Genomic DNA, 111,819 nt, shown 5'->3' with positions numbered 1-111,819 from the left:
CCCACTGGAAATCGAAGTCACCCCCGACGAAAGCGAAGTCACCGAGCTATTGGTGCTTGACAGCCCCGAGGACAGGGAAGTCACCGAACTGCTGGCGGTGGACAAGCCGGTCGAAAGCGATTCGACGCTGGTCGACGTGGACGACGAGAGCGACGCGACGTTGCTGTTGGCCGTCGACAGCCCACTGGAAATCGACGTCACGCCGGATGACAGCGAAGTCACCGAGCTGTTTGTGCTCGACAAGCCGGACGACAGCGAGGTCACCGAGCTTCTGGTGGTGGACAGCCCGGAAGACAGGGAAGTGACATTGCTGTTCGCGGAACTCAGTCCCGACGAAAGGGAGGTGACGTTGCTGCTGGCGGTGGACAGGCCGCTGGAAAGCGAGCCGACGCTGGTCGAAGTGGACGACGACAACGAAGCCACGTTGCTATTGGCCGTCGACAACCCGCTGGAAATCGAGGTCACCCCCGACGACAACGAAGCCACATTGCTATTGGCCGTAGACAACCCACTGGAAATCGAGGTCACCCCCGACGACAACGACGCGACATTGCTATTGGCCGTCGACAACCCACTGGAAATCGAAGTCACCCCCGACGACAACGAAGTCACCGAGCTATTGGTGCTCGACAGCCCCGACGACAGCGAACCGATGGAGCTCGTCGTCGACGACAAGCCCGACGACAGGGACGTGACGCGGCTATTCGTGGTGGAGAGCCCGCTCGAGGTCGAGGTCGACAGGCTGGCGATCGAGCTGGTGGTCGTGCTCAGGCCGGTGCTGAGCTGCGAAACCGTCACGGCATCGGTCGGCGCCGAGCCGTCGGCGACATTGGTGATGCGCCGCAGCGCGGTGGCCGAGCCCACCGACACTTCCGAGGTCGGCGCCGCCTGGCCGGTCAGGAAACCGGTGGTGGTGGGCGCGGCCGCGGCGGTGGTGCTGCCCGAGCCGATCGCCACGCTGTTCGCATACTGGGCGGAAGCGTTGGGCCCCAGCGCCACGGCGAACTGGTCCGATGCGGTCGCTCCCGCCCCGGCAGCCAGCGAAGAGGTGGCCGTGGCGACCGAGAACCGGCCGATCGCGATCGAGGTTGCACCCGACGCGGTGGCGCCACCGCTGCCCGTGCTGTTGCCGCCACCGATCGCGATGGCACTGCTGCCGGTTGCGAGCGTGTCGTTGCCGATCGCGGACGCGCCCACGCCTTGCGCGTTTGAACCGGAGCCGACTGCAATCGCGCTCGAGGCAGTCGCCACGGCGTTGTGGCCGAACACGGTGGAAAACACGCCGGTGGCGGTGGCGCCGTTGCCGATGGCCATCGAGGTGGAGCCGGTGGCGGTCGAGCCGTAGCCGAGTGCCATCGAGGCCGCACCGGTCGACGTCGCGTTCGAGCCGAGTGCGATCGAGCCGGTGCCGCTCGCGGTGGTGTTGCTCGGCGCGAATATCCCGAGCACGGCCGCATTGCCGCCGATCGCGATGGTCGAGGTCGAGGACGCCACCCCGCCGCCGGTCGCGTACTGCGCCTGCGCGACCTGGTTGGTCGCGCCGGCCACCAGCACCGCGGTGGTTACCGCCTTGGCCACGGCCGACTTGTTTGGTTTTCCCCGTGCCGAATCGTTTTCGGAAGCAGCCACCCACGCCCCGAGAGATTCGTTCCAGATCGAGCGGTAATTGCGATTCATGCGGTCTATCTCCACGGACCCGTGCAATGAATCAGGCAGTTTCAGTCGCCGTCTATGCCTTGCGCGGGGAAACCAATCAATTGCGCGGATTCTATTGGAGGCGGCTAATATCAAATGAAAACAACTGCAAACTGCCTGAGATCAACTGTGAAACATTGTTGTCGATTACTGCTCCATCGGTCTGTTAAATTTCTTCAAGAGCTGGTAAATCGTTTGCGTTGAGCCTGCGTGGACGTCGAAAAATCCGTGTTTATTTGGTTGAAGTTGTTGATTCTAAAAGATATTCAACAATTTTACAGGATCATGCCGTGATATTTTTGTCATCGAAAATTGACAATTCTGCATTTTTTCACTATGGAATCAGAGTTGGAAATTGACGAAAAATAAACCTCAATAAATCTATCCGTTTGATTATTAACCATGTCGCAATCTATTATTTTTTTGAATTGTTTAAATATATATTGCGTTGCGGAAAAAGTAGGAATTGGGATGAATCGCTGCGAGCCGCCCGGCGTCGCGGGAGGCTGGTCCCGATGGAATGACCGGTTTGAAACTCGAGAGGGATCGACGGGAATTTCAGACAGGGACGTGGGTAATCCCGTCCACGATCACGGCAGGGCGCCGCCCGCCGGCACGGGCCGCGTCCCGACATGCGGACAGATGGTGACGAAGTGTGTCGTGACGAACGACGCGCGATCGCAGGCGTTGTCGGCCGGCAACAGCCGTGTGCGCATGCAGCAGCTATCGCGATCGATGCACGCGAGGAGGCGAGACGGAGGAGCGCAAGGAAAGAAAGGTGCCGATGCAACCAACCGGCCGCGCCCGATGCGAGCGCGGCCGGGCCACTTCTCAGGCGGCTTACTTCTTGATGAACTTCAGGGCGAGGCGGGCCATGCGGGGGACGAACTTCGGACGCAGCAGCCGAGAATCGTAGCCCGCCATGCGGCGCTCGTTCTCGGCCAGGCAGAGTTCGATCAGCTCACGCGGCTTGAGCGCCTCGTTGCCGACCGTCGCCGCGGCATTGGCCGGAAAGTTCGCATCGTGGGCCACGCCGTCGGTATCGATGCCGCGCGCGATGCCGATGCGGTCGCGGATCAGCGTGATCCAGATCGCCGCGACGCGCAGGAAGAACCACGGCCGCTTCCACCAGGGCAGGTTGCGCCAGTACCAGGCGTACCAGTTCACGAAGAACAGGATGTGGCGGCCTTCTTCCTGGATCACGGGCTCGAAGGTCTCGACCAGTTCCTCCGGGAAGAAGCCTGATTGCTGGGCCGAGCGGAACAGCCCGAAGGCGAAGAAGCTGTCGATGCATTCGCTGAAGCCCGTCAGCACCCAGGCCCATTCGGGATCCGTCGGCGCGGGATAGGGCGGTTCGGGCGCGAGGGCGATGCCATAGGCTTCCACCAGCTTCGATAGCACCACCTTGTGGCGCGCTTCCTCGCCGCCGTCCATCTGCAGCGCCGAGCGCAGCAGCGGATCGGCCACGGTGGCGGCGAAGGTGGCCACCCGGATCGAGGCGCGGCCTTCGGTCTGGACCGCGATGTCCCAGATCGGCAGCGCCGTGAGCCGCTTCAGTTCGGCCGGCGATAGCGGCGGCCAGTCGATCACGGCCGGTTTGTAGGGGTTATGAGTGTCGAGGAGCATTCGGCAGAACATCTGCTTGTGCGCCTCTGAGCCGATGCGGACGGGACCGGTGCTGTCATGCGCCCAATGGCGCATGGCGTGATCGGCCGCCTGCTCGTGCTGTAGCGTGTCGGACATGAGCTTGATCTGAGTGTCTGGCGGGAAATCGCAGCTGCTTATTCTTGCATAGGCAGTCGATTTTCGCGTTTTCGGGCCAGGACATTGCCCACGTCCGTCTTGCCGAAGCTCAACTATGCGCGTCGATCCAGATGCGCCCCCAGCGCGAGGCGTAGGCCAGCGCGTGGGCCTCGTCGAAGAAGAAGTCGATCGCATCGAACGAGTAGGCGCGGGAGGGGCCCGCGGCGGTCTTCTCGATGGTCAGGTTCGCGGCGAACAGCCCGTTAGGCTGGCGGGCGGCCGCAGGCGCCATTTCGTAGCCTTTGTAGCGGATCGGACGAATCATTGCAGGACGAAATCGAGTACGGGAGTATGCAGCGTAAGCCGCGCGCGAGCCGGCCGGAACCAATCTTTCCGGCGAAGCATATGCGTGGCTCGGCGCGAATGCATATGGCCCGGCACGATGCCGCGCGGGCGGATGGAAAACGGAAGGAACTGCAAAAAACAACAAAAAAGGCCCCAAAAGGGCCTTCAGGCATGCCGAAAACGGCAAGAAACCGCAAAGTCGCCAAAATTCGCCGACCCCGCCGCCCGGTCGAAGCCGGCGCGACGCTCAGTTCGAGGCGAGCTTGAGCACCGGGGCGGCGATCTGCGTCGCGGCGCGGTGCGAGGCGAAGGCCAGCGCGAACTCCGCGGCCTGCGCGCCGACCGTCTCGAGCTGGCCGGCGACCTTGGCGTCGGAGCAGGTGTCGGCCGTCTCGAAGCGCGTCTCCAGCGTGTTGACGGCGGCGCCGAACGGCGTCGGCCAGCCGCGCAACGCGTGGACGATCGAGCGCAGCGAGCTCAGCACCGTGCCGGCGGCCTGCCAGCCATAGGCGGTGACGATCACGCCTACCGCGCGTCCATCCAGGTAGGGGCGCTGGTCGGCACGCAGTTCCTCAAGCGTGTCGAGCGCGTTCTTCACCAGTCCGGACACGCCGCCGTGGTAGCCGGGCGTCGCGATGATCACGGCGTCGGCTTCGCGCACCGCCTCGATCAGCTCGATCTGGGATTCGCTCAAGCCTTTTTGTTCCGGCGCGTAATGGGGCAGGGAATGCAGGAACGGGCCGTCGAACAGCCGCGTGCGCGCACCGGCCGCCTGGGCGCCGCGCAGCGCGAAATTCAGGGCGCGTTCGGTCGACGAAGCCGCGCGGGTGGTGCCGCCGATGCCGACGATGAACGGCCGGCGGTGTTGATCGAATGCAGTCAAGATGTGCTCCCGGGAATGCGGTGCCTGATCAGACAGGCTCGAACGAGCATGTTAACGAGCCGTGCCGGCTGCGGGAAACGACTTTTCGTTCTATCGATATGCCTTTGCGCGAGGCAAGTCCTGGCCGCCGGAGCTCGTTTGGATAGCAGAAATGCTTGGTTCGACCGGCCCCGGCCCGTCGATATGATCGTTTCATGGCACCTCGCTGGTGTCGTCTCTGACATGGGTTGGCCCCGCCCTCGGCAACGTCGGCGGGGCATTTTTTCTTGGTCCCGGCGGCTTGGGCGGCCCGCGGCGGAAATCCGGCGCGCCGGGTCCGAGCTTTCGGGCCTAACATGAGGGCCTGCCCAACCAGACCGCTTCGTTTCGATGAGTACCATCCTCCTGACCGGTTTCGAGCCCTTCGGCGGCGACGCCTTCAATCCTTCCTGGGAAGCCGCGCGCTGCGTCGACGGCGAAACCCTCGCCGGCGCGCGCGTGGTGGCGCATCGCCTGCCCTGCGTGGTCGAATCGGCGCCGCGCGCGCTGGCCGAAGCCATCGAGGCGACCGATCCGGCGCTGGTGCTGTGCCTGGGTCTGGCCAGCGGCCGTCCCGACGTTTCGGTTGAGCGAGTCGCCATCAACGTGATCGATGCGCGGATTCCCGACAATGCCGGGCGCCAGCCGATCGACGAGCCGGTGGTGGAGGGCGGCCCGGCCGCCTATTTCTCGACGCTGCCGATCAAGGCGCTGGTGCGCGACCTGCGCGAGGCCGGGATTCCCGCCTCGGTTTCGCAGACGGCCGGCACCTACGTCTGCAACACCGTCTTCTACGCGCTGATGCACTTCGCCGCCACGCAGCGTCCTTCGCTGCGCGGCGGTTTCATCCATGTGCCCTGCCTGCCCGAGTTGGCCGCGCGCCATCCCGGGCTGCCGAGCCTCTCGCTCGATACGCTGGCCCAGGCGATCCGGATCATGGCCGTTACCGCGCTCGAGCGACGCGAGGACATCCGGCTGGGCGCCGGCGCCGTGCATTAAGACGGCGGGGCGCCGTTCGAGATCGAGACGGTCGACTCGGGCAATCGCCGCACGATCTTCAGGAAACCTGAGCATCCTCGTTGTCATGGGAAACCAGTGCATGCGCAACCAACCACCATCGAGCGCGCGAGCCGGTGCCGCGAAGCTTTCAGGCCTGATATCGCCGGCCGGGCGGTGGTGCGACCGGGTTGCACCTGCCGGGGCCGGCCGGATCGAACGATCGTGCGCCGAAGGGGCAGCGGGCCGCATCGGCGATCGGACATGTTCTTGTCGAATTGCGACCTCGCCGCTTGTGTTTTTCCGCCGTGATCCGCGCCGCGCGTCGCTCATGCCGCGTTGCGGGATCATGGGGCACGATCCGCGTCCATCAAGGCTTTTCGCCTGACGCGGCGCCGCAAGCGGGCCTCCGCCGCCGCGTCTGCCGCGCCGGTGCTGGCGGAGCACGACAAATACCCGTGTCGTATTTGCGCAAGCGACTGTCGGAATTCGTCGGCTACCCCAAGTTTTTTCTGGCAACCATTGAGGCACGCTCTGATGGTGAGCCCCAGCTACACGAGGAGAAGGTTTCGATGGATGCCCCCAAGGTCGTAGTCGAAGGTCTGTGCAAGGTTTTTGGTAACAACCCGAAGCAGGCGCTCGACATGCTCGCAGCCGGGTCGACGAAGGACGATATTTTCAAGCAGACCGGCCAGGTGGTCGGGGTGCACGACGTATCGTTCGACGTGCAGGAAGGCGAGATTTTCGTGCTGATGGGCTTGTCCGGTTCGGGCAAGTCGACGCTGATCCGCCTCGTCAACCGCCTGGTCGAGCCGACCGCCGGCAAGGTGCTGATCGACGGCCGCGACGTGGCCTCGGTGCGCCGCTCGGAGCTGACCGCGCTGCGCCGCACCGACATGAGCATGGTGTTCCAGTCCTTCGCGCTGATGCCGCAGCGCACCGTGCTGTCGAACGCCGCGTTCGGCCTGGAAGTGGCCGGCGTGGGCCGCAAGGACCGCGAGCGCCGCGCGATGGACGTGCTCGAGCAGGTCGGCCTGGCCGCGTTCGCGAAGAAGCTGCCCGCCGAGCTGTCGGGCGGCATGCAGCAGCGCGTCGGCCTGGCCCGCGCGCTGGCCGTCAACCCCTCGCTGATGATCATGGACGAGGCCTTCTCGGCGCTCGATCCGCTCAAGCGCAAGGAAATGCAGAACGTGCTGCTGCAGCTCCAGAAGGAGCAGCGCCGCACCATCATGTTCGTCTCGCACGACCTGGAGGAGGCGCTGCGCATCGGCACGCGCATCGCGATCATGGAGGGCGGCCGCCTGGTGCAGGTCGGCACGCCGCAGGACATCATCGCCAACCCGGCCGACGATTACGTCCGCGCCTTCTTCGAGGGCATCGACACCAGCCGCTACCTGACCGCCAGCGACCTGATGCAGACCGGCGCCGTGCCGATCGTCTCCAGGCTCGACGCGGCCAACGTGGCCGCCACGCTCAACGGCAGCGCCGAATACGCCTTCGTGCTCGACGAGGCGCGCAAGATCCGCGGCTTCGTCACGCGCGACGCGCTCGGCATGGCCGCGCCCGACGTGCGCCAGATCGAGTCCATCCCGCATGACGCCACGCTCGACCACGTGGTCGAACGCGTGGTCGCCAGCCCCAACGCGCTGCCCGTGGTCGACGACCAGGGCTGCTACTGCGGTTCCGTCGATCGGGCCGTGCTCCTGAAGGCCATCACCCGTTCGCGAGGCTCCCATGTCTGAACTGATTCCGCTCGGCACCTGGGTCGACCAATCCGTCCGCTACCTGCTCGACCACGACGCGAAGACCTTCGACACGATCGGCCAGGTGATCGAGAGCCTGGCCGCGCTGGTCGAGCACGGCCTGCAGGCGATCCCGATGTGGCTGCTGATGGCGATCTTCATCGGCGTGGGCCTCTGGCGCGTGGGCTGGCGCTTCGCGATCTTCACCACGCTGGCCCTGCTGCTGATCTTCGCGACCGGCTTCTGGGACCAGACCGTGATCACCCTGGGCCTGACGCTGTCGTCCACCATCATCAGCCTGGTGCTGGGCATCCCGCTCGGCATCTGGGCGGCCAAGAGCAAGTGGGTGTCGGCCATCGTGCGGCCGATCCTGGACCTGATGCAGACCATGCCGGCCTTCGTCTACCTGATCCCGGCCGCGATGCTGTTCGGCCTGGGCCGCGTGCCGGGGATCCTCTCCACGGTGATCTTCGCGATGCCGCCGGCGGTGCGCCTGACCAGCCTCGGCATCCGCCACGTGAACCGCGAGATCGTCGAGGCCGGGCAGGCCTTCGGCTGCACGCCCTGGCAGCTGCTCTACAAGGTGCAGTTCCCGAATGCGCTGCCCTCGATCATGCAGGGCGTGAACCAGACCATCATGATGGCTTTGTCGATGGTGATCATCGCCTCGATGGTCGGCGCGGGCGGCCTGGGCAACGACGTGCTGGCCAGCATCCAGCGCCTCGACATCGGCCTGGGCTTCGAGAGCGGCCTGTCGGTGGTGCTGCTCGCGATCATCCTGGACCGCATCACGGAGAGCTTCGGCCGTGCCCCGGGCGCTGCCCGCGCGCCGCTGTTCTCGGGCTTCCGCCAGTTGTTCGGCATGAAGCCCGCCGTGCAGGCCTGAGGCCGGCACTCCCGCCTTTCCCGTTCCATCCGCTTCGCTTCTGTTGCCGGTGCCGGCGGCCACATGCCGCCGGGGCCGGCTTCGTGCAACCTGCTCCTGCCGGAGAGCGACCGTGAGCCTTGCCGTCGACACCGTTCCCGTCGCCCGCGCGACCTCCGCCCCGTCGCTCGCGCATTTCGGTTTCCTGACGCTGCCGCATTTCTCGATGATCGCCTTCAGCAGCGCCGTCGAGGTGCTGCGCATGGCCAACTACGTGGGCCGCGCCGAGCATTACCGCTGGTCGATCCACTCGCTCGACGGCGGGCCGGTGCAGGCCAGCAACGGCATCGCCGTGCGTCCCACCGAGGCGCTCGACCTGGACGGCCCGCTGCCCGACGTGATGATCGTGTGCGGCGGGATCCGCATCCGCGAGGTGGTCGACGCGCGCACCCGCGAGGCGCTGGCCGGCCTGGCCGCGCGCGGGCTGCCGCTGGGCGGGATCTGCACCGGCGCCTACGCGCTGATGTCGGCGGGCCTGCTCGACGATTACCGCTGCACCGTGCACTGGGAGAATCTCTCGGCGCTGCATGGCGAATTCCCGCAGGTGCGCTTCGCCGACGAGCTGTTCGTGGTCGATCGCGACCGGCTCACCTGCACCGGCGGCACCGCGCCGCTCGACCTGATGCTGAACCTGGTGGGCGCGCGGCTCGGCCAGCACCTGGCCGCCCAGGTATCCGAGCAGTTCATCCTGGAGCGCATCCGCGGCGCCGGCGATCCGCAGCCGATCCCGGTCGATGCGCGCGTCGGTTTCTCGCGCGCCGAGCTGGTGGAGGTGGTGCGGCTGATGGAGGCCAATATCGAGGAACCGCTCTCGCTCGATGAACTGGCGCGCCTGGTGCGGCTCTCGCAGCGCCATCTGCAGCGCATGTTCAAGGTCTACCTGAACGTCTCGCCCACCCACTATTACCTGACGCTGCGCCTGAAGCGCGCGCGCGACCTGCTGCGCACCACCGACGCCTCGATCGCGCGCGTCACGACGATCTGCGGTTTCCATTCGCCCTGCCATTTCAGCAAGGCCTATCGCGCGCAGTTCGGCCACGCGCCGAGCTACGAGCGCCGGGCCACGCCGACGCGCCAGTGAGGGCCTGGCGCACGCCCGCTTGCCTATGAATCGAACGACGTGTTGAACCCAGCTGAGGAGAGAAGAAGATGAAACGATTCCTGATCACGGCGGCCTGCGGGCTCGGGATGGCCGTGGCACCCTGGACGGCGGCGCAGGCGGCCGACCCGCAAGCCTGCAAGAGCGTGCGTTTCGCCGATGTCGGCTGGAGCGACATCGCGGCCACCACCGGCCTGGCCTCGGCCATGCTTGCCGGGCTCGGCTACACGCCGACCAAGACCATCGCCTCGGTGCCGATCACCTTCGCCGGGATCAAGAGCAAGCAGATCGACGTGTTCCTCGGCTACTGGTCGCCGACCATGGACCCGATCATCGCGCCGTTCACCAAGGCCGGCACCATCAAGGTGCTGGCCACGCCGAACCTGACCGGCGCGAAGTACACGCTGGCGGTGCCGGACTATGTCTACCAGGGGGGCCTTAAGTCCTTCGCCGACATCCAGAAGTTCGCCGACAAGCTCAACGGCAAGATCTACGGCATCGAACCCGGCAACGACGGCAATGCGCTGATCAAGAAGATGATCGACGGCAACCAGTACGGGCTCGGCAAGTTCAAGCTGGTGGAGTCGAGCGAGGCGGGCATGCTGGTGGAGGTCAATCGCGCGATCCGCGACAAGCAATGGATCGTGTTCCTCGGCTGGGAGCCGCATCCGATGAACGTGCAGTTCAAGATGGACTACCTGAGCGGCGGCGACGACGTGTTCGGCCCGAACTACGGCGAGGCCCGCGTGCTGACCGCCACGCCGCCCGACTACGCGGCGCGCTGCCCGAACGTGGCGAAGTTCGTCTCGAACCTGCAGTTCAGCACCGAGATCGAGAATCACGTGATGGTACCGATCATGAACAAGCAAGACCCGAACAAGGCTGCGGCGGCGTGGCTCAAGCAGAATCCGCAGCAGCTCGACAAGTGGCTGGCCGGCGTGACGACCTTCGACGGCAAGCCGGGCCTGCCGGCGGTGAAGACCTACCTGGGCATCCACTGAGGTCGTAGCGGCGTCTTCGCGAGGTGAACGAAGGCCGGCCCCTCGGGGCCGGCCTTGTCGTTCGCTGCGGGCGCCGCCGTCAGACCGGGATCGAGCCGCCGCGCAGGCGGATGCCGAGCCGGATCAACTGGATGATGCCGGCCGACAGCAGCCGCAGGCCGGTGGGCAGGTCGCGGCGGCGGATGTCGAGCAGCAGCACGATGCGCACCTCGTCGCTGTCGTTCCAGACCTCGTGCACGAAGGTGTCGTCCCACAGCAGGAACTGGCCGTCGTCGAGACGATGCTCGCGGCCGTCGATCTTCAGCACCGCGGCGGCCGTGCCGTCCTCGCGCTTCGGCATCGACAGCACCAGGTAGCCGCGCAGCACGCCGCGGAACGGCCCGCGATGCGGCGGGATGTGCTTGCCGGGCGCGAGGAAGGATAGCGAGGCCGACAGCACGTCGGGCGAGGCGTCGACGATCTCGCTCAGCGCCGGGCAGCGCACGCGGTTCTTCTCGAAGCGCACGCCGTAGGCCTGCATGATGAACATGCGCCAGTCGCGTGCGTCGTTGTCCGAAATATCGGCCTGCTCGCGCATGATTTCGTGGAAGCGCGGGATGCGCGGCAGGTCGCACGCCACCGCCAGCGCCTCGGCGCGGATCGCCTGCCAGGCGGCGGTGAAGCGCCGTGCGTCCGGGAACAGCGTCGTCGTGTCGAGCACGGCGGCGCTGCGGATCTTGCGGTCGTAAAGGTGGCGCAAGGTGCGGGCGCCGAAATCGTAGAGAGCGGCCATGATGGGTTTCGATTGGCCCGCCGGGTTTTCGGTTCGCCTTGCAGCACGAAAGCTTGCGACCCTGAATGCGAGCGTTGATCGATCATCCCAGATGTGGTTTACGCCTAGCTAGCTGAGCTGTAACAATCTGTGTCAAACGAGCGGTCGATGGTCGAGCTCGCCTATTTCGCGAAGAAGACCTATCTCGGCGCGAGCGTGGCCGGCATCGCCTATCCCGTGACATTCCTGACGATGCTGACCTACCTGCCGTTCTTCTTCCAGACGGCGCTGCATCGCTCCCCGCTCGAGGCGGGCCTGTTGATGCTGCCTCTCGCGGTTCCGCTGTTCGCGGTGCCGCGCGTGGTGTCGGTTCATCTCGAGCATCGCTTGTCCGGGCGTGCGCTGCTTTCCATCGGCCTGGTGCTGGTGGCGGCCGGGCTGGCGGTCGCATCGTTGACGGTCCGATCCTTGAGTTACGCCAGCGGTGCTGGTGCCGATGTTCGTCGCTTCGCTGGGCGGCGGCATCCTCAACGGCCAGGTCGCGAAGGTCAGCATGACGGTGATCCCCGTCGAGCGCGCCGGCATGGCCTCGGGCGTCGCCGGCACCTTGCGCTTCAGCGGCCTCGTGCTGGGATTCGCCGCGCTCGGCGCCGTGCTCGTCGATCGCATCGCCGCGGACGTCCAGCTGCATTACCCGTTGCTGGACGCGGGCCGGCAATTGGCCATGACGCGCCTGATCCTCGACGGCCATCTCGGCGACGCCGCTTCGCTGGCGGGGGCACGGGACGGTGTTGCGCCGATGCTGGGGGCCAGCCTTGCCCAGGGACACACGGGGCTGCTGGCTGTCGCGTCCGCGCTGGCCTTTCTTGCCGCGGCCCTGTGCTGGCGGCTGGTCGATCCGCTCGAAACCCGTCCCCTGGTCAGCGCCGCGCCGCTAGCCGTCCAGGCGCTCCCGGATTGACGCCGGGCGCCGCGAACGCGCCGCCCTCGATCGTGCCGCGGGCCGGGCCATCCACTCCTCGTACAAGGACAATGCCATGCAGGATCATCAGGAAGCCGGCAGCCAGGCCGCCCCTCATCACGTGGACTCGGTGACCGCGAATCCGGAATCGGTTTCGCGCCGCAAGGCGATCGCCGGCCTGGGCTTCTTCGGCGCGGCGATGGCGGCCCTGGTGGGCAACCGCGCCTGGGGGCACGAGAGCGTGCAGGGCAGCTTCGGCAACGAGGTGCTCGCCTTGCCGCCCGGCCCACGGAGAGATGGACGAGGAGGAGCGGGCGATCAAGATTGCGCGCGCGATGCAGGCCGGCCCGTCGCAGATCACTCGCGATGCCACCGTGGCCGAGATGGACATGCACGGCAACATGTCCAGGATCCTGCGCCAGGGCAGCAACGGCTGGGTCTGCACGCCGGGCAACGAGAACCGGATCGGGGATCCGCCGATGTGCGTGGACCGGATCGGCATGCAGTGGTTCAAGGACATTCACGACCGCAAGCCGCGCCCGTCCATCACCACGCCGGGGCTTTGCTATATGCTCTGCGGGGCGACCCAGCAGAGCAATAGCGATGCCCTGGACACCACCAGCCCGGCGATTCCGATCGGGCCGCACTGGATGGTGCTCTGGCCGTTCGATGCCGCGCATTGCGGGCTGCCCACCGACGTGCGCGACGCGGGCGCCTGGATCATGTTCGCGGGCACGCCCTATGCCTACCTGCACGTCTGCGGTTCGCCCTGGGTGGGCAACTCGTACACGCCGGGGGATCGCGCCGTGTGGACCATGCGCTACGCGAAATCCAATGCTTGAGGAGCAGCCTGCATGCCGGAATCGATCGTCGAGCAGGGCGAAGGCGCGCATGCGTTGGACACCCTGATATGGAATGCCCTGTCCACGCGGCAGGCCGAATTCGCGGTGCCGGGCGAGCGCGTGCTGCGTTTCCAGCCCGAGGTCGCGCCGTTTGCCGCGCTGGCCGACCTCACGCCCGCATCGTTCGGCGCCTTGCACGAGTCGATCGAACGATACGGGCCCGCCGCGCTGGTGACGGTCGACGAGATCGAGCCGCCCGAGGGGTTCGACGTGCTGCGGCGCGCGACGCTGATCCAGATGGTCGCCGAGCGCGAACCCGAACCCGTCGCGCTCGAGCACGTGCGGCTCGAGTCCGGCGACGTGCCGGACATGCTGGCACTGACCGCCGCGACCCAGCCGGGGCCGTTCGGGCCGCGCACCATCGAGCTGGGCCGCTACCTCGGCGTGCGCCGGCAGGGAAGGCTGGCGGCGATGGCCGGCGAACGCCTCAGGATCGACGGCCACGCCGAGATCAGCGCGGTCTGCGTCGATCCCGCGTTTCGCGGGCAAGGCCTGGCGGCCGGCTTGATGCGGCTGCTGATGGCGGCCATGCGCGCGCGCGGCGAGATCCCGTTCCTGCACGCGGTGGCGTCGAACCAGAATGCGATTGCGATCTATCGTGCGATGGGTTTCGTCGCGCGGCGCGAACTGCATCTGCTGGTGCTGGGCGACGCCGGGGCCTGATTGCCCGGCCGGTTCATCCAGGCTCACGCGGCGCGACCCATGGGTGGTCGCGCCCTCCTGCCGTCGAGCAGGCCGGCTTCGGCAAGCGCGACTCCGCCCTGACACGTGGCGGCGATTCGCCGGCGAGCCTCAGTGCCGCTCGTCCTCGATATGCGCGCAAATCACGTCGGCGAACGAAGCGTCGCCGACCAGGCCCAGCGATTCGGCGCGCGAGGTATCCCACCGCCCTGGCCAACTGCCGACGATGGCCACCACGCGCGGGTCGATCTCGTGGCGGATCCAGGCCACCGGCGCGTCGCCGGCCACTTCGCGCAGCGCCTCGATCATCTCGCCCACGCTCACCGAGATCCCCGGCAGGTTGATCACGCGACGCTTGCCGAGCCGCTCGCCGTCGAGCTCCAGCCCGGCCACCAGCGCGTCGATCGCGCGGCGCGGCGAAAGCAGCCAGAGCCGCGTGTCGAGCGGTACCGGGCAGATGGTGTCCTCGCCGTTCAGCGGTTCGCGGATGATGCCGCTGGCGAACGAGGAGGCCGCTGCGTTCGGGCGCCCCGGGCGCACGCTGATGGTCGGCAGGCGCAGCACGCGCCCGTCGACGAAGCCGCGCCGCGTGTAGTCGCCCAGCAGCAGCTCGGCGATCGCCTTCTGCGCGCCGTACGAGGATTGCGGGTTGAGCGCGGTCTCGTCGAGCACCACCTCGGGCAGCTCGCCGCCATAGACCGCCACCGAGCTGGTGAACAGCACGCGCGGCCGGTGGCCGAGCGTGCGGCAGACTTCCAGCAGCGAGCGCGAGGCGTCGAGATTGATGCGCATGCCGAGCTCGAAATCGGCCTCGGCCTGGCCGCTGACGATCGCGGCCAGATGGAAGATCGCGCCGGTTTGCGTATCGATCGCGCGCTCCAGCACGGCGCGATCGGCGATATCGCCGACCAGGGTCTTGACGCGCGCATCGCTGAAGCCGCTCGCCTCGACCACGTCGAGCAGCAGCAGTTCGTCGATGCGCTCGGGCGCGCCGTTCGGGCCGGCCAGTTCGCCGCGCGCCAGCAGTTGGGTGGCCAGGCGCCGGCCGAGGAAACCGGCGCCGCCGGTGATCAGGACTTTCATGGAGGTGTCGTTCGCGTGAGGTTACAGGTAGGGGCGCAGCCAGCCGAGCCCTTCGGAGGTGCCGGCTTTCGGGCGGTATTCGCAGCCGATCCAGCCGTCGTAGCCGAGCGTGTCGATCAGCTCGAACAGGTAGGGGTAGTTCAGCTCGCCCAGGTCCGGCTCGTGGCGCTCGGGCACGCCGGCGACCTGGATATGGCCGATGCCGGCGAAGTCGCGCTTGAGCTTCACGGCGATGTCGCCCTCGACGATCTGGCAGTGGTAGCAATCGAACTGCACGCGCAGGTTCGGCGCGCCCACCTCGCGGCAGATCGCCTGCGCGTCGTCCTGGCGGTTCAGGAAGTAGCCGGGCATGTCGCGCGTGTTGATCGGCTCGATCACCACCAGGATGCCGGCCGCGCGCGCGGCCTCGGCGGCATGCGCGAGATTGCGCAGATAGACCTCGCGATGGCGCGCGCGATCGGCGCCGGCCGGCAGCAGCCCGGCCATCACGTGCAGCTTGTCGTTGCCGAGCACGCGCGCGTAGTCGAGCGCGGTGTCGAAGGCGCGGCGGAATTCGTCCTCGCGGCCCGGCAGCGAGGCGAAGCCGCGCTCGCCGGCCGCCCAGTCGCCCGGCGGCGCGTTGAACAGCGCCTGCACGAGGCCGGCGTCGGCCAGGCGCGCCTTCAGCTCGTCGGCGGCGAAGTCGTAGGGGAACAGGTACTCGACGGCCCGGAACCCGTCGCGCGCCGCGGCGGCGAAGCGCTCGAGGAACGGGTGCTCGGTGTACATCATCGAAAGATTCGCGGCGAAGCGTGGCATGGCGGCGGTTCCGTCAGGAGAGTGGAGCGGCGCCGCGCGCTGCCCGTGTCGACACGAGCAGCGCGCGGCGGCGAAAAATCAGCGGTTCACGAGTTTCGCGGGCGTCAGCCAGACGGCGATCGAGCCGATCACCAGCATGCCGGCCAGCATGACCATGCCCGAGGCGGTGCTGTGCGTGGCATCGCGCAGGTAGCCGATCACATAGGGGCTCGCGAAACCGGCGAGGTTGCCGACCGAGTTGATGATGGCGATCCCGGCGGCCGCGGCGCCGCCGGCCATGAAGGCGGTCGGCAGCGACCAGAACAGCGGCGCGCAGGTCAGCACGCCGCCCGCCGCGATCGACAGGAACAGGATCGACACGGCGGTATTGTGCGGGAACATGGCCGTCACCGCGAAACCCACGGTGCCCATGGTGGCCGGGATGATCAGGTGCCAGCGGCGCTCCCGGCGCTTGTCCGAGCTGTGGCCGAACAGGTTCATCACCACGATCGCGACCAGGAAGGGGATCGCCGAGAGCAGGCCGATCGTGAAGTTGTCCTGGATGCCGGTGGACTTGACCAGGGTCGGCATCCAGAAGGTCAGGCCATATTGGCCCGTCACGAAGGTGAAGTAGATCAGCGACATCCACCACATGCGCGGATCGGCGAACACGGCGCGCAGCGAATGCTTCTCCTTCGATTTCAGGTGCGGCTGCGCGTCGATCTCGTCCTGCAGCAGCTGCTTCTCGCGCTGACTGAGCCACTTGGCCTGGGCGATGCCGTTGTCGAGGTAGAGCAGGGTCGCGATCCCCACCAGCACGGCCGGTACCGCCTCGATCATGAACATCCATTGCCAGCCGTGGAAACCCGCGCCGCCCTGGAATTTCGACATGATCCAGCCCGACAGCGGGTTGCCGAAGATGCCCGAAACCGGGATCGCCGACATGAACACGGCGATGATCCTGGCGCGCCGGTGGGTGGGGAACCAGTAGGTCAGGTAGAGGATCACGCCGGGGTAGAAACCCGCCTCGGCCAGGCCTAGCAGGAAGCGCAGCACGTAGAACTGGGTGGGAGTCCTCACGAATGCGAACGCGGCGGAAAGCAGGCCCCAGGTGATCATGATCCGCGCGATCCAGATCTTCGCGCCGATGCGGTGCATCAACAGGTTGCTGGGCAGCTCGAACAGGAAGTAGCCGACGAAGAAGATCCCCGCGCCGAGCCCGAACACGGTCTCGCTGAAGGCCAGGTCCTGCGACATCTGCAGCTTGGCGAAGCCGACGTTGACGCGGTCGAGGTAGGCGACCACGTAGCAGAGCATCAGGAACGGCACGATGCGCCAGAACACCTTCTTGTAGGTGGCGTCGAGTTCGGCCGGGCCGGCCTGGGCGGCGGCGGGAGTCGCCGTGGCTTGATACGGGGTCATGCTTGTCTCCAGGTGGTGGCGCGCGCGATTCGTTTCGCGCGTCGTCGATGCGCGTGGCCGCCGTTTGTCACGCCGCCACGCCGTCGCGGCTCCGGCGCGAGGCGGGAGCCGCGCCATGCCTTGTCCTACCAGCGCGTGCCGAACACGGCGCCCAGCTCGTCGAGCGCGGTCGCGTCGAGCGGCGCCGGCTTCGGGTCGGTCATCAGCCACAGCCGCGCGGTTTCCTCCAGCTCCTCGAGCACGGCCGAAGCCTGCTCGACGCTCGGCGCCCAGACCACCGGGCCGAGCCGTTCGAGCAGCACGCCGCGAACGCGATCGGCCAGCGCCGCGACCTCGGCCGCCACGGCCGGGTCGCCGGGGCGCCGGTAGCGGATCAGCGGGATATGGCCGACCTTCATCACGTAGTAGGGCGTGATGGGCGGCAGCACGTCGTCGGCTTGCCAGACGCCGGCCAGGGTCAGCGCCACCAGATGGGTGGAATGGGTATGGACGATGCCGCGCGATGCGGGGCTGCGTTCGTAGATGCCGCGATGCAGGGCCAGCGTCTTCGAGGCCTTGTCGCCCGAGACCTGCTGGCCGGCCAGGTCCACCTTGGCGATGCGGGCCGGGTCGAGCCGGCCCAGGCAGGCGTCGGTGGGCGTGATCAGCCAGCCGTCGTCGAGCCGCGCGCTGATGTTGCCGGCGGTGCCGACCGCGTGGCCGCGCGCGTAGAGGCTGGCGCCGACCGCGCAGATGGTCTCGCGCAGGGTGTGTTCCATGCTCATCCGAGGGTCTCCAGTTGCGCGAGCGCCTTGGCGAAGAAGTCGACGGCGCCGAAATTGCCCGACTTCAGCGCCAGCGCGAGCCCGCCGTCTAGCGTCGCCGTGGCCGGCACGCCGGGGTCGATCTGCGCGCCGATCTGCAGCGCGCGCACGCCGAGCGCCTGCACGACAGCGCCCGAGGTTTCGCCGCCGGCCACCACGAAGCGGCGCACGCCGCGCGCCTGCAGGCCGGCGGCGATCTCGGCGAGGGTGCGTTCGACCAGCGCGCCGGCGGCTTCCACGCCGAGCTGCTGCTGGATCGCCTTGACCTGGTCGGGCATGGCGGTGGCGTAGATCAGCACGGGCGCGGGCAGATGCTGTTCGGCGAAGGCGAGCGCCTGGGCGGCCACTGGCTCGCCGCGCGCGGCGGCCAGCGGATCGATGCGGAACGCGGGACGGCCCTGCGTGTCGCGCCATTCGGCGACCTGCGCGTTGGTGGCCCGGGAGGCGCTGCCGGCCAGCACCACGGCCTGGCCGTCCACTCTGGGTAGCGCGGCCGCGTTGCCGCGCTCGGGCAGCAGGCCGGCGCGGCGGAAGTTGGCGGGCAGGCCGAGCGCGATGCCCGAGCCGCCCGTGACCAGCGCGTGGTCGGCGCAGGCCTCGCCCACCACGTGCAGGTCCGCGTCGGACAGCGCGTCGGTGATCGCGTAGCGCACGCCGTCGGCACGCAGCGCCGCGAACGCGTCGCGCACCGCCTGCGCGCCGCGCGCGATGATGTCGTGGCGCACCAGCCCGACCTTGGACGGTGTCTGCGCTTGCAGCACGCGCACCAGGTTCGCGTCCGTCATCGGCGTGAGCGGGTGGTGCTCCATGCCCGATTCGCTGAGCAGCGCGTCGCCCACGAACAGGTGGCCGCGATAGATGGTGCGGCCGTTCTCGGGGAAGGCCGGGCAGGCGATCGCGAGCTGCCGGTCGGCGCCGAGCGCCTTGGCCAGCGCGTCGGCGACGGGGCCGATATTGCCGGCGGCGGTCGAATCGAAGGTCGAGCAGTACTTGAAGTAGATCTGGCGGCATCCTTGCGCGCGCAACCAGTCGAGCGCGGCGAGCGATTGCGCGACCGCGTCGGCGGGGGCGATCGTGCGCGACTTCAGCGCGACGATGATCGCGTCGGCGTCGAGCGAGGCACCGGCCTCGGGCACGCCGATCGTCTGGATCGTGCGCATGCCGCTCCTGACCAGCATGTTGGCCAGGTCGGTGGCGCCGGTGAAGTCGTCGGCGATGCAGCCCAGCAGCGGCCGGGCGGGAGCAGCGGAGGAAGCTCGGGAGGAGACGGTCATGGCGGCGGTCGGGATCAGCGGGCGGGCGGCAGCGTGATGCCGGGGAAGGTCTTGATCACGGCCGAGTCGTCCTCGCCGCCGTGGCCGGCGCTCGAGGCGCTCATGAACATCTGGTGCGCGGTGGCCGACAGCGGCAGCGGGAACTTGCTGCGGCGCGCCGTATCGAGCACCAGGCCGAGATCCTTGACGAAGATGTCGACCGCCGACAAGGGCGTGTAGTCGCCGTCCAGGATGTGCGGCACGCGGTTCTCGAACATCCAGGAGTTGCCGGCGCTGTGGGTGATCACCTCGTAGAGCGCGTCGGCGTCGACGCCCTCGCGCAGGCCCAGCGCCATCGCCTCGGCGGCCGCCGCGATATGCACGCCGGCCAGCAACTGGTTGATGATCTTCACCTTCGAGCCCGCGCCGTGTTCGGCGCCGAGCCGGTAGACCTTGCCGGCGATCGCGGCCAGCACGTCCTCGCAGGCCGCGTAGGCTTCGGCCGGGCCGGAGCTCATGACGGTCATCTCGCCCGAGGCGGCGCGCGCGGCGCCGCCCGAGACGGGCGCGTCGAGCATCAGCAGCCCGGCCGCCTCGACGCGCGCGCCGAGCTGGAGCGCGAAGTCGGGCGCGACCGTCGCGCTGGAGATCACTACCGAGCCGGCGCGCATGGCCGGCACCGCGCCCTGTTCGCCGAACAGCACGGCTTCGGTCTGGGCGGCGTTGACCACCAGCGTGATCAGCACCTCGCAGTGCGCGCCGAGCTCGGCCGGCGTGGCGCAGGGCACGCCGCCCTCGGCCGCGAACGCGGCCAGCACGTCCTCGCGCAGGTCGCAGGCGTGGACGCGGAAACCGGCGCGCAGCAGCGAGCGGGCGACGCCCAGCCCCATGGCGCCGAGACCGATGACTCCTACTTGTCGTGACATGGATGAACCTTCGTATGAGCGGGTGGCCCGGCCTGGCCGGGCACGGGATCAGCGGATGCCGGCCTGCGCCAGGCGCCGCGCGGCATTGACCATGTGGGTGCGGGCCGCGTTGCTGGCGGCCAGCGCGTCGCCGGCGCGGATCGCGTCGACGATCGCGGCGTGCTCCTCGCGCACCTGGCGCGAGAAATCCTCGCGCGTCGCCTCGTTGCGGCGCGTGACGGCCACGCCGGCTTCCAGGTACTGGTTCAGGAAGCTCAGCGTCTTGAGAAAGTAGGGATTGCCGGTGACGGCGGCGATCGTGCGGTGGAAGGCAACGTCCTCGGCCACGCCGTCGAGGCCGGCGGCCACGGCCGCGTCGATCTTCGCCAGCGCCTCGTCGATGCGCATCATGTCGGCGTCGGTGCGGCACTTGGCGGCCTCGGCGGCCACCTCGGCCTCGATCGCGCGGCGCACCGACAGCAGGTGCACCAGCGAGCCCGATTCGACCGCCTCCGCGTAGTCGATCCGCAGCGGCCGGATCGCGCCGTGCGTGGCGATGAACACGCCGCTGCCCTGGCGCGGCTCGACCACGCCTTCGTTCTTCAGGCGCGAGATCGCCTCGCGGATCACCGTGCGGCTCACGCCGAATTCCTGCGCCAGCACCGTTTCGGTCGGCAGCTTGCCGGTGCCGGCGAAGGCGCCGATCTCGATCTGCTTGAGCAGTTGCTGGGCGACCGTGTCGCTCATCGCGCGGGCCGGGATTTTCTCGAACATGGATGGACCGGGTTATCAGGTTGTGTGGTCATCATACAAATTTTTGTTCGAGAGGCGGCATGAGGGATTACCCGGGGAAGGCTTGGAAAGTCCGCCGTCTAGTGCAGCCGGGCGTCGAAGAACGCCAGCACCTTGGCGTTGAAGTCCCGGTGGAAGGCGGCGCGATCGAAGCCCGCGCCATCGGTGCAGAGCGCCGGCGAATCATGCGCGAGGCTCGCCGGGCAGGGCGGCAGAAACGCGAAATGCGCGGCGCCGGGCACCACGTGCGATTCGGGCTTGGCCGGCAGCGAGCAGGCCAGCGCCGCGATCGTGCCGGCCAGCACGCCGTCGCCGCCGAGCTCGGACGCCCAGAGCTGGATCGGCGCCTTCACGTCCTTCAGGTCCTCGGGATCGGGAAACTCGTTGAGCGGATCGGCCAGCACGTAGGCGCGGATCCGCGGGTCGCGCGCGAGCGGCTGGCTGGGCAGGCGGCGGTTGCGGATCTGCTCGCAGATCGGCAGCTTCGGGTCCGGGCAGGGCACGTAGGCATGCACGAAGTCGGGCCGGCCGCCGGCCAGCACCAGTCCGGTGTAGCCGCCGCGCGAGAAGCCGAAGAAGCCGATCCGGTCGGCATCGATCGATTCCGCCACCGGCGAGGTCGTCAGCAGGTAGTCGATCAGGCGCCGGATGTCGGCCGGCCGTTCGACGAAGGACGAGATATCGGCGTTGCGGCTCATGTCGGCATGGGTATCGCCGGGATGATCGATCGCGGCGACCACGTAACCTGCGTCGGCCAGCGTCTCGGCCAGATCGTGATGATTGAGCAGCGAGCCGCCGTGGCCATGCGAGATCACCACCAGCGGCAACTGCCTGCCGAGCGTCGGGCAGTCGCGCGTGGCGCTCAGCGCATAAGGGCCGATCGTCAGCGCTTGCGCGGCGGCGGCGCAGGGCGTCCAGATCGCGAGCTTCAGCGCGGGGCCGTCGCCGTCGGCGGGAACCTGGGCGAAACGCAGGCCGGCCGCCTGCGAGAGCGTGGTGGACAGACCGAACAGCAGCAGCGCCAGCAGCCAGCGTCTCATCGTGTCTCGCTCCGAGGCGGGCGAGCGCGTCGCGGCGGGGAGCCGCAAGCGCCCTGAAAGGTTCGCATTCCGAAACAGGCCGCGCTGTCGCGATGTGCAACGTGCAACGTGCAATGCGTTGAGGGCGCGGCGCCGCCGAACGACGACGATGTATAGCCGTGCGCGCGAGGCGCGTCAATCGTGCACCGCGTCAGGCGGCGGCGCGCCGCTCATCGATCGCGCGCCCTCAGCCGTTGCTCGAGGCCACCAGGAAGGCGCCGAGCACCAGCACGCCCGCGCCCAGCAGGGTCCGCGCCGACAGCGCGCCGCCATGCGCCCCGGCGCTGTCGAGCAGCAGCCCGAACACCAGTTGGCTGGCCACCAGCACGGCGATCGTGGTGCCCGCGCCGAAACGCTGGTAGCCATGGATGCTGGCGAACACGAAGAAGGCGCCGAGCAGCCCTGGCACCAGGCCCCAGCCGCGCAGCGCGCCGGCCAGTTCGCCGAAGCCGGCCTTGCCCGAGCGCATCGCCAGCAGGGTCAAGAGCGCGGCGAGCCCGACCGAGGAATTGACGATCAGCGCGATCAGCACCGTCGAGGCCGATTCGGTGATGCGCGCCATCAGGGTGTTCTGCACCACCACGGCCGCGCCCGCGCCGACCAGCAGGCAGAACGGCAGCCACGGCATCATGGGCGCGGCGCGTCCGGGTTCGGCCGCGCATCCAGCGTCAACTGCATGAACGTCAGGTCCAGCCATTTGCCGAACTTCATGCCGACCTGCTTGAGGGTGCCGGTATGGACGAAGCCGAGCCGCTCGTGCAGGCGCACCGAGCCGGCATTGTTGGCCTCGATGCCGGCCACCATCACGTGCTTGCCGATCGCGCGCGCCCGCTCGATCAGTACCGCCATCAGTTGCGGGCCGAGGCCGCGGCCGCGCTGGTCGTCGCGCACGTAGATCGAGTGCTCGACCGTGCCGCGAAAGCCGTCGAAGGCGCGCCAGTCGCCGAACGAAGCGTAGGCGACCACCTCGCCGGCTTCGTCGATGCCCACCAGCACCGGATAACCGGCCTTGCGCCGATCGGCGAGCCAGGCCAGGCGATTGGCCGTGTCGACGGCGGTCTCGTTCCAGATCGCCGTGGTCTGCAGGACCGCGTGGTTGTAGATGGCCGTGATACCTTCGATGTCCTGCGGGCCCGCGTCGCGAATTTCCATGCCAGCCTCCTTGGGCTGTCCACTAAATTGAAACGAGTGTACACCATAGTAGACGATATCGATCAACGAATCGGCGCCCGGATTCGCGCCGAGCGCGAGAGCCGCGGCTGGTCGCTGACCAATCTCGCCGAGAATTCGGGCGTGTCGCGCGCCATGATCCACAAGATCGAGCGCGGCGAGAGCAGCCCGACCGCCACCTCGCTGGCCAAGCTGGCGGGGGCCTTCAACCTGAGCATGTCGGCCCTGCTGGCGCTGGCCGAGCTGGAGGACGGGCGGCTGCTGCGGGTGGACGACCAGCCGGTCTGGGTCGATCCGCAAAGCGGCTACGTGCGCCGCCACGTCTCGCCGAAATCGGTGTCGCCGCTGACCCTGGTCGAGATCGACCTGCCGCCGGGCGCCGGGATTCCGATGCCGGCCTCGGCCTACCTGAACATGCGGCAGTTGATCTGGGTGCTGGACGGCACGCTGGTGTTCGTCGAGGGCGGCGAGCGCCATGAACTGCAGGCGGGCGACTGCCTGGAGATCGGGCCGCCCGCCGACTGCGAATTCCGCAACGACAGCACGGCGAACTGCAAGTACGCGGTGATCGTGCTGAAGAAGGGCTAGGGCGCGAAGGCGCCGGCAGGAGGCGCCGGCGCGGCGCTTGTGCAGCTGATCAAGCGTCGCGGGGAATAAATCGCCGGGCCGGGCCGTTCTGGTGTCGAGTCGATGCGCGTCCACGCTGCATCGAGGCTTTCCGTTCGACATCCACAGGAGGCTGCATGGCCCTCGGCTTGAACCGGTTTTTCCTCAGCGACACGCAATCCTTCACCAAGCAGAACTACCTGACCACGGCCGGCGTGTTCCAGGTCGGCGACCAGGTCGACGCGGTCGACCTGCGCAAGGTGGGCGAGGGCCAGCTCAAGGCGGTGCGGATCGCGCCGACCACCCAGGCCGAGATCGCCGACGACTCGCCGATCCCCGCCTACTGGGTGCCGCAAGGCGGCTCCTGCGATATCCCGGTGCTGGCCACCGATCGCAAGTATGTATTCACGCCGGATTTTTCCGGCTGCTCGCTGCTGGTCGACCAGCTCAACGACCGGACCTTCCGCGTCTATCACGTCACGGGCGGCAGCAGCTATCTGCAGACCGAATACAAGAACCGCCGCGCCTCGAGCTCGAAGCTCGCCGCGGCCCTCACGCACGAGGGCTACGGCACGCGCGAATCGCCCCGCGCGCTGCTGTTCATGATGTTTGATTCGGGGCGCTGGTGGATCTGCTACCAGAGCCAGACGGGCGCCGGCTACGGCCTGGTGGATGGCGACAAGGTGATGCCCGTGGCGGGCTCGAGCGCGCTCGACACGATCCGCAGCGCGGGCCGCATGCCGGTGGCCAACGTGCTGCGGGGCGAGTCGCCGCTGTTCACCGGCGACAGGCTGTGCGACGGACAACTGATCGTGTCGCGCCCGCCCAGCCCGGTGGCGGGGCAGCCGCGGTTGCCGCCGCTGTCGCCCCAGCCCTGGCTGCACCCGGAGGCTTGAGCGCGCCGGGTTCGGGCCGTGTCGGGCCCTTGCTCAGCCCTTGGTCGCGCCGAAGGTCAGCCCCGCCACGAAGTGCTTCTGCATCAGGAAGAACATCGCCACCGAGGGCATCGCGGCCAGCACCGAGCCGGCCGAGACCAGGTTCCAGGAGGTGGTCCACTGCCCCTTGAGGGCGGCCACGCCGACCGTGATCGGCGCGGCGTCGTCGCCCTGCGTCAGGCACAGCGCCCAGAAGTAGTCGTTCCAGACGAAGGTGAACACCAGGATCGAGAGCGCGGCCAGCGCGGGCCGGATCAGCGGCAGGATGATGCGCACGAACACGGTCCATTCGCTGGCGCCCTCGATGCGCGCGGCTTCCACCAGCTCGAACGGCAACTGCTTGATGAAGTTGCGCAGGAACAGCGCGCAGAAGCCGGTCTGGAACGAGAGATGGAACAGGATCAGGCCGCCCACCGAGTTGTAGAGGCCGAGCTTGAGCGTGAGGTCGCGCACCGGGATCATCAGCACCTGGATCGGCACGAAATTGCCGGCCACGAACACGGTGAACAGCGAGGTATTGCCGGGAAAGCGGTAGATCGCCAGCGCGAAGCCGGCCATCGCCGCCAGCAGGATCGCGCCGGCCACGGCGGGCACCGTGATCAGCACGCTGTTCCAGAGGTAATGCAGCATCGGCGAGGCGGTCAGCGCCTCGCGGTAGTTGGCGACGATCGCGATGTGTCGTGGCCAGTCCCAGTAGTGGCCCGCGCTCAGTTCCTCGGAGGAGCGCACCGAGGTGAGCAGCACGGCGAGCAGCGGCAGCAGCCACACCAGCAGCGCGAGCGGCAGCGACAGCTTGTAGAGCGCGCGCGAGGCGGGTTTCCAGCGTTCGATCGGAGTCGGAAACATCGGGGTCTCCCGGATGGCTTGGGGATCAGCGTTCGCTGCGCAGCAGGTGGCGCAGGTGGAACACGATGTAGAGCATCATGATCGCGAACAGCACGACCGCGATGGCGGACGAATAACCGAGCCGGTAGTACTTGATCGCCTGGTCGTACATGTAATACGCGAGCACGGTGGAGCTGTCGAACGGGCCACCGCCCGTCATCACCGAGATCAGGTCGAAGCTGCGCAGCGCGCCGATCACGGTCACCACGATCGCCATGAAGGTGGCCGGCCGCAACTGCGGCAGCACCACGTGCCACAGCAGGGTCCAGCCTTTCGCGCCTTCCATGCGGGCCGCCTCGATCTGTTCGGCGTTGAGCGTGGTCAGCCCGGTCAGGTAGAGGATCATGCAGTAGGCGGTTTGCGGCCACAGCGCCGCGAAGATGATGCCGGGCGTGGCGTAGCGCGGATCGCCGAGCACCGGGATGCCGTGCCCGAGCAGCAGCTTGAGCAGGCCGAAGGTGGGATCGTAGAACCACGAGTAGATCAGCCCGACCACCACCCCCGACAGCACGAAGGGCGCGAAGAACAGCGACTTCAGCAGCCGCATGCCGGCCAGCGCCTGGTTCAGGTACAGCGCGATCGCCAGGCCGAAGGGCGGCGCCAGCAGGAACAGCAGCAGCCAGATCAGGTTGTTCTTCAGCGCCGTGTAGAAGGTGTCGGCGTGCAGCAGCTCGGCGTAGTTGTCGAGCCCGATGAAGCCGGGCTCGCTCATGCCGTCCCAGTGGTAGAAGGACAGGCGGATCGTCGAGATCACCGGCCACACCACGTAGAGCGCGAACATCAGGCAGGCCGGCGCGAGGAACAGGAAGGCGGCGAGCCGGTGGCGATGCGGCCGCTGGCGACGCGCGGGCGGCGCCAGCGAGCGTTCGCGCCGCGCGGACGCGGGGCGCGCGCCCTCGTCACCGGGCGGCGCGGCGGTGGGCGAGAGCGACGAGGACACGGACGAAGGCAAGACGGAACGGGGCACGGCGTATCTCCTGAACCTCCGGAAGCGGCGGCGCGCGAGGCCGCGCCGCCGCTTCCGGCTTACTTCCTGTAGATGCGCTGGCGGGCGGCTTCGAGTTGCGCGAGCACCGCGTCGAGCCGGCTCGGGTCGGCCAGGAACTGCTGCATGCCCTTCATGCCCTCGTCGGCCATCTCCTTGGTCATGTCGCGATCGTAGAACTGCGCGAGGCCGCCCTTGGTGCTGGCCAGCATGCGGAACGCGATCTGCGAGATCGGCTCGTCCGGCGCCGGCGACTGGCTGTTCGCCGACAGCGAGCCGAGCCCCTTGGCGAGCTGCGCGCCCACGGCCGGCGTCTCGACGAAGGCGAGGAAGGCACGCGCCTCGGCCTTGTGCTGCGCCTTGGCGGGGATGTGCAGCGATTCGACCGGCGCGTCCTCGGCGGTCGGCACGTTCGGGTCCATGATGGGGAAGCGGAAGAAGCCGATGTCCTGCCGCGCGGCCGGCGTGAAGCCGCCGGTGATGAAGGTGCCCATCAGCATCATCGCGGCCTTGCCCTGGAACAGGAAGGGCTGGGCCGCGTCGAGATCGTAGGACAGCGCGTTGTCGATGAAGTAGCCGGCGTCGATCAACTGCTTCCAGGCGGCATAGACCTTCTTCACGCGCGCGTCGGTATAGGCGACCTCGCCCGCCATCAACTGCTGGTGGAAGGCATTGCCGTTCAGGCGCAGGTCCAGGTAGTCGAACCAGCCCGCGAGCGTCCAGGCATCGCGCCCGCCCACCGCGATCGGCGCGACGCCGGCCGCCTTCAGCTTCTTGCAGGCATCGAGGAATTCAGCCCAGTTGCCCGGCTCGCCGGCGATGCCGGCCTTCTTGAAGGCGCTGCGGCTGTAGAACATGCCCCAGCCGTAGTAGACGGTCGGCGCCGCGTAGGGCTTGCCCTGGTAGGAGGAGGCTTCCTTGGTGGAGGCGTACATGCTGTCCCAGCGGTTCTTCTGCCAGTCCTGGGAGAGATCCTCGAACAGGCCGCGCTTGGCGTAGTAGGCCATGCGCTCGCCGTCGTGCCAGTTGACGATGTCGGGCGGCGCGGTCATCAGCCAGTTCGGCAACTGCACCTTGTAGGCCTCCTCGTCGACGAAGGACAGCTTGACCTCGGTGCCGGGATGCGCCTTGCGGAACGCGTCGATCACCTCGCTCCAGACCGCGCGCTGGCTCGCGCCCTTGAAGGCGATATTGACGTTCAGCGTATCGGCCTGCGCGAGCGGCGCGCCGAGGCCGGCGAGCAAGGCGGCGAGCGCGGCGAACCTGGCGAGGCCGCGGCGCGGGCGTGACTGATGGATCTGCATCTGCTGTCTCCGTGTCTGGACTGCGTTTTATGGTGTTTCCGTCCTGGCTTATTGCGTGGCGTCGTGCTCGGGCGAGCGATAGGCGGCGACGCCGGCCGCCTCGATACGTCGCGTGCCGATCACGATCGCCGCATCGGGAATGGCGGCGTCGAGCGTGTGGGCATCGGGGCCGTAGTTGAAGACCCAGGTGAGCTTGCCGCGCCGGCTGACGCGCACCGCGTCGCCGAGCGCGACCGGCTCGAGGCCGGCTTCGCGGGCGATGCGGGCGAACAGCGCGGCCGTGGTGGCCTGGTCGAACAGGCTCGCGAGATAGTGCAGCGAGCCGTGGCGCAGCCAGGCCGGGTGGCCGTCCTCGAAGCGCGCGCGAATCTCGGTGGCGGCGTGCCCGGCCTCGACCAGGTCGCGCCAGTGATGGGCCTCGCCCCGGTGCGCGGCCTCGTGTTCGGTCGCGGCGAGTTGTACCGGCTCGGCCAGGTTCGGCCGCAGCGATTCCACGCGCCACACGCGGACCGGCAGGATCGAGGCCAGCGGGCCGGGCGGCAATTCGGCGGGAATCCGCAACTCGACCGTCTTCGAGCCGCTGCGCGGGCCCAGCACCACCTGCGCGCCGCTGGCGGCCAGCCGCGCGGCGAAGTCGTCGGGCAGGATCGGCAGCGGCGGCACCACCACCAGGCGATAGCCGTCGAGCGGCGCGTCGGCCGGCACGATGTCGACGTCGAGGCCGAGCGAGCGCAGCGCCGAGTAGTACTCGACGGCGAAGCGCGGATAGTGGAAGTCGGCGCCTTGCGGATGGATCTCGAACAGCCATTTCGCGGTGTAGTCGAACACCAGCGCGACGCGGGCATGTACCGGGCCGCTCGCGTCGGCGTCGCGATCGGCCCGCAGCGCGCGCAGTTCCTCGGCGACGACGGCGGCCTCCTTGCCGCCGAGATCGAGCCGGTTGTCCGGCGTGTTCAGCCCGGCATGCATCTGCTCCTGCGCGAACGGCGCCTGGCGCCAGCGGAAGTAGGACACGCAGCCGGCGCCGTGCGCGAAGGCTTCCCAGCTCCACAGGCGCACCATGCCCGGCAGCGGCGAGGGGTTCCATTGCGCCCAGTTGACCGGCCCCGGCTGCTGCTCCATCACCCAGAACGGCAGCTTCGACATGCCGCGGTAGAGATCGTGGTTGAAGCTGGCGAAATCGGGATGCCCGGTGCGCAGGTAGCGCGCCTTCACCGCCGGCGCGTACCACTGCTCCTCGAGCGCGCCGAGCGGGTAGCTGTCCCAGGCGGCGATGTCGAGATCGGCCGCCACCGGGTAGTGGTCGAACTCGGTGAACAGTTGCATGAAGTTGTGCGCGATCGGCCGTCCCGGCGAATGCGCGCGGATCAGCTCGACCTGCATGCGGTTGTAGCGGCGCACCTCGTCCGAGGCGAAGCGGCGGTAGTCGAGCCGATGCGAGGGATGCGCCTCGGTGACGGTGCCGACCGGCGCGTCGATTTCCTCGAAGCCGCGATACTCCATGCTCCAGAACACCGTGCCCCAGGCCGCGTTGAGCGCGCCGATGCTGCCGTAGCGCGTGCGCAGCCAGTCGCGGAAACCCGCCAGCGCGGCCGGCGAGTAGCTGAGCACCGTGTGGTGGCAACCGTATTCGTTGTCGGTCTGCCAGTAGGCGACGGCCGGATGTTCGCCGTAGCGTCGCGCGACCGCCTCGCAGATGCGCCGCGAGGCTTCGAGATAAACGGGCGAGGAGAAATCGTAGTGGCGCCGCGAGCCGAACTGGCGCGGCCGGCCGTCGGCGCCGATCGCGAGGATCTCGGGATGAAGATCGATCAGCCATTTCGGCGGCGTCGCGGTGGGCGTGCACATCACCACCTGCAGGCCCGCCGCGCCGAGCGTGTCGATCGCGCGATCGAGCCAGCCCCAGTCGTATTCGCCGGGCGTGGGCTCGATCCGGCTCCAGGCGAATTCGGCGATGCGCACGCGCTCGATACCGAGCGCCTTCATGCGCGCGGCGTCGTCGCGCCAGAGGGCTTCGGGCCAGTGCTCGGGGTAGTAGCAGACGCCAAGATGCATCGGGGGTTCCTCGTGCGGGTACGTTCGTCAGGTCAGGGAGGGCAGGGCGGCGGCCTGCGCCGCGCGTGGCGCGATCGCGAAACCGTCGGCGCCGAACAGGTGGCAGGACATGGCGGGTGCGTGCAGGCTGAGGGTGTCGCCGCGCGCCACGCGCAGGCCGCCGGGCGCCTTCGCGATCAGCGTCGCGCCGGGCTGGTCGAGATGCACGTAGCTGTGTTCGCCGAGCGCCTCGACCAGCGTCACGCGGCGCGTCAGCGTCACGGCGGCGGTGGCTTGCGCGCTGTCGTCGCTCGTGGCGAGCACCAGGTGCTCGGGGCGGATGCCGAAGCACACCTCGTCGCCGGGCCGCAGGCGGCTCGGGTCGACCGGCAGCCGCGCGCTTTCCTGGCCGCCCTCGAGCCGGATCGTGACGCCGTGTTCGCCGGCTTCCAGCACCTTCGCCTCGATGAAGTTCATGCGCGGCGAGCCGATGAAGCCGGCCACGAAGCGGCTGGCCGGGCGATGGTAGAGCTCCAGCGGCGCGCCGACCTGGGCGATGCTGCCGTGGCGCTCGGTATCGGCGCCGCTGTGCAGCAGCACGATGCGATCGGCCAGCGTCATCGCCTCCACCTGGTCGTGCGTGACGTAGACCACGCTGGCCTCGCCGAACTGGCGATGCAGGCGGCCGATCTCGATGCGGGTCTGGCCGCGCAGCGTCGCGTCGAGGTTCGACAGCGGCTCGTCGAACAGGAACACGCCCGGCTCGCGCACGATCGCGCGGCCGATCGCGACGCGCTGGCGCTGGCCGCCGGAAAGTGCCTTGGGATGGCGCTCGAGCAAGGCGTCGAGCTGCAGGATGCGGGAGGCCTCGCGGACCTTGCGGTCGATCTCGGCCTTGGGCGTCTTCGCCAGGCGCAGGCCGAACGCGATGTTCTCGTAGACCGTCATGTGCGGAAACAGCGCGTAGCCCTGGAACACCATCGCCACGCCGCGCTGCGCGGCGGGCACGTCGTTGACGCGGCGCCCGCCGATCGACAGCTCGCCGCCGCTGACGTCCTCCAGGCCGGCGATCATGCGCAGCAAGGTGGACTTGCCGCAGCCCGAGGGCCCGAGGAACACGCAGAACTCGTGCGCGCCGATTTCCAGGTCGACGTCGCGGATTACCGGCGCCGCGTCGCCATAGGCCTTCCATACATCCTGCAAAACGATGCTGGCCATTCCCGCGTCTCCATGATTTAATTGCGCTCGAGATATGATTAAGCGCTTAACCATCCAGCCCCGAAAAAACGACCGTCGAGGCGATCGTCGTTTCCAGGCTCGGGTTGTCTATCGATCATCGAACGCGATGCGCCAACTGGCAACTATTTTTCCGCTGTCCCAGATATTGACGTCATGCCGACCCTGACCGAAGTGGCCCGTGCCGCGGGCGTGACACCCGCCACCGTTTCCAACGTGCTGCGCAATCGCGGCCGGGTGGGCGCGAAGACGCGCGAGCGCGTGCTGGCCGCGATCGAGGCGCTGGGCTACCGGCCGCACCTGGCGGCGCGCGCGTTGGCGGAAGGGCGCGCGCCGACCATCGCGCTGATGGTGTCGAGCATCGCCAACCCCTTCTATCCCGAGTTCGCGCTGGCCGTCGAAAGCGCGCTGCGGCGCAGCGGCCGTTTCCTGATCATCTGCAATACAGAGGGCGATCCCGATACCGGCCGCGCCTATCTCGACCAGATCGCCGGCACCTTGTCCGAAGGCGTGCTGGTGATGAACGCGAACCTGCGTTTCGAGGACCTGCATGCCACCGAGGCGCGCGGCGCGGCGGTGGTGCTGTGCATGTGGGAGCGGCCCGATGCGCCGCCGGGGCTTCCCTGCGTGGCGGTCGATTTCCGGCGCGCCGGCGAGCTGGCGGCCAATCACCTGCTCTCGCTCGGGCATCGCCGGATCGGCGCGATCGTCGGCAGCAAGGCCTGGGGCATCCACACGGCGCGCTACGAGGGCTTCGTGGCCGCGCTCGATGCGGCGGGCCTCGACGGCGCGGCGGCGCCGATGGTCTACGCGCCCGATACGATGCAGGGCGGCCAGGCCGCCGCGCGCGAACTGCTCGATGCGCATCCCGACCTGAGCGCGCTGTTCACCACCAACGATCTGCCTGCGCTGGGCGCGATCCGCGCGGCGGCCGATGCCGGCATCGCCGTGCCGGCCGAGTTGTCAATCGTCGGCATCACCGACATCCAGCTCGCCAGCGAATTCCGGCCGGCGCTGACCACCGTGACGGTGCCCACCGTCGAGGCTGCCGAGCAGGCGGTGGCCTTGCTCGACGAGTTGATCGCCGCGCGCGATGGCGGCGGTTCCGGTGAGGGCGCCGTGCCGCGCATGTCCGTGAGTTCCGAGCCGCGCCTGGTGGTGCGCGATTCGACCGGGCCGGCGCGTCCGATGCGCGATTAGCGCGCGCCGGCTCGTTGCGTCCGCAACGAGCCGTTTCCATTCCGTTTCCCGTCATGGCTTGCGCCGCCCATTGCCGGCGGCGGTAATCCTCCGACGATTTCCCTTCTTCCGTCCGACCTTTGTGCGTCGCATCGAGACGCTTGCCCATTGAATGATGTTCGTCATATCATGTTGCATGATGGTCGTCATACTATGGCGATGCGCGGCGCCCGTGAGCCCCGCCCGGCAAGGCGCCGGGGCGTACACGGGCGCCGCGCGCGCATCCGGCCGCTCCCCGTCAGCCAGGGCCGGGCACACCGCAGCGTTGGCCCGGCCTGCCAGGCACCCCCGATTACAGGAGTCAAGCATGCAAGACAACAACGCCGCCGCAGGCGATGCCGCGGCAGGGCGCGATGCACCCCGCAAACGACGGATCATTCCTTTCGTCATCCTGACGGTCGTGGTGATCGGCGCGGTGGGTTACGGCATCTACTGGTGGTTGAGCGGACGTTTCTACGAGTCGACCGACGATGCCTACGTCGGCGGCAACGTCACGGTGATCTCGCCGCGCGTCTCGGGCTACGTGGCGCGCGTGCTGGTGGCCGACAATGCGCTGGTCCATGCCGGGCAGCCGCTGATCGAGCTCGATCCGGCCGATTTCACGGCGCGCCTCGATGCGGCGCAGGCCGAGGTCGACGCGGCCAAGGCGGCGCTCACGCGCCTCGACGCGCAGCACCAGCTGGTGGAGGCCGACATCGCGCAAGCCCAGGCTCAGGCCGATGTCGACACCGCTTCGCTGCAGTTCGCCAATCGCGACGCCGAGCGCTACAGCAATCTCGCCGAATCGCATTCGGGCACGCAGCAGGATTCGCAGCGCGCGCAGACCTCGCTCGACCAGGCTCGCGCCCGCGTGCGCGCCTCGGCGGCGGCGGTCAACGCGCAGCGCCGCCAGTTGACGGTGATCGAGGCGCAGAAGGTCGAGGCGCAGGCGCGCGTGGAGCAGGCGCAAGCCGCGATGCGCAATGCCAGGCTCGATAACGGCTACACCACGCTGTACGCGCCGGTCGACGGCTACGTCGGCAATCGCTCCGCGCATCCCGGCACCTACGTGGCGGCCGGCACGCAGCTGATGTCGCTGGTGCCCGCCAAGGGCCTATGGATCGACGCGAACTTCAAGGAAGACCAGATCCGTCACATGCGCATGGGCCAGGCCGTCGAGATCGAGGCCGACGTCGACTCGGGCCTGAAGATCGAAGGGCACGTGGAGAGCCTGGCGCCCGCCACCGGCTCGGTGTTCAGCGTGATCCCCGCGCAGAACGCCACCGGCAACTTCACCAAGATCGTGCAGCGCGTGCCGGTGCGTATCGCGCTCGATCCGGCCGTCGCCTCGGTCGGCGCGCTGCGTGCCGGATTGTCGGTGGTCGCCACCGTCGATACCCGATCGGTCGCGCGATGAGCACGCCCGCCCAGGGAGCCGCGAGCGCCCATCCCCCCGTGCTGCCGTTCGCGGTGATGTGCATCGGCATGTTCGTCGCGCTGCTCGACATCCAGGTGGTGGCCGCCTCGCTGCAGGACATCGGCGGCGGCCTGTCGGCCGGCCAGGACCAGATCGGCTGGCTGCAGACCGCCTACCTGATCGCCGAGATCATCACGATTCCGCTGTCGGGCTGGCTCACGCGCGTGTTCTCCACGCGCTGGCTGTTCGTGGCCTCGGCGATCGGCTTCACGATCGCCAGCATGCTCTGCGGGCTGGCCTGGAGCATCGGCAGCATGATCCTGTTCCGCGCGTTGCAGGGCATGCTCGGCGCGTCGATGATCCCCACCGTGTTCACCTCGTCCTTCCACTACTTCCAGGGCAAGCGCCGGCAGATGTCGGCCGCGGTGATCGGCACCATCGCGGCGGTGGCGCCGGCGCTCGGGCCGGTGATCGGCGGCTGGATCACCGACACGATGTCGTGGCGCTGGATCTTCTACATCAACGTGATACCGGGCCTCCTGGTCGCGCTCGGGGTGGCGACCATGGTGCGCATCGACGAGCCGGACCTCTCGCTGCTCAAGGACGCCGACTATCCCGGCATCGTGCTGATGGCGGTGTTCCTCGGCTTCCTCGAGTACGTGCTGGAGGAGGGCTCGCGCTGGAACTGGTTCGACGATGCCGACATTCGCCACTCGGCCTGGATCTTCGGCATCGCCGGCGTGTTGTTCGTGTGGCGCAGCCTGGTGTACGCGCATCCGGTGGTGGACCTGCGCGCCTTCGGCAACCGCAACTTCACGATCGGCTGCATCCTGTCCTTCATCACCGGCATCGGCATCTTCAGCACCATCTACCTGCTGCCGCTGTTCCTCGGCTACGTGCGCGGCCTGTCGGCGCTGCAGACCGGCGCGATCGTCTGCGCCACCGGGCTGGGCGGCTTCCTCGGCGTACCGGCCTACATGTCGCTCGCCAACCGGGTCGACACGCGCTACCTGATGATGTTCGGTCTCGCCATGTTCGGCCTGTCGATGCTGAGCTTCGCGCAGATCACGCACGAATGGGGCGGCGACCAGTTGTTCTGGCCGCAGATCATCCGCGGCCTGCCGCAGGTGTTCGCGGTCGCGCCGGCCGTCACGCTCGGGCTCGGCAGCCTGCCGATGTCGCGCGTGAAGTATGCGAGCGGGCTGTTCAACATGATGCGCAACCTGGGCGGCGCGGTCGGCATCGCGATCTGCGGGGCGATCCTCAACAACCGAACGAACTTCCACTTCGAGCGCATCGCCAGCGCGCTGACGAGCAGCAATGCCGCCATGCAATCGCTGCTCGACGGCTCGCGGGCGAGCTTCGGGCAGGCCTTCGGCGACACCGCGCACGCGGCCTCGGCCACGCTGCTGCAACTGCGCGCGCTGGCGTTCCGCGAGGCCTCGACGATGGCCTACGCCGATGCGTTCCTGGTGATCGGCGCGGCCTTCGCGCTGGCCGTCCTGCTGGCCCCGATGCTGCGCAAGGTAGGTGCGCCGCCGTCCCCGAGCCGCGACTCCGGACACTGACATGGATGCGAACAAGATGGTTTCGATGAATACCGAGCGGCGCCTGCCATGGCGCGCGCTCGCGCCGGCCGCGCTGGCGAGCCTGCTGCTGGCGGGCTGCATGGTCGGCCCCGACTATCACCGGCCCGAGCTGGCGATGGCCGACCACTATCATTCCGGCGCCGCGCTCGGCCAGCTCGCGAGCGACGGCAATACCGACCTGGCCCGCTGGTGGCGCGGCTTCGACGATCCGGTGCTGACGCGCATCGTCGAGCGCGTGCTGGCGCAGAACCTCGACCTCGAGGCTGCCCAGGCGCGCGTGATCCAGGCGCGCGCGGCGGCGGGGCAGGCCGCGACCGGCTGGCTGCCGCAAGGCAGCCTGGACGGCAGCGTCACCGAGCAGCGCCAGTCGCTGGTGAGCCCGTTCGGCACCGTGGCGAGCCAGTTTCCCGGCTACAAGCGCAACATCACGGTCGAGCAGATCGACGTGGGCGCGAGCTGGGAGCTCGATCTGGCGGGCGGCCTGCATCGCCAGGCCGAGGCGCTGCGCGACGAGGCCGACGCGGCCGAAGCCTCGCGCATGGGCACGCGCGTCTCGGTGGTGGCCGAGGCCGCCGACGCCTACTTCCAGCTGCGCAGCGCGCAGGCCGCGATCGTGCTGCTGCGCGAGCAGATCGATACCGACCAGGCCTATGTGCACGTGATGGACGACCGGGTCCGCCAGGGCGTCGCGCTCGATCGCGAACGCGACGACGCCGAGGCCACGCTCGCGCAGGATCGCGCGCTGCTGCCGGGGCTGCGCACGCTGGCCGAGCGCCAGCGCAACCGGCTCGACGTGCTGATGGGCGACGCGCCCGGCACCAACGCGGCCGCGATCGGCGATACGCCGCCCGACATGTGGGTTTCGCCGGGGCTACCTGCCGACCTGCGCCCGGCCGATCTGCTGCGGCGGCGGCCCGACGTGATCGCGGCCGAGCGCGAGCTGGCCTCGTCGACGGCCGGCATCGGCGCGGCGCTCTCGCAGTATTACCCGGATATTTCCCTGTCCGGGCTGCTCGGCTTCGATCGGATGAACCACGGCAGCCTGTTTTCCGCGCGCGCCTTCGAGCCCACCGCGCTGGCCGGGCTGCACTGGCGCCTGTTCGATTTCGGCCGCGTCGATGCCGAGGTCACGCAGGCCAAGGGGGCGCGCGCCGAGGCCTTCGCGCGCTACCGGCAATCGGTGCTGCGCGCCAGCGAGGATGTGGAGAACGCGCTGGTGGCGCTGGCCGAGGCCGGCGAGAACACCGATCAGTGGCGCGCGGCGGTGGGCGCGAACAGCCGCGCCGAACAATCGGCGCGGCGCAGTTACCAGCAGGGCGCGGCCGCCGAGGGCGATTTGCTGCTGCGCCGGCGCAGCCTGCTGGAAGCGCGCCGCGCCTGGGTGCTGGCCAGCGGCGATCGCGCGCGCGCCACGGTGGCGGCCTATCGCGCGCTCGGCGGCGGCTGGGCGCCGGAAGCGCCGCGGGATTCGCACGAGGCGGCGCTGGCGAGCACTGCATCGGCATCGACCGCGCCGGCGGCGGGTACGCCGACCGCGAACGCGAGGCCGTAAGGGCCGCGCGCCAGCTTGCCCGGCCTCGCTCAGCGAATGGGGGCGGGGTCGCGGCAGAGGGCAGCGTGGTATGTTGTAGCGTTATTTGGCGAGGTGAGACGGATGCGATACAGCCCCGAGCACAAACAGGAAAGCCGCAATCGCGTGCTGGCGGCGGCGGCGCGCGCGATCCGCGAACAGGGTCCGGACAACGTCAGCGTGGCCGCCGTGATGGCCGAGGCGGGGCTCACGCATGGCGGGTTCTACGCGCATTTCGCATCGAAGGGCGCGCTGATCGTGGCGGCCATCGACTTCATGTTCGACGAGACCGCCGCGCGCCTGGACAAGCGCATGAACGGCAAGCCGCCGCGCGAGGCGCTGCTCGCCTATATCGACCACTACCTGTCGGCCACGCATTGCGCCGCGCGCAACACGGGTTGCCCGATCGCGGCGCTCGGCTCGGATATCCCGCGCCTCGACGACGAGACGCGCGCCGCCTTCGCGCGCGGCATGGAGCGGCAGCACCAGCGCATCGCGGCGCAATTTCAGTTGCTCGGTTACGAGGATGCCGATTCGATGGCGCGCTCGATGCGCTCGGAGATGTTCGGCGCGCTGCTCAGCGCGCGGCTGGTGGGCGGCGAGGCGCGCGAGGAGATTCTGGAGACTTCGCGGCGCGTGTTGTTGAAGCGGTTTCATCTGGAAACCGAAGCGGTGGAGTGAGGCAGGGAACTTGCCGGATCGACTCGCGGCAAGTCCGACTCGCCGCGCATTTCCATTCAATCAGCATGGCGGCAGGCCATGCCGTCCGCCGGGCCGATCCAGGCCCATCCGAGCCGGTCCGCCTCACCCCTCCCGCCGATTCCCATGTTCGTCCCGCTCCCGCGCGGGCGTCATGTGCAACAAGGCCTCGACCCGCTCCATCCTCTGCCGGGCCAGCTCGGGCTGCCGGCTCACCATGCTGATCACCAGCATCTCGCAGAGCGCGAGCGCCGGCACCGAACTCTCCAGCACCTCGTAAGGCCGCCCGTGCACGCGCAGCACCACCTCGGCGAAGGCGCCGATCGGCGACATCCATTCGTCGGTCAGCAGCAGGATCCGCGCGCCCTGCCGATGCGCGGTGGCGGCGAACTCGATCACCGATTCCTGGTAGCGGCGGAAGTCGAGCAGCAACAGCAGGTCGCCGGGCCCGATGTCGGCGAGGATGCCCCACGACGAGGCCAGGTCGGGCTGGATCAGCGCCACGTTCGGCCGCGTGTAGGCGAGCGAATAGGCCAGCGAGGACGCCAGGAACGACGAATAGCGCCCGCCGCCGCAATGCACGCGCAGGCGCTCGTCCGACAGCAGCGCGACCGCGCGCCCGAAGGCGGCCTCGTCGAAATGCGCCTTGGTGTCCTGCAGCGAGTCGGTCAGCCGGTCGAGCATCGAAGCCGGCGTCGGCTCGCCGCTCAACTCCGAGCGCGGCATGTCCATCCGGCTCAGCGGTGAATTCATGGCCGCGTCGATCTCCGCGTGCAGCGCCTGCTGGAAGGCCGAATAACTGTCGAAGCCGAGCTTGAGCGCGAAGCGGAACACGGTGGGCGCGCTCACGCCGGCCACCTCGGCCACCTCGGCGATCGGCAGCAGCCCGAGGCTCGGGTAGCGCTCGAGCAACGCCGCGGCGATCCGGTGCTCGGAGGCGGTGAAATCGGGCGGGGCCGACAGCAGGGTGGTGCGGATCGTCTTGCTCATGGTGCCGTTTTCGCTTGCCGCCTATATGGATGGAGAGGAGAGAGCCTGTAACGGACATTACATCGTGCCCGCGAGGAAAAGGCGAAACAAGGGCGTCGAGCGCGGGTATACACCGGGATTTTGTCCACATATTGCGCATGCTACGATCGCCGTCATTCCGATATGTACCGAACGTTACATTCATCGGCAAGGCGGGCAGGCGCATTTCCGGGGGGATCGCGTCCCGGCCGTGAATCCGTCCCCCATGGAGCGCATGTCCGATGCGGCGATTTCTTCTCGTAGCCACCGTCCTGACGCTGGCCGTCCAATCGATTGCCCAGGCGGCATCCGAGCCCGCCGTCGAGGCGCAGCACGGCATGGTGGTGTCCTCGCAGCATCTGGCCTCCGAGATCGGCGTGCAGATCCTCAAGCAGGGCGGCAATGCCGTCGATGCGGCGGTGGCGGTCGGCTACGCGCAGGCCGTGACCAACCCCTGCTGCGGCAACATCGGCGGTGGCGGCTTCATGACCCTGCACCTGGCCGACGGCCGCGACCGCTTCATCAATTTCCGCGAGAAGGCGCCGGCCGGCGCCTCGGCCAACATGTACCTCGACGAGGCCGGCAACGTGAAGCCCGGCGAGAGCCTGTACGGCTATCGCGCGGTCGGCGTGCCGGGCACGGTGGCGGGCCTGAACCTGGCCGAGCGCAAATACGGCAAGCTCACGCTGCGCCAGGTGATGGCGCCGGCGATCAAGCTCGCCCGCGACGGCTTCGTGCTCACGCGCGGCGACACCGACATCCTCGATACCACCACCAAGCGCTTCCGCAGCGATCCGGACGCGGCGCGCATCTTCCTGCGCGCCGACGGCTCGCCGCTGCAGCCGGGTGACCGGCTGGTGCAGAAGGATCTCGCGGCGACGCTCGAGAACATCGCCCGGCACGGCGACGAGGCCTTCTATCACGGCAGGATCCCGCAGTTGGTCGAGGCGGCCTCGAAGCAGGGCGGCGGCGTGATCAGCGCGGCCGACTTCGCCGCCTATCGCGCCGAGGACACCGAGCCGCTCAAGTGCGACTATCGCGGCTACACCTTCATCTCGGCGCCGCCGCCGAGCTCGGGCGGCGTCACGCTGTGCGAGACGCTGAACATCCTCGAAGGCTACGACATGCGTGCGCTCGGCTACCACTCGGCCGCGGCGGTGCACTACATGACCGAGGCGATGCGCCATGCCTACCTGGACCGCAACACCCTGCTGGGCGACCCGCACTTCATCGACAACCCGCTCGACAAGCTGCTGAGCAAGGACTACGCGGCCGAGCTGCGCGAGACCATCAGCGAGGACAAGGCCTCTTCCTCGAAGGACGTGATCCCGGGCTTCAGCGTGCATGAGAAGCCGGAAACCACCCACTACTCGATCATCGACGCCGACGGCAACGCGGTCTCGACCACCTACACCGTCAACGGCCGCTTCGGCGCGGTGGTGATCGCGCCGGGCACGGGCTTCTTCCTCAACGACGAGATGGACGACTTCACCGTCAAGGTAGGCGTGCAGAACCTGTTCGGCCTGGTGCAGGGCACGCGCAACGCGATCGCGCCGGGCAAGCGGCCGCTCTCGTCGATGGCGCCCACGGTGGTGACCAAGGACGGCAAGACCTTCATGGTGATCGGCTCGCCGGGCGGCTCGCGGATCATCACGATCACGCTGGAAACGGCGCTGAACGTGATCGACTACGGGATGGCGCCGCAGGACGCGGTGGACGCGCCACGCATCCATCATCAGTGGCTGCCCGACGAGGTCTATTACGAAACCATGGGCCTGTCGCCCGACACGCTGGCGATCCTGCGCAAGATGGGCTACAAGATGGTCGAGCAGACCCCCTGGGGCGCCGCCGAGCTGGTGCTGGTCGGCCTGCCCGGCACCGAGGTGGCCAGCCGCGTCAGCTCGGGCAACGATTCCTCGGTGTCCGGCATGGTGCGTCCCGGCTTCATCTACGGCGCGAACGATCCGCGCCGTCCCGCCGGCGCGGCGGTCGGCTACTGATCGATCGCTGTCGCCGCCTCGCCCCGCCGATATCGCGGCGGGGCGGCTCTCTCGGTTCTCTCTTCTCCCGCGGGCGCATCCGATGACGATGCGCCCGTGTCTTTTCCGGCGGCCCGATTCCTTCGCGGGCGCTCGATCGTTGACGCTGGTGGAACAGTGATGCCCATTCCGGGCGGATGATCTTTGCGGCGCGCTCGCGCATCATCGATGCCAGTCCCCGGTCCCGACCGGGAGCCCCGTTCGGCAAGGCGGGCCCGCGCATCGCGGGTGTTCCGCCTGCCACGACCCGCTGGAGTCCCGCTCGATGCCGCGCCGCCTGCTTCGCCTGTTCCCGAGTTTCGTCGCGCTGTTGGCGATGCTCGGCATGACCGCCTGCAGCGGCAAGCCCGAACCCGACGCCGCCCGGAACCTGACCATGAAGCCCTCCGTCACCTATCTGCACCTGCTGCGGCATACGCCGTTCTTCACCGCGCTGTCGACCGAACAACTGCAATGGACCATCGATCATTCGCGCGAATGGGAAGCCCAGGCCGGCGCCGTGATCGCCACCTGCGACGAGGCCGTCGACACCGATGCGCCCTACTGGATCCTGCTCGACGGCGGCTGGCGCGTCGAGGCACGCGATCGCGCGTTTCCGGCCGGGCACGCCGATCCCGGCAAATGGTTCAGTGCAACCGTGGCGGACGGTGCGTCCTGTCGGCTCGTCACCACCGAGACGAGCTACGTGATGCGCATCGAACGCCAGGAAATGCAGCAGATGCTGGCGCGCGGTTTCGGATTCGGCGCGCATCTCGAGGCGGGGGAGGCTTACTACCGGCGCTTGTTCGCCGGCGAGTGAGCCGGGCGCGCGATCACGATGCCCGCATCATGTCGGCATGGATCTTCGTGCCGGCATGACAATCCATGTCGCTTTTCGCGACATTGTTTCGTGTCGCCGAGCGAAACCGGTGCAGCCGCCCGAAGGCTCGGGCCAACTACACGAAACTCGACAAGATTGTTCCCGGCTTCCGCTCAACTTCCGAGGCTCGATGCCGTTAATCCTGCCGACAAATCAGGTTGCGCCCACACGCATGGCGCGCAACGCCTTGGGGAAGGAAGTCATGAACATACAGTCGGGTTCCGGCAATACCGCGGCCGGATCGATCTCGTCTGTCACCTCCACATCGCGTACCGGCAAGGGACGTGCGATGCGGACGGCGACGAGCCGATCGAACGCGACGGCACGCGCGGCCGTCAGTCATGCCGCGTCGACGCAGCACGCGTCGACGCAAAACACCGGCACGCAGCAGGGCAGCAAGACCGGCACGCAAAACGGCGGCAAGCCCGCCAGCAATTCGACCAGCACCGCGAACACCTCGAATACCGCGAACGGCTCGAAAGCCGCGAGCGGCGCGAATGGCTCGAAAGGCCGTAACAGCAGCAGTTCGATCACCGACGATCCGAACTGGCTGCCCAAGCTCAGGAAAAGCATCTCGGGCTGGCGCCAGCAACTGGCCGACGCGCACCATCGCTGGTGGGCCTCGCGCCACGATCGCGGCGCACGCAATGCCGCCCGCAAGGACGAGCGCACGCTGCAGGCGTCGATCGCCAGCGCGAACCAGTTCATCGATACCGAGTTGCGCAGCGAACGCATCCGCGTCGGCTCGAAGATCAACACCAGCGCCTGAGGCACGTGTCGACGGCCGCGCCATGCAATGCGCGGCCGCCGCGCCGTCTCTTCATCCGCCAGGAGAACCAGCATGATCATCCCGCCGGGATCCGCCAGTTACACGAGCGCCTTCGATACCTCATCCTCGGGCACCGGCAACGGCGACCGCGACAGGCAACGCCGGGCCGAGGCAGCGGCTGCGGCCAACGCGGCGAATGCTGCGAATGCGGCGTCTGCCGGCAAGGCGGCGCAGTCCGTGAGTTCCGCCGGTGCCATCGGCAACGATGCCGCCGGCAAGGCAGCGGCGGCGACGTCGCCGAACCCGGCTTCCACAGCAGCCACCACGGCCTCGACCAGCGCATCGAGCGACGCGAAGTCCTCGAATGCTTCCATGTCCTCAGGCATGTCACCCGCCGCGAGCACCGCGAAACCGGGCAAATCCGGCGGCGCGGCGGGCGCGAGCGGCAGCGGCCAGTCGAACAGCGGCATCGCCTTGATCGAGCAGGTGATCAAGCGGCTGGAGCAGATGCTCAAGCAGGTGGAGAAGCAGCTCGCGCAGGCCCACAACGAGACCGAGCGACAGGCCCTGCTGCAGGAGATCGAACTGATCAGCGGCCAGTTGCAGCAGGCGCTCGCGGCGCTGTCGAAGGCCATGAACGGCCAGACGGGCGGCGCGACCTCGGTGGACATCCACGCCTGAGCGGCGGCGCGGCTATTTCTCGATCATGGCATCGACGAAGCGCGCGGCACGACGGTCGAATTCCCGGAAATCCGCGCCGCAGGTCTTCCTGACGAGAAACCGGAACAGGTAGCGGCCGGCGACGACGTGCTCGAATTCGTCGTAGTTGGCCGACCATGCCCCGGTGTCCTGGACGCTGACGGTGTCGCCGAACGCATCGTCGACGACGCGCATCGGGGCGGGGCCGCCCCGACGGCGAGCCACCCGCTGGCGGCTCAGCCCCCGCGCGGCGCGAGCAGCCGCTCCGCCACGCCCACGATGTCGCGCATCGCGTGCTGCAAATGCTCGCGCAGCAGCGCGGCGCCGCCGCGCACGTCGCGCGCGCGGCTCAGCTCGATCATCTCCAGGTGCTCGCGACGCGTGTGTTCGCGAATCGGCACGTTCACCACCTGAAAACGGAAATAGCGCTCGTTGCGATCGTTGAGGCGGCGCAGCGTCTCGATCGCCAGATCCAGCCCCGAGGGCGCGTAGAGCGTTTCATGGAAACGCCAGTTCAACTGCCCCCAGGTGGTCTCGGTCGCCTCGTCCATCTGCAGGACCAGCGCGCGGGCGGCCTCGAAGGTCGTCTCGCTGGAGGCCGGCATCGCGCGGCCGAAGATCCAGGGTTCGAGGCGCAGGCGAATCTCGAAGGTCTCGCGCACCTCGTCGGCCGAGATCGCGCAGACATAGGCGCCCTTGTGCGGAATGATCGTCACGAAGCCCTCGCCCTGCAGGCGCGTGATCGCCTCGCGCACCGGCACGCGGCTCACGCCAAGTTCCTCGGCCAGCGCTTCCTGGCGCAGCGGCGCGCCGGGCGGCAGCTCGCCGCGCAGGATCTTGCCGCGGATCGCCTCCAGCGCGAGATCGACGGTGGTCGAACGGACCAGCTTGCCGGAGGACGGCGAGCGGGCAGGGGAGGAGCCGGGCGGCTCGGACAGGTCTTGCATCGTCATCGTGATTCCTGAATTACAGGCCAGATCATGCCACAGACAGTGCTTGACACCAAAAAACGCGTACAGCATATTGGATACAATCTACAGTGTTCAGGATATCGCAGCACGCTGACAGGTTCGATCCGGCCCCGCGGGCCGATCCCCCATCCTTTCAAGAGGTCAAGGCTCATGCGCTGGAGCAGGACATTTACGGTGGTGAACTGCCACGCCGAAGGCGAGGTCGGCAACGTGGTGACGGGTGGCGTGTTCGACGTGCCCGGCACCAGCATGTTCGAGAAGATGATGTACCTGGAGGAGCAGGCCGACGAACTGCGCCGCATCGCCATCTTCGAGCCGCGCGGCTCGGCGAACCAGAGCGTGAACTTCATCCTGCCGCCCACCGATCCGCGCGCGCAGATGGGCTACGTGATCGCCGAATCGACCGAATACCCGGCCATGTCGGGTTCGAACACCATGTGCGTGGCCACCGTGCTGCTCGAGACGGGCATCCTGCCGATGGTCGAGCCGGTCACCAACCTGCTGCTCGAATCGCCGGCCGGGCTGATCTCGATCCGCTGCGAATGCTCGAACGGGAAAGTCACCAAGGTCGAGTTCACCAACCAGCCGGCCTTCGCCAACCATCTCGACCAGATGATCGAGGTGGAGGGCGTGGGCACGCTGAAGGTGGACGTCGGCTACGGCGGCATGACCTACGTGATCGTCGACGCCGAGGCGCTCGGCTTCGGCATCACGCCCGACGAGGCGCGCGAGCTGTGCGAACTCGGCCAGATCATCAAGGCCGCCGCCGCCGAGCAACTGCCCTCGCCGCATCCGCTCAATCCCTACATCAAGGGCATCACGCAGACCGAATTCGTGCTGCCGGTGCGCCGCGAGAACGGCGTGCTGAAGTCGCGCAACACCGTGATCGTCTCGCCGGGCCGCTGCGATCGTTCGCCCTGCGGCACCGGCACCTCGGCGCGGCTCGCGGTGCTGCACGCGAAGGGGCTGATCAGCGTGGGCGAGACCTTCGTGCACGAGTCGATCATCGGCTCCCTCTTCGAAAGCCGCATCGCCTCGCTGACCAAGCTCGGCGATCGCCCCGCGGTGGTGCCGGTGGTATCGGGGCAAGCCTGGATCAGCGCGATCTCGCAGGTCGGCGTCGATCCGAGCGACCGCTTCCAGACCGGTTTCACGCTGTCGGATACCTGGCTCGAGGCCGTCGACGACAAGCTGATCAAGTCGCGCCGGTAAGCAGCAAGGCATCGATCGACCACGCGGCGCGAGCCGCGTATCGTCACGGAGGACACACCAAGGCACGGCAGGATCGGAACCGTGGGTTCCGCTCATTTTGTTATTGAGGATTCCGGATCGTTACGGCACCTGGAGCCAGGCCGCCGCCCCGGCTCTCCAGTTGTTGAACCAACCCGTAGGACATGACATGAACAATCTGACCAAGGCAGTGGCAGCGTGCAGTCTTTGCGTGGCGTCGGCGTGGGCGATGGCCGACTCGACCGTGACGATCGGGCTTTCCGGCCCGCTGACGGGCCCCCAGGCCGGCAGCGGCAAGGACAACGAGAACGGGGCGAAGCTGGCGATCGCCGATCTCGATGCGAAGGGCATCACGGTGGGCGGGCAGACGGTCAAGCTCGCACTCGATTCGGAGGACGACCAGGGCGACCCGAAGGTGGGCGTGCAGATCGCCCAGAAGCTGGCCGACAGCCATGCGCTGGCGGTGCTCGGTCCGAACAACTCGGGCGTGGCGATTCCCGCCTCGCGGATCTACCAGAACGCCGGCGTGGCGACGCTGCCGGTGGCCACCAACCCGGCGCTGACCGCGCAGGGCTACAACACGATCTTCCGGATCGGCGCGAGCGACGCGCAGCTCGGCAGCTCGATGGCCGATTTCGCGCAGAAGGTGCTGAAGGCGAAGAAGGTGGCGGTGATCGACGATCGCACCGCCTATGGCCAGGGTCTGGCGCAGGAGTTCATCAGCGAGGCGCAGAAGATCGGCCTGACCGTGGTCGGGCGCGAGTTCACCAACTCGAACGCGGTGGATTTCCGCGCGATCCTGACCAACCTGAAGGAGAAGGCGCCCGACGCGATCTTCTACGGCGGTTACTCGGCGCAGGCGGGCCCGATGCTCAAGCAGATGCGCTCGATGGCGATTCCGGCCAAGCTGCTCGGCGGCGACGGCATGTGCTCGGCCGAGCTGCCGCAACTGGCCGGCGACGCCTCGGTCGACGCCTACTGCGCGCAGGGCGGCACCGCGCTCGACAAGACGCCGGCCGGCCATGCCTTCGTGCAGCGCTACAAGTCGACCTATCACGTCGACATGCTGGTGTATGCGGCGAACTTCTACGACGGCGTGATGATGATCGCCAAGGCGATGCAGGCCACCGGCAGCACCACCGATCGCGCCAAGATCCGCGGCTACCTGGCGGGCATCGAATACGACGGCATCGCCGGCCATTATTCGTTCGACGCCAACGGCAACCTGAAAGGCGCGCCGACCACCGTCTACACCTTCCGCAAGAACACCCTCACGCCATACTGAGCGCGTATCCGGATGAACGGCGATTCATCCGGTCAAGCGGGGCGGCGTTCGCGCGCCGGTGCCCCCCGCGGGCTGCGAGGTGACGGCGGGCACTCCCCCCGCCTGCCGTCACCAAGCGGTTTTCCTGCTGGTTTCTTTTCCTTCCCGGGATTCAGAACGAAGGTGGATGGCCTGGCGAGCCGTCGTGCGTCGCCGCGTCGAGCAGCTCGGCCGCCGCGATTTCCGCCGCGTCGCTCGCTTCCCCCGGCACCTCCTCCGCCGCGCCCCCTTTCTCCCGATACGCCGCCGGCGTCGCCCCGAACTGCTTGCGGAACTCGCGCCCGAGATGCGAGGCATCGGAGAAGCCGCAACTGGTGGCGATATCGGCCACGGTGCGATCCGAGCTGGTCAGCAGCCACGCGGCGGTGCGCAGCCGGACCTGCTTGGCGAAGGCCTGAGGGCTCTTGCCGGTTTCGGCCTTGAACAGCCGCTCGAGCTGCCGCGCCGACAGATCCAGCTTGCAGGCCAGCTCGTCGAGCGGCAGCGCGCGCCCGACATGCTGCTCCATCAGCAGGATCGCGCGCTTGACCTTCGGGTGCGTGGCCGGCTCCAGCCCCGGCGGATGCGGCTGCGGGGCGTTGCCCTTCTGCATCTCGCCCACCAGCAGGATGCGCAGCGCCTTCTGCACGGTGGCGTGATCGAAGTGGCGCAGCAGGATCGCGGCGGCCACGTCGATCGAGGCGCGCCCGCCCGAGCAGGTGATGCGGCGCCGGTCGATCACGAACAGCCGGTCGGCGATCAGCCGCTCGGCGTCGACGTTCGGGAAGCGCTCGATGAAATCCCAGTAGTGGAACCAGCTCACGCAGATCCGGTGCGCGTCCAGCACGCCGGCACGCATCAGCGCGAACACGCCGGTGCAGATCCCCACCACGTTGGCGCCGCCCTCGGCCGCGCGCCGGATGAACTGCAGCGCCTCGGGGCTCGCCTGCGGCCCGGAATGCAGCAGCCCGCCCACCACCACCACGTAGTCGTATGGCTCGCCGCCGGCGTCGAAGGTCTCCCAGGGCGTGATCTGGATCCCGCAACTGGCGCGCACCGGCGCCAGCGTGTCGCCGATCACGCTCCAGGCGCAGCGCACCGGCTTGCTGTAGTCGCCGTCGTCGGCCGACAGCCGCAGCATGTCGACGAAGCCGGAAAAGGCGGTCAGCGTGAAATTCGGCAGCAGCACGATGCCGAAGCGCAGCCGGGTGGGGGCCGGGTCGGCGGAGAGGAGCGAGGCGGGCAGGTCGGGCGTCATTGCGGCGTGTTCAGGGAAAGCGAGAAGCCGGGGGCGCCCCGGCCGGTGGCGGCGCCCCGTGTGTCGAGCGTCGCCGATCGCCGGCGGGCGGACTTGCGTTTTTCCGTCGCGAATCATCGCCAAAACGCACAATCCGGCCCCGCCGGCGCTGGGGTGGCGGCGGCATCCCACTTCGATGCCGGTTTTGTTCTATCGGCGGATTTTACGCTTTGATGTACTGACGCCATTGTCCAATTCCCGCGTTTCCACCGGAGAAGCTCCCAGATGAACGTCAGCGTTTTCGATCTGTTCAAGATCGGCATCGGCCCGTCGAGCTCGCACACGGTCGGCCCGATGATCGCGGCATGCCGGTTCGCCTCGCATGTCGAGGACGCCAACCTGCTGGCCTTCGTGCGGCGCGTGCGGGTCGAGCTGTACGGCTCGCTCGGCGCCACCGGCAAGGGCCACGGCACCGACAAGGCGGTCCTGCTGGGCCTGGAAGGACACCTGCCCGACCTGATCGACCCGGACCTGATCGAGCCTCGCCTGAAGGCGATCCGCGCCGAGAAGACCCTTTCCCTGCTGGGTCGGCGCTCGGTGCGCTTCGAGGAGAAGGAGGACATCGGCTTCTATCGCCGCATGATGGCCGGCACCAGCGTGGTCCACCCGAACGGGATGCGCTTCCAGGCCTTCGACGAGAACGGCCAGTTGCTGGTGGAGAAGGAGTATTACTCGGTCGGCGGCGGCTTCGTGGTGAACCGCGACGGCGACCGCGTCAACGGCGTGCGCGCGGCGGCCGAGGTGCCGTACCCGTTCCGCACCGGCGACGACCTGCTGCGCGCGAGCCGCGAGAGCGGCCTGTCGATCGCCGAGCTGACCTTCCGCAACGAATGCGCGCTGCGCCCGGCCGAGGAAGTGCGTGCCGGCCTGCTGGCGATCTGGAACACCATGGCGGCCTGCGTCGAGCGCGGCTGCAAGGTGGAGGGCGAGCTGCCGGGCCCGATGCGCGTCAAGCGCCGCGCCGCCGAGCTTTACCGCCGCCTGCGCAACCGCTCCGAGGAATCGCTGCGCGATCCGCTGTCGATGCTCGACTGGGTCAATCTCTACGCGATGGCCGTCAACGAGGAGAACGCCGCGGGCGGGCGCGTGGTGACGGCCCCCACCAACGGCGCGGCCGGCGTGATCCCGGCGGTGCTGCATTACTACGTGAAGTTCGTGCCGGGCTCCAACGAGCAGGGAATCATCGACTTCCTGCTGACCGCCGCCGCGATCGGGATCATCTACAAGGAAACCGCCTCCATCTCGGGCGCCGAGGTGGGCTGCCAGGGCGAGGTGGGGGTGGCCTGCTCGATGGCCGCCGCCGCGCTGGCGGCCGTGATGGGCGGCAACCCCGACCAGGTCGAGAACGCCGCCGAGATCGGCATGGAGCACAACCTCGGCATGACCTGCGACCCGGTGGGCGGGCTGGTGCAGATCCCCTGCATCGAGCGCAACGCGATGGGCGCGATCAAGGCGCTGAACGCCTCGCGCATGGCGCTCAAGGGCGACGGCACGCATTACGTGTCGCTCGACTCGGTGATCAAGACCATGCGCGAGACCGGCGCCGACATGAAGACGAAATACAAGGAAACGTCCCGCGGCGGCCTCGCCGTGAACGTCATCGAGTGCTAAAGGAAGGTACCTGGAAATGAGCCGCTACTCCGTATTCAGCCTGTTCCGCAACGGCCTGTCGTACCACGAGAACTGGGAACGCCAGTGGAAGAGCCCCGAACCGAAGAAGGAATACGACGTGGTGATCGTCGGCGGCGGCGGGCACGGCCTGGCCACCGCCTACTACCTCGCCAAGGAGCACGGCATCACCAACGTGGCGATCCTCGAGAAGGGCTGGATCGGCGGCGGCAACACCGCGCGCAACACCACCATCGTGCGCTCGAACTATCTGTGGGACGAATCGGCCGGCCTCTATGAAAAGGCCATGAAGCTCTGGGAAGGGCTTTCGCAGGACCTCAACTACAACGTCATGTTCAGCCAGCGCGGCGTGATGAACCTCGCGCACACGCTGCAGGACGTGCGCGACACGCAGCGCCGCGTCAACGCCAACCGCCTGAACGGGGTGGATGCCGAGTTCCTCACGCCCGCGCAGATCAAGGAAATCGAGCCGACCATCAACCTCAACAGCCGCTACCCGGTGCTGGGCGCCTCGATCCAGCGGCGCGGCGGCGTGGCCCGCCACGACGCGGTGGCCTGGGGCTTCGCGCGCGGTGCCGACCGCGCCGGCGTGGACATCATCCAGAACTGCCAGGTGGTCGGCATCCGCCGCGACGGCGACCGCGTGACCGGCGTCGATACCGTCAAGGGCTTCATCAAGGCCAAGAAGGTGGCGGTGGTGGCGGCCGGCAACACCACCACGCTGGCCGACATGGCCGGCGTGCGCCTGCCGATCGAGAGCCACCCGCTGCAGGCGCTGGTGTCCGAGCCGATCAAGCCGGTGGTCAACACGGTGGTGATGTCGAACGCGGTGCACGCCTACATCAGCCAGTCCGACAAGGGGGATCTCGTGATCGGCGCCGGCATCGACCAGTACACCGGCTTCGGCCAGCGCGGCAGCTTCCAGATCATCGAGGGCACGCTGGAGGCGATCGTCGAGATGTTCCCGGTGTTCTCGCGCGTGCGCATGAACCGCCAGTGGGGCGGCATCGTCGACGTCTCGCCCGACGCCTGCCCGATCATCAGCAAGACCGACGTCAAGGGCCTCTATTTCAACTGCGGCTGGGGTACCGGCGGCTTCAAGGCCACGCCCGGCTCGGGCTGGTGCTACGCGCACACCATCGCGCGCGACGAACCGCATCCGCTGAACGCGCCCTTCGCGCTGGACCGCTTCTACAGCGGCCACCTGATCGACGAGCACGGCGCCGCCGCCGTCGCCCACTGAGCCACCACCACGAGGAGAACCGAACATGCTGCTGATCAACTGCCCGTGGTGCGGACCGCGTGCCGAATCCGAATTCTCGTGCGGCGGCGAGGCCGATATCGCCCGTCCGCTCGACACCGACGCGCTGTCGGACCGCGAATGGGGCGACTACCTGTTCATGCGCGAGAACCCGCGCGGCGTGCATCGCGAGCAATGGCTGCACACGCAAGGCTGCCGCCGCTGGTTCAAGGCGACGCGCGATACGGTGAGCTACGAAATCCAGGGCTACGAGACGTTCGGCGTGCCCGCACACGACGCACAAGAGGGCAACACCAAATGAGCCAGAAAGACCGCCTCGGCGCGGGTGGCCGGATCAACCGCGCGATTCCGCTGACCTTCACGTTCAACGGCCGCACCTACCAGGGTTTCCAGGGCGACACGCTGGCCTCGGCGCTGCTCGCCAACGGCGTGCACTTCGTGGCGCGCAGCTTCAAGTACCACCGCCCGCGCGGCATCGTGACGGCCGACGTGGCCGAGCCGAACGCGATGGTGCAACTGGAGACCGGTGCCTACACGGTGCCGAACGCGCGCGCCACCGAGATCGAGCTGTACCAGGGGCTGGTGGCCTCGAGCGTCAACGCGGTGCCCTCGCTCGAGCACGACCGCATGGCGATCAACCAGAAGTTCGCGCGCTTCATGCCGGCCGGCTTCTACTACAAGACCTTCATGTGGCCGCGCAAGTTCTGGCCCAAGTACGAGGAGAAGATCCGCGAGGCGGCCGGCCTGGGCAAGGCGCCCGAGGCGCTCGACGCCGATCGCTACGACAAGCAGTTCGCGCATTGCGACGTGCTGGTGGTGGGCGGCGGGCCCACGGGCCTGGCGGCCGCGCATGCGGCGGCGGTCAGCGGCGCGCGCGTGATCCTGGTCGACGACCAGCGCGAGCTGGGCGGCAGCCTGCTGTCCTGCCGCGCCGAGATCGACGGCCGGCCCGCGCTGCAATGGGTCGAGAAGATCGAGGGCGAGCTGGCCAAGCTGCCCGACGTGAAGATCCTCACGCGCAGCACCGCCTTCGGCTACCAGGACCACAATCTCGTCACCATCACCCAGCGCCTGACCGAGCACCTGCCGGTGTCGATGCGCAAGGGCAGCCGCGAGCTGCTGTGGAAGGTCCGCGCCAAGCGCGTGATCCTCGCCACCGGCGCGCAGGAGCGGCCGATCGTGTTCGGCAACAACGACCTGCCGGGCGTGATGCTGGCCGGCGCGGTGTCGACCTACGTGAACCGCTACGGCGTGCTGCCGGGCCGCGAGGCGGTGGTGTTCACCAATAACGACCGTGGCTACCAGGCCGCGCTGGACCTCAAGGCGCACGGCGCCAAGGTCACCGTGGTGGATTCGCGCGCGGCCGGCAACGGCGCGCTGCCGGCCGCCGCCAAGCGGCACGGCATCGCGGTGCTGAACGGCTCGGTGGTCACCAGCGCGAGCGGCAAGCTGCGCGTGCAATCGGTGGAGGTGGCCGGCTACGCGAACGGCAAGGTGGGCGCGCGCGGCGCCACGCTGTCCTGCGACCTGCTGGCGATGTCGGGCGGCTACAGCCCGGTGCTGCACCTGTTCGCGCAATCGGGCGGCAAGGCCCACTGGCATGACGAGAAGGCCTGCTTCGTGCCGGGCAAGGCGATGCAGCCCGAGACCAGCATCGGCGCGGCGGCCGGCGAGTTCTCGCTGGCGCGCGGCCTGCGCCTGGCGGTCGACGCCGGCGTGGACGCGGCCAAGGCGGCCGGTTTCAACGCCGCCCAGCGCCCCGTCGCGCCGCAGGCGACCGACGCCGCCGAGGCGCCGCTCGAGCCGCTCTGGCTGGTCGGCAGCGGCGAGCAGGTGACGCGCGGGCCGAAGCGCTTCGTCGATTTCCAGAACGACGTGGGCGCGGCCGATATCCTGCTGGCGGCGCGCGAGGGTTTCGAGTCGGTCGAGCACGTCAAGCGCTACACGGCGATGGGCTTCGGCACCGATCAGGGCAAGCTCGGCAACATCAACGGCATGGCGATCCTGGCGCAGGCGCTCGGCAAGACCATTCCCGAAACCGGCACCACCACCTTCCGGCCCAACTACACGCCGGTCACCTTCGGCACCTTCGCGGGTCGCGAGCTCGGCGATTTCCTCGATCCGATCCGCAAGACCTGCATCCACGAATGGCATGTCGAGCACGGCGCGCTGTTCGAGGACGTCGGCAACTGGAAGCGCCCCTGGTACTTCCCGAGGAACGGCGAGGACCTGCACGCGGCGGTGGCGCGCGAGTGCCTGGCGGTGCGCAACAGCGTCGGCATCCTCGATGCCTCGACGCTCGGCAAGATCGACATCCAGGGGCCGGACTCGGTCAAGCTGCTGAACTGGATGTACACCAACCCCTGGGGCAAGCTCGAGGTGGGCCGCGCCCGCTACGGGCTGATGCTCGACGAGAACGGCATGGTGTTCGACGACGGCGTGACGGTGCGCCTGGGCGAGCAGCACTACATGATGACCACCACCACCGGCGGCGCCGCGCGCGTGCTGACCTGGATGGAGCGCTGGCTGCAGACCGAATGGCCCGACATGAAGGTGCGCCTGTCGTCGGTGACGGACCATTGGGCCACCTTCGCGGTGGTCGGCCCGAACAGCCGCAAGGTGGTGCAGAAGGTCTGCCAGGACATCGACTTCGCCAACGCGGCCTTCCCGTTCATGAGCTATCGCGACGGCACCGTGGCCGGCGCCAGGGCGCGCGTGATGCGGATCAGCTTCTCGGGCGAGCTGGCCTATGAAGTCAACGTGCCGGCCAATGCGGGGCGCGCGGTGTGGGAGGCGATCATGACCGCCGGCGCCGAGTTCGACATCACGCCCTACGGCACCGAAACCATGCACGTGCTGCGCGCCGAGAAGGGCTACATCATCGTCGGCCAGGACACCGACGGCTCGATCACGCCGCACGACCTCGGCATGAGCGGCCTGGTGGCGAAATCGAAGGACTTCCTGGGCCGGCGCTCGCTGTCGCGCTCGGATACCACCAAGTCCAACCGCAAGCAGTTCGTCGGCCTGCTGACCGACGACCCGGCCACCGTGCTGGAGGAAGGCGGCCAGATCGTCGAGCCCAATGCCACGGCCAACGCCGAGGGGCTGACGCCGATGATCGGCCACGTCACTTCCAGCTACTACAGCCCGATCCTCAAGCGCTCGATCGCGCTGGCGGTGGTGAAGGGCGGCCTGAGCAAGATGGGCGAGTCGGTGGCGATCTCGCTGGCCAACGGGCGCAAGATCAACGCCAGGATCACGAGCCCGGTTTTCTATGACACCGAAGGGGTACGTCAGAATGTGGAATGAAACGCGCAACCAGTCCTCGGTGGCCTCGCAGGCGGCCGGCCCGCGGCTCGAATCGCCGCTGATCGGCGCCCAGGACGTGCTCAAGCCCCACCAGGCCCGCGCCTCGCAGAAGTTCCAGCTGCGCGAGCGGCCCTTCCTCGATCTCGTCAACGTGCGCGGCGAGTTGTCGGATCCGGCCTTCGTGGAGGCCTTCGAGCGCGTGGTCGGCTGCCAGCCGCCGGCCAGGCCGAACACGGTGGCGCGCGGCGCCGACTACGACGTGCTCTGGCTCGGTCCCGACGAGTGGCTGGTGCGCTCGAACGGGCCAGTGGCCGCCGGCCTGCTGGAAGGCAAGCTGGCGCCGGCGCTGGTCGGGCTCTACGCGGCCGCGGTCGATATCGGCAGCGGCTACACGGTGCTGGAGATCAGCGGCGAACGCGTGCGCGACGTGCTCGCGCGCGGCTGCCCGCTGGACCTGCATCCGCGCCTGTTCGGCGTCGGCCAATGCGCGCAGAGCCACTACTTCAAGGCCTCGCTGACCCTGCTGCCGACCGGCGAGCAGAGCTACGACCTGGTGATCCGCCGCAGCTTCGCCGACTACTTCTGCCGGATCATGCTCGACGCCGCGGCGCCGCTGGTCTCATGAAGCCGGTCGACGATCCGTTCGCGGCGCTCGGTACTGCCCGCGCCAAGGGGCGCGGCTGGAGCGTGTTCATCGAGGAGCTGAAGGTGCCGGCGCGGATCGGCATCCACGCGCACGAGCACGAGGCGCCGCAGCCGATCGTGATCGACGCGCGGCTCGGCTATCGCTGCGAGCCGGTCGAGCAGGGCGCGATCGGCTTCGTCGACTACGACGGCTACTGCGCGCGCGTCGCCGCCTGGCTCGCGCACAAGCCCCATACGCGCCTGCTCGAGACGCTGGTGGTCGAGCTGGCGGCGCTGTCCTTCGAGGAATGGCCGGCGCTGGAAGCGGTCACGCTGTCGATGCACAAGCCGAAGATCCGGCCCGGCACGCGGCGCGTCGGTGTCGAGCTGGACTGGACGCGGGCCGATTACCTGGCCTGGCGCGAGGCGGTCGAGGCGCGTCGGCGCGGGGCGGGCATCGCTGCGCGGGTGGGCGGCACGGGAAGTCTCGGCGCGGACTTCACCGCGCATTGAGCGGCGCTCGCGCCGGCGGGCTTGCCGGCATCAGTGCGCGGCGAGCCGGCTCGACTGGCTTTCGAGTTCGCGCAGGCGCGCGACGATGTCGTCGAGCTGGGTGCGCTCGGCATCCTGCAGCCCGCCGCGTGCCAGCACCGCCTCGAGTCGCGCGAGCCAGAGGGCGATCCGAGCCGGCTCGCCGGGCGTGAGCCGCGCCACCAGTTGCTCGAGCGTGGACAGGTCGGCCTCGATGGCCGTCGGTGCTGCGTCGTCCGTTGCTGAGTCCTCGTTACGATCGCCTGGCATGGTGTCCTCGGTCTGTTGCTGGGTTGGCGCCTCGATGGTGATTGGCGCCGCGTCGCGGGGCCGGTCTCTCAGGCCGGCAAGACGATGCCCGGCCGTGGCCGGGCATTCGCGATATTGTGGTCGAAGCGGATGACGCTGGCGAGACACGCGAGCGAAAAACGGCCCGAATGTCCCCTCCAGTGCGTCATCCTCATCCTGTCATCGCCATTGCATCGTTGCGCGGGCGTGCTCAGTGATGGTCCTTGTTGCGCATCGCATCCTTCGCGGCGTCCTTGACGTCGCCATAACCCTTGCGGGCCTCGCCCTCGGCCTGCTGGAGATCGCCCTTGACCTCCTGCTTGGTATTGCCGGTGGCCTTGCCGACCGCCTCGTTGACCTTGCCCTTCACTTGCTCGGCCGTGCCCTTGATGTGTTCCTTGTTCATGATTCACCTCCAGGTTTGAGTGCTTGCAGATCAGCTTGTTGACGGATCGACGCCCGCCGTCACGGGTACCCACTTCCTTGCCGCGCGCCGCTGGCGGCGCGCGGGCGTGACGCTCAGTTCACGTTTTTCTTCTTCAGCTCCGGCGGCAGCCCTTCGAGCAGATCCGCCATCTCGTCGGCGTGTTCCTCCTCGACCGCGAGGATCTGCTCGAACAGGCGGCGCGTGGTCGGATCGCGATCGCCGATGTACTGGACCATCTCGCGGTAGCTGTCGATCGCGATCCGCTCGGCCACCAGGTCCTCGTTGATCATCTCGACCAGGGTGCTGCCTTCCACGTACTCGGCGTGGCTGCGCTGCGCAAGCTGGTTCGGCGCGAGATCGGGGCTGCCGCCGAGCTGGACGATGCGCGCCGCGATCATGTCGGCATGGCTCTGTTCCTCGTTCGAGTGCGCGAGGAATTCCTCGGCGATGCCCGACGAGTGGATGCCCTTGGCCATGAAGTGATGGCGCCGGTAGCGCAGCATGCAGACGATCTCGGTGGCCAGCGCCTCGTTGAGCAGGCGCAGCACCGTCTCGCGGTCCGCGTGGTAGCCGGCGGTCACGGCGCCTTCGTCGACATGCTGGCGGGCGCGTTCGCGCAGGGTTTTCACATCCGTCAATTGCGTGTTGTGGGCCATCGCAGTTCCTCTTTGTCGGTCTGTCGAATAAGACGGCGGCTGGCGTTTCGCCTGGGGCGAAGCCGGCTGCCTCCGGCGAGGATCAAGCAGGAGCCGTGCCTGTCCGGGCATGCAGGCGCTGACGGCGCGATGCCACGGGGCTTCGCGGGCATGGCGGGCTGACGGGCGTGCTTGCGTGGCGAGGGTGCAGGCAAGCCTGGCGGGAAGGGCTTTGTAATTTGTACAGGCGCGAGCATCGAGGCGCATTTCGGCGTGCCGGGGCGCTTATTTGCCCTGGCGCGAGCGGGCGGTGGGCCGCGTTTGCCGTGTTTTCGTCGATTGCGGTGGCCTCGCCGCCAGCGAGGGCGAGCGCTCCTCCAGCGCCGGTGCCGCCTCCCGCTCACGCTCCGCGCGCCCGGCACCGGCGAACTGCTGCCGGTAGGCCAGCGGCGTGAGCGCCCTGGCCGCCTTGAACTGCCGGTTGAAATTCGCCGCGTTCGGAAAGCCCGAGCGCTCGGCGATCACCGAGACCGGCATGCGCGTATCGGTCAGCAGCCGGCAGGCATGGCCGATCCGCACGCGCGTGATGTAGCGGCCGACGCTCTCGCCGAGATGGCGCGTGAACTGGCGCGTCAGCGAGCGCTCGGACAGGCCTGCGGCCCTGGCCAGCGCGGCCAGTTGCAGCGGCCGCGCGAACTGCGTGTCGATCAGCGCCAGCACGCGGTCGAGCCGCCCCGCCTCGGGGCTGGCGCGCGCGCCCTCGGCCGCGCCGAAGGCGCTGGGCGCGGCCAGCGAGGCCGCCGGCGCCGCCGCCAGCCGGTGCAGCACCTCCAGCACCGCCGCCAGCCGCCGCTGCGGCTCGGAAGACAGCAGCGCGTCGAGCCGCTCGCGCATCGCCGCGCCGGCCCCGTCCTCGAAATGCAGCCCGCAAGCGGCTCGCCGCAGCAGATCGCGCAGGACGTTATGTTCGGGGCAGACGTCGGCGAGCCGCTCGATCCAGTCGCCGTCGAACCAGACCACGATCGCGACCTGCGCCGCCGCCGTGTCGATCGAGCGGTTCGAGGCCCAGGTGTGCGGCAGGTTGGGCGGCACCAGCACCAAGTCGTCGGCGCCGTAGGCGGCCACCGAATCGCCGATATAGCGCTTGCCCTGGCTGTTCAGGGTCAGCGTCAGTTCGTACTCCGGATGGTGATGCCACTCGAAGGGGATCCGCGACAGCCGGCGATGGTAGATCCGCACCGAGCAGCCCGGGCCGAAATCGACATGTTCGTAAGCGGGCTTCATGGCCGGATCCGCAATGAGAATGGCGGGATCGTATCACTTCCGTCCACCGTGCCGACATACGATCCGTCTCACCCACAACAGCAGACGGAGACGACATCATGGCCCTCAGCATCGACGACCTGCCCGCCGCCATTCGCCAGGCCAAGCGGGAATTGCGCGCGGCGCTGCCCCATTATCGCGAGGTGTTCGCCGAGGTCGAGGCCGCCATGCGCGAGGCGGCGCGCGAGATCGCCGAGGAACGCGCACGCGGCGCTGCGGTGATCCCGGAGATCGAATTCGCGGCGATCGTGGCCGGGCGGGTGAGCGAGGCGCAGCTCGCGCGCGTGAAGTCGCGCGGCGCCTGCGTGATCCGCGGCGTGTTCGGGCGCGAGCGCGCCGAGCGCTGGGATCGCGAGATCGCCGACTACGTGGAGCGCAACCGGCTCGACGCGCGCCTCGAACATCGCGCCGAGGACAAGTACTTCGGCCAGCTGGCTTCCAGCAAGCCGCAGATCCATGGCGTGTACTGGTCGGCGCCGCAGGTGGAGGCGCGCCAGTCGCCGGAGTTGACGCAGGCGCGCGTGTTCCTGAACCGGCTGTGGCGCGCGCACAGCGAGGGGCGCCGCCATTTCGATCCGGACCAGGTGCCGGCCTATGCCGACCGGCTGCGCCGCCGCCCGCCCGGCTCGGCTTCGCTGGGGCTGTCGGCGCATTGCGACGGCGGCTCGGTGGAGCGCTGGATCGAGGCCAACTTCCGCCGCGTCTATCGCCACGTGTTCGCCGGCAACTGGCGCGACTACGATCCCTTCGACGCGGCCTGGCGCACCGAGGTGGAGGAGATCGCCTCGCCGGCGGTCTGCTCGATGTTCCGCACCTTCCAGGGCTGGACCGCGCTGACCGCGCAAGGCCCCGGCGACGGCACGCTGCAACTGGTGCCGATCGCCAACGCGATGGCCTATGTGCTGCTGCGTGCCCTGCAGGACGACGTCGCCGAGGACGACCTGTGCGGCGCGATGCCGGGCCGCGCGCTGTCGATCCGCCCCGAGTATCACGCGCCGCTGTTCGAGGCGCTCTCGTCGATCCCGCTGATGCAGCCGGGCGACACGGTGTTCTGGCATGGCGACGTGATCCACGCCGTGGAGGACGCGCATCGCGGCGCCGGCTACAGCAACGTGATGTACATCGCCTCGGCGCCGGGCTGCGCGAAGAACGAGGCCTATCTGCGGCGGCAACTGCCGAGCTTCCTCGCCGGCGAGAGCCCGCCCGATTTCCCGGCCGATCACTTCGAGGTCGATTTCGACGGCCGCGCGAGCGCGGCGGACCTGACGCCGCTCGGACGCGCGCAGCTCGGGCTGGACGAGGTGGAGACGGCGGCGCGCTGAGGCGCCGCTGGCGGCGGCGATGGCGATGGCACGCCGGCGATCGCGCCGCGCGCCGCGTGATCGTGCCGCCTCGCGCCGGCGCTCAGGGCGTGGCGCTGCTGCAATACTCGGCGAAGCCGGGGCGCGCCGAGAGCCGCTGCTGGTAATAGGCCTCGACGGCCGGCAGCGAGGGCTGCTGGAACGGCGTGCCGAACCAGCGATGCACCGACAATCCGATCGCGATATCGGCGATCGAGAAATGCTCGCCGGCCACGAAGGCGCCGGTGTCGGCGAGCCGCGCGTCGAGGATGCGCATCAGCCGGGTCCAGCCCGCGATCGCCTCGGCGGTGGCTTGCGGATCCTGGTGCGCGGGCGACTTGCGCACCAGGCCCAGGAAGGCGTAGCTCCAGGCGCGGTTGAGATCGGCGGCCTGCCAGTCGAGCCACTGGTCGACGCGCGCGCGGGCGACCGCCTCGGCCGGGTAGAGCGCCTCGCCGCCGTAGCGCGTGGCCAGGTAGCGGATGATGGTGTTCGATTCCCACAGCACGAGATCGCCATCGCGCAGCACCGGCACCAGGCCGTTCGGGTTCAGCGCCAGGAATTCGGGCGTGTTGGGCGAGCGGAAGCCCGCGCCCCAGTCCTCGCGCTCGAACGGCAGTTGCAGTTCGGCACAGGTCCACAGCACCTTGCGCACGTTGATCGACGGTATCTTTCCGAGAATGTTCAGCATGGCGGCTCCGCTCGCGGGGAAGGGGGGGGCGAGCCGGCAGTGTAGGCGAGCGCGGACCGATCGGCCATGCACAGTGAGCGGCGCGTGCGCGGGGGCATGTGTGAAGGCCGGGCGGGGCGGTGCCTCGACAATTCTGCACATCCGGGTGTTTTGCCGCTTGGCATGATGCCGGACGATATCGGCATCGACGGAAACAGGATCATGCGTTTCGGGTGGAAATGGCTGGCGGTCGGCTTGCTCGTCGCGACGACGAGCGGATGTTCCAGCCTGACCGGCCTTCTGTATTGCCAACAAAGCGGGATCCGGATCGTGGACCTGCGCTGCTTCCCGCTGACTTCTCCTTGAACGTGGGCGAATCGGAAAGGCCACTGGGACATTTCCGATTGCCTGCCTGGCGATGCCTTCAGAACCGCTGCCGGATTCCCAGGCTCACCAGCGCCTGCGAGCGGGATGCCGAGGAATGGCCGTTGCCCTTGTCGGATACCGAGGCGCTGGCCGCCACCACCTGCCCGTTCGCGTCCAGCGTGCTGCCCGAGGCGTGTTGCCAGCCGGCCAGCAGGTAGACGGTGGTGCGCCGGGAGAGATCGTAGGTCGCGCCGGCCGAGACGTTGTGATAGACGGCGCGCTCGTCCAGCCCGTCCAGTTCGCTGCCGCGCGTGTAGCTGTAGCCGAGGAACAGTTGCGCGGCCGGGCTTGCCTGCCAGCGCGTGAACACGCCGGCGATGTTGAAGCTGGCGTGGCCGCGGAACAGCGACTGCGCGCCGGCGCGGTACTGCACGTTGCTGTAGTTGACGCCCACCACCGTCGAGCCGAAATCCCAGGTCGCGCCGGTCGCCACGATCTGCTGCGTCTGCGCGCTCGCGTAGCCCTCGCTGATCGATGAGTTGAAGGTGCCGTCGTCGCCGCCGGCCCAGCCGCCGGCGCTGCTGTCGCCCGGGCCGGTCTTGCTGTTGTCGGAGCGCTCGAAGCCGGCGCCGAGCTTGAGCGGCCCGTTCGCGTAACCGGCGCCCACGCTCCAGGTGCCGCGGCGCTTGACGCTGCCGGCCTGGTTGCCGAAGCCGTACATGGCGCCGAAGCTGAAGCCCGCGTAGTTCGCGCTGGTGTACTTGACCGAGTTGTCGACGCGCACCGTCTGGTCGAGATCGTCGATATCGCCCGGATGCGCGCCGAAGCCGCCGACATAGCTGACCGGCGCCACGCCGGACACGAAATCGTCGAGCGGCGTGTACTGGCGGCCGAGCGTGAGCGTGCCGTAGCGCGGGTTGCCGAGGCCGACGTAGGACTGCCGGCCGAACAGGCGGCCGCCCTGGCCGGCGCGGCCGTTGCTGATGTCGAAACCGTCCTCGAGCGTGAAGATCGCGCGCCAGCCGCCGCCGAGCTGCTCGGTGCCGCGCAGGCCCCAGCGGCTGCCCGACAGGTTGCCCGAGCTCAGGCCGAGGTCGGAATGGCCGGTCGCGCCCGGCCCGGTGCCGGTGCGCTCGTTGCTGCGGTAGGTAATGCCGGCATCGACGATGCCGTAGAGCGTGACGGACCCCTGCGCGGAGGCGGCGGTCGCCAGGCTCAGCAGCAGCGGGGCTGCGGTCAGTTGCTTTTTCATGATGAGCGAGTGTCGTTTTATGTGATCGGGCCGGACGGAGCGGGGCGTCCGGTGACGCGGCGAGGGCGAGTGTGGAGGCGGCGGCCCGGCCGGGATCGACGGCCGGGGCGGTGCGGCATGCCGACGACGGGATCGGCTGCGGCTGGCGCGCATCCTGCAGCCGCTCGCCTCCGTGTGCGTCATGCTAGATGGGACCGGTTCCAGAATGAAGCGCGGCGACGTCAATAGACCGTTGCGTATCGAGTGACAGTCGGCGGGCTGGGAGCGGTTGCCGTACCTGTCGCGCCGATCCGGGTGGGGGCGAGCGCGCTAGACGCGCGAGGCGATCGGCACCTCGAGCGGGCGCCTGGCGGGACGCGAGAGCCGGGCCCGCAGCGGCGCGTCGACGTGGCGGTCGAGCAGGGCGACCAGCACCAGCATGCCGGCCACGAAGGCGGCCAGCGCGGGCTTGCCGTACACGGCGTGCCGATGCGGCTCCAGCAGCCGGTAAGCCAGCAGCAGCACCGGCACATGGAGAATGTAGAGCCCGTAGGAGACGCGGCCGAGCGTCTCGAAGGCGGGCGCGAGCCAGGCCGGCGGCTCGAACGAGGTGGCGGCATGGACGATCAGCGGGATCGCCACGAACACCTCGGCGATCGCGGCCGGGCCGGCCCAGCGCGGCGGGATCTTCGCGCACAGCATCAGCAGCACGGCGGCCAGCGCCAGCAGCGAGACGGCGGCGCTGGCCGGCCGCGGCCCACCGCGCCGCAGCCGGAACAGCAGCACGCCGGCCGAGAACGAGAAGCCCACCCGCGCCAGCGCGAGATACCACTTGCCGAGATCCCAGCCCTCGTCGATGCCGTGATGGTCGAGCGCGTAGCGCAGCATCACGATGGCGCACGGAATCATCGCCAGGACCAGGATGCGCGGCACCGCGCGCCGCACGATGGCCGCGAAGGCGAGGTTGGCGACGATCTCGTAGAACAGCGACCAGGCCGGGTTGTTGACCAGGTAGAGCGGCGTGGCGCGCGAGGGCAGCATCAGCAGCGACAGCAGCACGAACAGCGTGGTGGCGAACAGCGACGGAAGCGGCCGGCCGTGCTGGTGCGCCATCGCCACGAAGTGGCTCGCCAGGCCCAGCACGATGCCGATCAGGTAGAGCGGGTAGAGCCGGATCAGCCGCAGTTTCGCGAAGGCGAGGAAGCCGAGCGCGCCCGAGCGCAGCCGTGCCTCATAGGCGTTGGCGACCACGAAGCCGCTGATCGCGAAGAACAGGTCGACCGCCAGGTAGCTCTGCGGGAAGCTCGGCGAATGGAACAACAGCGGCGCGTGGCGGAACACGATCAGGATCGCGGCGAGCCCGCGAATCGCATCGAGGTTGGCGTACTTCCACTTCGTCATGGTGAATGAAGCGCGTTCTCTGGTGGCGCGGCGGCCGGCGCCGGCTGGCGACCGGGGCGGCTCGACGGTGACGGGCGGCAGGCAGCGGCGAGTCGCTGGCCGTCGCGGGCGGTGCCGCGGGTGCTGGATATCGGCGGGCGTGATTGTAAGCCGGGATGCGAGGCGCTTGCAGAGGCTTTTCCGCTTGCTTGCGGGCCGCCAGGCGAGTGGAACAGGAGGGGCAAGCGAAGCGGACGTCAGTTCGATGACGCGGCGATGCCCCCGTGCCGGCCGCTGTTTTCGATGGCGCCGACACGGCCGCGTGCGATACTCGCCGCTCGTCCGCGCGAGCGGAGCCAGTCACCGGAGGAGCCGCCGTGTTCGCGAGTTATGATCCGACCCATACGGGTTTCGTCGCCGAGATCGACGGCTGTCGTTGTGTCATCGAGGGCATCGCCTCGCCGATCGCGGACCAGATCGACTGGCGCTGGACCATCTCGATCGCGCACCTGGACAATCCCGACGGCATGGATCCCGACAAGTTCGACGTGCTGGCGACGGGGGAGACGGTGACGCCGCTGCAGGCCTCGCAACAGATCGTGGCCTGGCTCGATGCGCATCCGCCCGAGGACGACGAGGAGGAAGACGCGTCGCCGGAAGGCGGCGAGGGGCAGTGAGCGGCGTTTCTTGCGCCGCGCGCGCCTGAAAGGAACCGGGGTTCGAGGGGCGGCGCGCCCCTGCCTGCCTCAGCGCCAGGCTTGCGTGAACTCCGCGATCACGCGCGTCAGGTGCGCCTGCATCGCCTCGCGCGCAGCCTGCGCGTCGCGTGCCATGATGGCCGAGAAGATCCGCTGGTGCTCGTCCTGCGAGGCCTCGCGCAAGGCCGTGTCGTGGAAATGCTCCTCGATCTTGCGCCACAGCGGATCGGCCCGCGAGCCGTCCCACATCGCCGCCACCATGTGCCTCAGCACCGCATTGCCGCTGGCTTCGGCGATCCCCAGATGGAATTCCCGGTCGGCCGCCTCGTTGGCGGCCTTGTCGTCCATGTTCTCGCGCATCGCGCGCAGCGCGGCGAACAGGCGGTCGAGATCGGCGTCCTTGCGTTCGACGGCCGCCAGCGCGGCGATTTCCGCCTCGATCAGCGCCCGCGCGCGCAGCGTCTCGATCGGCCCCGGCCCGCGCGGCAGATCGAAGGGCGTGGGCCGCGCCTCGCGCGTTTCCGCCACGTAGATTCCCGAGCCGACCCGCACCTCCACCACGCCCCGTACCTCCAGCGCGATGATCGCCTCGCGCACCTGGGTACGGCTCACCGCGAAGCGCTCGGCCAGCGTGCGCTCCGAGGGCAGGCGCGCGCCGGCGCCCACGTCGCCCGAGGCGATCAGTTCGTAGATCTGTTTTGCCAGCCCGACGTAGGAACGGTCGGCTGCGTCGGCTTCGGCGGCGCGGCCCGGCGGCGTGGAAAAGACTTCGGCCATGCGATGTGCTCTCGAGATAAGGCGCCGGCCGGGAAGGGCCGGCCGGGGAACGCGAAAAATGGTACACCAGTTTGGCCGGCCGCCGGCCACGGTCGATCCGGCCCCGGCCGAAATCCTTGCCGGCCGGCCCGCCGGGCCTGGTCGACAGGTTTTCTAAACTGGTAAACCACTATTCCGCCGAACTGGTTGACCAGTGAAAATCTGGTCCAACCAGGCGGGGCCGGGCCACCCGGCGCCGCCATGCGACGTTCATGAAGGAGGAGCGCACGGTGAAGATGTCCTTTCGTTGGTACGGCGATGCCGATCCCGTTTCGCTGCAGTACATCCGCCAGATTCCCGGCGTCACGCAGATCGTGTCGGCCGTCTACGACGAGCCGGTGGGCGAGGTCTGGCCGCTGGCGAAGATCGAGGCGCTGAAGGCGAGGATCGAGGCGGCCGGGCTGCACTTCGAGGTGGTCGAATCGGTGCCGGTGCACGAGGACATCAAGCTCGGCAAGCCCTCGCGCGATCGCCTGATCGCCAACTACCAGCAGACCCTGCGCCACCTGGCGGCGGCCGGCATTCGCGTGGTCTGCTACAACTTCATGCCGGTGTTCGACTGGACCCGCACCGAGCTGGCCAGGACGCTGGAGGACGGCTCCACCTGCCTGGCCTTCAGCACCGCCGAGGTGGAGCGCATCGATCCGGCCGAGGGCATCTCGCTGCCGGGCTGGGATTCGAGCTACCAGCCCGGGCAACTGCAGGCCCTGCTGGCCGAGTACCGCGAGATCGACGAGGCCCGGTTGTGGGCCAACCTCGAATACTTCCTGAAGGCGATCGTGCCGGTGGCGGCCGAATGCGGGATCCGCATGGCGATCCACCCCGACGATCCGCCGCGCCCGATCTTCGGCTTGCCGCGCATCGTCAAGAATCGCGACGACCTGGCCCGCATCCTGAAGGCGGTCGATCACCCGGCCAACGGCCTGACGCTCTGCTCGGGCTCGCTCGGCGCGGGGCCGCAGAACGACGTGGAGGCGCTGGTGCGCGAGTTCGGCGCGATGGGCCGCATCCACTTCGCGCATATCCGCAACGTCAAGATCACGCCCGAGGGCGACTTCGAGGAATCGGCCCACCTGTCGAGTTGCGGTTCGCTCGATATCGCCGCGATCGTGAAGGCCTACCACGACACCGGCTTCACCGGCTACGTGCGGCCCGATCACGGTCGCATGATCTGGGGCGAAACCGGCAAGCCCGGCTACGGGCTCTATGACCGCGCGCTGGGCGCGGTCTACCTGAACGGGCTCTGGGAAGCGCTGCAGAAGTTCGATCACGCCTGAGCCGCGCGCGGGTGCGGGCGCGGCGCCATGAGGCCCGCGCCCGCGTGTCATCGCGCGAGCCGCGACACAGCACCGACTACACCGACAAGCACGCCAACGTGCGACCGATGACGTCCGCCCGGCACGGGCGGACGCGCCGGCAACCCAACGAAGCGGAGACCTTCGATGCCGAACATCCGATGGGCGATGATCTTCATGTGTTTCCTCGCCAACGTCATCAATTTCGTCGATCGCGCCAACCTCGCGATCGCCGCGCCCAGCATCCGCGCCGAGCTCGGCCTCGATGCGGTCGGCATGGGCCTGGTGCTCAGCGCCTTCTTCTGGACCTACGCGTTCCTGCAACTGCCGGCCGGCTGGTTCATCGACAAGGTCGGCGTGCGCGTCGCGCTGGCGCTGGCGGTCGGCTGGTGGTCGGTGTTCACGGTCGCCACCGGCGCCGCGCGCGGGCTCGGGCAACTGGTCGGCATGCGCCTGATGCTGGGCGTCGGCGAGTCGGCCGCGATTCCCTCGTTCGCCAAGGTCGCCTTCAACTGGTTCCCGCGTCGCGAGCGCGGGCTGGCCAGCAGCATCTTCGACAGCGGCTCGCGGGTGGGCTCGGCTTTGTCGCTGCCGCTGGTGGCCTGGCTGATCTCGCTGATCGGCTGGCGCGGCTCCTTCGTCGTGACGGGCGGGCTGGGCATCGTCTGGGCGCTGGCCTGGTGGTTCATCTACCGCGACCCGGAGCGCTATCGCTCGATCGCGCCGGCAGCCGTCGATGCGTTGCTGGCCGAGCGGGCCGGCGCGGCCGACGTCGGCGGCAAGCCGGGCGCGCCCGCCGCGTCGGGCCCTGAAACCGCCGCGCCGCGCGTGTCCTGGCTCGACCTGTTCCGCTATCGCACCATCTGGGGAATGATGATCGGCCTGTTCTGCCTGAACTTCGCGATCTACTTCTTCATCACCTGGTTCCCGAGCTACCTGCTGCAATCGCGCGGCTTCTCGCTGGCCTCGCTCGGCACGCTCGGCATGCTGCCGGCGCTGGTCGCGATCCCGGGCGGCTGGCTCGGCGGCTACGTGTCCGATGCGCTGTTCCGGCGCGGCTGGAGCGCCACCGCCGCGCGCAAGACCTGCCTGGTGGGCGGCATGCTGGCTTCCTCGTCGATCGCCTTGTCGGCGCTGGTCGACAACGTCGGCCTGTGCCTCGCGCTGTTCTCGCTGTCCTATGCGGGGCTGTCGTTCGCCGGCGCCAACGTCTGGACCCTGGTGGGCGAGGTGGCGCCGTCGCCGGCCCATGTCGCCTCGATCGGCGGGATCCAGAACTTCGCCGGCAACCTGGCCGGCATCTTCATCACCACCTTCACGGGCGTGATGCTGTCGATCACGCGCGGCTCCTTCGTGGTGCCGCTGGTGGCGGCCGGCACGCTCTGCGTGGTGGGCGCCTTGTCCTACCTGTTCCTGGTCGGCCGGGTCGAGCCGCTGCCGCCGCTGCGCGGCGGCGCGCCGGCCGGCGGGCGCGCCAGCGCGGCCTGATGACGCGAATGCGCCGGCGCGGCCGTTGCCGCTGGCCTCGCATCGGACGTCGCCATCTTCGGCGCGTGCGGGGCGAGGCCTTGCGGCGGGTGCTGTCGCAGGCGGCGCCGCTCAGTCGATGATCCCGACGCGGCGCGCGGCCGAGGCGAGATAGAGCGGCGAGGGATCGCGCTGGTATTCGCGCCAGCAGGTGTAGCTCATCTTGATCACGTGCTCGTCGTCGGCCAGCATAGCGCGGCGCAGGATCTCGTCCCAATCGGCATCGACGCGCGGCAGCGGCTTGTCGACGTCGAGCGGCACCTCGATGCTCGCGTAGGCGGCGCACAGCGCGACCCACAATTCGGGCAGGCTGTGCTCGACCAGTTCCGGCGAAAGTTGCGCGAACAACAATCGCGAGGCATGCGTGGCCGTCACGGTGTGCAGCACGGTGAAGTCGGGCGCGCGCCAGTAGGCGGCGATGGCGGCCGCGGCGATCCCGTCGAGCAGGTGCCCGGTCTCGGGCGGCGCGAGCAGCGCCTCGCGAAAGCGCGGGTGCCTCGCGACCACGCGCAGGCGGTCGGTAATGAAGTCGCCGCTGATCTCCCGCTTGTCGATGGCGCGCGCGGCTTGCACGAAGGCGGTATCGATCCGCTCGGCGCGCGGCCGCGAGGCGGGGTCGATCTCGATCGGCAGGTGCCCCGACACCAGCGCCGCCAGCGCGGCGGCGATCTCCCCGTCGTGCGCGGCCTCGATGCCGTAGGCCAGCCGGATCACCGCGTGAAAGGCGCCCGAGGCCGGCGCCAGCGGCATCTGCTTGAGCACCGCGACGATCACGGCCGTCGCGCCCTCGTCGCCGATCCAGTCGACGAAGCACAGCCGCAGCGCGCCGAAGGCCTTGCCGTCGCCGACGTGGCGCCGCCAGTCGCCACGCGCGATGCGGGTGTCGACGGCGGGCGCGGGCAGCGCATATTCGCGCGACCACATGTCGAAGTAGGCCTGCAGGCGCTCGGGCGACGCGCCCATGCGCGCCAGCGCGACCAGCGCCATCGGCAGGTGGTTGGTGGTGCCTTTCGCCTTCAGGTCGAAGCGGGCGTTGGCGTCGAGCAGCGTGTTCAGCAGGGTGTCGGTGTGGTGTGTCGACATGGTTCCTCTCCTGGTCCAGGATGCGGGTCTCGATTCTAGAAGTTCAAGTGCGCTTGAGAACAAGCAAACCCCTTCGCGCTTGATGGGAACATCGCGAGCGGGGGCATCGAGAGACAAGCAGATCCCGTACCGGGAATGCGGCCGTGAGGCTGGCGCTGGCGAGCAGGAGAGGCGCGGTGGGGAATGGCTGCGAGACGGAAGGCAATCGGAAGGCAATCGCTCAATAATCGCGGCGATTTCGCACGAGCGAGCAAGTGTGCGGATGCACTATTCGCTTGTCGATATCCGGCCATGCGCGAGCCGAATAGGATTGCGAGCCGAACGCTGAATGATGCGTGGCACTGGATCGAAACGCGCGAATGGCATGTGTCTTCAGCGGCGGGGCTCTTCGCGCCCACTCGAGTAAAAATCCCCATGCCCTTGCAATAAGGTGCTATTCGATCGATGGCGGTGTGCCGATGCCGAGCAGGCCATCGCTCCAGGCTTGTCGTGAGTTTTTTTAGTCCGCAGCCGTCTATCGATATACCGATTAATTGGTGGTGCGCCTTTCATGGCGGCAACAAAATCGTCGATTGCATCGCTTTCCGATCTCGACCGACATCATGAACCCCTCCGATTCCGGCACGACGCAGCAAACCACGCGCGGCCGTTTGCTGAACCTTATTACGGCGTTCGGCAGCGCGATGTTGTTCGCCGTATCGTCCACTGCCCTGGCCGCCCAGGCCGACACCACCACCCCCGCCCCGAAAGGCACCCTGGTGTTCTGCAGCGAGGGAAGCCCGGCCGGTTTCGATCCGGGCCAGTACACCACCAGCACCGATTTCGACGCCAGCACCAACACCGTCTACAACGGCCTGGTGCGCTTTCGCCAGGGATCGCTCGATCTCGAGCCGGCGCTGGCCGAAAGCTGGGAAAGCTCGCCCGACCAGCGCATCTACACATTTCATCTGCGCCACGGCGTGAAGTTCCAGACCACCGCCTGGTTCCGCCCTTCACGCGATTTCAACGCCGACGACGTGCTGTTCACCTTCAATCGCATGCTCGATCCGCAGCAGCCGTTCCGCAAGGCCTATCCCACCAGCTTCCCGTACTTCAGCGACCTCGGCTTCGACAGGAACATCGCGAGCATCGATCGCGTCGACGACTACACGGTGCGCTTCGTGCTGAAGTCGCCCGACGTGATCTTCGTGCGCAATCTGGCGATGAGCTTCGCGGCGGTGCTGTCGGCCGAGTACGCGGGGCAGTTGCAGGCGCGCCACCGCGAGGCCGACATCAACCAGTTGCCGGTCGGCACGGGGCCCTTCGTGTTCCGCTCGTACCAGAAGGACGCGCTGATCCGCTACGACGCGAATCCCGACTACTGGCGCCCGCAGGACGTGCGGCTCGCGCACCTGGTGTTCGCGATCACGCCCGATCCGGCGGTGCGGATCCAGAAACTGGCCAGCGGCGAATGCCAGGTGTCGGTGTTCCCGCGCCCGGCGGACCTGCAGACGGTGCGCCGCAATCCCTCGCTGAAGCTGGTGTCGGGTGTCGGTTTCAACGTCGGCTTCGTCGCCTACAACACCCGGCATCCGCCGCTGGACCACGTCGAGGTGCGTCGCGCGCTCGACATGGCGATCGACAAGCCGGCCATCATCCAGGCCGTGTTCGCTGGCGACGCGAAGGTGGCCACCAACCCGATGCCGCCCGCGCAATGGTCCTACAACCCCGCGCTGAAGGACGCGCCCTTCGATCCCGCCAAGGCGCGCGCGCTGCTCGCGCAGGCCGGCTTTCCCGATGGTTTCGAGCTGACGCTGTGGGCGATGCCGGTGCAGCGGCCCTACAACCCGAACGCGCAGCTGATGGCACAGATGATCCAGCAGGACTGGGCGAAGATCGGCGTGCGCGCGAGGATCGTCAGCTACGAATGGGGCGAGTACAACCGGCGCGCCAAGCAGGGCGGCGAGCACGACGTGCTGCTGTACGGCTGGTCGGGCGACAACGGCGACCCCGACAACTGGCTTGGCGCCTTGCTCGGCTGCGATGCCGTGCATGGCGGCAACGTGTCGAAATGGTGCGATCCGGGCTTCAATGCGCTGATCGAGAAGGCGCGCGCCGATCCGAACCAGAAGGAACGCGCGGCGCTCTATGAACGCGCCCAGCTCATCTTCAAGCAGCAGGTGCCGTTCACGCCGATCGCGCATTCGATCGTGTCGATACCGATCTCGAAGCGCGTGCAGGGGCTCGTCTTCACGCCGCTGGGCAATCATCGCTTCGACGGCGTCTGGCTGCAGTGAGACCTGACGATGCGCCGGTTGGCGATGCAACCGGCGTGCGCGACGTTCAGGGCTTGTCGGGATGAAGGAGGAAGCGCCGCAGCGAGGCGGTGAAGGCTTCGGGCTGTTCGAGCATCGGCAGGTGGCCGCAATCGCGCAGCACCTCGTAACCCACGCAGCCTTCCAGCGCCCATTCGGGCACGTTCCACCCGCCGCGCGAGCGTTCGCCGGCGAGCAGGTAGACGGGATGGCGCTCGACCACCTCGTGCAGCCGTTCGAGATAAGCGTCGTCGCCGGTGATCTCGACCACCGAGCGGCCCATCGCGCGCAGCGTCGAGGCCGGCTGCGCGTCGAGCCAGCACTCGGCGACATGCGCCAGCCCGGGGGTGACCTTGGCGATGGCGCCGCCCAGCCAGCGCGCGGGATCGGCGCGAAAGCCGGCCAGCATCGTTTCAGCTTCGACGGGCGTCATGCGCCCGACCGAAGCGGACCAGAACGCGTCGTCGAGCGTGAAATTGCCTTCGATGTTCACGATCCGGCGCACGCGTTCCGGGTAGGTCGCGGCGAACAGCATCGCGATCGCGCCGCCCACCGAATGGCCGACCAGATCGACCACGTCCAGCTCCGGCCGTGCATCGAGGCAGGCGCGCAGGTGCTCGACCTGGGCCGGCAGCGAGATGCGCTCGAACGGCACCTCGCGATGTTCTCCATAGCCGAGCAGGTCGGGCGCGAAGTGCGGCGCGTCGTAGGCGGCGGTCTCGAACGATCCGATGAAGCCGTGGACGAATACGGCGGACGGCTGGCTGGGCATGGCGCGATTCATGTCGGGGAAGGGGCGGGGCCGAGCTCGGCGAGCAGTTCGTCGAGTTCGAGGCAGTGGGTGCGATCGTGGTCGAGCAGCTCGCGCACGAGTTCCTCCAGCGTCATGCGGCGCACGCCGTCGCGCAGCCCGCAACGGGCGAGCTGATCGGCATCGAGCCGCTTCAGCGCATGGCAGAGGCGCCGGCGCGAGGCGCGGAAGGCGGCCAGCGCCGCCTCGTGATCCTGTTCCTGGTAGCCACGCTGCTCGGCCAGGGCAGTGCCGTCCACCGAGTCGAGCACCGGCAGCGTGGCGGTGCGCACGGCCTGGATGCGGGCGGCGAACACCGTGTCGAGATCGCGCAGATGGCAGGTGTGCTCGACCAGCGAGAAGCCGGTGCCTTCCGGGCGCTGCCGGTGCCGTGCCGGCGGCAGGCGCGCGACGAAGCCGGCCAGCGTCTCGGGCATCGCCGCCAGCGCCTCGATCACCTCGGCGAACGGCAGCCGCAGCGGCCGCGCGCTGAACACGGCGCCATAGCTGAACAGCGTGCCGCCGATGCGCCCGCGCGCCTGCACCAGCTCATGGCCGTGGCGGCGCATCATCTCGGCCACCATCGCGCCGCAGAACTGCCGCGCCGTGGTATCGCCTTCCACTTCCGGAAATTTCTCGGCGACATCGTCGCGAATCGCCGCGATCGCGGCCACGCCGATCCGCGACAGCGCCGCGAATTCGACGTAACGCTCGGGCAGGTCGATCAGCGCCTCCAGTTGCCGGCCGAGCGGCGTGGCACGGAAGCGATCGAAACGGGAATGCATGGCTCGTTCGCGGATCAGATAACGTCGCGAAACGATACGTTACGAAAAAAAGCCGGTCAAGGCCGGCGCTCGGGAGCGGGCTCGTCGCCGGAAAAGGAATGGCCCGCGCGAGCATCGCGCGGGCCGCGAGGCCGGGTAGGGCAAAACTCAGTGCCAGGCCTGCTCGGCGAACTTGCCCTCGTCGAGATCGGCGATCAGCGTCGGCCCGGTCGGCTTCCAGCCGAGCCGCGCCTGCGTCAGCGCGCTGGAGGCCGGCATGTCGAGCTGCACGAACATCGCCATCCAGCCGAAATGCGCGGCCGCCTCGCCCGGCTCGATCGAGACCACCGGCAGCTTCAGCCCGCGCCCGAGCACCTCGGCGATCTCGCGGCTGCGGATGCCTTCCTCGCCCACCGCGTGGTAGCGCGCGCCCGGCTGCGCCTTCTCGATCGCGAGGCGATAGAGCCGCACCGCGTCGGACAGATGGCCGGCCGGCCAGCGGTTGTTGCCTTCGCCGACATAGGCCACCACGCCCTTGTCGCGCGCGATCGCCACCAGCGGCGAGACCAGCCCCTGGCGATACGGGTTGTGAACCTGCGGCAGCCGCATCACCGACACGTTCACGCCGGCCTCGAGCAGCGCATTGCCTGCTTCCTCGGAGCCGATGCGCGGATTCGGATGCCGGGTGTTGAACACGTTCTCGCTGGCCGGCTCGCCGTGCTCGCCGCTGCCCACCCCGGTGCCGGAGGTGATCAGCAGCGGACGGTTCGAGCCCTTCAGCGCCGAGCCGAGCGCCGCGATCGCGCGCTGGTCCTTCTCGCAGTTGGCCACGAAGTTGCTGAAGTCATGGTCGAAGGCCGCGTGGATCACGGCATCGGCCTGGGCGGCGCCGCGGCTCAGGCTGTCGGGATCCTCGAGCGTGCCGTGATGGGCGTCGGCGCCGGCCGCGCGCAGCGCCTGCGCGCCCGCCTCGGAACGGGTCATGCCGAGCACCTGATGGCCGGCCTGAATCAGTTCGGGAACCAGGGCCGAGCCGATGAAACCGGTCGCGCCCGTCAGAAAAATACGCATGGTGAACTCTCCTGGGTCGTCACGAGGCGTACTATCCGGTGTCTGCTTATCCCGTTAAAGTAGTGACTTTATCGTAGTAAAACGACTAACAGGCTTGCCATGAGCGTCGATCCCGCCCGCTCCCTGGGCGACTTCCTGCGCAGCCGGCGCACCCGGCTCGACCCCGCGAGCTTCGGTTTCTCGGGCCGCCGGCGCACGCCGGGGTTGCGCCGCGAGGAGGTCGCGCAGCGCGCCAACATCAGCCCGACCTGGTACACCTGGCTCGAACAGGGGCGCGGCGGCGCGCCCTCGGCCGAGGTGCTGGAGCGGATCGCGGGCGCGCTGCTGCTGACCGACGTCGAGCGCGAGCACCTGTTCATGGTCGGACTGGGGCGGCCGCCCGAGGTCCGCTATCGCTCGGTGGCGGGCGTCAGCCCGCGCCTGCAGCGCGTGCTCGACTCGCTGGAGGCGAGCCCCGCCATCGTCAAGACGCCGACCTGGGACGTGGTGGCCTGGAATCGCGCGGCGGCCGTGGTGCTGACCGACTACAGCCTGCTGCCGGTCGGCGGGCGCAACATCCTGCGCTTCCTGTTCGGCAATCCGGCCGTGCGCGCCAAGCAGCACGACTGGGAGGCGGTGGCGCGCTTCGTGGTGGGCGCGTTTCGCGCCGACGTGGCGCGCGCCGGGATCGCCTCCGAGGTGGGCGACCTGGTGGACGAGCTGTGCGGGATCAGCGCCGAGTTCGAGGCGCTGTGGCGCGACAACGAGGTGCTGAGCCACGGCGAGGGCGATGGCGTGAAGCATCTCAAGCATCCGCTGCTCGGCTCGATCGAGCTCGAATATTCGGCCTTCGCGGTGGACGGGCGGCCCGACCTCGGCGTGATCGTCTACACGCCCGTCGATGCCGGCATGGCGGCGCGGATTCGCGCCCTCGCGGCCGAGTATGGCGCCGCCCTGGCCGAGCGGGAAGGCGCGCAGCCGGGGCCGGCCTAAGCGAGCGGGAAGAAGCGGGCAAGCGTCGGCGCCCGCCCGCCGGGCCGGTAGTTCAGGCCCCAGCCGCCCAGACCGTCACGCCGGCCGCGTCGATCGCCATGCGGCAGGTGGCGATGTCGTCCACGAAGGCGCCCTCGACGGCGAGCTCGAAGGCGTGGCCGCCGAGCATCACGCGCGCATGGCGTTCGCCGTCGCGCAATTCCACCGATTCCACTTGTGCCTGGTAGGCGCCTTGCGCGTCGACGCGGATCGACCTCGGCGCGACGCGCCACATCACGGCGTCACCCGGCGCGAGACCCGCATCGATCCTCGCCGCCTCGAGCACCGCGCCTTCGCCGATCGCCACCCGCCCCGGCGCCGCCAGCGTGCCGGCCCCGAGGTTGCGCAGCCCGAGCAGCTCGGCCACGCGCGGATTGGCCGGGCGCGCGAACACCTCGGCCACCGGCCCCGCCTGCAGGGTCTCGCCGTGATCGATGACGAGCAGCTCGTCGGCCAGTTGCGCGGCCTCGTCGGGATCGTGCGTGACGATCACCGTCACCGCGCCGATCTCGCGCTGCAAGGCGCGCAGCGAGCGCCGCAACTGCCGGCGGCGCGGCGTGTCGAGCGCCGAGAACGGCTCGTCGAACAGCAGCAGATGGCTGTGCCGCGTCAGCGCCCGGGCCAGCGCGACGCGCTGGCGCTGGCCGAGCGAGAGCTGCCGCGGCAGGCGCCGCGTCAGCGCGCCCAGCCCCAGGTGCTCGACCCAGTAGCGCGCCGCCACCGGATCGGCATCGACCGGAAAGGCGAGCTGGCGCGCCACCGTCAGGTGCGGGAACAGCCCGTAATCCTGCGGCATGTAGCCGATCTGGCGATGCTCGGGCGGCAGCGCGCCGAGCTCGGTCGCGCCCAGCGTCACGCTGCCCTCGTCGTTGTGCTCGAGCCCGGCGATCAGCCGCAGCGCGAGCGACTTGCCCGAGCCGGAAGGCCCGACGATCGCCAGCCGCCGCGAGGCCGGCGCCCAGTCGACGGCGAGCCGGAACGCGCCGAGCCGCTTGCGCAGCCGGATCGCGAGCCGCGCCCCGGTCGCGTCGGCCAGGGCTTCGGCGTCGAGCGGCGCGGCGGTGCGCGCCAGCGGCGGCTCGTCGCCGTTCTCGGTCGCGCCCGCTTCGTCGCCATCGCGCGCGCCGAGCCGCAGCACCGACAGCATCGCGCAGCCCACCGCGATCGCCAGCGTCGGCAGCAGCAGCGGCATCATCGCCGGCAGCCCCTGGCCGCCGAACACCACGTAGGTATAGACCGGCAGCGAGTACGGGTGATAGGCCACCATCACGGTCGCGCCGAACTCGCCGAAGGCGCGCAGCCAGGCCAGCACCAGCCCGGCGCGGATCGACGGCCAGGCGGCCGGCAGCGCGACGCGGAAGAAGCGGCTGCCGGCGCGATGGCCGAGCGTGGCGGCGACATCCTCGAACACCGGGTCGAGCGCGGCGAAGGCCGAGCGCGCGGCGACGATCAGGAAGGGCGCGGCCACGAAGGTTTCCGCCAGCACGATGCCGGCGAAGGAATCGGTCAGCGCGCCGCCGCTCCACTGGCCGAGCGGGCTGTAGGGGCCCAGCAGGAACAGCAGCAGCACGCCGCTGGTGAGCGGCGGCAGCGCCAGCGGCAATTGCACGATGAAACCGATCGGCGTGGTGGCGCGCGAGCCGGAGCGCGCCAGCCAGTAGCCGAGCGGCACCCCGCAAACCAGGGTGAGCAGGGCGGCCAGCGTGGCGCTGCCGGCCGACACGCCGACCGCCGACCAGGTGGCGCCCCAGTCGACGCCGGCCCAGTCGGCCTGGCCGATCTGGGGGATGGCGGCGAGGAAGGGCGCGCAGAGATAGACCGCCAGCAGCAGCGAGAGCAGCCGCAGCGGTCCGGCGACGCGTCGCGTCATGGCTGGGCGGCGTCGATCACGGCCTGCAGCGAGGGCGGCAGGGCCTGCGCGTTGCCGCTCACCTTGGGCGTGACCACGTCGACGCCGTGCTGCTTGAGCAGGGCGCGGCCCTGGGCGCTCAGCAGGAAGTTGGCGAAGCGCGCGGCGCCGGCCTGGTTGGGCGCGTCGGACAGGATCGTCAGCGTGTAGCTGGCCTTGGCCTGCAGCTCGGGCGCGGGCGCCACGGCCGGGATCTTCAGGTCCGAGGTCTCGGTCGAGTAGAAGAAGCCCGCGTCGAGCTGGCCCGATTGCAGGCGGCCCACCAGGGTTTCCTCGGGCAGCACCTGTTCCGGGTTCTCCGCCGTGCCGAGCGTCTTCTCGACCAGGTCCGGCTGGTGGTAGAAGCTCGCCGCCTTGCTCATCATCTCCACCGTGAAGGCGCCCTTCGGATCGAGCTTCGGATCGGTGCGGCCGATGCGGATGCCCGGCTCCTGCAGCACCTGGTCCCAGCGCTTGGTCTTGAAGTCCTTGGCGAAGCGGCTCCTGGCGTTATAGCCGATCAGCAGCGGCGACTCGGCGAAGTTGACGTACCAGGCCACGTGGCCGCCGTTCTCCTCGCCCATCAGGCCGGTGTTGACCTTCGGGCTCGCGCTGATGAACACGTCGCCGCGCCGCAGCTTGCCCTTGATCTCGTTGGCGATCTTGTTCGAGCCGGCCGCGTAGCCGTGGAAACGCAGCCCGGTCTCCTTCTCGAAGGCGGGGCCCACGCTGCGCTCCATCAGGTTGACCAGGGAACCCGCGTACAGCACGTTCACGGTGTCGTTGTCGGCGGCCTGCGCGTTGGCGGCAAAGGCACTCGCGACGACGGCGCCGCACACCAGCAGCTTGCGAAACATGGATTCACTCCGTGGCGTTATAAAGGTCCGTATATTACGGTGGGACGGCGCGATTTGGGGGGGAACGACGGAATCGCGGCGGTGATTCGTTGCGTTTACACTTGCGTCCTCGATGCGCCGGCATCTCGGCCGGCACCAACCTGACAGGAGACCTCCATGCGCACGAGTGCCCGTAACCATTTCGTCGGACAGATCGTCGACGTGAAGCCCGGCGCGGTCAACGACGAGGTCACGCTGCGTGCCGCCGACGGCCTCGAGATCGTCGCGATCGTCACCCACGGCAGCGCCGAGTCGCTGGGGCTGGCCGCGGGCAAGGCCGCATTCGCGCTGGTCAAGGCCTCGTCGGTGCTGGTGATGGTGGACGTCGACGCGGGGCGCGTCTCGGCGCGCAACTGCGTGGCGGGCACGGTGGCTTCGCTGACCAAGGGCGCGGTCAATGCCGAGGTCGCGATCGCGGCGCCGGGCGGCGCGCAGGTGGTGGCGATCGTCACCAACGACAGCGTCGATCGCCTGGGCCTGGCGCCCGGCAAGCCGGCCAGCGCGATCTTCAAGGCCTCCAGCGTGATCATCGGCGTGGACGCCTGAGCGGAGCCGACCGATGAGCACCGAAGCGCCGCCGCTCCTGGCCGGCCATCCCGGCCCCGGCATCCTGAGGATCGAGGGCGACGTGCTGCGGCCGATGTCGCTGTCGCTGGCCGAGCTCGCCGCCTTGCCGGCCACGCGCTGCGAGCCCTTCGCGCTGCGCTGCTTCACCAGCGGCCGGTACATCCGCGACGTCGAGCCGTATCGCGGCGTGCGCCTGAGCGAGCTGTTCACGCTGGCCGGGCTGCACGATCCGGCCAGCGGCGATTTCAAGCGCACCGTGTTCCTGGCGATCGGCCACGACGGCTACGTGGTCACCTTCTCGTGGCACGAGCTGTTCAATACCGCGATCGGCGAGCAGGCGATCGTCGCCTACGAATGCGGCGGCCGCGCCTTGGGCGAGGCGGGCGCGCCGCTGCTGTTCTCCGGCGCCGACATCTCGCCGGCGCCGCGGCACGTAAAGCGGCTCGCGTCGCTGGTGGCGCGCGTGATCGCGCCGTGAGCGCCCCGGGGGAATTTGTCGATGCCGGGATTTTTTCCTCGAAAAATGACTCGATGTCCTTATCCGGATGAAGATGGGATGGCCCATCGGGAGAAACGAGTCATGAGGAAATTCCGTTCCATGCTGGTGCTGGGCATGCTGGCGGCCGCCGGCGCGCAGGTGTCCTGCCTGGCGGCGCCCGCAATCGGCGCCGACGATCACGCCGCGGCGCAGGGCGCCACGGCCGGCAAGTCCGCGGCGCCGCCGAGATTGACGGTGGGCGTGAGCGATCCGAACACGCGCCTGATCCTGCCGTGGTTCCTCGCCGACACGATCGATGCCGTCAATTCGCGCAGTTCGCTGAACGAGACGCTGCACAAGTTCAAGCGGGATCTGTAGCCCTGCCTCGCGCGGCCCTGGACGGGGCCGCTCGACCCGATCGCATCCGCGCCGGACACCGCCGGCCCGGATGCGATTTTTCATTGGGCGGGCGATTTCTCTCGCGACTGTCCTCGCGATTGCCCGCGATCTCGCCGGCAGGAGCCCGTCGGGCCCCGCGCCGGCTCCCTCCCTTTACGGCAAGGCTGCCGCGCTCACGCCCTCGGGCAGGCTGGCGCCGTCACGCACGAACAGCGGCAGCGTGTCGACGTCCGGCACCCCGGGGCAGGCGTGCTCCCGGGCCATTTTCATGTGGCGGCTTCCTTTCTCGGCTCCGCGTCAGGCGGGGCCGTCGCGCGGCGAATCGGCGGCTCGCGAGGCGGCTGGCCCATCGTGTATGCTTTCGCGCATGAGCAAACCCGATCTCCCTTCGACCGAGCCCGCACCCGAGGCAGCCGAGTCGTCCTCCTTGCCGCCGGGGCCCCCGCAAGTCAATTTCCGGATGCGGATCCGGCGCGGCGACACGGTCGCGCTCGGCCCCGGCAAGGTCACCCTGCTCGAAGCGGTGCGCGAGCACGGCTCGATTTCGGCGGCCGCGCGCCATCTCGGCATGTCCTATCGCCGCGCCTGGCTGCTGATCGACGAACTGAACCGCTCGCTGCGCGCGCCCGCCACGCATTCCGAGCAGGGCGGCGCGAGCGGCGGCGGCTGCACGCTGACCCCGGTCGGCGAGAAGATCATCGCGCTCTATCGCGAGATCGAGGAAGAGGCGAAGCGGCATTGCGACAGCCAGATCGCCGAGCTGACGGACTTGATGCAATCCTGAGGCGGTTTTGAGTCGGCCCCGATGCCGTCTCGATGCGGGCGCCGGGGCGGCGCCCGTGGGTGGTTCGGCGTTCAGCCGTGCCGCGTCGCGATGGCCGCCGCCGCGCGTTCGGCCGAGCGCGCCAGCCCCGCGATGGCATCCACCACCTCGGCCAGGTTGGCCGCCTTGATCCTCCTCAGCGGCACCCCCTGCTTCGCGCAGGCCGCCGCGATGCCGGCCAGCGCCTCGCAGGCCACGGCATCGGTCGCCACCACCACCAGGTCGGCTTCGGCGACTCGCGACATCCAGCTTCCCGCGCTCGTGTCGGCGCCGTCGTGCACGGCGACCGAGCCGCCCGCCGCGTCGACCAATCGCGCGAGCGCCGCATTCGATCCCTCCCGTCCGCCGACATGGACGATCCGCCGGCCGCGCATCGCGCGCAGCGACGGCCGCGCCAGGTCGACGCCGCCCGGCACGGCCGCGAAGGCCTGCTCGAGCAAGGCGGCCTCGCGCTTGGCCGCGTTCAGCACATGCAGGGCGTCGTCGAGCTGTTCGCGCAGCATCCGCACCCGCGCCTGCTCCACCTCGAGCGCCTGTTCGGCCGCCGCCGCGCGGCCGGCCAGCAGCACCGCGTTGGCGTCGCGTTCGGCCAGCGCGCGCCGCAGCCGAGCAAGCTCGGCCTGCGCGGCTGCGGCGCCGTCGCCCGCCTCAGAGCAGCGATCCGGCGACGGCGACATCCGGCTCGACCGCGACGGCGGCATGGCGGGTGGGGGCTCGACGCGCCGCGCGGCGCGGCGCGGCGGGAGCTTCGGGGGAGTGTCCATCGGCAGCCTCCTTCGAGGGGCGCGCGGCGGCCAGCGTGTCGCGCGTCCGGCTTTCGAGCACATGCTCGACGCACAGGCCGATCAGCTCGGCGTCGAGGCGTTCCAGCGAGAGCGCCGCCTCGCGCAGCGCGGCGGGGCCGGCCGAGGGCGGCGGCGCGAAGATCACGTCGCGAAAGGTTTCGGCGCGCGTGACGCGCTCGACCAGCCCGCGCAGCTCGGCGAGCCGGCGAAAGCGCGCGCGCTCGGCGCTCGGCACCAGGGCGGCGAGCAGCACGTCGAAGCGCGGCGAATCGACCGCGGCATGCCCCGCATGCGCGGTCGCGGCGGGGTAGGCCGCCGGCGGCCGGGCATCGGCGAACAGCGCGACGAAGCGCACCAGGCTGCCGCGCAGCCGCGCGAACGCGTCCACCACGTCGACGATCAGCGCCGCGCGTTCGGCATCGTCGCGGCGCCGCACCGGCACGATTCGCGCCGACAGTTCGCCATGCCGGAGCTCATCGTCCGTCCATTGTGTTGACATGCTCATGCACCTGTCGCGCCACGCGCGGCCGCGGGCCCGAACAGCGGGCCACCGCGCCGCCGGCACGATCCTGTAGATCGGGGTTGCGAGATGTTGCGTAATATACAACTAAATATAGCGATGCCGATATGTACGGCATCCCGGGATCGGCGCGACAGCCGTGCCGGCCCTCAGGCGATGGATGCCGGAGATCCGGATCGCGCATCCGACGCGGCCGTTCGGCGCGTTTTACGAGGATCTGCTGACCTCGGGCGGCTGCGGCGGCGAATTCCGGCGTGAAGGGGAATGTGACGCCGCATTCGCATTGCTCCGGCCCGCTGCCATCCACCCGTCAGCCGCGCGCCAGCCCCTGCTTGCTACACTGCCCGGCATCCCCGCCCGTTCCCGGTGAATCGCGATGAAGCCGACCCTGCTGGTCCTGATTCCGCTGCGCGACGACGCGCGCGCCGCCATCGCCGCGCAGTTCGACCTGATCCATGCCCCCGACGAGGCCTCGCGCGCGCAGGCCGTGGCCGAGCACGGCGCCAAGGTCGAGGCGGTGCTGACCAACGGCAGCACCGGCCTCACCGAGGACGAGCTCGCGCGCCTGCCCGGGCTCGTCTTCCTCAATGCGCTCGGTGCCGGCTACGAGAACCTGCCGGTGGCGGCGGCACGCCGGCGCGGCATCGCGATCGCGCATGGCGTGGGCGCCAACGACGATTGCGTGGCCGATCACGCCTTCGCCCTGCTGCTGGCGACGGTGCGCGGCGTGGTCCGGCTCGATGCCGCGTGCCGGGCCGGCGTCTGGCGCGACGCGCTGCCGATGCAGCCGAATTTCTCGGGCAAGCGGATCGGCATCGTCGGACTGGGCCGGATCGGCGCCAAGATCGCGCGCCGCGCGGTCGCCTTCGATCTGGAGATCGGTTATCACAACCGCCGGCCGCGCGAGGGCGCCCAATTCCGCTACTTCCCGGCCGTGGTCGAGCTGGCGCGCTGGACCGACTATCTGGTGGTCGCCACGCCCGGCGGCGCCGACACGCGGCACCTGATCGACGCGGCGGTGCTGGCGGCGCTCGGCGCACGCGGCTTCCTCGTCAATGTCTCGCGCGGCAGCGTGGTCGACACGGCCGCGCTGGCCGCCGCGCTGCGCGACGGCCGGATCGCCGGTGCCGGCCTGGACGTCTATGAAGGCGAGCCCGAGCCGCCCGCCGAACTGGTCGCGCTCGATTCGGTGGTGCTGACGCCGCACGTGGCCGGCACCTCGCCGGAGGCGCGCGATCGCACCATCGAGCTGTTCCTCGAGAACGCCGCGCGCCACTTCGCCGGGCAGCCGCTGCTCACGCCGCTGCAAGCCTGAGCCGGCCCAGGCGAGGTGACGAAGGGCGGCTTCATGCGAAGCGAAAGGCCGGGCGCGCGAATGGCGTGTTTCCCGGTTTCCGCGCAAAACCCCCTCGAAAAGCCCGATTTCCTGCGGAAAACCGTATCGAAATGCATGACGCGAAGCGGCGTATCGAAATGCGAAGCGCCTGCGAACAGCCGCTTCGCGAGCCTCGATCCGCGACACTTCCTGGCATCGCGCCGCCCGCTTTCTCCGTGCCAACCCTTGCGGATTGCTTCTTACTGCTTGCTTTTGCGCTTTCGCCAACGCCGAAAACGATGCAATTTCGCAACTGATTCGACAGCGAATCGACACGTCTCTTTGGCCTGACGAGTCGAAGCAGTACACTCGCGCCGCGGTCATCCCGACATCCACCGCGCCGATACCGGCCAACGCGGCGACACGTTCGCGCAACCGGTTCGGGCGCTGCCGGCACAACCGGCCATCGCTTCGATAGCACTCCATTCACACCGCACCCGATTCGGTGCTGCCTCGCTCGCCGTGCTCTCGTGCGGCCCGGCAGCGCCGTTCGCAGGAGACGACCTTGCTCAAGAAAATGACCGCCGCCGCGGCAATCGCCGCTTTCGCTTGCCTCGCGCACGCCCAGAGCAGCGTGACGCTTTACGGCCTGATCGACACCGGCATCAGCTACGTCAACCACAGCGCGGTGGGCACCACCGGCTCGGCCAAGCGCTTCAAGTACGACGACGGCGTGGCGCAGGGCACGCGCTGGGGCCTGCGCGGCTCGGAAGACCTCGGCTCCGGCCTGAAGGCGATCTTCCTGCTCGAGAACGGCTTCAACACCGGCACCGGCGCGATCAACCAGGGCGGCGCGATGTTCGGCCGCCAGGCCTATGTGGGCCTGTCGAAGAACGGCATCGGCTCGCTGACCTTCGGTCGCCAGTACACGTTCTCCACCGACGTGCTCGGCAACCAGTATTCGGCCGGCACCAACACCGTCGCGGGCAACTACGCGTACCACATCAACGACTTCGACCAACTGGTGAACAGCCGCATCAACAACGCGGTCAAGTTCTCGTCGGCGAACTTCTCGGGCGTCACCTTCGGTGCCCTGTACGGCTTCTCGAACCAGGCCGGCGCGTTCAGCGGCTCGGCGCCGGTGAACGGCTCGACCGGTTCCTCGCGTGCCTACAGCTTCGGCCTGAACTACGCGGTGGGCGCCTTCTCGATCGGCGCGGCCTACACCGACATCAGCTACCCGAGCGCCGAAGTCCCGGCCTTCCCGACCTCGATCGCCAACGTGGCGGCGGGCGGCACCGGCGGCGGCAAGGACCTGCGCACCTTCGGCGTCGGCACGCGCTACCAGCTCGCCAACGCGGCCCTGTTCGCGCTGTACACGAACACCCGCATCGAGGCGCTGAACGGCGCGACCACGGCGCTCGACGCGGTGGACGTGGGCGGCCGCTACAACTTCACGCCGGCTCTCGCGGGCGGCCTGGCCTATACCTACACGCGCATGCACGACGCGTTCGGCGGCCACTGGAACCAGGTCGACGCGAGCCTCGACTACGCGCTCTCCAAGCGCACCGACGTCTACCTGCTGGCGATCTACCAGAAGGCTTCGGGCCGCAACGGCGCGCAGGACGTGCAGGCGCAGATCGGCTCGAGCACGGCCTTCTTCGGCCCGTCGGGCAACGGCACCAGCAACCAGGTGGCCGCGCGCGTGGGTATCCGCCACAAGTTCTGATGTCCTGATCGATATCGCTTCGGAGGAGCCGCTCGCGGCCTGTCCGGAACGAGACAGCGCCGGTCCCGCGCAAGCGGGCCGGCGCTTTTTCATTGGCGTGGCGATATCGGCGCGGCTGGGCTTCGACGGGCGCCACCACGTCCGCCTGCGCAAGCTCGGGCGGGTTTGCCGCCTCGGCCTCGGCCTGGCCCTGGCCCGGCTCGACGCGCGGCCCCAGTTCGCCTTCCCACTTCGCCAGCACGGCGGTGGCGATGCTGTTGCCGAGCACGTTGGTGGCGGTGCGCCCCATGTCGAAGAACTGGTCAATGCCCATCACCAGCAGCAAGCCTGCCTTGGGCAGGTGGAACATCGGCAGGATCGCCACGACCACCACCACCAGCGCCGCGCGCGTCACGCCGGCTTGCGCCAGGCAGCCGTCGAGATTGGCAAGCACCTGGCGGACCTGTTCCGCGAAGGGGCGCGCGGCGAGCGGCTCGCCAGCGCCGACACGGGCAACTGGCCCGAGACGTGGGCCAGGCCGGCGGCCACGCAGACATGCGAGTAATGGCCGGCGGGCGGCGCGATGCGCGCGCAATTGGCGGTGAGGATCGGCGGGGCCGTATCGAGTTCGGACATGTTGGGGACTCCGGAGGAATGGACGGGCAGCGGCGAACGGATTCGCGAGGTGGACGAAATATACAATACTAGAAAAAATGTACAATGGCGGGAATGACCGATTGCCGGTCGGCAACGGGCGCGCCAGGATGGCGTGCCCCCGCGCGAACGAAACATGGATGAGGAAGGAGCCCGACGATGAGAAACCAGGCCGAATTGCTGCTGCTCGACAAGAACGTGGTGGAGCGCCTGCTGACGCCCGATGACGTGCTGGCCGCCGTCGAGACCGCCTTCGACCTGCACCGGCGCGGCGCCGGGCGCGTGTTCCCGGTGATCCGCGAGCCGCTGGCCGGCGGCGGCGTGTTCGGCATCAAGGCCGGCGACGTGCCCGACGAGGCGCTGCTCGGCTTCAAGGCGGCCGGCTTCTGGCCCGCCAATCGCGGCCTGGGCGGCGAGCCGCACCAGGCCACCGTGATGCTGGTCGATCCGGCCACCGGGCGGCCGCGCTGCGTGATCGACGGCAATGCGATCACCACCATGCGCACCGGCGCGGCGGGCGCGCTAGGCCTGCGCGCGCTGGCGCGGCCCGACAGCCGCCGGCTGTGCGTGTTCGGCACCGGCGTGCAGGCGGGCGTGCAGCTGGATTTCGCGCTGCGGCTGCTGCCTTCGATCGATTCGGTGGTCTATCTGACGGCCGCGCGCGAGCCCGATCCGGCCTTCGAGGCGCGCTTCGGCGCGCGCTGCGCGATCTCGGCGGCGCGCGATGCCGATGCGGCCGTGGCCGGCAGCGATATCGTGATCACGGCCACGCCGGGCGGCGGCGCGCTGTTCGGGCTGGAGGCGGTGCGGCCCGGCACGCACCTGAACGCGGTCGGCGCCGATACCAAGGGCAAGCGCGAGCTGCCGGCGGGCTTGCTCGACCGCGCGCGGCTGGTGGTCGACGATCGCGCGCAGGCGCGCCAGATCGGCGAAGCGCAGTGGGCGCCCGAGCGCGAGTGCGCCGAACTCGGTGAACTGCTGGCCGCGCCCGGGGCCTTCCCGCGCGGCGCCGACCAGATCACCGTATTCGACATGACGGGCCTGGCGCTGCAGGACCTGACCGTGGCGCGCATGCTGCTCGAGCGTGCCGAACAGGCGCGGCTCGGCACGCGCGTGGCCTGGCCCTGGTGAGGCGGGAGGTGCTCGGCCGCGCTTACCAGCCGTAGAAGCGCGGCCAGGTCCGCACCGAGCCGTCCGCCGCGATCGCCTGGTACTCGGGATGCTGGGCGCCGGTGGCGCAGGCGTGGTTCGGCAGGATCCGCAGCCGCGTGCCGATCGGCAGGCGCGTGGCGATCTCCCGATCGGGCTCGCCCACGCGCTGCAGGATGCCGTGCTCCTGGTTCGCGCTGCCGAGCAGGTAGCCGTCGAGCACGCTGCCATCCTCGGCGCATACCAGCCCGTAGCCGAAGTCCCGCGTCTGGCGCTGGGTGCCGCGATCGCGGCTCATCGCCATCCAGCCCGCGTCGACGATCGCCCAGCCTTTTTCCTCCTGGTGGCCGATCACGGTGGTCAGCACGCTCAGCGCGATCTCGTCGGTGCCGCACACGCCGACGTTATGCATCACCAGGTCGAACATCACATACACGCCCGCGCGCACCTCGGTCACGCCCTCGAGCCGCTCGGCCGACAGCGCGGTGGGCGTCGAGCCGATGCTGACCACCGGGCAGGGCAGGCCCGCCGCGCGCAGCCGCTCGGCCGCCAGCACCGCGCTGGCGCGTTCCTGCTCGGCGATCCGCACCAGGTCCTCGTGGCGGTGATAGTCGTAGCTCGACCCCGCATGCGCGAGCACGCCGCCGAGCTTCATGCCGCCTTCCACCAGCACGCGGCCCACCTCGATCAGGCGCTCGTCGGCGGGCGCGAGGCCGGAGCGATGGCCGTCCACGTCAATCTCCACCCACACCTCGAAACTCGCGCCCTGCTCGCGGCCGAAGGCGGCGATCGCCTTGGCCGAAACCAGGCTGTCGGCCACCAGCTTCAGGTCGCAGCCGCGCCGGATCAGCGCCAGCGCCTGGGGCAGCTTGCCGGGCACCATGCCGACCGCGTAGACGATGTCGTCGATGCCCTGCGCGAAGAACTGCTCGGCTTCCTTGAGCGTCGAGACCGTGATGCCGCGCGCGCCGGCCGCGAGCTGGGCGCGCACCACCGGCTCGCACTTGGTGGTCTTCACGTGCGGGCGGAAGCGCACGCCGAGCGCGTCCAGGCGCTGCTGCATGCGCTCGATGTTGCGCTGCATGCGCGGCACGTCGATCAGGGCCGACGGGGTGGGGAGCGTGTCGATTCGCGTCATGGGTTCCTTCGGGGAACGCGGCGCCGGACAAGGCCCGGCCGCGTCGGGTTTCGGTTCGAGCATGATAGGGGCGCCGCGCCCCGCCGGGATTAAGCGCGGCGAAACCGGGCATTCAGCGCGCCTGAATGCCGGCGCGACGTCACCTGTCTTAAGCTGCGGGTTCGATGCGCGGTTCGCGCGCCTTCATCGAATTTGACAAAAAGTATCGATTTGGACAAAATATCTCGAATCCGGTCCAGCCGACCGAGCTCGATTTCCATCGATCCGTCCCAGTGAGTCCCTCATGAGCCAGCCGAACCTCCCGACCTATGCCGATGTCGCCGCCGCCGCCGAACGCATCGCGGGTCACGCCCACCGCACGCCCGTGCTGACCTCGCGCACCGTCGACGAGGAACTGGGCGCGCAGGTCTTTTTCAAGTGCGAGAACTTCCAGCGCATGGGCGCCTTCAAGTTCCGCGGCGCCTTCAACGCGCTGTCGCGCTTCAGCGAGGCGCAGCGCAAGACCGGCGTGGTGGCCTTCTCCTCGGGCAACCATGCGCAGGCCGTCGCGCTGTCGGCCAGGCTGCTCGGCATGCCGGCCACCATCGTGATGCCCCACGACGCGCCGGCCGCCAAGGTGGCCGCCACGCGCGGCTATGGCGGCCGCGTGGTGATCTACGACCGCTACCAGGACGACCGCGAGCAGATCGGCCGCGCGCTCGCCGAGAAGGAAGGCCTCACGCTGATCCCGCCTTACGACCACGCCGACGTGATCGCCGGGCAGGGCACGGCGGCCGCCGAGCTGTTCCAGGAAGTGGGCGCGCTCGACGCCGTGTTCGCGCCGCTCGGCGGCGGCGGGCTGCTGTCGGGCACCGCGCTGGCCACCCGCGAGCTGTCGCCGGGCGCCGAGCTCTACGGCGTCGAGCCGGAAGCCGGCAACGACGGCCAGCAATCCTTCGCCTCGGGCTCGATCGTCCATATCGATACGCCGAAGACCATCGCCGACGGCGCGCAGACGCAGCATCTCGGCAAGCTGACCTTCCCGATCGTCCGCCGCGACGTGAACGCGATCCTGACCGCCAGCGATGCCGAGCTGGTCGAATGCATGCGTTTCTTCGCCTCGCGCATGAAGATGCTGGTCGAGCCGACCGGCTGCCTGTCCTTCGCGGCGGCTCGCCAGCGCAAGGCGCAGCTCGAGGGCAAGCGCGTGGGCATCATCGTCAGCGGCGGCAATGTCGACCTGGAGAAGTTCTGCGCGCTGATCGGCGCGGCGGGCTGAGAATCCGGCGGCCCGCGCCGGGCCCGCCTAGCCATCGAAGCCTTCCAGGCAAACGGGAGGTCGTTGCGAGTGCAACGACCTCCCGTTTTTCATTGCGCCGCGGTGCCGGCCGAGCGCCGCCACGGCGGCGGATCGAGCGCGCGCCTGGCGGCCTCGAGGAACAGCCGCTGGCGGATCGTCAACTGCCGGCGATCCGGCACCAGCGCCATCACCGGCGCCGGCGCGAGCCGCCAGCCCGGCAGCACGCGCACCAGCCGCCCGGCCGCGATCAGCGGCGCCGCATCCCATTCCGAACGCTCGATGATGCCCAGGCCCGCCGCGGCCCAGTCGCTGATCACGGTGCCGTCGTTGGAGCCGAGCAGGCCGCTCACGCGCACCGTCACCGGCTTGGCCGGCGGCGCGCCGCGGCGGGGCGGCACGTCGGGCGTGAAGCGCCAGCGCAGTTGCTCCTCGTCGTTCTCGCGCAGGCACAGGCAGGGATAGCGCGTCAGCTCGGAGGGATGCGAGAGCACCAGGCGCCGCGCCAGCTCGGGGCTCGCGCACAGCAGCCGCTCGTTGGGCGCGAGATGGTGGCCGATCCAGGACGAGGCGCGGATCTGGCCGATATGCACCACCACGTCGGCTTCCGGCGCGGCCGCGAAAGGGTTGTCGGCCAGTTGCAGCGAGATCTGCAGCCGGGGATGGTCGCGATGCAGGTCGCGCACGATCGGCGCGACGTGGGCGCGGCCGAAGCCGAACGGCGCGACGATGCGCAGCGTGCCGCCCACCTGGCCGCTGTCGCCGGCCAGGCGCGCCGGAATCGACTCGATCCGCTCCAGCAGTTCGACGGCTTCCTGCAGCAGTTGCCGGCCTTCCTCGGTCAGCGTCACGCCGCGCGCCTCGCGCAGCGCGAGGCGCAGCCCGAGCCGTTCTTCCAGCCGCTGCAGGCGCGAGGTGACGGCCGGCGGCGTGAGATCGAGCAGGCGCGCGGCGGCGGCCATCGAACGCGCGGCGCCGAGCGCGCGGATCATGCGCATGTCGTCGAGATCGAGCAAGGGCGTTCCGGTATCGATGGGGCGGGAGAGGGCGTCGTGCCGGCCCGTTCATCCCGTCCGCTCGGGCGAGCGGATCAGGGCGTCCACCGGTACACGACGATGCTGGAGCCATTGTAATTGTCCTTGGTCAGCACGTACTGGCCCGTCGAGCTCAGGTAGGCGCGCAGGCCGAACATCGAATCGACGTCGTTGCCGACATCCATCGAGGCGGTATTGGTGTTGACCAGAGTGGTGACCAGGCTGCCGGTGGCGAGGTCGAACACGTCGATGTTCGGCACCGTGTGCACGTAGCCGACGAACAGGTAGCGCCCGGCCACGGCGATCGTCTTCGGGTTCGGGCTCGCCAGGTCGATCACCGGGCTCGGCGTGCGATTGCCCGCCATCCAGCCGTGATAGATCTCGATATGACCGTTCATCGCGGTCCAGTCCCAGTAGCCGGCGAAGCCCTGTGCCAGCACCATGGTGTCGGTCGAGCTCTGGTAGATCACGCGCGAGGTCGGCTGCGCGCTGGCCGGCACCGGCATCGCCACGCCCTTGCCCCAGGACGGCGCGCCGCTCGCGCTGAAGCCGGCGAACGGCCAGTGCGTGACCTGGCTGGAGCCCTGCAGGCCGGCCCAGACGTCGCCGTTGTCGTCCAGGCAGAAGCCGCCCGTGACGATCGCGCTGGCGCCGAACAGCTTGCCCGGCAGCGAGCCGTCGGGGATCGCGATATAGCCGCTGGCGGCCGGGTTGAAGTGATAGAAGTTGTAGATGTCGGGGTTCTGTCCGTTGGCCACCAGGATGCGGTTGCCGCCGACACTGACCAGTTGTCCGAAATGCTGGCCGCGCTGGTAGTCGGTCATCGACAGGCGCGGATCGTTCGGGTAGGTGAAGGGATCGACCGTATTGGCGACGAAGTTGCCGCCGCCGCTGCCCGAATAGATGTTCATGCCGCTATAGAACAGCGCGCCGTCGGTCACCGGATCGGGCGCGGCCAGCGCCTCGAAGTTCAACGCCTGCAGCTTCCAGATCAGGTTGCCGTTGCCGTCGTAGGCCTGCAGGTCGGTCGGGCCGTTGCGGCCCAGGTCCCAGCCGCCGCCCCAGGGATTGTTGAGCACGTAGAGCGTGCCGGCCGCGTCGCGGCCGATGCCCACCACGCGCGTAAAGCGCTTGTCGCCCACCTGGCCCTTGATGCCGGTGGTGGTGTCGAGGTAGCCGCCCGTCACGCCGAAGGTGCCGACCAGGGCCGGCTGGCCCGTCACCGAATAGCGCTTGATGTTCATGTCCGGGCCCGAGTCGCCCACCATCAGCTGGCCGGTCGGCGTGTCGTAGTAGAGCGCCGAGGGCCGCGCGCTGGCGCCCATCTGGATGGTGTTGAGCAGGGCGCCGGCCGCGCTGTACTCGACGATCGTGCCGGTGTTCTTCTGCGCGATCCACAGGTTGCCGGCCGCATCGAGCGCCAGCGCGCCGGGGCTGGCGATCTGGATGTCGCGCTGCCAGACGCCGTCGGTGCTGAACACGCGCACGCGGTTGCCGAAGTAGTCGCTCGCGTACAGCGTGGTGCCGGCGGTGGCCAGGCCGGTGATCACGTCGTACTTGCTGATGTTGCTCCAGACGCTGACGTTGATGGTCAGGTCGCGCAGGCCGGTGGCGCGGTTGTAGCGGCCGACGAAGCCGCTCTGGTTCTTGCCCTGCAGCGGCGTGAAGATCGAGGTGGCGTTGCCGGTGATCGCGCCGCCCTGGAACTCGGCATGCGTGCCGATCGAGCCGAGCGTCTTGCCGTTCTGGTAGACGCCGACGCCGCCGGCGTTCTCGTCCCAGAACGAGGCCGTGTAGACCACGCCTTCCGGCGCGATCCACAGCGAGCGCGCGCCGTTGCCGACGTGCGAGGCGATCGTGCCGTAGGTGTTGGCGATCCAGTCGGTGGCGTATTGCGCGTGGCCGAGCGGGGCGAAGGCGGCCAGGCAGGCGGCGGCGATGGCGGCGCGAAGACGGGGCTTGGACATGTGAGGTCTCCTGACGAGGGACGGGCGGCGAGGGCGGGGGCCGACAAACGTCAGACAGATATCACAGAGAAATCGGAAAAAAATTCCGCAACCTCGAATCGGGCCGCGCGGGGCGCGGGAAAGCGACGATTGTCACGGTTTCGTGACAGACCTGTCGCCCCGCTGACATGTTGATGTCGAAGGCGACAGGGGCGATGGCGTGCCAGGCAAGCCTGGTGCTGCCGATTCATTTCGGAGCACGACGCGTCATTGCCAGGCGGCCCAGATCAGATAGCCGTTCAGCGCGAGGATCAGCAGCGTCGCGCTGGCCGCCACCGCGAGCAGCGCGCGGCCCGGCGCGAACGCACCCATCAGCTCGCGCCGCGCCGAGAGCACCAGCAACGCGATCATCGGCATCGGCAGCACGAAGCTCAGCACCACCTGGCTCAGCACCATCGCATGCGTGACGTCGCAGCCGGCCGCCACCACCGCGAAGGCGGGCACGATGGTGATCGCGCGGCGCAGCCAGATCGACAGGCGGCGATGGATGAAGCCCTGCATCACGATCTGCCCGGCCATGGTGCCGACCACCGAGCTGGAGATGCCCGAGCTCAGCAGCGCGACCAGGAACAGCGCGCCAGCGGCCGGCCCGAGCACGGGGATCAGCGCGTGATAGGCCTGGCCGATGTCGCTCATGCCGGGCGCGCCGTGATGGAAGGCCGAGGCGGCGGTCAGCACCATCGCCAGGTTCACGCCGCCGGCCAGGCCGAGCGCGGCCACCACCTCGCGGTTCGAGAAGCGCAGCAGGCGGCGGCGCTCCGTATCGTTGCGCGGCGCGGTGCGCTGCTGGGTGAGCCCCGAATGCAGGTAGAGCGTGTGGGGCATGATGGTGGCGCCGATGATGCCGACCGCCAGCGTCAGCGCGGTGCGATCGCTCAGTTGCGGCACCACCAGGTGCCAGGCCACCGAGCCCCAGTGTTGCGGCGCGATCAGCAGCTCGCCCAGGTAGCTCGCGCCGATCAGGCCGACCAGGGCCGCGATGGCCGCCTCGAGCGGGCGGAAGCCGCGTTTCTCGAGCAGCAGGATCGCGCAGGTGGCCAGCGCGGTGGCCACCATGCCCGCCATCAGCGGCAGGTGGCAGAGCAGCGCGAAGGCCAGCGCGCCGCCGAGGAACTCGGCCAGGTCGGTGGCCATCGCGGCGATCTCGGAGGCGATCCACATGGTCCACACCAGCGGCGTCGGGAAGTGGTCGCGGCACAGCTCGGCCAGGTTGCGGCCGGTGACGATGCCGAGCTTGGCCGACATCGCCTGAAACAGCATGGCCACCAGGTTGGCGGCCAGCACCACCCACAGCAACTGATAGCCGTAGGCGGCGCCGGCCTGGATATTGGTGGCGAAGTTGCCGGGGTCCATGTAGCCGATCGAGGCGACCACGGCCGGCCCGACGAAGGGCAGCAGCGCGGCGAGCCCGCGGCGGCGCCCTTCGAGCACGGCGCGCGCGGCCTGTTCGGTGCGTTCGGTGGAAAGGCCCGGCAGCGCGAGGCCGGCGGCGAGTTTGCTCGGAATGGAGGACATGTCGTATTGGGATTCTGGGCTGGAGGGAGGGCCTGTCTCGGTCTCGTGGCGCGGCCGGCGGGAAGGCGCCGGCCGCGCCACGGCGCATCAGAGCGGCACGACGTCGGGGCGCGTGCGCGGGAACTGCGCGATCACCTCGGGCGCGAGCTTCAGGTGCGCCTCGACCAGTTGCGGCGGCGTGTGGGCCAGCCAGTCGGACAGCGAGACCTCCTGGTAGCGGTCGGTCTTGAAGATCTCCAGGAACACCAGGTCGGTGGTGCCGGTGTTCTGCACGTAGTGGCCGAGGCTCTTCTTCACGTAGCCGATATCGCCGGCGCGGAAATCGGCCGTCATCGCCTTGGGGCCGGTGTCGAACACCGTCATGCGTGCCTCGCCCTGAATGTAGTACTGCCATTCATCGGCGTTCGGGTGCCAGTGCAGCTCGCGCATGCCGCCCGGATGCACGGTCACCAGCGCCGCGGCCACCGTCTTCGAGGCGTTGAAGTTGCTGCTGTCGGCGATCCGCACCTCGCCGCCGCGCGTCTTCACCAGCGGCCGCAGGTCGCCGAGCGAGAACACGAAGGGATAGGGCGGCGAGCCCTTGGCCGAGGCGGCGGCACGCTGCGCCTCGGCCAGCGGCCCCGGCATGTCGCCCTGGAAGATCCACAGGTTGTCGGTCGGGATGTTGCGAAACGAATCGGCCGGCACGCCGAAGTTCAGCGCCAGTACCTCGGGCGGCGTGTGCGCGATCCAGTCGGTCAGCAGCAGGGTGTTGAATTCGGAAGCCTTGCCGTCGTCGAAGGCGATCATGAACTCGCAGCCGTCCGAGCCGATTCCCTGCAGCGAATGCGGCAGCCCCGGCGGGAAATACCAGAGGTCGCCCTGCTTCACGTCGGCCACCTGCGGGCGGCCCAGTTCGTCGAGGATGGTGATCCGGCAGCGGCCGTCCAGCATCACCGCCCATTCGGCTTGCTGGTGCCAATGCATTTCGCGAATGCCGCCGCGCGTCAGGCGCATATTCACGCCGGAAATCGTTTCGGAAATTGCAAAATCGTCTTGCGTAACCTGGCGTGCCCAACCGCCATTCTGGATTCGCTTATGCGCGTTATTGAACGAGGACCAGAATAAGGGCATGCCGTCCACGTCGGTGGCGGGTGGATCCTGGAATGCGGGGAATTGATTGGCGAGCGGCGGATTCTTCGGGCCCGGGTCCACCAGGCTACGCGGATTGGCGGCATTGATCGCGCCTTCCGGCGGGCTGTCGGGATTGCCGAAGGTAGCGGCTTTCGCCGAGGCGGCGACGCCCGCCGCGGCCAGCGCACCGGCCGTTTGCGCGAGCATCTTGCGACGTTGCAGATTGGTCATGCCTGACTCCGTTATGGGTTTCGGGATTGCGGGGTTGCGAATTGCCATTCGAATTTCAATCGAGTGATTCGGGGTGGTGAATTCGTGTGACCAGTTAAATGCAAATCCGATGAAAATAAAAATGAATAGTTGAAATGGATTAATGAATTTTCCTGATTCGCCTTTGGTTTGTAATTCGTGTGATGAGGCGTTGATTTTTATTTCAATGTCGTTAGTTTTTTGTGGATATATCGATTGTTGATGAATTTGGTTTTATTGTTTCGATTGTTGGATCGATATGCGGTGAGGTGCGCGGATCGGGCGCCAGTAGCTGAAGCAGGGTGCCGGTAGCGCCGGCAGGAAGCGAGCGTTCCGAAAAAGAGGGCGGTATGTACGGTGAGGTTCGTGGAGTCTTTGTTTGCCGCCGTGATTTGGTCAATAAGACGATTCCTATAAGAAAAATAGGACTATCCAAGTCCATTTCTCATGTTTCATAATTTCGCCATGCCGATCCGGATTGATGGGTCGACTGATGCCGGTTCTCCAGAGTCGCTTGATTAATTCGATTACCGTCGAATGGACGCAATCATTGCGTCGGCCTCGTTGCGCCTGCGCTTCGGGGAATGAACGATATGCCAGCTTCTGGCGGTTGCATCTGGTATCTCGAAATGCGGATGGCATGTCGTCTCCGCTCGTCTCGGCCCGGTTTTACCCGGCCGCCTGGATGTGGTCGCCACCCAAGATGTGGTGAATATTTTTTATTGAAGACATAAGAAAGGCCGTCGTGAATAAGATATATAAAACCGTTTGGAATGCGGCGCTGTCGTCATGGGTGGCGGTGTCGGAAGTCGATGTGTTCAAGGGAGGCGGATGTCGCGCCGCGCTTTCGCCGGTCAATTCGCCGCGAGAAATCCGGCTCGGCCTGAGCAAGATGGCCGTGGTAGTACTCCTTTGTTACGGAGGTATCGAATCCTCCTGGTCGGCGGCGATCGTGAATTGCGCAGAGAAGGGCACTCATGCCTATGGGTCCTGGGGTGAGACGGCAGAATCGCTCTCATGGACGCGCAATCAACGTCAAACGATGCCGCAAGGAGCTGAATGTGCCGGAAGCGGCCTCTATCTGGGTGAATCAAACGCGGGAACGGCGCCGATGAAGGCGGGGAAGGAGTCCGCTGTCATCGTGATGGGGGAGATTTCGTTTGAGAAGGCGCCTTCAGCAGGTGAGGCACCGGGACAGCCGAAGAGGAGGACGTTCTCGAAGGGCGCGATCCTGATTTCTGGCCCGACGGAGCTCACGCTGGAGAGCCGCAACGGGAAAATCTCGCTGGAAGGGAAAGGCATTGAACTGAAGGGAGGCAGCGCTGGCGTCTCGGTGAAGGGAGGAAAGATCACCGATCTTGCCGAAGGAACGGCGAATAGTGATGCCGTCACCAAGTCGCAATTGGAAAAAGCGCTCGAGCAGAGAGCAGTCAGTGGCGACGTCACGTCGTTGTCGAGCGGCTTGAGCACGACCAACAGCAGCGTCACGTCGCTGTCGTCGGGCTTGAGCACGACCAAGAGCAACGTCACATCGTTGTCGTCGGGCTTGAGCACCACCAGCAGCAGCGTCACGTCGTTATCGTCGGGCTTGAGCACGACCAGCAGCAATGTCACGTCGTTGTCGTCGGGCCTGAGCACTACCAGCAGCAGCGTCACGTCGTTGTCGTCGGGTTTGAGCACGACCAGCAGCACCGTCACATCGCTGTCGTCTGGTTTGAGCACGACCAGCAGCACCGTCACGTCGCTGTCGTCGGGCCTGAGCACGACCAACAGCACCGTCACGTCGCTGTCGTCGGGCTTGAGCACCACCAACAGCACCGTCACATCACTGTCGTCGGGTTTGAGCACCACCAACAGCACCGTCACATCACTGTCGTCGGGTTTGAGCACCGCCAACAGCACCGTCACATCACTGTCGTCGGGTTTGAGCACCACCAACAGCACCGTCACGTCGCTGTCGTCGGGCTTGAGCACAACCAGCAGCAATGTCACCTCGCTGTCCTCCGGCTTGTCCTCGGCCACCAGCAGCATCGGCTCGTTGTCCACCGGCCTTGCGCAGACCAACAGCAGCGTCGCTTCGCTGTCCACTTCCACCTCGTCGAGCGTCGGTTCGCTGTCGACCTCGATCAGCTCGATCGCCAGTTCCTCCGGCAGGATCGGCGGCGGCGTGGCCTCGGCATTGGGCGGTGGCGCGACCTACGACCCGGCCACCGGCACCTTCACGGCACCGACCTACACGACCCACAAGGCCGACGGCACCACCGCGAAGGTCGACAACGTCGGCGATGCGCTCGACAGCATCAATTCAACCGGCATCAAATACTTCCACACGAACGCGACGGGCAAGGATTCGATCGCGAGCGGCGTCGACAGCATCGCGATCGGCCCGAGCGCCACGGCGAACGCGGACAACTCGGTGGCCATCGGCAAAGGCTCGATTGCCTCGGCCGCGATGCCGGTGAGTTCCGCGACGATCGGTGGAAGCACCTTCGGCAACTTCGCCGGCAGCAAGCCGGTCGGCACGGTGAACATCGGCGCGCCCGGTTTCGAGCGGCAGTTGACGGGTCTCGCAGCCGGCCGGATCTCGGCAGGCAGCACCGACGCGGTGAACGGCAGCCAACTGTTCCAGACCAATGCGGCGGTCGCCTCGCTGTCGAGCAGCCTGAGCACTGCGGCGGGCACGCTTTCGAACTCGGTCGCCTCGCTGTCCACCTCCACCGCGGCATCGCTGAGCAAGCTCTCCTCGTCCATTTCTTCCCCGATCCTGCAGGGCTCGCTGTCGACGGGCGTGTCGTCGTCCAACGGCTCGGTATCCTCGCCGTCCACCTCGGCCGGTTCATTGTCCACCGGTCAGTCGAACTCGGGCACCACGCTGGCCTCGCTGTCCACCGGCACTTCGTCCAACAGCGGCTCGGCGTCCACCGGTACCTCGCCCAACGCCGGTTCGCAGCCCCCCGGCACCTCGGCCACCATCGGCTCGCTGTCCACCAGCGTCGGCGCCACCAGCGTTCAGACGGCCTCGCTTTCGACTTCGGCGCCCGACAACACCCCGCGCCTGCCTACCGCGGGCGGCTACGCGGGCGACATGTCGGCGCCGGGCGCCAAGGCGCCCTCGGTCAAGACCGGCTCGAACTCGGTGGCGCTCGGCCAGGGCTCGACCGATGGCGGCCGCTCGAACGTGGTGTCGGTCGGCAGCGCGGCCCAGCAACGGCAGATCACCCATGTCGCGCCCGGCACGGAAGGCACGGACGCCGTCAACCTCAACCAATTGAATGCGGTGTCGACTTCCATGTCGCAAGCGCTGGCCGGCCAGCAAAACCAGCTCGACGGCCTGAGCACGCAAGTTCGGCGCACGGCCGACATGGCACGCCAGGGCATCGCCGCGGTCGGGGCGATGGCCTCGATTCCGCAACTCGACGCGAATTCTAATTTCGGCATGGGGTTGGGCACCGCCAGCTTCGCCGGGCAGAAGGCGATCGCGGTGAACATGCAGGCGCGCATTTCGGACAACCTGAAGGCGGCGGTCAATGGTGGCTTCAGTGGCGGCCAGGCCGTGGTGGGCGCGGGGATGTTGTACCAGTGGAAGTAGCTCGCCGCCTGGAGACGCGCTTGCCAGCGCAGCGCGAACCTGGCCGCGCGATAATGCGCGGGCGGCGCGCAGCGGCACGCCGCGCAACGGCGGCACCCACGGGGGATCTCTCGCATGGCGAAGCACGAACACACTTATCGCATATCGGTCGAGTGGACCGGCAACCGCGGCACCGGCACCTCGGCCTATCGTGACTATGGACGCGACCACCTGATCCGCGCGGACGGCAAGCCCGACGTGCCGGGCTCGTCCGATCCCGCCTTCCTCGGCGACGCGAAGCGCTGGAACCCCGAGGACCTGCTGGTGGCCTCGCTGTCGGCCTGCCACAAGCTCTGGTACCTGCACCTGTGCGCCGAGGCCGGTATCGCCGTGCAGGCCTATGTCGACGAGGCCGTCGGCACCATGATCGACAGTCGCGAGGGCGGCAGCTTCACCCAGGTGGTGCTGCGTCCGCGCGTGACGATCCGCGCCGGCGACGATGCCGAGCGCGCGGCTGCGCTGCATCACGATGCGCATCGTGCCTGCTACATCGCCAATTCGATGAATTTCCCGGTGACGTGCGAGCCCGTGATCGAGCACGCGCCGGGCTGATCGCAGGTTTCGGATAACGAAGGAATCCGGCGTGCCGCGTCGCCGGATGAAACCCGGAGCGGTTGCGCAAGGGAAGCAACGCACGCGCCTCGAACAGGCGCATGCCGGGTGAAGCGGCCTTCGATCAGGCGCCGCGCAGCGGCAGGATCTCGATCCAGTTGGCGCCCTTGCCGCATTCGATGCGGGTGGCGGGCGTCAGCGCACCGGTGGCCGTATCGACACGATACAGCGAGATGGACGTCGACAGCTCGCCGCTGGCCGCCAGCAAGGAACCATCGGGCGAGAGGCGGATGCCGCGCGGCTGCGGCTCGGTCTCGATGCAGCTCGTGTAATGCAGCTTGCGGTTCTCGTCGATGCGGAACGTGATCAGGCGATTCGCGGTGCGCTCGGTGGCGAACACGAAGCGGCCGTCCGGCGAGACCTGCAGGTCGGCGGCCCAGATCACGGGCGAGGTCGGCGCGGGCGGGCGCGGCGCGCCGTGCGCCAGGTGCGCGATGCTCGGCGCGAGATCCGATTCCACCGGCTCGCCGAGTTCGCCCGTCACCGGATCGCGCGGAATCGCCAGCACGGTGCCGTGGAATTCGCCGATCACATAGAGCGTCGCGCCGTCCGGCGCGAGGCGCAGATGGCGCGGCCCGAAGCCGGCCGGCGTGGCCAGCTCGCCGCGCGCGATCAGCGCGGCTTCCTCGCCGGCGCGCGCGATGCCGTAGAACAGGACGCGGTCGGAGCCGAGCGAGGCCGCGTAGACATAGCGGTCGTCGTCGGAAACGATGATCGAGTGCGCGTTCTGGATCCGGTCGATGAACTGCAGCGGCGCGCCGTCGCCGCTCTCGACACGTTTCGCATCCCACACGAACAGCCGGCTGCCGCCGTAGGAGGCGCCGAACAGCAGGCGTCCCGCGCGATCGACCGACAGGTAGGCGAGGCTGGCGTCGATCGGCGTCGAGAAGCGCTGCGTGAGCGTGCCGTCGGCGCCGATGTCGTAGCCGACGATGGTCGGCTGCGTGCCGCGCGTCGCGACATAGAGCTGGCGGCCGTCGTGCGTCGGCGCTTGCGGCATCACCACGCTGCCCGCCGGCGTGCGCGCGATCGGCGCGAGGCGCGCTTGCGCGGCATCCAGGTGATAGACGGAGAGATCGCCGTCCTCGGCGTTCGAGACGGTGACGAGGTGGGTGGGGGACAGCGCTGTGCTCATCGGGATCGCGGAAGGAGTCGTGAATGGGACGTGACGGACGACGACGCTCGCTTGGGCGGGGGCATCGTCCCGTAAGTGTTACGTCATCATATGACATCGCGAAAGGCTGGCGCAATCGCCGAGACCGACAACTCAGCGTAAACGCGGAGAATTTCCCCGTGTGTCAGGGAAAGAAGGGCCGAGCGGGGAGCGTTTGTTCCTTGGTTGTACGACAACATGGGCTCGATTGAGCGGAGAAGGCGCCGGGGTGCCGAAACCGTGCCCGCCTTCCTGCCGGCTTGCCCGCCCTCAATCCATCGCGACCGGCTTGCCCTCGTAGCGCGCCGCGTCGCTGCCGTCGTCGGCGGCGGTCAGTTCCTCCAGCGCGAGCCCGCGCGTCTCAATGCCGAGCCAGGCCACCGCCAGCGCCGCCACCACGAAGGACAACGCGCCGAGCGTGAACACGCCGCCCTGGCCGAACAGCGGCAGCACCACGCCCACCGCATACGGCCCGATCAGCGAGCCGACGCGGCCGATCGCCGAGGCGAAGCCCGAACCGGTTGCGCGCGCACCGGTGCCGTAGAGCTCGGGCGTGTAGGTATAGAGCGCGGCCCACATGCCGAACAGGAAGAACTGCATCACCAGCCCGGTGCCGATCAGCAGCGCGACGCTCTGTCCGTGCAGGGCCGTCTGGCCATAGACGTAGGCCATCACGCCGCCGCCCACCAGCGAGGCGATGGTGGTCGGCTTGCGGCCCCAGCGCTCGATCAGCCAGGCCGCGCAGAGGAAGCCCGGCACGCCGCCCAGCGAGATCAGCACGGTGTAGAGCACCGACTGCGTGACGGCGTAGCCGGCTTGCTGCAGCAGCGCGCCGAGCCAGGAAGTCAGGCCGTAGAAACCGAGCAGGGCGAAGAACCACAGCAGCCAGACCATGGTGGTGCGGCGTCGGTAAGGGCCGCTCCAGATCTCGCGGAACGCGCCGCGGCCGCGCGCGGCGGGCGGTTCGGCCAGCCGCGACGGTGCCGGCAGCCGGCTCAGCCCGGTCGAGCGCATTACCTTGGCCTCGATGCCGTCGAGGATCCGGTCGGCCTCCGCGGCGCGGCCATGATGCTCGAGCCAGCGCGGCGATTCGGGCACCAGCCGGCGCACCACCAGCACGAACACGGCGGGGATCGCGAGCAGCGCGAACACCATGCGCCAGCCCAGCGCCGGCAGCACGAAGTAGGACACCACGCCGGCGCAGATGAAGCCGAGCGGCCAGAAGCCGTCCATCAACGCGATCAGGCGGCCGCGCCTGGCGGCCGGCACGAATTCGGAGAGCAGCGTCTGCGCGACCGGGAATTCCATGCCCATGCCGATGCCGAGCAGCACGCGCCAGGCGATCAGCGCCTCGACGCTCTGCGCGGTCGAGCACAGCCAGGAGGCCGCGCCCCACAGCACCATGCTCCACTGGAACACCGGGCGGCGCCCGAAGCGGTCGGCCAGCAGCCCGGCCACGGCCGCGCCCAGCACCATGCCGAAGAAGCTCGCGCTGGCCACCAGGCCGGCGGCCGCGGTGCTCAGGCCGAACTCCTTGCGGATCGAGCCGAGCACGAAGGTCATGGTGCCGAGGTCGACCGAGTCGAAGAAGAACGCGATCGCGACGATCACGAAGATCAGCTTGTGATAACCGGAGAACGGCAGGCGTTCGAGGCGGGCGGCGGCGCTGGCGCGCGGGGCGGAAGGGGCGGCTGGAGCGGAAGGGGCGGCGGCGGGCATGGCGTCCTCTGGCAGGGGCCGGCCTCGGAACGAGGCGGCGCCGTGTCAGTAGACGTGGCCATTAATCCCCGCCATAGAACGAATTCGGCATCGCACTGGAACAGGCGCGCCATGGCCGCGGCGCGCCCCGGTGCCGCGGGCGAGGCTTATTTCTTCAGGCGATAGCCGGTGCGGAAGATCCAGGCCACCACGAACAGCAGGGCCACCAGGAAGGCCAGCGTCATCGCCAGGCTGATGCCCACGTGCACGTCGGCCAGCCCGAAGAAGGCCCAGCGGAAGCCGCTGACCAGGTAGACGATCGGGTTGAACAGCGTGACCACGCGCCAGAACGGCGGCAGCATGTCGACCGAGTAGAAGCTGCCGCCGAGGAAGGTCAGCGGCGTGACGATCAGCAGCGGCACCAGCGAGAGCTTCTCGAAGCTGTCGGCCCAGATGCCGATCACGAAGCCGAACAGGCTGAAGGTGATCGAGGTCAGCACCAGGAACAGCACCATCCAGGCCGGATGCAGGATGTGCATCGGCACGAACAGGCTGGCGGTGATCAGGATGATCACGCCCAGGATCACCGACTTGGTGGCGGCCGCGCCCACGTAGGCGGCCACGATCTCCCAGTAGGACACCGGCGCCGACAGCACCTCGTAGATGGTGCCGGTGAAACGCGGGAAGTAGATGCCGAACGAGGCGTTCGAGATGCTCTGCGAGAGCAGCGACAGCATCACCAGGCCCGGCACGATGAAGGAGCCGTAGCTGATGCCGTTCACGGCGCTGATGCGCGAGCCGATCGCCGAGCCGAACACCACGAAGTAGAGCGAGGTGGAGATCACCGGCGCGATGATGCTCTGGGTCAGGGTGCGGGCGGTGCGGGCCATTTCCGCGCGGTAGATCGCGCGAATCGCATGGAAGTTGGTCATTCGTTGTCCTGTCGGGCGGTCAGGCGGGGGTGGCGGTTTTCGAGGCGGTGCGGCCGCTGTCGATCAGGCTCACGAAGATTTCCTCGAGCGAGCTCTGCGAGGTCTGCAGGTCGCGGAAGCGCACGCCGGCCTCGGCGAGCGCGCCGAGCAGGGTGGCGATCGCCTGCTCGCGTTCGGCCTCGTAGGTATAGACCAGCTCGTTGCCGTCCTTGGCCAGCTCGAGGCGGAAGCCCGCCAGCGCCGCCGGGATCGCGGCCAGCGGCGCGTCGAGCTGCAGCGTGAGCTGCTTCTTGCCCAGCGAGCGCATCAGCTCGGTCTTCTCCTCCACCAGCATGATCTTGCCGCCGTTGATGATGCCGATGCGGTCGGCCATCTCCTCGGCTTCCTCGATGTAGTGCGTGGTGAGCACGATGGTCACGCCGTCGGCGCGCAACTGGTCGACCAGCTTCCACATGTCGCGACGCAGCTCGACGTCCACGCCGGCGGTGGGCTCGTCGAGGAACAGGATGCGCGGCTCGTGCGAGAGCGCCTTGGCGATCATCACGCGGCGCTTCATGCCGCCCGACAGCGTGATCAGCTTGCTGTCGCGCTTGTCCCACAGCGAGAGGTCCTTCAGCACCTTCTCGATATGGGCCGGGTTCGGCGCCTTGCCGAACAGGCCGCGGCTGAAGGAGACGGTGTTCCAGACCGATTCGAAGGAATCGGTGGTCAGCTCCTGCGGCACCAGGCCGATCATGGTGCGCGCGGCGCGGTAGTGGCGGGCGATGTCGTGGCCGCCCACCGAGACGCTGCCCTCGCTGGGCGTGACGATCCCGCAGATGGTGCTGATCAGGGTGGTCTTGCCGGCGCCGTTGGGGCCGAGCAGCGCGAAGATCTCGCCGCGGCGGATCGAGAGGTTGACGTCGTCGAGCGACTTGAAGCCGGACGCGTAGGTTTTCGACAGATGGGAGACGGTCAGTATCGGTTCTTGGCTCACGGTCGAATCGGGGCGGTGCGGCGGGCGGCGCGCGCGGGGGAGCCGCGCGGGCACCGGAGCCGCCGGTGTCGGGAACGCTATGGTACCAATCGCGCTATGGATATGCGCGAGACAGGATAGCGAGGTGAGGGGGAAGCGTTCGATTCGGGCAGGGTAGCGCGAATCGATGACGGGAAGTGCGGGTTGGGGAAAACAATCCCCGTCGATGCGGGGAATTTGTTTGGCAGCGGCGGCGAATGTGATTCGAAACGGTGCGCCGGCAAAGCCTTAGCGCGAGCCCTCGTCTTAGCGCGAGCCCTCGTGCCTGCTGCGCACGATCATCAGGATGCCGGCCCCGGCCACCGCGGCGCCGAACAGCATGCGCCAGCTCAGCGGTTCGCGGAACATCGCCCAGGCCCACACCAGGGTGACGGCGGGGCTCAGGAACAGCACGCTCGACACGCGCGCGGACGAGGAGCGCTTCAGGCACAGCCAGTAAAGGCCGTAGCCGCCGAGCGTGGAGAGGATCGCGGTCCACGCCATGCCGGCCGCGAAGCCCCAGGTGGGCACCGGCCTCAGGCTGCCTTGGGCGCCCTGCAGGAACAGGAAGAGGATGCCGGTCACCACGCAATGAAGCCACAGGGCGGCGATCGGGTTCAGATGGCCGGCCCCGGTGGAAAGCCGCTTGCGCCAGACCGCGGCCGCCGCCAGGCACAGCATGCCGGCGATCGGCAGGCCCAGCGCCCAGATGGGCGCGGCGCCGAGCCGGAAGGCGTCGCGGCTGGCCAGGAGCACGCCGACCACGCCCAGCACCAGCCCGGCCCAGACCCCGGCCGGGCTGCGTTCCCTGAAGACCAGGGTGGAGATCAGCACCGTGCCGACCGGCAACAGATCGGCGATCAAGGCCGAGAGGCCGGCCGACACGCCGAACTCGATGCCCTTGGCCACGCCGGCCAGATAGCCCCCCATCGCCATTGCGCCGATCGCGGCCTCGCGCAGCAAGGTGGCGCGCGACGCCGAGCGTATCTCGCGCGCCACGAACGGCCAGAGGCCGATCGACAGCACGACGCAGCGCCAGAACACCATCAGGTAGATCGGCGCGTAATCGGCGGCGAAGCGCAGGCCGACGAAGCCGGAGCTCCAGGCCAGCACCATCAGGCATTCGAGTATCGGCAGCGGGATCTGGCGCGCTTCGACGCTCGCGGCGCCAGGGGCGAGGCAGGATGGCTCGGCTTTGTTCATGCACCCAGCCTAAGTGCCCGACGTCGATTAGAAAATCAAAATATACTGGCCAAGTCGTTCAATAAACTTGAACCATATGGACACCATTCTCGACATCGAGCTGCTGCGTACCTTTCATGCCGTGGCGCGCCTGGGCAAGTTCCGCGCGGCGGCGGAGCTGGTGCACAAGAGCCCCGCGGCGGTCAGCATCCATATCCAGCGGCTGGAGGCCGTGGCGGGCGGCAGGCTGCTGGAGCGGGACAACCAGAGCGTCACGCTGACGGCGCTGGGCAAGCGCCTGCTGGCCAGCACCGGCGAGTTGCTCAGCGCGCATGACCGCGTGCTCCAGGAGATTCGCGGGAAGTCGGTGGCGGCGCGCATCGTGCTCGGGTTGCCCGATGAATACGCGGCGCACGTGATCCGGGACCTGCTGCCCGGGTTCGCGGCGAGCTGGCCGAACGTGGTGATCGAGATCCGCACCGGGCCGAGTTTCGAGCTGCGGGAGCTGGTGGCGCGAGGCAAGCTCGACCTGGCCTTGGTGGTGCAGCCGATGCAGGCGCATCGGCGCGCGGATCTCCTGACGGTAACCACGCCGGTGTGGGCTTGCAGCCGCGCCTTCGTGCTCGATGCGGATCAGCCGCTGCCCTTGGCGCTGTATGCCGAGCCTTGTCCGTATCGTCTTGCCATGACGAGCGCGCTCAAGCAGACCGGCGCGGCCTGGCGCGTGATCATCGAAAGCGCGTCGAGCCAGGCCATCAATGCCTGCGTGGAGGCGGGGCTGGGGGTGACCCTGGTGGATCGGGCGCGTGTCACGTCGCGCATGCGCGTGCTCGATGGACTGCCGCCGATCGACGAGCACGAGATCGTCTTGATTCGGAATCCGGAAGGTGACGAGAAGGAAGCGATGGAATTATTGGTCGCGACGTTTCGGGAACAGTTTCGTTTGCATGCTCCCGATTGAACGGCACGTCGTCGTGCGTCACGAACATCCGAGGTGTAGAGAACCCGACCCGACGTACGGCTTCCTCGAGTTCCACTTCCCGCGGATCGGTCTGAGGCGGCTTCAGGCTGGCTTCGATGCCCGCCAGGGCGAGTTCGCGGGAAACGCGCCGATGGATTCTCCACGCAACAAACGCAGGACGACAGCACGTTTGAACATGACAAAATTTTTCTGAAAAAAATGCCCGGGTAAACCCAGGCGAACAGTTCAAACCACGATCAGGGGCAATCGCCATGGATCAACTGGCATTCGAGGCCAATTGGATGATGCTCAAGTCGCTATTTTCCAGATGCCTGCTTGCCCGTCATCCGAATAATCCGGAAGCATCCTACCAGGTCGCTTGTTGAGCGATGGCGCCGGCGTTGGCCTGCTGCGATACCTGCGTGATAATCTGGCTCGCCGCGGAGAATGAGGTATTCATGTAAATTTTCGTGAAGGAATGGCCCAGCATATCGTAGTCAAGGTGCAGATACATCCAGAGGTTCGGCGGCAACGCGGTCTTGCCGAGGAGGGGGATCACGAGGTCCGACGTCGAGGTCAGGTAGCTGGAACCTGGTAGCAGGTAACGCGCGGCATTGCCGACATTGACCGTGCTGACGTTGCCTCGTGCCTGCGCAAGCTCGGTGATCAGCACATTGGCTCCGAAATTGGCGTACAGAGTGCCCTGCGAGTGGCCCACCAGCACGATTTTTCGGTTTTGCTTCAGATACTCGCGGTATTGCTTCAGGTGCTCCGGTAATTCAGGAATTTGGTTGTTGCTGAGGATATCGATATATTTCTGCTTGAGCGCCGCATCCATGCCATTGGCCGGAACGCTGCCGCCGTCAATCATCCGCCAGAAGTCAGCCGGACTCGAACCCTCGATCCACTTTTGCTTGAATACCTGATAGATGTCCCACAACACACCGTCGCTTGCATTGTAGGCGTTTCCGTAGACGTAGGCGTTGTTTGCATTGCGCGCATTCATCTGGGTCTTGAGGACCTGCAGGCTCGCGACGGCATCGTCAAAGGAGTTGTTGATGCCGTTGACGAAGACGATCGCGGTATTCGACGGGGCGGTCGAAATGGCCGGCGCCGCATTCAGCTGCATGGAGTAGGGCAGCGCGAGCAGCGATCCGGAAATCATCAGGCTGACTAATTTTCTCATCGGAGAGCGTCCTTTGGTGAGGGAAGGGCACGGCAAGGGGGTGCTCAGTTCTGCCGCAAGCTCGGATCGAAGCGGCAGGGCCGGGCACCGGGATCGTTGAAATACTGGCCGCCGGCCAGCGATTGAAAACGGATATAGGCCTGCGTGTCGGCCTCCGTGTCGAGCATGACCGCCCGCGTGTTCTTGATCCGGTCGAGCATTGCCTGCTGGTCGACGCCGGATTTGGCGAGCACGCCCTGGCTCAACGCGCAGGCGATGCCCTCGGCGATGGCATTGCCGGCTTCCTTCGCATCGGCAGGCGTGTGAACCTCGTGAATGGCCTGGCGCCAGCCCTGGGCGATCTGCGTGAGCGCCTCGCGGGTGACAGCCGAGTTCGCGTATTGGGTGGCGATATGCTCGGTGACTCGGGCCGGAAGGGGCGGCGGGGGGCGGCCTTGCCCCACGGCCGATGACGATACGCCGGAGAACGCGTTAGCCATCGGCGCATCGGCCGGCGGGTCGATATGGGTGGGCCGATCGGCCGATGCCGAGGTCTCTCTCGCCACGATCGCGAAACACAAGCATGCCAGCAGCCCTGCCGCGAGTATCGCGGCAACGACGTATTTCCAACGCATTTTTCGTCTCCCACGATTTCTTCTTTGTTGAGAATTTCACTGAATCTTTAAAATTGAATCGGGTGCCTCGCTATTCGACAGGGTTCAAAAAACCAACAGGGTCTGGGCATCAGTCGAGATGGGTCCGAGAAGGGAGCGATCTTCACGCTACATTTTTTGCGAATCTATAAGAAGAATCCGAGGCGTCACTTCCAGTCGCGAGGCCACCCAAACAAAAAAAAGCGCCACTCGCCTTGAAAGGCGAGTGGCGCTCCACATTCCAGCCGCTCAGCGCGGGCTCAAACCAATTCCACCTCCCTCAAGGGCTTCCCACCCCGTGCCGGCGCACCATTCGCCACGTAGTACTTCGCCGTCGACCTCGCCAGCGGTGCCTTGCCGCGAATCCGATCCGCGATCTTCTCCGCGATCATGATGGTCGGCGCGTTGAGATTGCCGGTGGTGATGATCGGCATGATCGACGCATCCACCACCCGCAGCCCCTCGATGCCGTGCACGCGGCCCTGGTGATCGACCACGGCCATGTCGTCATAACCCATCTTGTTCGAGCAGGACGGATGGAAGGCCGTTTCCGCGCGCTGCCTGACGAAGGCATCCAGCTCCGCATCGCTCTTCAGGTTCGCGCCCGGGTTCAACTCCTCGCCGCGATAACGGTCCAGCGCCGGCTGCCGCATGATCTCGCGCGTGGCGCGGATCGCGTCGCGGAACTCGCGCCAGTCGAGCGCCTCGGCCATGTAGTTGAACAGGATGCTCGGATGTGCGTTCGGATCGCGCGACTTCAGCTTCACGCGGCCGCGGCTCGGCGAGCGCATCGAGCCCACGTGAGCCTGGAAGCCGTGCATCTCGATCGCGTTCGAGCCGTTGTAGTTGATCGCCACCGGCAGGAAGTGATACTGGATGTTCGGCCAGAGGTCGTCGTCGCGCGTGCGGATGAAGCCGCCCGCCTCGAAATGGTTGCTGGCGCCCAGGCCGGTGCCGTTCAGCATCCACTCCAGGCCGATCTTCGGCTGGTTCCACCATTTCAGTGCCGGGTAGAGCGAGACCGGCTCCTTGCAGGCGTACTGGATGTACATCTCCAGGTGATCCTGCAGGTTGTTGCCGACGCCGGGCAGGTCCAGCACCACCGGGATGTCGAGTTCCTTCAGCCAGGCGCCGGGGCCCACGCCCGAGCGCTGCAGCAGTTGCGGCGAGGCGATCGCGCCGCTGCACACCAGCACCTCGCGGCGCGCGTGCGCGGTCACGGGCTGGCCGCCGCGCAGGTAGGCCACGCCGGTGGCGCGCTTGCCGGTGAACAGCACGCGATCGGCCACGGCGTGCGTGACGATCTCGAGGTTCGGCCGCGCGCGGGCCTGGTCGAGGTAGCCGCGCGCGGTGGAGGCGCGGCGGCCCTTGGGCGTGACGGTGCGATCCATCGGCCCGAAGCCTTCCTGCTGGTACCCGTTCAGGTCGTCGGTGCGCGGGTAGCCCGCCTCGACGCCGGCTTCCACCATCGCCTCGAACAGCGGATTCACGCCCGGCTTGCTGGTGGTGACCGACACCGGGCCGTCGCCGCCGTGATAGTCGTTGGGGCCGACGTCGCGCGTCTCCGCCTTGCGGAAGTAGGGCAGGCAGTCGAGGTAGGACCAGTCTTCCAGGCCCTGGTGGGCGGCCCAGTTGTCGTAGTCGAGCGCGTTGCCGCGGATGTAGCACATGCCGTTGATCAGCGAGGAGCCGCCCAGGCCCTTGCCGCGCCCGCATTCCATGCGGCGGTTGTCCATGTGCGGCTCGGGATCGGTCTCGTAGGCCCAGTTGTAGCGGCGCCCCTGCAGCGGGTAGGCGAGCGCCGCCGGCATCTGCGTGCGGAAGTCGAAGCGGTAGTCGGGGCCGCCCGCTTCCAGCAGCAGCACCGTGACGTCGGCGTCCTCGGTCAGCCGCGTCGCGAGCACATTGCCGGCCGAACCGGCGCCGCAGATGATGTAGTCGTATTCGCGCGTCGTCATGACTTGGCTCCTTTCCTGGTTTGTTTCAGAACACGGGGTTGTAGCGGCCCAGCTCGACCTGCACGGACTTGATGCGCGTGTAGTGCTCGAGCGTGGTGATGCCGTTCTCGCGGCCCACGCCCGATTGCTTGTAGCCGCCCACCGGCATCTCGGCCGGCGATTCGCCCCAGGTATTGATCCAGCAGATGCCGGCCTCGAGCCGGTGGATCGCGCGGTGCGCGCGCGACAGGTTCTCGGTCACCACGCCCGCGGCCAGGCCGTAGTCGGTGGCATTGGCGCGCTCGATGGCTTCCTCCTCGGTGGCGAAGTCGAGAATGCTCATCACCGGCCCGAAGATCTCCTCGCGCACCACCCGCATCTCGTCGCGGCATTCGGCGAACACCGTCGGCGCGACGTACTGGCCGTTCGCGAAGTGTCCTTGCGTCAGGCGCTCGCCGCCGGCCAGCAGCTTCGCGCCCTCGGCCTTGGCGCTCTCGATGAAGCCGAGCACCTTGTCGAGCTGGGCGGGGCTCACCAGCGGACCGAAGTTGGTGTCCGCGTCGGAGGGCTTGCCCACCCGGATGCGCGCCACGCGCTCCAGCACGCGCGCGATGAAGGCGTCCTTCACGGCGCGGTCGACGAACACGCGCGTGCCGTTGGTGCAGACCTGGCCGGCGCTGAAGAAGTTGGCGGTCACGGCGATATCGGCGGCGCGCTCGAGATCGGCATCGGCGAACACGATCAGCGGGGACTTGCCGCCCAGCTCCATGGTCACTTCCTTCAGCGAGGACGCGCCGGCCAGCGACATCACCTTCTTGCCGGTTTCCACGCCGCCGGTGAACGACACCTTGGCGATGCCGGGATGGGCCGTCAGCATCGCGCCCACCGCGCCGTTGCCCTGCACCACGTTGAACACGCCGGCCGGCACGCCGGCCTCGGTATAGATCTCGGCGAGCTTGAGCGCCGACAGCGGGGTGACCTCGCTGGGCTTGAAGATCATCGCGTTGCCGGCGGCCAGCGCCGGCGCGGTCTTCCAGCAGGCGATCTGGATCGGGTAGTTCCAGGCGCCGATCCCGGCGCACACGCCGAGCGGCTCGCGCCGCGTATAGACGAAGGACTCCTCGCGCAGCGGGATCTGCAGGCCCTCGATCGCGGTGGCCAGGCCCGCGTAGTACTCGATCACGTCGGCGCCGGTGACGATGTCCACCGCCAGCGTCTCGGCGATCGGCTTGCCGGTGTCGCGCATCTCCAGCTCGGCCAGCTCGTCGTTGCGCTCGCGCAGCAGCTCGACGGCACGGCGCAGGATGCGCGAGCGCTGCATGGCGGTCATCGCGGCCCACACGCGCTGGCCCTCGCGCGCCGACTCCACGGCGCGCTGCACGTCGGCCTCGCCGGCCTGCTGGATGGTGGCGAGGTGCTCGCCGGTGGCCGGATCGAGGCTGTCGAAGCTGATGCCGCTGGTGGCATCCACGTAGGCGCCGCCGATGTAGAGTTTTTGCAGACCGTAGACCGTCATGAAGTTCTCCTGATCAGTGAGCAGCGAGGCTCGGCGCCGCCGCTTGCGGCGCGAGCTGCTGGTCGATGTATTGGTTGGCGAGCCGCTGGGCGGTGCGGGTGTCGATCGGGCCGCCGGCCAGCGCGCCGCGCAGCCACAGGCCGTCGATCAGCGCGGCCAGGCCCACCGCCGCGTCGCGAGCGCGTTCGAGCGGCAGCAGCCTGGCGAACTCGGCGCACAGGTTCGAGTGCAGCCGCCGCGTATTGACCCGCTGCAGCCGGCCCAGTTGCGGCTGGTGCATGCTCTGCGACCAGAACGCGAGCCAGGTCTTCATCACCGGCGCGCTGACCTGGGTATCGTCGAAGTTGGCGGCCACGATCGCGCGCAGCCGCTCGCGCGGCTCGGGCGCCGCCGCGCCGCGCCGGCGCGAGGTGGCGAGCCACAGATCGCGCAGCACGTGGCGCATGGTGGCCTCGAGCAGGCCGTCCTTGTCGCCGAAGTAATGGCTGACGATGCCCGTCGAGATCTTGGCCCGCTGCGCGACCAGGGCCAGCGTGGTGCCGGGCAGGCCGGCCTCGTCGATCGTGTAGAGCGTCGCCTCGATCAACTGCGCGCGTCGGACTTCGCGCATTCCGAGTTTGGGCATGGCGGGGAAAAGGTGGCTGGAGGACAGAAGGTCGCATCCTAGCTATTTTTTATTGAACGTTCAATCAACAAAAACGGGATGGCGCCGCCATGCCCGCAAGCGGGGCGTCGAACTTGTCGGTTGGTCGAAAGAATTACCCGGAACTCGCCTGGGGCTCGGTCGGCGTTACCAATCCTTGGCCCGGAAAACAGAATGAGATGCTCTTGTAAAACAGTGAATTATGTTTAAGACGTTTGATTGGTGAAATTTTTTCGTATTCAAATTGGTCTGGAATCGTAGATTCGTTGCCTTGATGACAGTGATTGCGGCCGGCCCGACTCGGTCGTCGTTGCGCCCCGCCTTTGGAGGGCTCGGTTGCTGTCATGCAACAATGCGTCCAAATCGTTGACTGCAAAGAGGTCTATCGAATGATTCCGACCCGAAATGCTGCACCTGATAGATCTGACAGGACGGTGCCGGGCGTCTAGCACAAAAAATATGACAACGCCATGAAGGCCGTTTTTTCATGAGGATTTTCGAGGTAATTTTCCATGAAACATGGCTGTCGCAATGCAAATTTCCAACACTAAAATTAATCTGAATTGGTTGAATTTTTGTTGTTCCGCGTATTAGTATTCATACCCATGCAGATGTACCGGACGGTGCAATTTGTCAGTGATGGGGCAGCATCGAATCGGAAATAACGACATGCGTCTGAAGTCATTCTTACGAGGCGCCGGGGGCCACGAGGTTGTTGGGCGGAAAAATTTTCGCGTCAGACCGAGGGCGGTCGCATCGTCGCGAGACGGTGAGGACTCCGGCACAGGGAAGTAGCCGCCACGCTGTTCGCCGCGTGGCCGTGCTACGGGGGGCGCGCTCGCGCAAGCAGCGCGTATCGCATTTGTTTGCCGGGTTCCTTGCCGGAGATATGCCATGGCTATCGAGAAACTGGTCGTTCCGCTGCCGAACGGCTTGAAGGTGTACGTCGAGCATCACGTCTTCGATCCGTCCTATCCGACGGTGATCCTCATCAACGGCGCGCTCGCCACCACTGCATCGTTCGGCCAGACGGTGCGCTATCTCGGTGAACGTCTCAACTCGATCTGCTTCGACCTGCCCTACGCGGGCCAGTCCCGGCAGCACAACACCAGCAAGTTCGTGCTGACCAAGGACGACGAGGTCGAGATCCTGCTCCATCTCTGCGAGCGCTTCAGCCCGAGCTACCTGCT

Annotated in this window: 104 protein-coding genes and 3 pseudogenes (1 of these 107 only partly in view); 47 read left to right on the top strand and 60 right to left on the bottom strand. The window is 68.3% G+C overall.

Annotated features, from left to right (window positions below):
* The 5 genes from FB600_RS37855 to FB600_RS28630 form a co-directional block, all read right to left on the bottom strand.
* Positions 1-1,677 carry part of the coding region annotated (locus FB600_RS37855; RefSeq protein ID WP_409995282.1) for an ESPR-type extended signal peptide-containing protein on the bottom strand (this coding region is incomplete at its 3' end). 1,869 nt of the annotated region lie to the left of the window's left edge, so 1,677 of the 3,546 annotated nt are shown.
* Positions 1,678-2,285: 608 nt separating this feature from the next.
* The gene (locus tag FB600_RS37845; RefSeq protein ID WP_255222473.1) at positions 2,286-2,411 is read right to left on the bottom strand and encodes a hypothetical protein; all 126 of its coding nucleotides are present in this window, start codon (positions 2,409-2,411) and stop codon (positions 2,286-2,288) included.
* 124 nt (positions 2,412-2,535) lie between these two features.
* Positions 2,536-3,438 carry a hypothetical protein gene (locus FB600_RS28640; RefSeq protein ID WP_046580481.1) on the bottom strand — a complete coding sequence of 301 codons (903 nt, stop codon included), beginning with the start codon at positions 3,436-3,438 and terminating at the stop codon, positions 2,536-2,538.
* A gap of 109 nt (positions 3,439-3,547) precedes the next feature.
* Complete coding sequence (locus FB600_RS28635; RefSeq protein ID WP_013689426.1) at positions 3,548-3,763, bottom strand: hypothetical protein; 216 nt, start codon at positions 3,761-3,763, stop codon at positions 3,548-3,550.
* 267 nt (positions 3,764-4,030) lie between these two features.
* Positions 4,031-4,666 carry an NADPH-dependent FMN reductase gene (locus FB600_RS28630; RefSeq protein WP_017917979.1) on the bottom strand — a complete coding sequence of 212 codons (636 nt, stop codon included), beginning with the start codon at positions 4,664-4,666 and terminating at the stop codon, positions 4,031-4,033.
* A 369-nt stretch (positions 4,667-5,035) separates the two neighbouring features.
* Here FB600_RS28630 and pcp point away from each other — a divergent pair, with 369 nt between their 5' ends.
* From pcp to FB600_RS28600, 5 genes are all read left to right on the top strand, one after another.
* Complete coding sequence (pcp, locus tag FB600_RS28625) at positions 5,036-5,683, top strand: pyroglutamyl-peptidase I (protein WP_145757729.1); 648 nt, start codon at positions 5,036-5,038, stop codon at positions 5,681-5,683.
* A gap of 569 nt (positions 5,684-6,252) precedes the next feature.
* Complete coding sequence (locus FB600_RS28615; protein WP_046580479.1) at positions 6,253-7,422, top strand: glycine betaine/L-proline ABC transporter ATP-binding protein; 1,170 nt, start codon at positions 6,253-6,255, stop codon at positions 7,420-7,422.
* Entirely contained in the window at positions 7,415-8,308 is an 894-nt protein-coding gene (gene choW, locus FB600_RS28610) for a choline ABC transporter permease subunit (protein ID WP_025100362.1), read from the top strand. The genes FB600_RS28615 and choW overlap by 8 nt, the downstream gene beginning before the upstream one ends.
* A 112-nt stretch (positions 8,309-8,420) precedes the next feature.
* Positions 8,421-9,428, top strand: a complete 1,008-nt coding sequence (locus FB600_RS28605; RefSeq protein WP_046580478.1) for a GlxA family transcriptional regulator — start codon at positions 8,421-8,423, stop codon at positions 9,426-9,428.
* A gap of 68 nt (positions 9,429-9,496) precedes the next feature.
* Positions 9,497-10,447 carry a choline ABC transporter substrate-binding protein gene (locus FB600_RS28600; protein WP_013689432.1) on the top strand — a complete coding sequence of 317 codons (951 nt, stop codon included), beginning with the start codon at positions 9,497-9,499 and terminating at the stop codon, positions 10,445-10,447.
* A 79-nt stretch (positions 10,448-10,526) separates the two neighbouring features.
* On the opposite strand, the gene FB600_RS28595 is transcribed toward FB600_RS28600, so the two are convergent.
* Both FB600_RS28595 and FB600_RS28590 read right to left on the bottom strand, forming a co-directional pair.
* Positions 10,527-11,219 (bottom strand): aspartyl/asparaginyl beta-hydroxylase domain-containing protein, encoded by a 693-nt coding sequence (locus FB600_RS28595; RefSeq protein ID WP_096752556.1) that lies wholly within the window; start codon positions 11,217-11,219, stop codon positions 10,527-10,529.
* Positions 11,220-11,351: 132 nt separating this feature from the next.
* Positions 11,352-11,582, bottom strand: coding sequence for a hypothetical protein (locus FB600_RS28590; RefSeq protein ID WP_145757730.1), 231 nt, complete (start codon positions 11,580-11,582; stop codon positions 11,352-11,354).
* A 112-nt stretch (positions 11,583-11,694) separates the two neighbouring features.
* Here FB600_RS28590 and FB600_RS28585 point away from each other — a divergent pair, with 112 nt between their 5' ends.
* The 3 genes from FB600_RS28585 (at position 11,695) to FB600_RS28575 (ending at position 13,724) form a co-directional block, all read left to right on the top strand.
* A complete protein-coding gene (locus FB600_RS28585; RefSeq protein WP_145757731.1) occupies positions 11,695-12,159 on the top strand; it encodes an MFS transporter in 465 nt (154 codons plus the stop codon).
* A gap of 296 nt (positions 12,160-12,455) precedes the next feature.
* Positions 12,456-13,001 carry a hypothetical protein gene (locus FB600_RS28580; RefSeq protein WP_145757732.1) on the top strand — a complete coding sequence of 182 codons (546 nt, stop codon included), beginning with the start codon at positions 12,456-12,458 and terminating at the stop codon, positions 12,999-13,001.
* Between the two features lie 12 nt (positions 13,002-13,013).
* Positions 13,014-13,724: a GNAT family N-acetyltransferase gene (locus FB600_RS28575; RefSeq protein WP_096752559.1), complete on the top strand. Its 711-nt coding sequence runs from the start codon at positions 13,014-13,016 to the stop codon at positions 13,722-13,724.
* A 50-nt stretch (positions 13,725-13,774) separates the two neighbouring features.
* Here FB600_RS28575 and FB600_RS38210 read toward each other — a convergent pair.
* The 11 genes and pseudogenes from FB600_RS38210 to FB600_RS28525 form a co-directional block, all read right to left on the bottom strand.
* A pseudogene (locus tag FB600_RS38210) lies at positions 13,775-13,879 on the bottom strand (GlxA family transcriptional regulator); the annotation flags it as partial.
* Entirely contained in the window at positions 13,854-14,825 is a 972-nt protein-coding gene (denD, locus tag FB600_RS28570) for a D-erythronate dehydrogenase (RefSeq protein ID WP_145757733.1), read from the bottom strand. The pseudogene FB600_RS38210 and the gene denD, both read right to left, overlap by 26 nt.
* Positions 14,826-14,846: 21 nt before the next feature.
* On the bottom strand, positions 14,847-15,623 hold the full coding sequence (gene otnI, locus FB600_RS28565; protein WP_013689442.1) for a 2-oxo-tetronate isomerase: 777 nt from the start codon (positions 15,621-15,623) through the stop codon (positions 14,847-14,849).
* A 78-nt stretch (positions 15,624-15,701) separates the two neighbouring features.
* Positions 15,702-17,024 carry an MFS transporter gene (locus tag FB600_RS28560; protein WP_098151704.1) on the bottom strand — a complete coding sequence of 441 codons (1,323 nt, stop codon included), beginning with the start codon at positions 17,022-17,024 and terminating at the stop codon, positions 15,702-15,704.
* A gap of 125 nt (positions 17,025-17,149) precedes the next feature.
* Entirely contained in the window at positions 17,150-17,788 is a 639-nt protein-coding gene (locus FB600_RS28555; protein ID WP_098151705.1) for an aldolase, read from the bottom strand.
* Entirely contained in the window at positions 17,785-19,101 is a 1,317-nt protein-coding gene (otnK, locus tag FB600_RS28550) for a 3-oxo-tetronate kinase (protein WP_096752563.1), read from the bottom strand. The genes FB600_RS28555 and otnK overlap by 4 nt, the downstream gene beginning before the upstream one ends.
* A gap of 14 nt (positions 19,102-19,115) precedes the next feature.
* Positions 19,116-20,006 carry an L-threonate dehydrogenase gene (gene ltnD, locus FB600_RS28545; protein WP_096752564.1) on the bottom strand — a complete coding sequence of 297 codons (891 nt, stop codon included), beginning with the start codon at positions 20,004-20,006 and terminating at the stop codon, positions 19,116-19,118.
* A gap of 48 nt (positions 20,007-20,054) precedes the next feature.
* Entirely contained in the window at positions 20,055-20,759 is a 705-nt protein-coding gene (locus FB600_RS28540; RefSeq protein ID WP_025100378.1) for a FadR/GntR family transcriptional regulator, read from the bottom strand.
* Between the two features lie 98 nt (positions 20,760-20,857).
* Positions 20,858-21,817 (bottom strand): alpha/beta hydrolase family protein, encoded by a 960-nt coding sequence (locus FB600_RS28535; protein ID WP_098151706.1) that lies wholly within the window; start codon positions 21,815-21,817, stop codon positions 20,858-20,860.
* A 226-nt stretch (positions 21,818-22,043) separates the two neighbouring features.
* Positions 22,044-22,487: a DMT family transporter gene (locus FB600_RS28530; protein WP_145757734.1), complete on the bottom strand. Its 444-nt coding sequence runs from the start codon at positions 22,485-22,487 to the stop codon at positions 22,044-22,046.
* On the bottom strand, positions 22,484-23,008 hold the full coding sequence (locus tag FB600_RS28525; RefSeq protein ID WP_017917969.1) for a GNAT family N-acetyltransferase: 525 nt from the start codon (positions 23,006-23,008) through the stop codon (positions 22,484-22,486). Before FB600_RS28525 ends, FB600_RS28530 begins: the two co-directional genes overlap by 4 nt.
* 36 nt (positions 23,009-23,044) lie before the next feature.
* Between FB600_RS28525 and FB600_RS28520 the strand changes: the two genes are divergently transcribed.
* Positions 23,045-23,614, top strand: a complete 570-nt coding sequence (locus FB600_RS28520; protein ID WP_025100381.1) for a helix-turn-helix domain-containing protein — start codon at positions 23,045-23,047, stop codon at positions 23,612-23,614.
* Between the two features lie 155 nt (positions 23,615-23,769).
* Positions 23,770-24,528 carry a hypothetical protein gene (locus FB600_RS28515; RefSeq protein ID WP_096752566.1) on the top strand — a complete coding sequence of 253 codons (759 nt, stop codon included), beginning with the start codon at positions 23,770-23,772 and terminating at the stop codon, positions 24,526-24,528.
* A 33-nt stretch (positions 24,529-24,561) separates the two neighbouring features.
* Here FB600_RS28515 and FB600_RS28510 read toward each other — a convergent pair whose 3' ends face one another.
* From FB600_RS28510 to FB600_RS28490, 5 genes are read right to left on the bottom strand one after another with little or no spacing between them, the layout of a single operon-like run.
* Positions 24,562-25,413 carry a carbohydrate ABC transporter permease gene (locus tag FB600_RS28510; RefSeq protein WP_025100383.1) on the bottom strand — a complete coding sequence of 284 codons (852 nt, stop codon included), beginning with the start codon at positions 25,411-25,413 and terminating at the stop codon, positions 24,562-24,564.
* Positions 25,414-25,438: 25 nt separating this feature from the next.
* Positions 25,439-26,419: a carbohydrate ABC transporter permease gene (locus FB600_RS28505; RefSeq protein WP_145757735.1), complete on the bottom strand. Its 981-nt coding sequence runs from the start codon at positions 26,417-26,419 to the stop codon at positions 25,439-25,441.
* A gap of 59 nt (positions 26,420-26,478) precedes the next feature.
* Positions 26,479-27,741, bottom strand: a complete 1,263-nt coding sequence (locus tag FB600_RS28500; protein ID WP_105820500.1) for an ABC transporter substrate-binding protein — start codon at positions 27,739-27,741, stop codon at positions 26,479-26,481.
* A gap of 48 nt (positions 27,742-27,789) precedes the next feature.
* On the bottom strand, positions 27,790-29,796 hold the full coding sequence (locus FB600_RS28495) for a beta-galactosidase (protein ID WP_145757736.1): 2,007 nt from the start codon (positions 29,794-29,796) through the stop codon (positions 27,790-27,792).
* Between the two features lie 27 nt (positions 29,797-29,823).
* Positions 29,824-30,993 carry an ABC transporter ATP-binding protein gene (locus tag FB600_RS28490; RefSeq protein WP_096752570.1) on the bottom strand — a complete coding sequence of 390 codons (1,170 nt, stop codon included), beginning with the start codon at positions 30,991-30,993 and terminating at the stop codon, positions 29,824-29,826.
* Between the two features lie 174 nt (positions 30,994-31,167).
* On the opposite strand from FB600_RS28490, the gene FB600_RS28485 reads away from it, so the two are divergent.
* From FB600_RS28485 to FB600_RS28465, 5 genes are all read left to right on the top strand, one after another.
* Positions 31,168-32,211 (top strand): LacI family DNA-binding transcriptional regulator, encoded by a 1,044-nt coding sequence (locus FB600_RS28485; RefSeq protein ID WP_098182563.1) that lies wholly within the window; start codon positions 31,168-31,170, stop codon positions 32,209-32,211.
* 346 nt (positions 32,212-32,557) lie between these two features.
* Positions 32,558-33,646 (top strand): HlyD family secretion protein, encoded by a 1,089-nt coding sequence (locus FB600_RS28480; RefSeq protein ID WP_145757737.1) that lies wholly within the window; start codon positions 32,558-32,560, stop codon positions 33,644-33,646.
* The gene (locus FB600_RS28475) at positions 33,643-35,214 is read left to right on the top strand and encodes a DHA2 family efflux MFS transporter permease subunit (RefSeq protein WP_145757738.1); all 1,572 of its coding nucleotides are present in this window, start codon (positions 33,643-33,645) and stop codon (positions 35,212-35,214) included. The genes FB600_RS28480 and FB600_RS28475 overlap by 4 nt, the downstream gene beginning before the upstream one ends.
* A gap of 1 nt (position 35,215) precedes the next feature.
* On the top strand, positions 35,216-36,787 hold the full coding sequence (locus tag FB600_RS28470) for an efflux transporter outer membrane subunit (RefSeq protein ID WP_244118270.1): 1,572 nt from the start codon (positions 35,216-35,218) through the stop codon (positions 36,785-36,787).
* 102 nt (positions 36,788-36,889) lie between these two features.
* Complete coding sequence (locus FB600_RS28465; protein ID WP_098151710.1) at positions 36,890-37,486, top strand: TetR/AcrR family transcriptional regulator; 597 nt, start codon at positions 36,890-36,892, stop codon at positions 37,484-37,486.
* A 123-nt stretch (positions 37,487-37,609) separates the two neighbouring features.
* On the opposite strand, the gene FB600_RS28460 is transcribed toward FB600_RS28465, so the two are convergent.
* Positions 37,610-38,494 carry a MurR/RpiR family transcriptional regulator gene (locus FB600_RS28460; protein WP_098182565.1) on the bottom strand — a complete coding sequence of 295 codons (885 nt, stop codon included), beginning with the start codon at positions 38,492-38,494 and terminating at the stop codon, positions 37,610-37,612.
* Between the two features lie 260 nt (positions 38,495-38,754).
* On the opposite strand from FB600_RS28460, the gene ggt reads away from it, so the two are divergent.
* The 3 genes from ggt to FB600_RS28445 all read left to right on the top strand — a co-directional run bounded on the left by ggt (position 38,755) and on the right by FB600_RS28445 (position 42,179).
* Positions 38,755-40,512, top strand: a complete 1,758-nt coding sequence (gene ggt, locus FB600_RS28455) for a gamma-glutamyltransferase (RefSeq protein ID WP_098151713.1) — start codon at positions 38,755-38,757, stop codon at positions 40,510-40,512.
* 304 nt (positions 40,513-40,816) lie between these two features.
* A complete protein-coding gene (locus FB600_RS28450) occupies positions 40,817-41,350 on the top strand; it encodes a hypothetical protein (protein ID WP_098182567.1) in 534 nt (177 codons plus the stop codon).
* A 37-nt stretch (positions 41,351-41,387) separates the two neighbouring features.
* A complete protein-coding gene (locus FB600_RS28445) occupies positions 41,388-42,179 on the top strand; it encodes a hypothetical protein (RefSeq protein ID WP_124076810.1) in 792 nt (263 codons plus the stop codon).
* 98 nt (positions 42,180-42,277) lie between these two features.
* Here the strand turns inward: FB600_RS28445 and FB600_RS28440 are convergent, their stop codons facing one another.
* Positions 42,278-42,649 carry a hypothetical protein gene (locus FB600_RS28440; protein ID WP_145757739.1) on the bottom strand — a complete coding sequence of 124 codons (372 nt, stop codon included), beginning with the start codon at positions 42,647-42,649 and terminating at the stop codon, positions 42,278-42,280.
* A gap of 4 nt (positions 42,650-42,653) precedes the next feature.
* On the opposite strand from FB600_RS28440, the gene FB600_RS28435 reads away from it, so the two are divergent.
* Positions 42,654-42,860, top strand: coding sequence for a hypothetical protein (locus FB600_RS28435; protein ID WP_045577432.1), 207 nt, complete (start codon positions 42,654-42,656; stop codon positions 42,858-42,860).
* Positions 42,861-42,872: 12 nt separating this feature from the next.
* Here FB600_RS28435 and FB600_RS28430 read toward each other — a convergent pair whose 3' ends face one another.
* Both FB600_RS28430 and FB600_RS28425 read right to left on the bottom strand, forming a co-directional pair.
* A complete protein-coding gene (locus tag FB600_RS28430; protein WP_096752581.1) occupies positions 42,873-43,073 on the bottom strand; it encodes a hypothetical protein in 201 nt (66 codons plus the stop codon).
* Between the two features lie 41 nt (positions 43,074-43,114).
* Positions 43,115-43,831 carry a GntR family transcriptional regulator gene (locus FB600_RS28425; protein ID WP_017917952.1) on the bottom strand — a complete coding sequence of 239 codons (717 nt, stop codon included), beginning with the start codon at positions 43,829-43,831 and terminating at the stop codon, positions 43,115-43,117.
* Between the two features lie 168 nt (positions 43,832-43,999).
* Between FB600_RS28425 and FB600_RS28420 the strand changes: the two genes are divergently transcribed.
* The gene (locus FB600_RS28420; protein WP_047838017.1) at positions 44,000-45,061 is read left to right on the top strand and encodes a proline racemase family protein; all 1,062 of its coding nucleotides are present in this window, start codon (positions 44,000-44,002) and stop codon (positions 45,059-45,061) included.
* Positions 45,062-45,248: 187 nt separating this feature from the next.
* The gene (locus FB600_RS28415; protein ID WP_096752582.1) at positions 45,249-46,364 is read left to right on the top strand and encodes a branched-chain amino acid ABC transporter substrate-binding protein; all 1,116 of its coding nucleotides are present in this window, start codon (positions 45,249-45,251) and stop codon (positions 46,362-46,364) included.
* A gap of 151 nt (positions 46,365-46,515) precedes the next feature.
* Here the strand turns inward: FB600_RS28415 and FB600_RS28410 are convergent, their stop codons facing one another.
* Entirely contained in the window at positions 46,516-47,640 is a 1,125-nt protein-coding gene (locus FB600_RS28410; RefSeq protein WP_098151716.1) for a GlxA family transcriptional regulator, read from the bottom strand.
* A 264-nt stretch (positions 47,641-47,904) separates the two neighbouring features.
* On the opposite strand from FB600_RS28410, the gene FB600_RS28405 reads away from it, so the two are divergent.
* The 6 genes from FB600_RS28405 to FB600_RS28380 are packed head-to-tail and all read left to right on the top strand — an operon-like array spanning position 47,905 to position 55,015.
* On the top strand, positions 47,905-49,290 hold the full coding sequence (locus tag FB600_RS28405) for an L-serine ammonia-lyase (RefSeq protein WP_096752583.1): 1,386 nt from the start codon (positions 47,905-47,907) through the stop codon (positions 49,288-49,290).
* A gap of 16 nt (positions 49,291-49,306) precedes the next feature.
* Positions 49,307-50,551, top strand: a complete 1,245-nt coding sequence (locus tag FB600_RS28400) for a sarcosine oxidase subunit beta family protein (protein ID WP_013689471.1) — start codon at positions 49,307-49,309, stop codon at positions 50,549-50,551.
* A gap of 25 nt (positions 50,552-50,576) precedes the next feature.
* Positions 50,577-50,870, top strand: coding sequence for a sarcosine oxidase subunit delta (locus FB600_RS28395; protein WP_013689472.1), 294 nt, complete (start codon positions 50,577-50,579; stop codon positions 50,868-50,870).
* Positions 50,867-53,878: a sarcosine oxidase subunit alpha family protein gene (locus FB600_RS28390; RefSeq protein ID WP_145757740.1), complete on the top strand. Its 3,012-nt coding sequence runs from the start codon at positions 50,867-50,869 to the stop codon at positions 53,876-53,878. Before FB600_RS28395 ends, FB600_RS28390 begins: the two co-directional genes overlap by 4 nt.
* Entirely contained in the window at positions 53,868-54,503 is a 636-nt protein-coding gene (locus FB600_RS28385) for a sarcosine oxidase subunit gamma (RefSeq protein WP_013689474.1), read from the top strand. The genes FB600_RS28390 and FB600_RS28385 overlap by 11 nt, the downstream gene beginning before the upstream one ends.
* The gene (locus tag FB600_RS28380) at positions 54,500-55,015 is read left to right on the top strand and encodes a dihydroneopterin aldolase (RefSeq protein WP_046580454.1); all 516 of its coding nucleotides are present in this window, start codon (positions 54,500-54,502) and stop codon (positions 55,013-55,015) included. The genes FB600_RS28385 and FB600_RS28380 overlap by 4 nt, the downstream gene beginning before the upstream one ends.
* Positions 55,016-55,045: 30 nt before the next feature.
* Here the strand turns inward: FB600_RS28380 and FB600_RS28375 are convergent, their stop codons facing one another.
* The 4 genes from FB600_RS28375 to FB600_RS28360 all read right to left on the bottom strand — a co-directional run bounded on the left by FB600_RS28375 (position 55,046) and on the right by FB600_RS28360 (position 57,667).
* Positions 55,046-55,303 carry a hypothetical protein gene (locus FB600_RS28375; RefSeq protein WP_036040402.1) on the bottom strand — a complete coding sequence of 86 codons (258 nt, stop codon included), beginning with the start codon at positions 55,301-55,303 and terminating at the stop codon, positions 55,046-55,048.
* Between the two features lie 229 nt (positions 55,304-55,532).
* The gene (locus FB600_RS28370) at positions 55,533-55,727 is read right to left on the bottom strand and encodes a CsbD family protein (RefSeq protein WP_025101254.1); all 195 of its coding nucleotides are present in this window, start codon (positions 55,725-55,727) and stop codon (positions 55,533-55,535) included.
* A gap of 113 nt (positions 55,728-55,840) precedes the next feature.
* Entirely contained in the window at positions 55,841-56,404 is a 564-nt protein-coding gene (locus FB600_RS28365; protein ID WP_013689478.1) for a bacterioferritin, read from the bottom strand.
* Positions 56,405-56,668: 264 nt separating this feature from the next.
* Complete coding sequence (locus FB600_RS28360) at positions 56,669-57,667, bottom strand: helix-turn-helix domain-containing protein (protein ID WP_145757741.1); 999 nt, start codon at positions 57,665-57,667, stop codon at positions 56,669-56,671.
* A gap of 98 nt (positions 57,668-57,765) precedes the next feature.
* Here FB600_RS28360 and FB600_RS28355 point away from each other — a divergent pair, with 98 nt between their 5' ends.
* A complete protein-coding gene (locus FB600_RS28355) occupies positions 57,766-59,028 on the top strand; it encodes a DUF1479 domain-containing protein (protein ID WP_096752587.1) in 1,263 nt (420 codons plus the stop codon).
* Between the two features lie 82 nt (positions 59,029-59,110).
* Here FB600_RS28355 and FB600_RS28350 read toward each other — a convergent pair whose 3' ends face one another.
* The gene (locus tag FB600_RS28350) at positions 59,111-59,737 is read right to left on the bottom strand and encodes a glutathione S-transferase family protein (RefSeq protein ID WP_017920781.1); all 627 of its coding nucleotides are present in this window, start codon (positions 59,735-59,737) and stop codon (positions 59,111-59,113) included.
* 162 nt (positions 59,738-59,899) lie between these two features.
* Between FB600_RS28350 and FB600_RS28345 the strand changes: the two genes are divergently transcribed.
* Positions 59,900-60,082, top strand: a complete 183-nt coding sequence (locus FB600_RS28345) for a hypothetical protein (RefSeq protein ID WP_098182574.1) — start codon at positions 59,900-59,902, stop codon at positions 60,080-60,082.
* A gap of 58 nt (positions 60,083-60,140) precedes the next feature.
* On the opposite strand, the gene FB600_RS28340 is transcribed toward FB600_RS28345, so the two are convergent.
* Complete coding sequence (locus tag FB600_RS28340) at positions 60,141-61,334, bottom strand: porin (protein ID WP_098151719.1); 1,194 nt, start codon at positions 61,332-61,334, stop codon at positions 60,141-60,143.
* A 309-nt stretch (positions 61,335-61,643) separates the two neighbouring features.
* Positions 61,644-62,714, bottom strand: a complete 1,071-nt coding sequence (locus FB600_RS28335) for an acyltransferase family protein (RefSeq protein ID WP_096752590.1) — start codon at positions 62,712-62,714, stop codon at positions 61,644-61,646.
* Between the two features lie 356 nt (positions 62,715-63,070).
* Between FB600_RS28335 and FB600_RS28330 the strand changes: the two genes are divergently transcribed.
* Positions 63,071-63,370 (top strand): hypothetical protein, encoded by a 300-nt coding sequence (locus tag FB600_RS28330; RefSeq protein WP_096752591.1) that lies wholly within the window; start codon positions 63,071-63,073, stop codon positions 63,368-63,370.
* A 69-nt stretch (positions 63,371-63,439) separates the two neighbouring features.
* Here the strand turns inward: FB600_RS28330 and FB600_RS28325 are convergent, their stop codons facing one another.
* On the bottom strand, positions 63,440-64,168 hold the full coding sequence (locus tag FB600_RS28325; RefSeq protein WP_096752592.1) for a FadR/GntR family transcriptional regulator: 729 nt from the start codon (positions 64,166-64,168) through the stop codon (positions 63,440-63,442).
* A gap of 269 nt (positions 64,169-64,437) precedes the next feature.
* On the opposite strand from FB600_RS28325, the gene uxuA reads away from it, so the two are divergent.
* On the top strand, positions 64,438-65,484 hold the full coding sequence (gene uxuA / locus FB600_RS28320; protein WP_175427825.1) for a mannonate dehydratase: 1,047 nt from the start codon (positions 64,438-64,440) through the stop codon (positions 65,482-65,484).
* A gap of 165 nt (positions 65,485-65,649) precedes the next feature.
* Positions 65,650-66,990 (top strand): MFS transporter, encoded by a 1,341-nt coding sequence (locus tag FB600_RS28315; protein ID WP_036054201.1) that lies wholly within the window; start codon positions 65,650-65,652, stop codon positions 66,988-66,990.
* Between the two features lie 111 nt (positions 66,991-67,101).
* On the opposite strand, the gene FB600_RS28310 is transcribed toward FB600_RS28315, so the two are convergent.
* Entirely contained in the window at positions 67,102-68,112 is a 1,011-nt protein-coding gene (locus FB600_RS28310) for a questin oxidase family protein (protein ID WP_145757742.1), read from the bottom strand.
* 683 nt (positions 68,113-68,795) lie between these two features.
* On the opposite strand from FB600_RS28310, the gene FB600_RS28305 reads away from it, so the two are divergent.
* Positions 68,796-70,388: an ABC transporter substrate-binding protein gene (locus tag FB600_RS28305; RefSeq protein WP_227742833.1), complete on the top strand. Its 1,593-nt coding sequence runs from the start codon at positions 68,796-68,798 to the stop codon at positions 70,386-70,388.
* Positions 70,389-70,434: 46 nt separating this feature from the next.
* Here the strand turns inward: FB600_RS28305 and FB600_RS28300 are convergent, their stop codons facing one another.
* From FB600_RS28300 to FB600_RS28290, 3 genes are all read right to left on the bottom strand, one after another.
* Positions 70,435-71,178, bottom strand: a complete 744-nt coding sequence (locus FB600_RS28300) for an alpha/beta fold hydrolase (RefSeq protein ID WP_096752990.1) — start codon at positions 71,176-71,178, stop codon at positions 70,435-70,437.
* An 8-nt stretch (positions 71,179-71,186) separates the two neighbouring features.
* Positions 71,187-71,981 (bottom strand): DinB family protein, encoded by a 795-nt coding sequence (locus tag FB600_RS28295; protein ID WP_096752595.1) that lies wholly within the window; start codon positions 71,979-71,981, stop codon positions 71,187-71,189.
* Positions 71,982-72,128: 147 nt separating this feature from the next.
* Positions 72,129-73,031 carry an SDR family oxidoreductase gene (locus FB600_RS28290; RefSeq protein ID WP_145757743.1) on the bottom strand — a complete coding sequence of 301 codons (903 nt, stop codon included), beginning with the start codon at positions 73,029-73,031 and terminating at the stop codon, positions 72,129-72,131.
* 99 nt (positions 73,032-73,130) lie between these two features.
* Between FB600_RS28290 and FB600_RS28285 the strand changes: the two genes are divergently transcribed.
* The gene (locus FB600_RS28285; protein ID WP_096752597.1) at positions 73,131-74,003 is read left to right on the top strand and encodes a helix-turn-helix transcriptional regulator; all 873 of its coding nucleotides are present in this window, start codon (positions 73,131-73,133) and stop codon (positions 74,001-74,003) included.
* Between the two features lie 52 nt (positions 74,004-74,055).
* On the opposite strand, the gene FB600_RS28280 is transcribed toward FB600_RS28285, so the two are convergent.
* Together FB600_RS28280 and FB600_RS28275 are read right to left on the bottom strand one after the other, a co-directional pair.
* Positions 74,056-75,912 carry an ATP-binding cassette domain-containing protein gene (locus tag FB600_RS28280; protein ID WP_098151721.1) on the bottom strand — a complete coding sequence of 619 codons (1,857 nt, stop codon included), beginning with the start codon at positions 75,910-75,912 and terminating at the stop codon, positions 74,056-74,058.
* Positions 75,909-76,787, bottom strand: coding sequence for an extracellular solute-binding protein (locus FB600_RS28275; RefSeq protein ID WP_145757744.1), 879 nt, complete (start codon positions 76,785-76,787; stop codon positions 75,909-75,911). The genes FB600_RS28280 and FB600_RS28275 overlap by 4 nt, the downstream gene beginning before the upstream one ends.
* A 156-nt stretch (positions 76,788-76,943) precedes the next feature.
* On the opposite strand from FB600_RS28275, the gene FB600_RS28270 reads away from it, so the two are divergent.
* The 4 genes from FB600_RS28270 (at position 76,944) to FB600_RS28255 (ending at position 79,054) form a co-directional block, all read left to right on the top strand.
* Positions 76,944-77,372, top strand: coding sequence for a molybdopterin-binding protein (locus FB600_RS28270; protein ID WP_013689496.1), 429 nt, complete (start codon positions 76,944-76,946; stop codon positions 77,370-77,372).
* Positions 77,373-77,385: 13 nt separating this feature from the next.
* Positions 77,386-77,871, top strand: coding sequence for a molybdopterin-dependent oxidoreductase (locus tag FB600_RS28265; RefSeq protein ID WP_096752600.1), 486 nt, complete (start codon positions 77,386-77,388; stop codon positions 77,869-77,871).
* A gap of 102 nt (positions 77,872-77,973) precedes the next feature.
* Entirely contained in the window at positions 77,974-78,249 is a 276-nt protein-coding gene (locus tag FB600_RS28260) for a hypothetical protein (RefSeq protein ID WP_047837994.1), read from the top strand.
* A gap of 376 nt (positions 78,250-78,625) precedes the next feature.
* Complete coding sequence (locus FB600_RS28255; protein ID WP_226285041.1) at positions 78,626-79,054, top strand: winged helix-turn-helix domain-containing protein; 429 nt, start codon at positions 78,626-78,628, stop codon at positions 79,052-79,054.
* 71 nt (positions 79,055-79,125) lie between these two features.
* Here FB600_RS28255 and FB600_RS28250 read toward each other — a convergent pair whose 3' ends face one another.
* Complete coding sequence (locus FB600_RS28250) at positions 79,126-79,770, bottom strand: DUF2325 domain-containing protein (protein WP_164467684.1); 645 nt, start codon at positions 79,768-79,770, stop codon at positions 79,126-79,128.
* Positions 79,742-80,377 carry a hypothetical protein gene (locus FB600_RS37335; RefSeq protein ID WP_164467683.1) on the bottom strand — a complete coding sequence of 212 codons (636 nt, stop codon included), beginning with the start codon at positions 80,375-80,377 and terminating at the stop codon, positions 79,742-79,744. Before FB600_RS37335 ends, FB600_RS28250 begins: the two co-directional genes overlap by 29 nt.
* 397 nt (positions 80,378-80,774) lie before the next feature.
* Between FB600_RS37335 and FB600_RS28240 the strand changes: the two genes are divergently transcribed.
* Both FB600_RS28240 and FB600_RS28235 read left to right on the top strand, forming a co-directional pair.
* A complete protein-coding gene (locus FB600_RS28240) occupies positions 80,775-81,713 on the top strand; it encodes a 2-hydroxyacid dehydrogenase (protein ID WP_145757745.1) in 939 nt (312 codons plus the stop codon).
* Positions 81,714-82,278: 565 nt separating this feature from the next.
* Entirely contained in the window at positions 82,279-83,442 is a 1,164-nt protein-coding gene (locus tag FB600_RS28235) for a porin (RefSeq protein WP_096752605.1), read from the top strand.
* A gap of 163 nt (positions 83,443-83,605) precedes the next feature.
* On the opposite strand, the pseudogene FB600_RS38205 reads toward FB600_RS28235, so the two are convergent.
* Positions 83,606-83,896 (bottom strand): annotated as a pseudogene (locus FB600_RS38205) (cation:dicarboxylate symporter family transporter); the annotation flags it as partial.
* A 338-nt stretch (positions 83,897-84,234) separates the two neighbouring features.
* Here FB600_RS38205 and FB600_RS28220 point away from each other — a divergent pair.
* Complete coding sequence (locus FB600_RS28220) at positions 84,235-85,206, top strand: ornithine cyclodeaminase family protein (protein WP_145757746.1); 972 nt, start codon at positions 84,235-84,237, stop codon at positions 85,204-85,206.
* A gap of 22 nt (positions 85,207-85,228) precedes the next feature.
* Here FB600_RS28220 and FB600_RS28215 read toward each other — a convergent pair whose 3' ends face one another.
* Positions 85,229-86,362 carry a DSD1 family PLP-dependent enzyme gene (locus FB600_RS28215; protein ID WP_145757747.1) on the bottom strand — a complete coding sequence of 378 codons (1,134 nt, stop codon included), beginning with the start codon at positions 86,360-86,362 and terminating at the stop codon, positions 85,229-85,231.
* A 283-nt stretch (positions 86,363-86,645) separates the two neighbouring features.
* Between FB600_RS28215 and FB600_RS28210 the strand changes: the two genes are divergently transcribed.
* Positions 86,646-87,620 carry a threo-3-hydroxy-L-aspartate ammonia-lyase gene (locus tag FB600_RS28210; protein ID WP_096752608.1) on the top strand — a complete coding sequence of 325 codons (975 nt, stop codon included), beginning with the start codon at positions 86,646-86,648 and terminating at the stop codon, positions 87,618-87,620.
* An 89-nt stretch (positions 87,621-87,709) separates the two neighbouring features.
* On the opposite strand, the gene FB600_RS28205 is transcribed toward FB600_RS28210, so the two are convergent.
* From FB600_RS28205 to FB600_RS28190, 4 genes are all read right to left on the bottom strand, one after another.
* Positions 87,710-88,654, bottom strand: a complete 945-nt coding sequence (locus FB600_RS28205; protein WP_145757748.1) for a LysR substrate-binding domain-containing protein — start codon at positions 88,652-88,654, stop codon at positions 87,710-87,712.
* A gap of 74 nt (positions 88,655-88,728) precedes the next feature.
* Complete coding sequence (locus tag FB600_RS28200) at positions 88,729-90,639, bottom strand: SMP-30/gluconolaconase/LRE-like region family protein (RefSeq protein ID WP_105820517.1); 1,911 nt, start codon at positions 90,637-90,639, stop codon at positions 88,729-88,731.
* Between the two features lie 246 nt (positions 90,640-90,885).
* Positions 90,886-92,193: an Nramp family divalent metal transporter gene (locus FB600_RS28195; protein WP_096752611.1), complete on the bottom strand. Its 1,308-nt coding sequence runs from the start codon at positions 92,191-92,193 to the stop codon at positions 90,886-90,888.
* Positions 92,194-92,280: 87 nt separating this feature from the next.
* Complete coding sequence (locus FB600_RS28190; RefSeq protein WP_098182586.1) at positions 92,281-93,537, bottom strand: oxalate decarboxylase family bicupin; 1,257 nt, start codon at positions 93,535-93,537, stop codon at positions 92,281-92,283.
* A gap of 763 nt (positions 93,538-94,300) precedes the next feature.
* Between FB600_RS28190 and FB600_RS38200 the strand changes: the two are divergent.
* From FB600_RS38200 to FB600_RS28180, 3 genes and pseudogenes are all read left to right on the top strand, one after another.
* Positions 94,301-94,942, top strand: a pseudogene (locus tag FB600_RS38200) (ESPR domain-containing protein); the annotation flags it as partial.
* A gap of 651 nt (positions 94,943-95,593) precedes the next feature.
* Positions 95,594-97,144: a YadA family autotransporter adhesin gene (locus FB600_RS37835; RefSeq protein ID WP_261383483.1), complete on the top strand. Its 1,551-nt coding sequence runs from the start codon at positions 95,594-95,596 to the stop codon at positions 97,142-97,144.
* Between the two features lie 114 nt (positions 97,145-97,258).
* The gene (locus tag FB600_RS28180) at positions 97,259-97,735 is read left to right on the top strand and encodes an OsmC family protein (RefSeq protein ID WP_036054169.1); all 477 of its coding nucleotides are present in this window, start codon (positions 97,259-97,261) and stop codon (positions 97,733-97,735) included.
* A gap of 124 nt (positions 97,736-97,859) precedes the next feature.
* Here the strand turns inward: FB600_RS28180 and FB600_RS28175 are convergent, their stop codons facing one another.
* The 5 genes from FB600_RS28175 to FB600_RS28150 all read right to left on the bottom strand — a co-directional run bounded on the left by FB600_RS28175 (position 97,860) and on the right by FB600_RS28150 (position 103,775).
* Entirely contained in the window at positions 97,860-98,930 is a 1,071-nt protein-coding gene (locus tag FB600_RS28175; protein ID WP_098182588.1) for a lactonase family protein, read from the bottom strand.
* A gap of 288 nt (positions 98,931-99,218) precedes the next feature.
* A complete protein-coding gene (locus FB600_RS28170; protein ID WP_145757750.1) occupies positions 99,219-100,667 on the bottom strand; it encodes an MFS transporter in 1,449 nt (482 codons plus the stop codon).
* A 146-nt stretch (positions 100,668-100,813) separates the two neighbouring features.
* Positions 100,814-101,578, bottom strand: a complete 765-nt coding sequence (locus FB600_RS28160; RefSeq protein WP_013689514.1) for an ABC transporter permease — start codon at positions 101,576-101,578, stop codon at positions 100,814-100,816.
* Positions 101,579-101,597: 19 nt separating this feature from the next.
* Entirely contained in the window at positions 101,598-102,554 is a 957-nt protein-coding gene (locus FB600_RS28155) for an ABC transporter ATP-binding protein (protein ID WP_036040470.1), read from the bottom strand.
* Between the two features lie 285 nt (positions 102,555-102,839).
* A complete protein-coding gene (locus tag FB600_RS28150) occupies positions 102,840-103,775 on the bottom strand; it encodes a DMT family transporter (RefSeq protein ID WP_145757751.1) in 936 nt (311 codons plus the stop codon).
* Positions 103,776-103,851: 76 nt separating this feature from the next.
* Between FB600_RS28150 and FB600_RS28145 the strand changes: the two genes are divergently transcribed.
* Positions 103,852-104,715 (top strand): LysR substrate-binding domain-containing protein, encoded by an 864-nt coding sequence (locus FB600_RS28145; RefSeq protein ID WP_096752617.1) that lies wholly within the window; start codon positions 103,852-103,854, stop codon positions 104,713-104,715.
* A 367-nt stretch (positions 104,716-105,082) separates the two neighbouring features.
* On the opposite strand, the gene FB600_RS28140 is transcribed toward FB600_RS28145, so the two are convergent.
* The 5 genes from FB600_RS28140 to betI all read right to left on the bottom strand — a co-directional run bounded on the left by FB600_RS28140 (position 105,083) and on the right by betI (position 110,611).
* Positions 105,083-105,901 carry an alpha/beta hydrolase gene (locus FB600_RS28140; protein WP_036054158.1) on the bottom strand — a complete coding sequence of 273 codons (819 nt, stop codon included), beginning with the start codon at positions 105,899-105,901 and terminating at the stop codon, positions 105,083-105,085.
* Between the two features lie 44 nt (positions 105,902-105,945).
* Positions 105,946-106,515, bottom strand: coding sequence for a hypothetical protein (locus FB600_RS28135; RefSeq protein ID WP_036054156.1), 570 nt, complete (start codon positions 106,513-106,515; stop codon positions 105,946-105,948).
* 278 nt (positions 106,516-106,793) lie between these two features.
* Positions 106,794-108,491, bottom strand: a complete 1,698-nt coding sequence (gene betA, locus FB600_RS28130) for a choline dehydrogenase (RefSeq protein ID WP_145757752.1) — start codon at positions 108,489-108,491, stop codon at positions 106,794-106,796.
* 25 nt (positions 108,492-108,516) lie between these two features.
* Complete coding sequence (gene betB, locus FB600_RS28125; RefSeq protein ID WP_145757753.1) at positions 108,517-109,986, bottom strand: betaine-aldehyde dehydrogenase; 1,470 nt, start codon at positions 109,984-109,986, stop codon at positions 108,517-108,519.
* 13 nt (positions 109,987-109,999) lie between these two features.
* Entirely contained in the window at positions 110,000-110,611 is a 612-nt protein-coding gene (gene betI / locus FB600_RS28120; protein WP_036040480.1) for a transcriptional regulator BetI, read from the bottom strand.
* Between the two features lie 912 nt (positions 110,612-111,523).
* Here betI and FB600_RS28115 point away from each other — a divergent pair.
* Positions 111,524-111,819, top strand: a 296-nt coding sequence (locus tag FB600_RS28115) for an alpha/beta fold hydrolase (protein ID WP_409995252.1), incomplete at its 3' end; no start/stop codon positions are given.

Source organism: Burkholderia sp. SJZ089, from assembly GCF_007828315.1.
Taxonomy (GTDB): domain Bacteria; phylum Pseudomonadota; class Gammaproteobacteria; order Burkholderiales; family Burkholderiaceae; genus Burkholderia; species Burkholderia gladioli.
This window is presented reverse-complemented; position numbering and strand designations above follow the sequence as displayed.

Excerpts from the sequence above, each read along its gene's own strand:
- FB600_RS37845 (WP_255222473.1), bottom strand. The coding sequence starts at position 2,411 with ATGCGCACACGGCTGTTGCCGGCCGACAACGCCTGCGATCGCGCGTCG.
- FB600_RS28640 (WP_046580481.1), bottom strand. The coding sequence starts at position 3,438 with ATGTCCGACACGCTACAGCACGAGCAGGCGGCCGATCACGCCATGCGC.
- FB600_RS28635 (WP_013689426.1), bottom strand. The coding sequence starts at position 3,763 with ATGATTCGTCCGATCCGCTACAAAGGCTACGAAATGGCGCCTGCGGCC.
- pcp (WP_145757729.1), top strand. The coding sequence starts at position 5,036 with ATGAGTACCATCCTCCTGACCGGTTTCGAGCCCTTCGGCGGCGACGCC.
- FB600_RS28615 (WP_046580479.1), top strand. The coding sequence starts at position 6,253 with ATGGATGCCCCCAAGGTCGTAGTCGAAGGTCTGTGCAAGGTTTTTGGT.
- choW (WP_025100362.1), top strand. The coding sequence starts at position 7,415 with ATGTCTGAACTGATTCCGCTCGGCACCTGGGTCGACCAATCCGTCCGC.
- FB600_RS28600 (WP_013689432.1), top strand. The coding sequence starts at position 9,497 with ATGAAACGATTCCTGATCACGGCGGCCTGCGGGCTCGGGATGGCCGTG.
- FB600_RS28595 (WP_096752556.1), bottom strand. The coding sequence starts at position 11,219 with ATGGCCGCTCTCTACGATTTCGGCGCCCGCACCTTGCGCCACCTTTAC.
- FB600_RS28590 (WP_145757730.1), bottom strand. The coding sequence starts at position 11,582 with ATGCTCGAGATGAACCGACACCACGCGCGGCACCGCGAACAGCGGAAC.
- FB600_RS28585 (WP_145757731.1), top strand. The coding sequence starts at position 11,695 with ATGTTCGTCGCTTCGCTGGGCGGCGGCATCCTCAACGGCCAGGTCGCG.
- FB600_RS28580 (WP_145757732.1), top strand. The coding sequence starts at position 12,456 with ATGGACGAGGAGGAGCGGGCGATCAAGATTGCGCGCGCGATGCAGGCC.
- FB600_RS28575 (WP_096752559.1), top strand. The coding sequence starts at position 13,014 with ATGCCGGAATCGATCGTCGAGCAGGGCGAAGGCGCGCATGCGTTGGAC.
- denD (WP_145757733.1), bottom strand. The coding sequence starts at position 14,825 with ATGAAAGTCCTGATCACCGGCGGCGCCGGTTTCCTCGGCCGGCGCCTG.
- otnI (WP_013689442.1), bottom strand. The coding sequence starts at position 15,623 with ATGCCACGCTTCGCCGCGAATCTTTCGATGATGTACACCGAGCACCCG.
- FB600_RS28560 (WP_098151704.1), bottom strand. The coding sequence starts at position 17,024 with ATGACCCCGTATCAAGCCACGGCGACTCCCGCCGCCGCCCAGGCCGGC.
- FB600_RS28555 (WP_098151705.1), bottom strand. The coding sequence starts at position 17,788 with ATGAGCATGGAACACACCCTGCGCGAGACCATCTGCGCGGTCGGCGCC.
- otnK (WP_096752563.1), bottom strand. The coding sequence starts at position 19,101 with ATGACCGTCTCCTCCCGAGCTTCCTCCGCTGCTCCCGCCCGGCCGCTG.
- ltnD (WP_096752564.1), bottom strand. The coding sequence starts at position 20,006 with ATGTCACGACAAGTAGGAGTCATCGGTCTCGGCGCCATGGGGCTGGGC.
- FB600_RS28540 (WP_025100378.1), bottom strand. The coding sequence starts at position 20,759 with ATGTTCGAGAAAATCCCGGCCCGCGCGATGAGCGACACGGTCGCCCAG.
- FB600_RS28535 (WP_098151706.1), bottom strand. The coding sequence starts at position 21,817 with ATGAGACGCTGGCTGCTGGCGCTGCTGCTGTTCGGTCTGTCCACCACG.
- FB600_RS28530 (WP_145757734.1), bottom strand. The coding sequence starts at position 22,487 with ATGATGCCGTGGCTGCCGTTCTGCCTGCTGGTCGGCGCGGGCGCGGCC.
- FB600_RS28525 (WP_017917969.1), bottom strand. The coding sequence starts at position 23,008 with ATGGAAATTCGCGACGCGGGCCCGCAGGACATCGAAGGTATCACGGCC.
- FB600_RS28515 (WP_096752566.1), top strand. The coding sequence starts at position 23,770 with ATGGCCCTCGGCTTGAACCGGTTTTTCCTCAGCGACACGCAATCCTTC.
- FB600_RS28510 (WP_025100383.1), bottom strand. The coding sequence starts at position 25,413 with ATGTTTCCGACTCCGATCGAACGCTGGAAACCCGCCTCGCGCGCGCTC.
- FB600_RS28500 (WP_105820500.1), bottom strand. The coding sequence starts at position 27,741 with ATGCAGATCCATCAGTCACGCCCGCGCCGCGGCCTCGCCAGGTTCGCC.
- FB600_RS28495 (WP_145757736.1), bottom strand. The coding sequence starts at position 29,796 with ATGCATCTTGGCGTCTGCTACTACCCCGAGCACTGGCCCGAAGCCCTC.
- FB600_RS28490 (WP_096752570.1), bottom strand. The coding sequence starts at position 30,993 with ATGGCCAGCATCGTTTTGCAGGATGTATGGAAGGCCTATGGCGACGCG.
- FB600_RS28485 (WP_098182563.1), top strand. The coding sequence starts at position 31,168 with ATGCCGACCCTGACCGAAGTGGCCCGTGCCGCGGGCGTGACACCCGCC.
- FB600_RS28480 (WP_145757737.1), top strand. The coding sequence starts at position 32,558 with ATGCAAGACAACAACGCCGCCGCAGGCGATGCCGCGGCAGGGCGCGAT.
- FB600_RS28475 (WP_145757738.1), top strand. The coding sequence starts at position 33,643 with ATGAGCACGCCCGCCCAGGGAGCCGCGAGCGCCCATCCCCCCGTGCTG.
- FB600_RS28470 (WP_244118270.1), top strand. The coding sequence starts at position 35,216 with ATGGATGCGAACAAGATGGTTTCGATGAATACCGAGCGGCGCCTGCCA.
- FB600_RS28465 (WP_098151710.1), top strand. The coding sequence starts at position 36,890 with ATGCGATACAGCCCCGAGCACAAACAGGAAAGCCGCAATCGCGTGCTG.
- FB600_RS28460 (WP_098182565.1), bottom strand. The coding sequence starts at position 38,494 with ATGAGCAAGACGATCCGCACCACCCTGCTGTCGGCCCCGCCCGATTTC.
- ggt (WP_098151713.1), top strand. The coding sequence starts at position 38,755 with ATGCGGCGATTTCTTCTCGTAGCCACCGTCCTGACGCTGGCCGTCCAA.
- FB600_RS28450 (WP_098182567.1), top strand. The coding sequence starts at position 40,817 with ATGCCGCGCCGCCTGCTTCGCCTGTTCCCGAGTTTCGTCGCGCTGTTG.
- FB600_RS28445 (WP_124076810.1), top strand. The coding sequence starts at position 41,388 with ATGGATCTTCGTGCCGGCATGACAATCCATGTCGCTTTTCGCGACATT.
- FB600_RS28440 (WP_145757739.1), bottom strand. The coding sequence starts at position 42,649 with ATGCCGCTGTTCGACTGGCCGCTGCCGCTCGCGCCCGCCGCGCCGCCG.
- FB600_RS28430 (WP_096752581.1), bottom strand. The coding sequence starts at position 43,073 with ATGCGCGTCGTCGACGATGCGTTCGGCGACACCGTCAGCGTCCAGGAC.
- FB600_RS28425 (WP_017917952.1), bottom strand. The coding sequence starts at position 43,831 with ATGACGATGCAAGACCTGTCCGAGCCGCCCGGCTCCTCCCCTGCCCGC.
- FB600_RS28420 (WP_047838017.1), top strand. The coding sequence starts at position 44,000 with ATGCGCTGGAGCAGGACATTTACGGTGGTGAACTGCCACGCCGAAGGC.
- FB600_RS28415 (WP_096752582.1), top strand. The coding sequence starts at position 45,249 with ATGAACAATCTGACCAAGGCAGTGGCAGCGTGCAGTCTTTGCGTGGCG.
- FB600_RS28410 (WP_098151716.1), bottom strand. The coding sequence starts at position 47,640 with ATGACGCCCGACCTGCCCGCCTCGCTCCTCTCCGCCGACCCGGCCCCC.
- FB600_RS28405 (WP_096752583.1), top strand. The coding sequence starts at position 47,905 with ATGAACGTCAGCGTTTTCGATCTGTTCAAGATCGGCATCGGCCCGTCG.
- FB600_RS28400 (WP_013689471.1), top strand. The coding sequence starts at position 49,307 with ATGAGCCGCTACTCCGTATTCAGCCTGTTCCGCAACGGCCTGTCGTAC.
- FB600_RS28395 (WP_013689472.1), top strand. The coding sequence starts at position 50,577 with ATGCTGCTGATCAACTGCCCGTGGTGCGGACCGCGTGCCGAATCCGAA.
- FB600_RS28390 (WP_145757740.1), top strand. The coding sequence starts at position 50,867 with ATGAGCCAGAAAGACCGCCTCGGCGCGGGTGGCCGGATCAACCGCGCG.
- FB600_RS28385 (WP_013689474.1), top strand. The coding sequence starts at position 53,868 with ATGTGGAATGAAACGCGCAACCAGTCCTCGGTGGCCTCGCAGGCGGCC.
- FB600_RS28380 (WP_046580454.1), top strand. The coding sequence starts at position 54,500 with ATGAAGCCGGTCGACGATCCGTTCGCGGCGCTCGGTACTGCCCGCGCC.
- FB600_RS28375 (WP_036040402.1), bottom strand. The coding sequence starts at position 55,303 with ATGCCAGGCGATCGTAACGAGGACTCAGCAACGGACGACGCAGCACCG.
- FB600_RS28370 (WP_025101254.1), bottom strand. The coding sequence starts at position 55,727 with ATGAACAAGGAACACATCAAGGGCACGGCCGAGCAAGTGAAGGGCAAG.
- FB600_RS28365 (WP_013689478.1), bottom strand. The coding sequence starts at position 56,404 with ATGGCCCACAACACGCAATTGACGGATGTGAAAACCCTGCGCGAACGC.
- FB600_RS28360 (WP_145757741.1), bottom strand. The coding sequence starts at position 57,667 with ATGAAGCCCGCTTACGAACATGTCGATTTCGGCCCGGGCTGCTCGGTG.
- FB600_RS28355 (WP_096752587.1), top strand. The coding sequence starts at position 57,766 with ATGGCCCTCAGCATCGACGACCTGCCCGCCGCCATTCGCCAGGCCAAG.
- FB600_RS28350 (WP_017920781.1), bottom strand. The coding sequence starts at position 59,737 with ATGCTGAACATTCTCGGAAAGATACCGTCGATCAACGTGCGCAAGGTG.
- FB600_RS28345 (WP_098182574.1), top strand. The coding sequence starts at position 59,900 with ATGATGCCGGACGATATCGGCATCGACGGAAACAGGATCATGCGTTTC.
- FB600_RS28340 (WP_098151719.1), bottom strand. The coding sequence starts at position 61,334 with ATGAAAAAGCAACTGACCGCAGCCCCGCTGCTGCTGAGCCTGGCGACC.
- FB600_RS28335 (WP_096752590.1), bottom strand. The coding sequence starts at position 62,714 with ATGACGAAGTGGAAGTACGCCAACCTCGATGCGATTCGCGGGCTCGCC.
- FB600_RS28325 (WP_096752592.1), bottom strand. The coding sequence starts at position 64,168 with ATGGCCGAAGTCTTTTCCACGCCGCCGGGCCGCGCCGCCGAAGCCGAC.
- FB600_RS28315 (WP_036054201.1), top strand. The coding sequence starts at position 65,650 with ATGCCGAACATCCGATGGGCGATGATCTTCATGTGTTTCCTCGCCAAC.
- FB600_RS28310 (WP_145757742.1), bottom strand. The coding sequence starts at position 68,112 with ATGTCGACACACCACACCGACACCCTGCTGAACACGCTGCTCGACGCC.
- FB600_RS28305 (WP_227742833.1), top strand. The coding sequence starts at position 68,796 with ATGTTGTTCGCCGTATCGTCCACTGCCCTGGCCGCCCAGGCCGACACC.
- FB600_RS28300 (WP_096752990.1), bottom strand. The coding sequence starts at position 71,178 with ATGCCCAGCCAGCCGTCCGCCGTATTCGTCCACGGCTTCATCGGATCG.
- FB600_RS28295 (WP_096752595.1), bottom strand. The coding sequence starts at position 71,981 with ATGCATTCCCGTTTCGATCGCTTCCGTGCCACGCCGCTCGGCCGGCAA.
- FB600_RS28290 (WP_145757743.1), bottom strand. The coding sequence starts at position 73,031 with ATGCGTATTTTTCTGACGGGCGCGACCGGTTTCATCGGCTCGGCCCTG.
- FB600_RS28285 (WP_096752597.1), top strand. The coding sequence starts at position 73,131 with ATGAGCGTCGATCCCGCCCGCTCCCTGGGCGACTTCCTGCGCAGCCGG.
- FB600_RS28280 (WP_098151721.1), bottom strand. The coding sequence starts at position 75,912 with ATGACGCGACGCGTCGCCGGACCGCTGCGGCTGCTCTCGCTGCTGCTG.
- FB600_RS28275 (WP_145757744.1), bottom strand. The coding sequence starts at position 76,787 with ATGTTTCGCAAGCTGCTGGTGTGCGGCGCCGTCGTCGCGAGTGCCTTT.
- FB600_RS28270 (WP_013689496.1), top strand. The coding sequence starts at position 76,944 with ATGCGCACGAGTGCCCGTAACCATTTCGTCGGACAGATCGTCGACGTG.
- FB600_RS28265 (WP_096752600.1), top strand. The coding sequence starts at position 77,386 with ATGAGCACCGAAGCGCCGCCGCTCCTGGCCGGCCATCCCGGCCCCGGC.
- FB600_RS28260 (WP_047837994.1), top strand. The coding sequence starts at position 77,974 with ATGAGGAAATTCCGTTCCATGCTGGTGCTGGGCATGCTGGCGGCCGCC.
- FB600_RS28255 (WP_226285041.1), top strand. The coding sequence starts at position 78,626 with ATGCTTTCGCGCATGAGCAAACCCGATCTCCCTTCGACCGAGCCCGCA.
- FB600_RS28250 (WP_164467684.1), bottom strand. The coding sequence starts at position 79,770 with ATGTCGCCGTCGCCGGATCGCTGCTCTGAGGCGGGCGACGGCGCCGCA.
- FB600_RS37335 (WP_164467683.1), bottom strand. The coding sequence starts at position 80,377 with ATGTCAACACAATGGACGGACGATGAGCTCCGGCATGGCGAACTGTCG.
- FB600_RS28240 (WP_145757745.1), top strand. The coding sequence starts at position 80,775 with ATGAAGCCGACCCTGCTGGTCCTGATTCCGCTGCGCGACGACGCGCGC.
- FB600_RS28220 (WP_145757746.1), top strand. The coding sequence starts at position 84,235 with ATGAGAAACCAGGCCGAATTGCTGCTGCTCGACAAGAACGTGGTGGAG.
- FB600_RS28215 (WP_145757747.1), bottom strand. The coding sequence starts at position 86,362 with ATGACGCGAATCGACACGCTCCCCACCCCGTCGGCCCTGATCGACGTG.
- FB600_RS28210 (WP_096752608.1), top strand. The coding sequence starts at position 86,646 with ATGAGCCAGCCGAACCTCCCGACCTATGCCGATGTCGCCGCCGCCGCC.
- FB600_RS28200 (WP_105820517.1), bottom strand. The coding sequence starts at position 90,639 with ATGTCCAAGCCCCGTCTTCGCGCCGCCATCGCCGCCGCCTGCCTGGCC.
- FB600_RS28195 (WP_096752611.1), bottom strand. The coding sequence starts at position 92,193 with ATGTCCTCCATTCCGAGCAAACTCGCCGCCGGCCTCGCGCTGCCGGGC.
- FB600_RS28190 (WP_098182586.1), bottom strand. The coding sequence starts at position 93,537 with ATGACCAATCTGCAACGTCGCAAGATGCTCGCGCAAACGGCCGGTGCG.
- FB600_RS28180 (WP_036054169.1), top strand. The coding sequence starts at position 97,259 with ATGGCGAAGCACGAACACACTTATCGCATATCGGTCGAGTGGACCGGC.
- FB600_RS28175 (WP_098182588.1), bottom strand. The coding sequence starts at position 98,930 with ATGAGCACAGCGCTGTCCCCCACCCACCTCGTCACCGTCTCGAACGCC.
- FB600_RS28170 (WP_145757750.1), bottom strand. The coding sequence starts at position 100,667 with ATGCCCGCCGCCGCCCCTTCCGCTCCAGCCGCCCCTTCCGCCCCGCGC.
- FB600_RS28160 (WP_013689514.1), bottom strand. The coding sequence starts at position 101,578 with ATGACCAACTTCCATGCGATTCGCGCGATCTACCGCGCGGAAATGGCC.
- FB600_RS28150 (WP_145757751.1), bottom strand. The coding sequence starts at position 103,775 with ATGAACAAAGCCGAGCCATCCTGCCTCGCCCCTGGCGCCGCGAGCGTC.
- FB600_RS28145 (WP_096752617.1), top strand. The coding sequence starts at position 103,852 with ATGGACACCATTCTCGACATCGAGCTGCTGCGTACCTTTCATGCCGTG.
- FB600_RS28140 (WP_036054158.1), bottom strand. The coding sequence starts at position 105,901 with ATGAGAAAATTAGTCAGCCTGATGATTTCCGGATCGCTGCTCGCGCTG.
- FB600_RS28135 (WP_036054156.1), bottom strand. The coding sequence starts at position 106,515 with ATGCGTTGGAAATACGTCGTTGCCGCGATACTCGCGGCAGGGCTGCTG.
- betA (WP_145757752.1), bottom strand. The coding sequence starts at position 108,491 with ATGACGACGCGCGAATACGACTACATCATCTGCGGCGCCGGTTCGGCC.
- betB (WP_145757753.1), bottom strand. The coding sequence starts at position 109,986 with ATGACGGTCTACGGTCTGCAAAAACTCTACATCGGCGGCGCCTACGTG.
- betI (WP_036040480.1), bottom strand. The coding sequence starts at position 110,611 with ATGCCCAAACTCGGAATGCGCGAAGTCCGACGCGCGCAGTTGATCGAG.